Here is a 115,343-nt window from a genome sequence, read left to right on the forward strand (position 1 = left end):
AAGCAGAGTTATGAAAATACGGTCGCTCTTGCTTGTGCTTATATCTGGCTCAAATTATGAATGTTCAACACGCCCTAGATAGTAGTTCACTTTTATTTATTGGTTTTCAATCCATATCCTTGATAGGCATTAAGCAAAGAGAAAAAAATAAGCCACTCGAAGTGGCTTATTTATACATAGTTACTTAGTGAGCTCTCGCAGCTATCTTTTCACCCAACCACTGAGCAACCTCACTCTCTACCCATGCTACACGTCCTTTGATAGCTTAACCTGAATAGGGGAAGAGAAGTCATAGCGTGTTGATGCTTGATGCAAAGAACCACAGAATTTTTTCTAATTTACTTAAAGAGCATCACCGCTATTCAACTACTTAAGATTTACTATATTCATTCAATAGATCTGCTACTTTGATCATTAACCCGTATTGCGCAGACCCGCTGCCAAAGCATTGATACTACGGATTAATGGATCTTCAACAGCAAGATCATCGTCATTATCTGTAGCGTCTTTTTGTCTGGCACGTTTCAACAACTCGATTTGGATGTAATTAATCGGATCTAAATAAGCATTTCGCCATTGTAGTGACGCGGCTAGGCTTTGCTGGTGCGCCAATAACGATGTCTGATTGAGCAAAGAGTTCAAACCTGAGAAGGTTAGATGATGCTCATCGATTACCGCTTGCATAATCTTTTCACGTAATCCCTCATCTTCACATAGCTGGCTATAAGCCTGAGCAATGCTCATCTCAGATTTGGTAAAAGCCATTTCAATATTACTAATAAATACGTTAAAAAATGGCCAGCAACTGTTCATCTCCCTCATTAAAGCTTCGTCTTCTTTAACGCTATGAAGAGCATTACCTACGCCATACCAAGCTGGTAGGGTAAAGCGCGCTAAAGACCAACCAAATACCCAGGGAATCGCCCGCAAGGTTGTCTTACTTGGCAGGCCTTTATTACGGTGCGCTGGGCGCGAGCCAATATTTAATAAAGAGATTTCCTGCACTGGCGTCACTTGTGAATAGAATTGATAAAACCCTTCGGTATGGTCCGTAAGCGTACGATAACTTTGTTCACCCGCATCTGCTAGACGCGCAAAGAGTGCTTCATAATTTGGTAGTTCAGGCGGTTGCACCACAAATCTTGTTGAGCACGCTTTGAGGGTACCAGTGATGCCCATGGTGAGCTCAAATACAGCGGTATCGGTGTTGGCATATTTGGCATAAAGCACTTCGCCCTGCTCAGTGACTTTAATTTCTCCATGCAGTGTCCCTGCGGGCTGAGCGGCAATTGCATTATGTGTTGAGCCACCGCCACGACTGACAGAGCCACCGCGCCCATGAAACAGGCGTGTTTTGATACCATATTCAGCAGCGATACGGTTAATGGTTTGCTGCGCGCTATAAAGCTGCCATGCAGACGTAATAATGCCGCCATCTTTCGATGAATCTGAATAGCCTAACATGATTTCTTGGGTATTATCTGAGTGTTGTAGCAACCCTCGATACAGTGGGTTGTCCAACACGGCAGGTAAGATCTTATCGATATTTTTAAGATCTTCGATGGTTTCAAACAAGGGTGCGACGGGTAAGTCAGCAGACAGCTGACCTGTACCATCAACCCTGCACAAGCCTGCAAAACGCATCAGTAGTAAGACTTCTAATAATTGACTGGCATTGTTGGTCATCGAAATCACATAACTACCAAAAGTATCTTGCCCGACCAGTTTACGTAATGTTGCCACAGAGTTCATTAAAGCCAATTGTCCACGTGTTTTATCAGTCAAGTTATCGGTATAAATGAGCGGTGTACCAGGCTTTTCAAGTAAACGCGTCAACCACTCTTGGCGCTCGGTTTCACCCAGCGTTTGATAGTCTGGTAAGTTCGAGGCATTGGCGAAAATATCGGCGATCACTTCACTATGATAAGACGACTCTTGGCGGATATCGAGCGCTGCTAGATAAAAGCCGCAGGTTTTGACCAGACGAATCGTATCGAGTAATAGCCCTTCGCCATGAGCCTTGTCATGAGTATTGACACTTTTTCGAATGATGCGTAAATCTTCTAACAACTCTTGCGGGTTGGCGTAAGCATCGTGTGCGGCGTCGAGGTCTGTACCTTTGCTTTGAATGTGGCGATTGGTCGCTTTTATTTTGGCAAGAATAATCGATAACAATCTGCGGTACGGCTCATTGTTGTAATCGTCAGGATTATAATAAAATACTTTTTGATCGAGAGTGGCGTACGCTTTTATACGAGCATAAACGTCTGGCGCAATATTGATAATCGTATCGCTGTGAATGAGTTCACGACGCAGTTTTTTTAGCAGTACTTGATAATGACGCAGCACGGTATCGGCATGCATCAATACCGCCATTTCTGTGGTGTCATGAGTGACAAAGGGATTGCCATCTCTATCACCACCGATCCATGAGCCGAAGCTCATGAAAGCAGGTAATGGGTAGTCTGTTAGCTCTGGATAGATATCAACAATGGCGTCTTTAATATTGCGATAAACCTTTGGAATGGCATTAAATAAACTGGCATTAAAATAATGCAGACCATTATTTATCTCGTCATAGACTAATGGCTTACGCGTACGCACTTCATCTGATGACCATAATAAATCAATCGTTTGCGCCGTTTTTTCTTTTGCTTGTTCGTAGGCAAAGCTGTCTTCTGCAAGATTGTTTAAGGCGTCGCTATGAGTAAATAGACTCTGCAATAGATTCATGGTCGTACGGCGGCGCGCTTCAGTAGGATGGGCGGTAAAGACAGGTATGAATTTTAGCTGTTCAATCAGCTCTTGCATTTGTGCAGGTTCAACATTGCGCTCACGACACTCTAGTAAAGTACGACGAAACGAGCCTTCCCAGCTTTGATCGGATTGCATACGCAAGGCATGACGCTGCTCGCGTAAGTAATTTTCCTCACTTAGATTTGCTAAAAAGAAATAGATAGAAAAGCTGCGGATGACATTTTTTAAGGTTCGATTATCTAACGAGGCGATGAAGTCGATAAGTTGTTGCTTGTTCGCTTTGTTAGGATCACGGCGTTGTTGAATAAAACCTTTACGCAGGGTTTCAATCGTATTAAGCGTTTCTTCGCCCGTCTGGCGAGAAATCGCATCTCCTAGGAATGAGCCTAATAAGCTGATGCGTTCACGTAATACGTCATTATTTATAGTCATCCTTAACCTTCTTATCATATTTTTGAGTAAAACAGCTGTGCCGTCTTAAGCGTAATGTTTATAAAGTAAGCTTTAGTTTTATTAGCTTGTCGAAACATCATCTGAGCTACTTTCTGCCCATAACAATGTATAAAGTTGAACCATTTCTTCCAAACTGGGTATTCGGGGGTTGTTGTTAGGCGAACCTGAGGAAAATGCTTGTTCACACATGGTATTTATTAGCGCATCAAAATCAGTTTTTTGAACTCCAAATTGTTGCAATGTAGGAACTTTGAGTTCGATATTGAGGTTTTTTAGATACGTAATCAAATTCATATTCGCTTGATCATCATTATCATTAAAGCTCGCCACTCCTAATGCACGTGCACAATCTGCATATCGCTCTGGAGTACCTGATATCCCAAATTCAGTAATCGTCGACAATAGCATCGCATTTGATAAACCATGCGGTACGTGAAAAAAAGCGCCAATCGGTCTGCTCATTCCATGCACCAAAGCCACTGATGAATTACAGAATGCAATACCAGCTAACGTAGAACCTAACATCATGGCTTCACGAGCATCCTCATCTTCGCCATTATGATAAGCCTTTTGTAGATTGGGCCCAATCAAACGTAATGCAGCTAAAGCTTGTTGATCACTATAAGCGTTACGTTTTTGACTGACATAAGCCTCTATAGCATGAGTCATTGCATCAATGCCAGTATCAGCAGTGGTTCGAGGAGGGACACTCATAGTAAGGCTATAATCAATAATGGCCGCTACAGGCATAAACCCCATACCAACGCACAACAGCTTCTCGTTGTTTGTTTCATCAGTAATAATAGTAAACCTGGTCACCTCTGACCCTGTTCCTGCCGTAGTAGGTATCGCAATAATAGGTAAACCTGCTTCATTTACTTGATGAGGAAATTTATAGTCATTAATGACGCCACCAAACTTCCCTAAAATTGAAATTGCTTTTGCACTATCTATAGGACTCCCTCCACCTAAGGCAATCAAACCATCATATTCTTGGTGCCGTACCTGCTGCACTCCTGATTCAATAGAGCTTGCAGTAGGTTCAGGCATAGTATCTGAGAACACATCAGCCGTAATCTGAACTTCTTTCAAAATAGTTTGTAATGTATCTACATAACCCAATTTAACCATCATCTCATCCGTAATGATGAGAGGGTTTTTAATACCTAAGCTATCTAATATGGTTGGTAGCTTTTGACATGCATCGCGACCTACCTCCATGATTCTTGGTAGAAGAATACTATGTGACATATTTAACCATCCTTGTGTTAATCACTATGTGTCTAATACTGTTCTAAAACGAGCCTATTAATCATAAAATAAAAATAGCGCAGAACTTCACGATCGATAGAATAGCTTGTTTCTTACTAAGTCTTGTGAATATTGAGTCTGCAATTCTAAGTACAGATCTTGAGTCATCTATTGTTTTTGCAAATATAGTCGTTGGTAAAAAAGTGAAGGAAAGCTAACGATATATTTATATGGACCTTTTCATGAATGCTTTCATATGACTGTCCAGCTCTATACACACTGCACTCGTTAAAAGCGTAACAAACACGACTAATAGTAATAAGAAGAAAATGACACGCTGAGCTACGTACATCAACAATCATAAAGGTAGTAGAGTTGTTGATATATTTATCATGTGGAATCTGCATATAAAGACATCGTTATAACGATATATATTATATCGTTATAAGAAATTAACAGGATATTTTTATAATAACAAGTATTAAAGGAACAAATATTATCGTTATAGCAAGTAGAAAGGTCTGATGTCGTGTTTTTAGTAGGCTGACATATCGTAGCATGGAGAAATAGGCTCAATTATTAAGCTATTTTTGTAGATAGTAAATTCTTTTGCGATATCAATCAGACTGATATTTATGATCAAGATAATGAAGACATTAACTGTATTTCTCTCCTAATTAGTACACTGAATATAACGGAATTTTGGTTGTTTACAGTGAATTAATCCATATTTATGAATGTACTTTTGCCCAGTCTATACAGCCAAATTAACAGAATTAAGTATTTATTGATTGACGTTCGTTTGCAGCTCTGTTAAATTTTAAACCGATACATTTTGTATCGGTTATTTTGTTTTCATAGTAATATTTTTTAAATACTACTTCAAAGTATGTTTTTACAACTTAAATTATCATAGTTCTGTTAACCATATTAGTTCGTGCTAAGGATAGCCATCATGAATACTCAACCCTCATGCTTATTTTCTCGAGTGATAAAACCTAACGAAGCATCTTATCCATCTAGCATGTACCAATCATTCTTTTTATTTAACAAACAATTGTCATTCAATTCGTTGGCAAATTAATGATGATAATCAGAATCGTTAGTCATTCTACAGAATATTATTAAGTTATAAATTATCTTGCATTTTATTAAGAGAGTCATTGAGGGTACATCAAGATATAAAAGGCATATTAATAAAAATATAGGAAAAATCTTTCAACTATGAAAGGTTTTATAGTCTGACCAATTGATACTATTTTTTTAGATGTTATTGCAATAATACTTTTTAGCCCCTCTGAATCACTTATTTCACAGCACATCTTTTTCTATGGAAGGAAATCGAAACCATGAGTATTTTTGCTATTTTATTATCCTTGGCATTGCTAATGTTTTTTGCCTATCGAGGTGTCAGTGTATTGGTTTTGGCCCCTGTGCTCGCTATTTTAGCTGTTGTTTTGAGTGGTGAAAGCAGCCAAACCATGGGTATTTATACTGAAGTGTTTATGCAGGGTCTAGGAGGTTTTGCTGTCAAATATTTCCCACTATTTATATTGGGTGCTATTTTTGGCAAGCTGATGGAAGATTCTGGTTATGCTTATAGCATCGCCCGTAATATAGTTAATAAACTGGGGGATAAACATGCTTTGTTAGCAGTAGTGCTTGCATGTTCCATCCTGACTTATGGAGGTGTATCAGCATTCGTCGTTACTTTTGCAATATACCCTATTGCTGCCTCTTTATTTAAACAAGCAAACATACCTAAAAGACTTATACCTGGTGCAATTTGTATTGGCGCTCTAACACTAACGATGACGGCATTACCAGGTTCTCCTGCAATTCATAATGTCATTCCTATGCCGTATTTTGAGACTGATGCTTTTGCAGCTCCTGGATTAGGTATTATTGCAGCGATAGTTATGCTAGGTGGGGGGATGCTATGGATGCATCGCCAATTACACATTGCAGGTATCAACAATGAAGGTTATGGAAATCATACGTTGAATGAGAAAGAGCCTCATTCTGGTATGAATATCCCTAACTTTTGGGTGGCTCTGCTACCAATTGTCATTGTTATCGTAGGAAACTATGTTTTTTCAAAGGTGGTAATACCTTTATGGAATAATAGTTATTTAGCCGATGAGAAGTTTGGAGGAATAACACTAAGCTCAGTTATTGGAATTTGGGCTATTATTTTGTCGTTATTTTTAGCCTGCCTTTTTGTTATTGTCTTAAATTTTAAAAGAATAGACAGTGTGGCAGATAGTTTAAATAAAGGTGCGACGGGTTCTTTACTACCAATCTTCAATACCGCTTCAGAGGTAGGTTATGGCTCTGTGATTGCTACTCTTGCAGGCTTCGCTGTCATCAAGCAATACCTTATGGGGATTGCACCTGGAAACCCTCTTATATCAGAAGCAATTATGGTTAACGTTTTAGCGGGTATTACAGGTTCTGCTTCTGGCGGTTTGGGCATCGCTCTAGAAATTATGGGCGCAAACTATATGCAGTTGGCACAACAATACAATATCGACCCTGAACTAATGCATCGTATAGCTTCTCTGGCTTCAGGTGGTTTGGATTCACTACCACATAACGGTGCAATAATAACAATGCTAACTATTTGTGGCTTAACCCATAGAGAATCATATAAAGATATATTTGCTGTAGCCGTTGTTATCCCTTTAGTTGCTCTAACTTTAGTCATCTTCCTAGGTACTATGTTCGGATCTTTCTAGAGAAAAAATTATTATATACATAATTAAAGAAACAATTGCCACTTAGTGAATTTCTTGTATAATGATATTTATCGTATCATTATTATAGATATTTCTATAAGATCTAATTTATATAGGCTCACTTTTTTAACCTGAAACAAAATCTGAAAAGATAAGGATATCTTATGCAACATGTTAAACAACTTATCAATGGTCAATTCGTTGACTCTAATACCAGCGAATGGATTGATATCACCGATCCTGCCACGCAAGAAGTCATCGCTAAAGTCCCACAAACCACTGACGATGAGATCAATCAGGCCGTCGCTGCCGCCCAGAAAGCTTTCCAAACGTGGCGCAAAACGCCAATCACTACTCGTGCTCGTATCTTTTTAAGATATCAAGCACTCATTCGTGAGCATATGGATGAGCTGGCAGAAATTCTGACAGCAGAGCAGGGCAAGACTATCGCTGACGCTCGCGGGGATGTGTTCCGTGGTTTAGAAGTGGTTGAGCATGCAGCGGGTATTGCTAACTTACAGATTGGTGACTATGTTGAAAACGTTGCCTCAGGCGTTGATACTTATAGTGTTTGGCAGCCACTTGGCGTCTGTGCTGGTATCACCCCGTTTAACTTCCCAGCGATGATTCCACTATGGATGTTCCCAATGGCGATTGCTACGGGTAACACCTTTGTCCTTAAACCTTCTGAGCAAGACCCAATGGTCACCATGCGTTTGATTGAGCTGGCAGTAGAAGCGGGCGTCCCTGAAGGTGTGCTAAACGTGGTGCATGGTGGCAAGGCGACAGTTGATGCTATTTGTGATCACCCAGACATCAAAGCGGTTTCATTTGTTGGATCTACCCACGTTGGAAAGCATGTTTATGAGCGTGCTAGTCAATCTGGCAAACGTGCACAGTGCATGATGGGCGCCAAAAACCATGGCGTTATCCTACCTGATGCCAATAAAGAACAAACACTCAATCAGCTCGCGGGTGCTGCCTTTGGTGCTGCTGGCCAACGTTGTATGGCATTGTCAGTTGTGGTTCTAGTCGGCGCAGCAGGGGAATGGGTTGATGATATCAAAGCCAAAGCAGAAGGCTTAGTGGTTTCAGCAGGTAAAGACGACAAAGATTTAGGCCCACTGATTTCTCCTGCCGCAAAAGCCCGTGTTGAGCATCTGATTGGTACTGGGGTTGAAGAGGGCGCCAGTCTACTTCTTGATGGTCGCGGTATCAAGGTTGATGGCTATGAGAAAGGCAACTTCGTAGGGCCGACCATCTTTGATAATGTCACAAGTGATATGCAAATCTACAAAGAAGAAATCTTTGGCCCAGTGCTTTGTATTATGCGTGCAGCTGACCTGGATGAGGCGATTGAGCTACTTAATGCCAATCCAAACGGTAATGGTACCGCTATCTTTACTCAGTCAGGAGCGGCTGCTCATAAGTTCCAACAGGATATTATGGTTGGTCAAATCGGTATTAACTTGCCAATTCCTGTGCCACTACCGATGTTCTCATTCTCAGGTTCGCGTGCCAGTAAACTTGGTGATCTCGGTCCTTATGGTAAGCAAGCAGTACAGTTCTATACTCACACTAAGACGGTTACTGCACGTTGGTTCGATGATGAAGCAAGCCGTGGTAAAGTCAATACCACTATTTCAATGTAATCATTAATCCAATATATTTTGGCGGCACATTTTTATTTTTCTAGATTCTTTAGGTTTAAACTTATAAAGATTTTTTTGAAATCATTTTCTTGTGCCGTCTCTATATTGGAGTTGCTAAATTAAAAATTAAGTAATCTACTTATGTATCTCTTTCTTATGCTTTATAGTTTTTATAATAGAAAGTATTTAGCTAATCTAGAATAAAAAATAAATTTAATTTTAGATAGTTAACTAACATGTAAATATTTTAGGATTTTTTATTTTTATCGAATAATATTCTTATTTTGATATAAGAAAATAAAATTTTTGAAAAGTGTTTAAGTTCATAAGCGATATATATTTAAAGTGAATTTAAAATATTATTAATGATAAAGATAAATTAATAATATGACTGTCAAGGATTGATGATATGAATGCATTGGAAACAATAAAAGAAAAATATAATAATAGTACATCAGCTAATGATGTTTCAAAGCCAGATATTGCGTTTATCGGCCTTGGTAACATGGGTGCGCCAATGGCAGAGAACCTATTAAAGGCAGGTTATAAGCTGTCGGTATTTGATCTCTCTGAAGCTGCAACCCAGCGTTTACATCAAGCAGGTGCTAGAGTTGCTGATAGTCCAAAAGATGCGACGAATAATGCACAAGTTGTTATTACTATGTTACCTGCTGGAAAGCATGTTCACTCTGTTTATCTGAATGACGAGGGATTACTGTCGGGATTACCAAAAGGTACATTAGTTATCGATAGTAGTACTATAGCAGCTGCAGATGCACGCATGGTAGCGGACGCTGCTAACAGATATGGCATTGAATTTTTAGACGCGCCAGTCTCAGGTGGTACAGGCGCTGCAATTGCAGGAAACCTGACGTTTATCGTAGGTGGTAGTACTGAGGCATATGCTAGAGCCGAGCCTATACTGGAATCAATGGGTAAGAATATCTTTCACGCTGGCAATAATGGGGCGGGGCAAGTAGCAAAGATATGCAATAATATGTTGCTAGGTATTTTGATGGCAGGAACAGCAGAGGCTATTAACCTAGGTGTCAAAAATGGTCTAGATCCAAAAGTGTTGTCAGATATTATGTTGCAAAGTTCAGGGCGTAATTGGACACTAGAGGTTTATAACCCTTATCCAAAAGTGATGAACAATGTACCTTCAAGTAATAGTTATAAAGGCGGTTTTATGACTAAACTGATGAATAAAGACTTAAATCTCGCTATGCAAACCGCTTCAGAAACCAAGGTGGATATCCCGATGGGCTCGAAAGCAGCTGAGCTCTATGATGTTCATTCTGTCCAGCATGGTGATAAAGACTTTTCAAGCATCATTGCACGTCATGATGCTTCGATACTGTAGTGGTAGTATGATAGGTAAAAAAATAAGTGCTGAAATACACACGTATTAAATTTAGAAAGAATTTATCTAGATTGTCCATCTGTACTAATAACCTGGTTATTAGTACAGATGGATTTTTTATATCAATCAATCAGTTTTTTGGCTAGTACATTAATGCTTGAATGTCATGCGCGGCTTTACGAAGAAGTGGAACATGTATCAACAGGTCGTCTAACGAAGCTCGTACTGTAGGAGCATGCAAATATAATGATGCTATATAGCGTGATTTTTTATCTACTATCGGTACCGCTATTCCTACCATCTCGGAGATGAATTCTTCATTATCAATACTGATGCCTGTCTCAGCGATACTGTCGATTTCAGCATTCAACATATTGAAATCGATGATTGTATTTCTAGTAAACTTATTAAGTGATAAGCTTTTTAATATTCTGTGACGGCTAGTCTTACTCAATTGGCTCAAATATAGTTTACCAGTCGCTGTACACCACATAGGTGATTTTAACCCAACAGGTAGGTATATTTGTAGAGGTAGTACTGTGTTTATACGATCGGTATAGATCATATTTGTATAGTAAGGGACACTAATCCCACAAGTTTCCTTAATTTCGTCAACTAATTTTTTTAAAATAATTTGGCGCTTATTAAAGAACTGTCCCTGTTGCCAAAGTTCAATGCTCAGATTACGCACACGTTTACCAGGAATTATACCACCACCAATATCAGCTGCTACGAAATCCTCATTAATTAAATTCTGAATCAATCGATGAGTAGTGGGTTTAGGGATATCTAGTATTTGCGATATCTCAAATGGAGAGAGTGGTTTTGGAGCATAAGATATAGTTTCAATGATCTCTAGCACTCGGTTAATAGATGATACTTTAGACATAAAAAATGCTCAGCTAGGATAATAAAAAATATATATAATAATTTTTTGAAAAAAATAATATTAATCTTAACATATTTTTTGATTTGTTTTTTTAATAAATAGTTTAAAGATTTAGAGGTTTTTATAGCATGTTAAAAAATATCTTTACAATAAATTAATATTTTTGGCTTAATTCGATATCTATATATAGTTAAGTCTTTATAAAATCGATACAGCCCATATCATGAAACAGTTTAAATAGATTATTCTCCATCCATCCTTGGCGTAGAAACTTAGCCTGTGCCCATTTTTTCTCGATAGGGTTTAGATCAGGGCTGTAAGGCGGCAGCCATAAAATACGATGACCATATCTATTAAGTAGCTTTTGAATACGCTTACTCTTATGAAATCGAGCATTATCCATGACAATCACGCATTTAGTTTTAAGACTTGGGATTAGCGTGTATTTGCACCAGTGGTAGAATATGCTGCTGTTAATATTGTGTTCAAAGTAATCAAGCGCAAATAGCATTTTTTCATAGAGAGCTCCGATGACATTAGTACGTCTCGAAGCTTGCCAGTTGTAGCTATCGATACAGGGTTTACCAATCGGTGCATAGCCATGAGAACGAATGGTTTCAGCCTCAAAGCCGCTTTCATCCATATAGACAATGGGATAGCCTTGCTGAGTAAAGCGATCAAGCCTATTCTGGAATATCGCTCTTTTTATCGGACACGCTTTTGGATGTTCCAAGGTCTTTTTTTTGACTGATACCAAGACGCTTTAAAGCATTAAAGATGCCCGTTTTACTACAGTTCAAGCGACGAGCTCTTTCATAATTATAATCATCTGGGTATCTTTTTACGTCTTCAATCAATGCGTCATCAGGTATTTTAGTCGGTGCTTTATTTCTGGTTGTTTTAGGCGCTAATTTCTTCTGCCAGCTGTGAATGGTGCTGGTGCTAAGTCCATAAAATAGCGCAGCTTCTCGTATGGTCATACCATCAGTGATGCTAGAAAGTACCTGTTTGCGATAGTCTATTGAATAAGTCATCGTTTATTTCATTAAATGCAATTGTTAATAGGGTTGTATCGGTTTTATTTGGATTAGACTATAGATAGATAGTATTAATATCTTAGCTATTATAAATTGAGTATTGTGAATATAAAGTGTGAAAATATCTTACGGCATAGTAAGTAAGGATTATCTATAATTTTTTGATCAATTTTGGCAATATCACCTAGTCTTCAAGGGTTTTATACAGCATCTGGTAACCATATATCTGTTAAGAACTCTCTTATTGAGAGTCGTAAACGATTATAAGTTCAAATTAGTTTAGAGCGGTGAAAGAGTAAGCCACTCGAAGTGGCTTATTTATACATAGTTACTTAGTGAGCTCTCGCAGCTATCTTTTCACCCAACCACTGAGCAACCTCACTCTCTACCCATGCTACACGTCCTTTTGATAGCTTAACCTGAATTGGAAAAGTAGGGTCATAGCGATTAGACTTTTTGTCTAACATATCGTAAATAGTTGTACTACTTAGTCCAGTAAAGTAGATAACTTCTTTAAGTGGTAACATCCGTGGCATGCGTACTGCACTCAAACTCTCGGCTTCAATTTGATTGTTAGTTTTCAAGCTTTCCATGATTTGCTCCTTATAAGTGAATGAGAGCATCTCCTCTCATATACTTACCGAGTCCTATAATTTTTTACTGCATCCCATGCCATCCTACGATTAGCTTTTGATACAGTTAATAAAAAAGGAGCTGAATGACTCAGCTCCTTTTTTATGCCTGGCTCCGATTCACTAGCTCACCGCCGTCACGCTTTGCCGTAATCCCTGCTCAATGCTAGTCATGTCATGATCGGCTAAACCATGGTTCAAGTGCCCATGCTCATCTTGATATTGACCAGAATCGCCTGTCTCGACTGGATAGAACTCTTGCACCACTGCCAACGCCTCATCATTATCACTCTCAAAGCATGAGTTCACATAACCAAGCTTTGCCGCTGCCTCTAATGCTGCTTGATCAAAGCCGTGTTCACTAAGCTCACGATCAATTGACTGTGCATTAGACACCGCATCTTTAAGTGTCACCCCATCACGCAAAGTTAAATCCACAAAGTAAATCGGCGTACGATAGCTTTGCGTTGTGCTTTTACCTCTTAGGGTTAATTGTAGTGGTAAACACGACAGCTTATTGCCGGATACTGCAGCAAAGTAGCTTAAGCGTGCCGAAAGCGTCCTAATGCTATTAAAGCCCGTCGTGCGAAAGATAAACGTACCCAGCTCATCGTCTTCAGACAGATTGACGTACAGACGACCATAAGGTTTACAAGCACCGCCTTGCGCCAGTGGGCAACGATCGGGTGATGGGCATGGCAGTGTTTCTATGCCTTTGCTTGTGCGGCGCTGACATTGCTCACCATCACCCACGCATAGTGGGCGTCCAGTTTGCCTATCGAACAGCGTGTATTCAGCACGTAGATTTAGCGTCGGATCATTAAACAGCATACGAACCGGTATTTGCCGAAGCTTACCGTCACTCTTTGCACGTAGCTTTTCATCAAGGGGATGGTTGATCCAGCCCTCCTTATTCTGTATTTGACTGGTAATGGTGAACTGATCGTCTTTGGCAGGGAGACGTTTGCCATCTTTGACAATGACACGTCCAATGCTGATACGACCAAGTACAGGCGGGGTTATGGTTAGACCTTTAATCATGGTGATATTCCTTGTGTGTTTTGTTTAGCCATAAAAAAACCCACCTATGATAGGTGGGCGGTTATGCGCTAGATCTGGTTTGTTGGTTTGTTGAGAATAGATAGCGGCTTAATCGTTTAAGACAACAAAGCGTCTACTGCCTTGACGGGGTTTACTGAATTTAGCTAACAGTTCAGGATGGGCTTTAATGACAGCCTTACTATCAAGACCGACACTGTCTTTCGAGCGCTTCCACGAAATAGCCCCTTTTTCAAACACTGCCACCTCATTATCTTGAATTAAGCTTTGCAGCTGATGCTTCACCTGATCATGGCGCTGCTCTAGCTCTTGCATATAGTCACGGTAGCTCAGCAACTGCTCAAACAACTTATTGGCACCATCGTCATCTCGCAGATCAAGCTTGCTTGAAGGCTTAGCGGTTGGATAAAGCTGCTTTAATGCTCGAGCAACGGATTCAGAATGATCAGGCGTTGGCGGTGTGTCGGTTTCTACGTACTGCCAGAACAGACGCTCATGCTCCATGATGGACTCAATCAAGCGCTCGTCACGCTCAACCTTGTATATCTTGGCTTCATGACCACAAAGCAGCACGCAGATATGGGCAGCAGTTTTACCAGTCACCGCCAGTTGATGCTGTACTTGGCAAGTGACATATAACGGCACGCCATGCTTCCATAATTTTGCCCCATGCTCCCCAGCAGTTTTACACTCTAGTATTTGTACCTCGTCACTACCAGTAATTGCATAGTCTAAATTGGCAAGCATAAAGGCTTTGTCAGGATCAGGGTGCTGCAAGATAGCATTCACGCGGCGCACCTTATTGCCGGTATGTTCTTGATAGTACTTAGCCACCATCGGCTCCAAGGTATTACCCCAATACAGTGGCGAATACCCCTCGATGCTCTCATCGATGTCTGAGCTCATGCGTCCGGTCTTAATCATCCACAGCTCAAGCATGGATAGGTATGGGTGGATACCACAAGCGGCAGCGGCATCAGAGCTGCCAATGCCTTGTCTGCGTACTTGTAGCCAGTCCTCACGGCTTAAGTCTTTGGTATTCACCAAGCGCTTAGCAGTCGTTGATGTGTTCAGTTGAGTAGGTTTATCAGTGCTATCCATTTGCTTGGTTTTCACCACTGCTGGTTTACGCTTCACAGTAGTGCGTTTAGCCTGTCTTGGCTGAGTATGGGTGTTTAATGCGATCATGTTCATGGTAAATTCCTTCGTTAAATTGGTTATTAGTTGATTACTGATTACTGACAAACAAACGGCATAAAAAAACCACGCTTGAAAGCGTGGTTTAATGTATTGAACGTACTAAGCGTCTTTAGGCAATCAGTGCAAAGGCTTCCTCTAAGCTTTTGTCTTTGAGCTTAGCGCCTGCACCGAACCAAGCAGAATCGAGCCTATGATCTGTCGACATTGCTCTGCGCTCATGGTCCACGTACTCTGTCATTGCTGATAGCAGCCCATAAGCTGTGTCACGTGCTGAATCCAAATCTGCACCGCGACCTTGACCGTTAAACATGTTCATTACCTGATTCATGGCACGGGCATTGGGCACCGCATCTTTTTCTTTCTTAGCACTGTTAAACAGAATGATGTCATTGTCCTGATCGTTAAACACACGGTTCAGGTAATTTGCTGCTTCTGCTTGGGTTACACGGCGCTGGGTTAACTGCTTCATTTCATACATGTGTTCATTCCACTGCTTAACAGAGACGCCTAATTGCTGCTTGACCTTGTCCGCATCAAAGGAGGTGCTGTGCGGTACTTTCACCACGCCGCCGCTGCCGTCAGCGAGGCTAATCGCTAAGGTGTTATTACACACCACACGAATATTAGTGAACTGTGCAGTGGTCGCAAGCGTGCCATCGCAAGCGGTTGCTAGTAGCAGATAGCCGTTACTGACATCACCGCCTTTGAGAGTCATAGACTGACCTGTACGAGCGAGTGCCCACATCTTACGACCACCCTTTAATACCCCTGCCGTCTCAAGCTCAAAGTGTGATTGTTCAGTAAGATCACGATAGAACTCTAGAATTTCACGTGGCTGTACTTCTTGGTAGCGTTGACTGACCACTGATAATGGTTCTAGGTTATCGCTGCGGTACAGGACCTTATTGCTGTCGAAGGGCATGATAAGGCTTTGGCCTTTTTCATTGCTTGCCATGTAGCTGACGTCTGAGGATTCGATACGCCAATCCATACCAGCCTCACGAGCCCAGACTTCAATAGGCTGATTCTTTGGTAGCTGACTGCCGAGACCGTGCCACGGGGTATCGCCGACATAAGCCATATTTTCGATTAAATGTGCCATGATTCATTTCCTTTTTATTGATAAGTTAAATGCATTGAGTAATGCGTTTATTCATTAGTTGAGGGTTGAAAAAACGTGCGTACAGTCATCACAGCGATGCTGCTTATTGATGAGCATCGGTAAAGTGCTATGAGGCTCTGCAAGCTCGATGACGGCTGCAATCGCAGTACCTGCAACCACACCGATCATAGGATGGACTTTGAATGATTTGCATAGACTGACACCAAGACCGATCAGTGCAGCGGGTGATAACAGCTCGTTACTATCAGTCATCACATAAACAGTGGACGACTGACAGCGTGGACATACTGGTTTCATAAGGGCTCCTTATTGCGCGCATAAAAAAGACCTGCACGAGGCAGGCCTTTGATGTTGAGTAAGGATGAGCATTAAGACGCTAATGCTCGATCTCATGAATGTAGTATGTATTTGAAATTAGTTTGTTATGGGCGGTAAACCTCGACGCTTCTTTGTACGGTAGGTGCCATGACCGAAGGTACGCATATTAGGGAGCCATACTTTTAATTGCTGATCTTTCTTGTCAAGCTTGGTTAAATACAACGCTGAGTAAACCGCATTTTCAATCTGACGTAGGTTATTACGATGGATCATACCGACGCCTAATCGATCATTACCGAACTCATCTTTCACTTGGTGCTTTTTCTTATGTTTATTACTATTACAGTTGTAATAAGCACCAAGCCCTTCTGTTATAGCCTTCCACTTCTTACTAATCTCTATAGCTAAAGCGCAGTCGCCCTCACGTCTTGCCCCGTCATATATGAGCAGTAAGTGACAATGAAACCCACCATACTTACCACCTTGTTCTAAAGCCCAGGCATATCCTTGTAAATATTTGAAGCACGATTTCTTGTTACTGATAAGCTCTCTCAGCTTTTTCATGTGATTATTGAACATATGGATAGTGACTAGATCACGGTGTTCCTGCGTGTACATTAAATCGACACGGATAACCAATGATTTTGAATAGTGATTCAGCACATTTCTAGCATAGGTCTCAAGCTTAATTCTATTCTTTCTTTCTTGGATCTGCCAAACATTGTCTGCGCCAATCACATCTTGCCTACAACATAAAATGGATTCGATCAATCGTTGAATATTATCTCGGTTCCAAATCATATTGCACGGGTAAGAATTGCCGACAATAGCATCAGTACCAGAAACAAATGCCTGGATAGGTTCTGAGTAACATAGATCGGTATCGTAGTTCTCCATGAGGGGTAAATATAGCTCATTCAGTTGATTTCTGATGTCATTGCAGGTTACAGAGGAAGACAAGATATCTCTGACTAGTTTGTCAATGTGATTGGTAAGGTAAGATTGATTAATAGGTGAGTAAGACATGATTATGCTCCATTGGGTTTGGTGTACATAACCATCTGTGATGAGTGTAATTTCTAACTGATTAGTATCTAGTATTAACTCATAATATATATACCCCACTAAGCAGGTCACGTGAAAGCGCTGTCTGCTTTTTTAGTTTGTAGCGTTTGGATGCGAGTGAGGCGTGGATTTTGAGAAATGCATAAAGGATGGAGTTAGGTTTTTTAATTATTAATATAATGCTATTATCTAAAGTTGTAGGGCCGATTATCGCGTAAGCCTTTAAAGACTAAGACCCTATAACACTATTTATCTACGATGATACTACGGTAATACTACGGAAACTAGTTTGTATTACTGCTTAATTAATACTGTTATTTTCTTGAAAAAACTGGTTTTTAATGAGAGTGCAATACATGACAGTCTATAAAACGGATAGAAATGGTAATCGAATAGGAATATATAAGAACAGCAATATTTCTTCGCTTGAGGTATTAAGAGAGCTTAATGAACGACAAAAAGGTTTAGCTTCATACATACTGTTTAGAGAATTTAATGAAATAATTCCTAGGGGCGTAACAGAATTAAGTGAGATATTTTCTAGTCTAGAATCTTCTGACAAAGAAAATATAACGGAAGAGTTAGTGAGGGTTGTTAAGGAGGGCACAATTGATGACAAGCACTGGGAGTGGATTAAAAATAGTGAAAGAACAAAATTATGGTTTTGGAATTACTTTAAATACAATCGCATAATTGCGGGCACTAAAAACATCCCATCTCACCAGCAAGCGAGCAATGATTACTTCGAAAATACTATTTTAGATATCTACAGTTATTTCGAATCTGACATTCATATTCCTAACCCTTATGATATGCATAGGTATAAGAAAATTGGTGAAAGAAGTATAGAACTATATAAGAATGACAAGCTTACATATATGATCAAGATAAGAGAGTTTTATGCAGCGTATAGAACGAATGATAGATATTTTGAATGGTTGAATATCAAGGATAATAGTCAGCTAGTTTGGGCTCAAAACTACTTAGAAAAATGTGGGATTTTACTAAAACCTGAGGGGTTTATATCCAATAGCCCAACCATGAAAACCGCACAGATTGAAGCATCTATTGATAGCATAGGAAACTTTGAACCGTTAGATTCTTCGTCTAATACTCCTCCAACAAGATTGTTATTTATAAATAAAATGCGTAGAGCATGGAGTCAGAAAAACTTCCGAGAAGCTGGAAAAGTAAAGTCTAAATATCATTTGCCACTTACTAAACAAACTCGGAAAAGGCTTGAAAAGATAGCTAAGGTTTATGGTGAGAGTGATACGGCAACATTAGAGCTCCTCATCAATTCAGCCTATGAGACAGACTTTATTGATGAACAAGGAAAAGATCTATATTAGTTTTTATCTAGTAGATTTTTTATATCCCTATTACTTAAGCCTTTGTCTAGCAAAGCCTTTACTAAAGCACTGCTATTTATATCAGATAGTGAAGTTTGAATCTGTTTAGTCAGTGATCCTTCAATCTGCTGCCGCGCTGTCTGAAAGTCCACGACCTCGCCTGTGTCTCTAAGTAAGTCTAAAAAATCGGCCCAAACTTGCATAATTTTCCTGCGCTCATCTAAATGCTGCGCGTGGTTATAAACCGCGCGAATGCTGCTTTTTTTATCGTGCGCCATTTGCTTTTCGATCGCATCGCCCATATAGCCAAGCTCGTTTAGATTAGTTGAGGCAATGTGACGAAAGCCGTGTCCTGTTTGTTTGCCAGCATAACCTAAGATATCAAGCGCGTTATTGATGAATTCCTCACTATAGGGCTGATGCATGCCTGTATGATAAAACACGTACTCATATTGCCCCGTGATGGCTTTCATTTCCTCTAGCAATGCGAGCATTTGATCTGATAGTGGTACGACATGCTTACGCGCAATTTTAAGGTTATCAATATCAACACGCCATAAGCGATTGGCAAAATCAATATGCGCCCATTTCATCATGCGTAGCTCAATGGTGCGGCAAAATGAATAAGCTAAAAACTTCATACCCAAGCGAGTCTGATCGTGGCCATGATAGTTCTCGATAGCTTATAGGAGGGCAGGGAGCTCATTAATATCTACATGCTTCATGTGCTGACTTTTCGCTTTGGGGTAGAGTTCCTTTAAATCATCAATTGGATTTTGCTCAATGATGCGTTCGCGTTTAGCACGTCTTAAAACATTAGCCACCAGATCAATTGTGCGTCTAGTGACCTCACGTGGCGGCTCACCTTTTGTGTTCACACGCGTTTCGATCTCATCTGCCATCGATCGACAATCCTCAAAGCTTACATCTTTTAGTGCAATGCCTTCGAAATGAGGCAACACGTCTTTATGCATCCGGTTATAGTCTTGCTGATAGGTACGCGGCTTAACGTTGCGCTTGCGCTCAGCGAGCCAGTCTAAGGCGTAGTCATTGAACTTTTGCGCGTGGATGTTAGCAAGCTTGTCTTGACGCTTTTTATTTTTTGGGTCGATACCATCAGCGAGCAGCGCTTTAATCTCAGTATTGGCTTGTCTAGCTTCAGCAAGCGACATGATGGGGTAAGTACCGAGTGTGAGGCGTGTCTGCTTACTATCAAAGCGATAGGCGCTTATCCATGTCTTTGTGCCAGTATTGCGTACTAATAGCTGTAAGCCTTGCTGATCACTGTATTTGTCAGGACGTGAAGGTGTGCATTTCTCACTAGGTTTAAGCTTGCGGATCTTACTATCGCTTAGCATGTTGGTCTATTCCCTATGGCTTAAAGCTATATGAATCAAGAAATACAACAAGTACGTTGGTCTAATGCTGAATCATAAAGCCTAAATGTTGGTCTTTTTGAGGTCTAATGAAATAATAGACCAACGAATAGACCAACACAAGCCGCGGGATAGGTGGGTTATGTTCGGATAGATTGGGAAAGCAGTAGGCATAAAAAAACGCTAGAAGCGTTATTTATAAAGGGCTGCAAAGATATATGGGAGTGTTTGGGACAAGGTGGGAAAAGTAGGATATTATAAGATTGGCGGTGAAGGAGGGATTCGAACCCTCGATACGCTATGAACGTATACACACTTTCCAGGCGTGCGGTTTCAGCCACTCACCCACTTCACCGTTTTTTGAACGCCTAAGTATAGCGGATACCATTTAAAATGTCACGACTTGCGCGCTATCTTTCTTTATTGGCAAGCGCCTGCTAGGATAGCAAGTATGTAACGGCAAGTATAAATGGTTGAAAGTTGAATGATAAGTTTTAGCAGGATCAAGTACGGATTTACGAACAGGGCGCTGATGGCAGTATTGCTTGTTGCGACGGGTATTACCCAAACACATGCTGATGATTTGACCCAATGTAGCCAGTCTTTTTATGGTGGTGTTTATCCTGAATTTACCAACACCAAGTTAAAAAAAGACACACAAGCATTATGTATGGATGGCTTTGCGGTTATGTACTCGGGGGTATCGCGTACACCGCTCTGGTCAGCAGAGTATCTCGATCGCACGCGTCTACAACAAGCTAAACAGATCGATCGTGAAGACAGCTTTCACGAAGAGAGTAAACTGCCAAAGTCAGCACGAGCCTCATTATCTGATTATTCAGGTTCTGGCTACGATCGAGGACATTTGGCACCCAATGCCAATATGGCCAATCGCAGCCAGCAGTATGATAGTTTTAGTTTAGCCAATATTGCCCCGCAGTCACCACGTAACAATCGCTACATTTGGCGTAATATTGAGTCTGCCACTCGGTATTTAACGCAGCAATACGGTGAGGTGTATACCATCACAGGTGTGGCATTTATTGATAAAAAAACCAAGCAGCTCGCTAACCGTGTCCTTGTGCCTAGCCATTTCTTCAAAGCTGTATATATCCCAGCAACCAATCAAGCAGGCGTGTATTACGCATCAAATGATGAGTCAGAACGCATCGATGTGATCAGTATCGATGAGCTGACCACTGAGATTGGCATCGATGTATTACCTATGCTAGATAGTCAGTCCAAATCTCAAGCGTTTGATTTACCATTGAAGGCGGGTGAGAGCTCAGATACCCCTGAGGCGCCTGTGGAGGAGCCTGAGTGGATGCTGTTTGTCTGGGCTATTTTAGAGTGGTTAATTTCACAATTACAGGCTTAAGCTGAAAGTAAAACCCTAAAATATCCACATTTCGGAAAATATAAATGTTACTGATAATAAGGATAATCAAATGATTGAGCCATTCGCCAACGACCATCAAAGCATGCAGATTGGTGATCTTGTCATTGAAAATCAAAAAGACAAGATTATTATATATGGTGATATTGATCTCACTTTTGACGAATTAGGATACGACCAAGCCCAACAGCTACATGAGCTGTCGGGGAAAATCGTACAAGCATTTGCAGATAAAAATCTATATAGTAAGAATGATGCTAAGTCAAAGGAAAATGATGACCAATTAGATAAAGATATCGACAATCCTTTCCTATAAGTCTTTGATATGGTTTTATTTTTACAGAAATAAGAAACTGTAAAAAAATTACTAGGCAAAACCTAAAAATTGCTTATAATGAGTTAAGACATCGCTTGTATCGCTCGAATCTTTAACCAAAAGCTTATAAGTTGTAATGGTAACTATCATTTAAAAAGGTCGAAACCGTAAAGCTCGTAATGAAAGGTTCTAGCAAAGGATAAGCATAGGACAACAGAAACATAACGTTTCGCGTAATCATTGTATGAAGGGAGTCAATCTATGAAATTATTTACAAAGACCACTTTAGCAGTTGCTGGTATTGGTATTGCTAGCATGGCATTCGCCGCTGACCCATTAGCCAACACTACTTGGCAGACATATGATGAAGGCAAGCCAAAAGGTACGGTAAAGATCACTGAGTCAAATGGTGTGTTGACCGGTACTCTTATTGCTACTAACTCAGCTAAAGGCAAAAAGCACGTTGGTACGACCATTATTAAAGGTCTAAAAGCTGACGGTGGTGGTAAATATAGTGGTGGTACGATTACTGACCCTGAAAAAGGCAAAGACTATCGTATGACTGCAAGCTTAAGCGGCAACACATTGAAGCTAAAAGGCTATATCGGACCATTCTCTCGTAGCCAAGAGTGGAAAAAGAAATAAACTAAAAAACTAGTTTCAGCGTAATATATAAAAACCCGCGTTACCGAAAGGTCTCGCGGGATTTTTTACGTTTTAGATTTAAGCTTATGGCTTCAACAGGGGAGAACTTTAAACACTAAAATTATAAACGCCGATACTACAGTGGGTAGTATCAGCGCATTCAACAGCAATCTTTAGCTTACTTGAAAGGAGCTTATCTTATAAATTCTGGGTAAGCTTCCATACCACATTCTGCAATATCAGCACCTTCGTATTCGTCTTCTTCAGAGATACGTAGACCGATAACTAGCTTGATGATAGACCAAACCACTAGGCTGGCAATGAATACCCAAGCAAAGATGGTTGCAGCACCCACAATCTGACCGATAAAGGTAGATGCTGGGTTAGTAATAGGTACGATTAGTAGACCGAATAGACCGACCACACCGTGAACTGAGATTGCACCAACTGGATCATCAATTTTAATTTTGTCTAAGGCTAAGATTGATAACACTACAATGATACCGGCGATAACACCAAAGATAGTGGCTTGTAATGCAGAAGGAGTTGAAGGCTCAGCAGTAATGGCAACTAGACCTGCTAGTACACCGTTTAGAAGCATGGTTAGATCCGCTTTACCAAAGATGATGCGGGCTAAGATTAAGGCACCGACAGCACCGCCAGCAGCAGCAGCATTAGTGTTCAAGAATACCATTGCAACAGCATTAGCACTAGCGATGTCGCCTAATTTGAGCACTGAACCACCGTTGAAACCGAACCAACCCATCCACAAGATTAGTGTACCGAGTGCCGCTAATGGTAGGTTGGCACCAGGAATAGCACGTATCTCGCCATTAGGGCCATATTTACCTTTACGTGAGCCTAAGAGCAATACACCTGCTAGAGCTGCTGCAGCACCGGCCATATGTACAATACCAGAGCCTGCAAAGTCAGAGAAGCCCATGTCGCCTAGGTTAAATAGACCAAAGACATCGTTGCCGCCCCATGTCCAGCTACCTTCTAGTGGGTAGATAACACCAGTCATGACTACAGCAAACAATAAGAATGACCACAGTTTCATACGCTCAGCAACGGCACCTGATACGATTGACATACAGGTCGCTACAAAGACGACTTGGAAGAAAAAGTCTGATGCGGCAGAGTAGACAGAGTCGCCACCGAAGCCATTTTCAGCAGAGGCTGCTAGAGCGTCTTCTACTAACGTATCACCGCCTGCAATTCCGCTTAAGAATAGGTCGCCACCATACATAATCGCATAGCCGCATACCATATACATGATACTAGCCGTTGCAAATAGTGCGACGTTTTTAGTTAAGATTTCGACTGTATTTTTTGATCGGACCAGTCCGGCCTCTAACATAGTGAAGCCTGCTGCCATCCACATGACCAACGCACCACATATCAAAAAGTAAAACGTATCGAGCGCATATTGGAGCTCAAAGATTTGACTTTCCATTTAAATTCCCCCTTGAATTTATAATATAGATATCGGCATTACCGATAGATAAAAATGCTGTAAGAGTCTGTACCTATAAGTTTATGCCCGTAGGTAGGTCTTCAAATTTAGATAGCGTCAGGTCCCGTTTCACCCGTACGGATGCGGATAACTTGCTCAAGTGCAGTGACAAAAATCTTACCATCACCAATCTTACCAGTGCTAGCGATACGAGTGATTGCCTCGATAGCAGGCTCAACCATCTCGTCGATCACAGCGACTTCGACTTTTACTTTAGGTAAAAAGTCCACCACGTATTCTGCGCCGCGATAGAGCTCTGTATGACCTTTTTGACGACCGAAACCTTTGACTTCAGTGACAGTGACACCTTTAACACCGATGTCGGAAAGCGCTTCACGCACGTCGTCGAGCTTAAACGGTTTTAAGATCGCAGTGATTAGCTTCATAAAAAATTCCTTATTTGTGTGATGCCGCAGATTGATAGAAGTACTATGGTGCATCATCATATCTCTGCCTTGCTTACTGTAAGTTATTCAAGAACTGTGCCAACCTACTCAAGGGGGGAGGTAGAATTGGCGTTGTTCATTAAAAAGTAATGACAGTAGTAACATAGAGTATGGGCTACGATGCAACGATTAGAGCCATCGCTACAAGCATAATAAAGGTGAATCAATCTTTAGCATTTGGTTAACGAAAACTTTATTATAACCAACTTTTTGAGTGCTTGGGGAGGCTATCCCTTTATTTCATGTGACGATTTGCTAACTTGAGTTTGGTCGTTCGCTTGGCCTTTTCATGCAAGCGTATCAAAGATGAATGGCGGGAAGGTAGAGAGAGAATCGAGGTAAGCGGCAGAGCCTAACATAGTAGTCAGACCCTTGGGCTTAGATAAATAAAGGGTTTGGGCGTGTTTATATATACGTCGTTAGGCTTTAGGAAATAGTAGATAAGGGGTTTTTGTACTGACCAATAGCTTTTTAGTGTCGCTACCTTGTAGTAATTCGCGTAGACGAGATTGGCCAAAAGCCCCAGTCATAAGTAAACCGATATCATGCTGATTTTGATAGTAGTTCAAAGCCGCAGCTACATCACGGCAGTCAAGCAATGTCTTTTTAGATTTGATACCCGCCTGTTTGAGCTTGGCATAGGCTTCACGCAACGCATCACAGTTATCAGAAGTTTCCTTGCCAACCATCACAATATGAACCGTTAGTGCACGCACCAGTGGCGTTTTACACAGCCAATTTAGTAGTTTATGGCACGTTGGACTGTTATCAAACGCAAATAAAGCAGTAGTAGGGGGCAAAAATGGTGCATGTGTCACCAAAATAGGGCAGTGGCTGACTCGAATAAGTTGGCTCAGTGTAGATTTGCAAGTGACATGATGCCCTATAACGATCAATTGTGCTTGGTCATCGACGTAATCAATGCTCTGATTGAGGTTCTCATGACGATGCAATGTATATGTCTTTAGCTTATGGCGCTGCTGCTCACAATACGAGGTAGCTTGAGATAATAGCAGTCGGCCCTGCGCTTTTAGCTCACAATTGCTCAAATGCTCTTTGGATGTGAACTGTTCGAGCAAAGCGTTTTCATCATCAATATTGAGGCAACCAGAATAATTAATGGCGGCTTTTTGCTGCAAGCTTGGCATCGAGTGCAATAAGCCAACAGGCGCGCGCAGGCGAATAGAAGCCCACATACTGGCCTCTAGTACCGCTTGAACATGATCAGGACAGTCCAAGCAAGCAATCACACTATCTGGTTTTAAATTACTCATAAAACGACCACATCATTTTAATAATAAATATCGGCTATCTCAGTTTAGGGTTGGCGTATGCAAAATACATCCAACCCTTTTACCAATATAGCTGTCTATTAATATCCGATACATCAGCCATGGACTAACAGTATAGCCACTTGGCAACCGCGTAGATGCGCTTAGTCCAATAAGCCAATATCACGGCGGTCGTGAACAGAGAAGCGGTCAATCAGTGTTCGGCTCGCATTGTTGAGTCCTACCACTTTGACATCAATGCCTTCACGTTGCAAGCGCATCACTAGCTTGTCTAAGGTGTCAACAGCGCTGACATCCCAGAAATGTGCTTGGCTTACATCAATCTGAATGCTGTCTACGGCTTCTTTAGTATCGAAACTATGTAGGAACTGGGTAGTAGAGGCAAAGAATACCTGCCCTTGAACATAATAGTAACGGGTATTACTACTGTCATCATATTCACTAAAAATGGTTAAGAATTGACCAATTTTATTGGCAAATGCTAAAGCAGATAGTAGGACACCTACGCCAACACCATAAGCCAAGTTATGAGTAAAGACGGTAGTCAATACAGTCGCCAGCATAACGATATTAAACGACATTGGATGTGTCTTAAACTCGCGAATCGATTGCCAGTTAAACGTACCAATTGATACCATAATCATGACTGCAACTAAAGCTGCCATTGGAATTTGACTAACCCATTCGCTTAAGAACACGACCATAATAAGAAGGACAACACCGGCTATCAAGGTAGATAGACGAGTACGGCCACCCGATTTGACATTGATCATTGATTGACCAATCATTGCACAGCCTGCCATACCACCGAAAAAACCTGATACGACATTGGCCATACCTTGTCCACGACACTCTTTGTTTTTATCACTTGGTGTATCGGTTAATTCATCGACGATAGTCGCTGTCATCATCGACTCTAAAAGACCGACAATAGCAAGCGCGATAGAATAGGGTGCAATAATCAGCAAAGTATTTAGGTTTAACGGAATATCAGGTAACAAGAATACTGGCAATGAATCCGGCAAATCACCCATGCTGCCAACGTTGCGAATATCGAGATTCATATACATGGCAACGGCGGTCAAACCTACAATACAAATAAGCGGTGAAGGAATGATGCGACCGATTTTAGGGATAAGTGGAAACAGATAGATAATTGCCAAACCAGCTGCCGTCATGATGTAAACGGTCATACCGACACGCTCAGTCATCGGGTTCAGCTCTGGTAATTGTGCAGCAAAAATCAAAATTGCTAGCGCGTTGACGAAACCAATAACTACGGAGCGGGAGACAAAGCGCATTAGGTTACCAAGCTTTAGGATACCCATAACGACCTGAATGGCACCGCAAAGTAAGGTCGCGGCAAGCAAATATTGCAAACCATGGTCAGCGACCAAATCGACCATTACGAGTGCCATAGCGCCAGTTGCTGCCGAAATCATACCTGGACGGCCACCAACAAAACTGATTACGACTGCGATACAAAATGAGGCGTATAAGCCAACCTTTGGATCAACACCAGCGATAATAGAAAAGGCAATGGCTTCTGGAATAAGGGCTAGTGCTACAACCAAACCCGATAAAACGTCACCGCGAACATTGGAAAACCACTCGTCACGCAAGTTATCAATAAAAGATGTCATAAGTAAACTACATAGGGTTAGAGGCAAAAAAAGTAATCATTACTCATTCATAAAATGATCGCGTCGCTAATAATAGCTATTCATTTTTCTTTTACTTCAACATGCACTAGGTCATGTTGCTGTGTTGAATTGTGAGAAACTAATAACCGAGGTATCTAACTACTAACTAAGGTATCTAACTACTAACTAAGGTATCTAACTACTAACTAAGGTATATATTGATTTTTTTGGTATCAAAAATACGCTCATCAATAATCAATACGATGATAAGGGTAGTAAATTACCTAAAAATATTTTTTAAAAGATTGCTTAAAATAGGCGACTAGATAGATGTACCTACAATAATATATAGAGTCAGCAATCACTTGCTGTAGTAGAAGGTGATATATCACTCGTCAAATTATCAAAATTGTCTGATACACCCTTATTACAACGAGAATCGTTGATGAAGAGACGTGACAATCGCGCGATAAATGTGACAACATGCTAAACTAAAATGCTTGAGCAATGTGCTCAGCAAAATACTGATAAATATTAATCAAGCTGACTATTATAGCATTAGCCACTTAATATAAAAACAGGCGAATAATAGCATAAACTCATAAAAAATCAGTACCGAAATCTGAACGATGGCGTTAAGATGCTGCACATCTTAGCGGTGTCGATTAGAGTCGCTATAAAGCAGATTTATTTGATGCAATTTTTCTCGTTTAATAGAAGGAATAGATATGACCACTAATACAGCAACAGAAGCCTTACTTCATAAGGGTAGTGGTCTACAAGTCGTGGTCGGTTTGGGGCAGTCTGGATTGTCAGTCGCGCATTATCTGGCCAAGCAAGGCTATCAAGTCGCAGTCACTGATGCTCAAGTTACCCCTAAATTGGCCGATAAGTTGCCAGCCGAGATTGAGATTCGTCAATTCGGTGAGATAGATGCCGATTTATTGCAGCAAGCGGCACGTATTATTATTAGCCCAGGTATTTCTCTTGAGACTGCCGCTGTGGCTGCTGCTCGCCAAGCCAATATTCCTGTAGTTAGTGATATTCAACTATTCTGTGAAGCGTGTACCGCACCCATCGTAGCGATTACAGGTTCTAACGCCAAAAGTACGGTCACTACGTTAGTTGGTCAAATGGCAGCTGATGCTGGCGTTAACGTGGGTGTTGGTGGCAATATCGGTGTACCCGCTTTAACATTGCTAGATAATTCTGATATGGAGCTTGCGGTACTTGAGTTGTCTAGCTTCCAGTTAGAAACCGTCACCAACTTGGGCGCAAAAGTAGCAACTGTGCTCAATATGTCGCCTGATCACTTAGATCGTCATGGAGATATGCTTGGCTACCATCAAGCCAAACACCGTATATTCCAAGGTGCTAAATCAGTGATGATTAACCGCGAAGATGCACTGACTCGTCCATTGGTCGCAGACAACCTACCGAGAATCAGTACCGGTATTCATGCCCCTGATAAAGGTCAGTATGGTCTTATTACCGACACAGAAGGCCAAACTTATCTTGCTCGTGGTACAGAACGATTACTGTCGGCAGACAAACTGTTGATTAAAGGTCGTCATAATCTACTGAATGCGCAAGCGGCTCTGGCACTTGGCGAGCTTGCAGGATTACCGCTAGAGAGCATGCTAACCACTTTACAGCGGTTCACAGGTCTTGAGCACCGCTGCCAATATGTGGCAAATGCTGCTGGCATTGATTATTTCAATGATTCTAAAGGCACCAATATTGGTTCGACCATGGCCGCTATCGAAGGCTTGGGCGCAGTCTATGCGCCAAAAGACGGTAAGCTACTATTGATCCTAGGCGGGCAAGGCAAAGGGCAACAGTTTGGTGAATTAACGCCTTTTATCAATCAATATGTGAGCCAAGTCTTGTTCATTGGTGAGGATGGTCAGCAGATTGAACAACATCTCAGAGCTGCGAAATTGAGTGATGATGTCGCACTACATCAGTGTCAGACACTAGAGAACGCATTTGCGACTATTCAACAAGTCACTACCAGTAGTTTATCGCAAGTACAAGCTGTATTGCTGTCACCCGCTTGTGCTAGCTTTGACCAATATAGTGGTTATGCGGCTCGCGGTGAACACTTTAGCCAACTGGTCAATCAATTAGACACCGCACAATCAGAAGCTTGATAGGTAGTCGAATATATTAAGCAGCTATATAGGTTGGCATAGCAGATGTCTATTCTCTAGCAACAGCCAGTATTTTCTGGATAAATGATTGTTTTGCTTATAGATTGCTGCTACTGTCAAGCATATAATCCTGATTACTAAAATAGGTGCTAGCTAAGGCGTTTGTCGATGGTTAAAGGTTTTTTATTACCATCTATTTAGTACGATTTATTTTATAATTTTTTAAACGGTGGCGTTTCATAGACGCCGTGTTTTTTCGTTTGTTAGTGTATATAAAATTATGGCGCTCTCTTCTTTTTTTCGTTCCTCGCCCCAAACCAAGCAAACCTCTGGCTCAGACGGTGTTCTGTCTATGCCGTCAGCGCGCGCAATTTTATTATCTAGCGTCGGCTGTATGATGGTGCTTAGTCTTCTGATGGTGGCTTCTGCTTCTATCCCTTTTGCGCTTAGCCGTGGTATGACCGAGCTGTATTTTTTCAAAAACCAGCTGTTGTATATGACGATTGGTTTAATCGTTGCGGTCATTCCTTATTATGGCGTGTCTTTACGCACCCTATATAAGACCGAGACCCAGTTTGCTTTGCTGGGCATCACGGGGCTATTGCTTGTTGCCACATTGTTTAGCACACCAATTAATGGCTCTAAACGCTGGCTTACGGTAGGTGGTTTTAACTTTCAGGTAGCCGAGTTAGCCAAACTGGTCATGATTGTGTTTGTATCTGACTTTGTGGTGCGCCGATCTTTTGAAGTTCGTAATGGCCTAGATGGTTTCTTACGAATTATGTTGGTAGTGGCGCTGATCACGATACTGCTATTGTCGCAGCCAGACTTTGGTTCTTTTGTCGTCATCATTGGTACGCTGTTCGCGATTTTTTATATCGCTGGGGCGCCTTATAAGCATTTCTTAGCATTGGGTGCTGCTGCTATCGGTGGGGCGGTATTGATGGTGACTACGGCAGAGTACCGACTGGTGCGTGTAATGTCGTTTATGGATCCATTTGATGATGTGCAAGATACTGATTATCAGTTGGCACGTAGTTTGATCGCCTTTGGCCGTGGCCAGTTCACGGGTGTCGGCTATGGCGAAAGTGTACAGAAACTGTCGCATTTGCCTGAGGCGCATACGGATTTCCTATTAGCCATTACGGGTGAAGAGTTAGGGTTCGTCGGTGTCAGTATGGTACTGATACTTGAAGCGCTGATCATCGGTAGTGCGATGCGGATCAGTTACAACGCGCTGAAACGTCGTCAAATGCGCATGAGCTATACTGCTTTCGGTATTGGTGTGGTATTTATTGCCCAGACGATTATTAACGCTGCGATGAATATGGGTGCTATTCCAACCAAAGGTCTCACTATGCCGTTCTTTAGTTATGGTGGTTCGTCTATGTTGATTAGTTTGGTTATGGTCGCGCTATTATTGAAGATATATAAAGAAAGCCCTGAAATCGAGAAAAGCCAATGCCGTTATTACTAATAGGCTTTGCCTATAATTGGCTGAGTGTCATGTAGCTTTAAGATTTCGGTAAATCATGCCCAGTACGATTGGCATCAAAGCGTCACTCATAGTGGCGCTTTTTATTGTCTATTTATAGCTTTTGAACTCTTATTAATAGGACAAGTTTAACTGTTGCTTGCCTTGTAGTGGGGTATTGTCCCATTGCGTAATGGCTTGTTTAAGCATGTTTTCTGGGGTATCGATATCGACCTTTGCTTGCTGTAGTAGTGATAGGGCTTCAGCAATAAGTTGACTCGGGTCTGATGTGTCAATTGGTTGAGCAAGGTTTTGCTTAGAGAGTTTTTGGCCGTCAGCATTATTAATCAATGGCAGATGAGACCATTGGTCAATAGTAGGTAGGCGCGCGGCTTGCATAATGCCGATTTGCGCGGTCGTCATAGGTAGAATATCAAGGCCACGCATGATATGAGTAACCTGCTGTAGACCATCATCGAGACTGGCTGCCAGTATGTAATTAATCATACCATCTTGGCGGCGAGCCACCATATCGCCTAACGTCTGCTGCGGATTATCCCACTGCAATCCCTGAATACCGTCATTGAAGCCAATCCGATAGTCTGGTAGCTGAATACGTAGCTTATGTTGCTGTCTATCAAGGTCAGATGCCACACAGCGACGTGGATAGCGCTGCCGATTTGGCTGTACTTGGTCAATTGATGAAACTTGTTCGTCTAACGATGTCTGGTCGGTCAGCGCAGCTAAGCTAGCACGACTATGGTTTCTACTTATCTCTTCTTGCGCCCAGTACTGTTCTAAGTCTTTACGAGAACATTTGCAGCCATAGGTCAATGGTCGCAGGTATGATGATAGATAATCGTTGTAGATATCAATGCGCTCAGACTGATAAACAACATCACCATCCCAATGTAATCCAAGTGCCTCCAGATCCATCAAAATTTGCTCAGTGAACTGTCTATCACAGCGTTCAGTATCGGTATCTTCCATACGCAACAGCCACTTACCACCGATTGATTTGATATGGCAAAAGCTGGCAAGCGCGGTGGTTAGAGAGCCAAGATGCAATTCACCCGTTGGTGAAGGCGCAAAGCGACCAATGGGCTGTGATGGTGGCGTTTGAGTCGGTATGGCTGTAGGCATTGTTTTCAAAATAAATGGCTGTCTATAAGAGGTAATAAAGATAGAATAATAAATATAAGTATCAAAAGATATTCATTAAATGAGATTGTTTTGTTAGTCATGTCATTATTCAAGCGATTGTGTTTTTCAGAGCAAAATTAGTAATGCAGCAAAATAGTGACAGTCTAAAATACAAAAAGCGACCTATTATAAGGTCGCTTCTGCTTACATTTATATCTGTAATATCTGATCTAAGCGCCTTGGTTTTGACGTTCTTTGATTTCAGATAAGGTTTTGCAGTCGATACATTGAGTTGCGGTTGGACGTGCTTCAAGGCGACGTAATCCAATCTCTACACCACAAGTCTCACAAAATCCATAGTCATCATTTTCGATTTCTAACATAGATTTGTCGATTTTGCGGATAAGTTTGCGCTCACGGTCGCGAGTACGTAATGCCAATGCAAACTCTTCCTCTTGAGTGGCACGGTCATTGATGTCTGGCATGGCGCTTGACTCATCTTGGATGTAGTTTTTGGTACGATCCGCTTCGCCAACCAGTTGGTTTTTCCAATCCAATAAAATAGCCTTAAAGTGCTCCAACTGCGCATCAGACATATACTCTTCGTCTTTGGCCGGCACATAAGGAGTAAATTTAACTTCACTCGGATTCGTGGTCAGGGTGCTCATATGGGTATCCTACTTTTTCAAATTAATTCAATAAAACGACGTATCAAAAGACAAGACGTTATTAATGCTACAAACGCTACAATTTGTCCTTTTATCAAACGTTTCACCACTTGGTAATACAAGTAACACAGCTGATCAAATAATATCGTAAACTTTATATCCTGACAGTTATATACCGATTGTTAGATAGGTTGTTATACAAACTTCGGTTTGAATAATACTGTCTAAAGCATGCCGTAGGTCATTGATTGTGAAAACTGAGCTTGTGGTTAATGGGCCATCCTAGCTATCTTGCAGTGGCTTCATATCAGATATTGGGCCACCCTTGCTTTATTTCATAAGTTGTATCATTGTTTGTAATAATAATGAAGTGATTTTTTATATTGAATTCATATTTTATTTGTTCATCACTGCATTTTTGATTAGGAATTATTGACGAAAGCTATAAGTACAAAGGGCTATAGCTTTTACTAGTACCAATAATTCTGGGCATCAAGTATCCAGTCTTTCAACCCAGCTTGCAACTGTTCCATTGTTGGCTAATTGCAACCAGCGATATCCTGGTAATGCATGCTCATCATAAGAGAAATCATCTTCATAGGGTTTGAACTGATAGCAGGTAGATGGCGTGCTATACACCGTGACGCCTTGGCGCAGTCGAACTTGCTCTTGGTGAGTATGCCCACTGATCACCACTTGTAGCTGTTCAAATGGTGCCATATGCTCCCAAAAGCTCTCAGTGTTTTCTGCCATATGGGTATCAATCCAGTCAGAGTCAACTGGAACAATATGATGGTGTAGGGCGATTAATGCAGGCTTATTACAGGTACTGAGTCTCTCACATAACCAATTAATATCAGTAGGCGTAATCTCGCCTGCGACCTTACCAGAAATGGATGAGTCTAATAACAACAGCTGCCAGAAGTCAGTCTCAATGACATGACGACTTAACAAACGTGAGTCAGCAGGCTGAGCGACAAGCTCTCGCTGAAAAAATGGCAAGTCTTTACCATTCTCGTCCGTCACATCATGATTACCAGCAATACAAGCAAAAGGAATCTGAGTCGCTTGTAATACAGTAAAGATATGATCGTAAATTGAAGACTTTACTCGATTGACCAAGTCACCGGTCACAATAATCAAATCACAGCGAATATCTTCACTAAGCGCCTGCTGAAGCACGGCTTCAAAACTACGCTGACAAGTTACGTCATCACTATAGGTGTTACTTTCATCAACAAAGACAGGCGTCGATAAATGCAAATCAGTAATCTGTAAAATATTTATCGTTTGGTCAGAGGTGCTTAACTTATTGGCAGGATAGTTTGGCATTGGTTCAGTCCCTTATCGAATCACAACAATAAGTATTGTTAGCGCGAGTATGGATAAATGAGCTACTATTTTTCACTGGGTATTTATAATTATTATCAATCTACTATAAAAGAGCACAGCGTTTGCCTTGAGCTTACTTTGACTCGAATCAATGATATTTATACTATCAACTAGTAATATCGAAGTTAGAGCCAACTTATAGTAATATTGAACTAAAGTATTCATTATATTAATAAAATAAAGTCGAACAAAAAGATAGCGAAAAACAGTCATGTTTTATTTATTATAACGTATTTACAGCGACGCTAACTAAAGTTTTATCTTTATTAACTTTGAAAAAATGAGTGCAGTAAAAAATAAAGCCGCTAATATCAAGACGATAGAAAGACCCGTTTGAATATCTAGCCAAATACTGCCCCACACACCAAGTGTCACACCCAGTTGAGCGATTATCAACGCTATAATCACCATTTGTTTTGGCGATGCCGACCATAGACGTGCGGTCAGTGCAGGTAGCACTAATAATCCGCTGATTAATAGACTGCCAACTGCCTGTAGAGCAATCGCACAAAACCCTGCCAGTACACCCATAAAAAACAGCCGTTGCCGTGTTGGGTTGATACCTTGAATACGTGCCAATGCTTCATGCGTTGCCAGCTTGATTTGCGCGGGCCAAATATAAATAAGCAGTCCCAAGCCAGCTAATACGCTACCAGCAAGCAAAGGCAAATCTGCCCAATCAAGATCTAGCAAATTGCCGAATAAAAACCCGAGCACATTGGCCTGTTGGTCAGTCAATTGGGTCAAGGCCAGCAAGCCTAGGCACAAGAGGGACACTGACACGACTGCCAATACAGCATCAACTGGCAGACGCTCATCATCAATCAAGACCAGTCCCAGTACGACCATGACACTGACCAATGCAATGCCGATACCCATTGGCAATTGCCACCAGACAGCCAACGCCACACCTAACAACGTGCCATGAGCTAAGGCATCGGCGAAGAATGCCATGCGCCGCCACAACACCAAGCAGCCTAACGGCGCTGATAATAACGCTAATATACTGCCAGCGATCCAAGCAGGCGCAATGATGGCTAACCAAGCAGTCATAATGAATGTCCGTAAAATTTTTTATAAAAGAGTAGAGCCGTATTATTTATATGTTCAATATTTTTGGCTTTAATGAGCTGGATTTTGGCGATTTTGAGCCTTGATTACTAACGCTATAACTCGCTTGGCGCATGGTGTTCACAGGCATGAGGCTGATGCACGTATGGCTGCTCATAATGATGACCAAATAGCTTTTGAAATTCAGTACTAATGGCCAGCTCGCTTGGTTGTCCTTCACAGCAAATATGCTTATTCAAACAAATGACGCGGCGGCTGCCTTTCATGACCCAGTGCAAATCATGAGACACCACTAGCATGGCGCAACGTAAGAAATCAGGCAGCTCATCAATAAACTGATATAGCCAAACTTCAGTATCGGGATCGAGACCTTGCATCGGCTCATCTAAAATAAGCAAGTTAGGTTTGTCTAGTAGCGCTCTAGCTAGCAACACGCGCTGCGTCTCACCACCTGATAAATGCAACATCTGCCGTGACAGTAAATGCGTTAATGATAAGTTATCAAAGATAAACTGTCGCTGCTCAGAGGTTAAACGTTTTTTATCTGCTTGCCCCAACAAGTCGCAGACACGCAGTGGTAATATCGGTGGCACAGCAAATCGCTGCGGTACATAACCAAGCTGTAGCGGCTTATGTGCTGTCATAGAGCCATCAGTTGACTCAATCAAACCTAAGATGAGTTTGACTAGTGTTGATTTACCAGCGCCATTGGGACCGATAAGACTGACCGTCTCATTAACAGCAATGTCAATATCGATGTGAGAGAGCAGACGTTGAGGCCCAATATAGTAACTGATATTGTTTAAGCTCAATAATTTGTCAGCATTACTCACAGTACTGCTATTCGCAACAGTAGTATTTAACTGATTAGAAGGTAGGGTAGAGATATTCATAATATGACAACGCATAGTTAAATAGACAATCGACGAATCATGCTTAAAACGTTTACACGAACCACAGTAGCCTTACTGACAAGCTTGGCAACGACCGCTAAGCTCAATGACACTACGCTCAACCACAAACCCTACATCTTGCTCGGCAAAGCTCATCATTTCCTGAACGGGCAGGCTGCTGCATTCTTGCACCCGTTGACACTGATCGCAGATCAAAAATGCGGCTGTATGCTGGGCGCGAGGATGACAGCAAGGAACATAAGCATTAATAGAGGTTAATTGATGAATCAACCCTTCACTTAGCAAAAATTCTAAACTGCGATAAACCGTTGGCGGCGCGACATTTTTCGGCGTGCGTTTTTTGGTTATCTTAGTTTCTACCGACACTGTTGGTGAACTCGCTACTTTTTGAATATTACTATCATTAGGTATAGACAACCGCATTTGCTGCAACTGAGTGATTAGGTCATAAGCGCCAACGGGCTGATCTGCCTCTAAGACTAATTGGTATATCTGCTGACGCAAAGGCGTAAAGCGCGCGCCATTTAGACGGCAATGCTCTTTAGCTGCTGCTAAGCGTTCATGAACATCATGCGGAGTCAGATCTTGCACATCATGCAAATGTTCGCAGATCGATGAAGTAATAGACATGGTACAAGCTCCTAAAAATAGCATGGTAATCGCATGACGTTTTTTATGATAGCGTTTTTTATTGTTATAGTATAACATACTAAAATAAGAAATGAGTTAATTGTCTTATAGTAGTCTTGTATATCTACCCTTTTAAAGGAGTGGGGCAAGACACTATTACTCATACGTTCGTTATCCAACAATGCTATCTAACAATAAAAGAGCTTACTATGAACGCTGTTTTTACTTACTCCGTACGTTCGCTTATCACATTACAGCGCTTGCTAATGACAGGATTGATAGTCCTAGGGTCTTTCACACTGAATGCACAAGCTGCAACGGTCAGTGTTAGCAATTATCCCCTATTCTTGTTAAGTGAAGCAGTAACAGAAGGCGCGCCATCAGCCAATCGACTATTGCAAGCGGGGGAGGTGGGACATCATGGTAGTATCAGCCCTGGTGATATCAAGGCAATCAAAGACAGTAAGTTCGTGGTATGGTTCGGTGAGCCGCTAGAAAACAATCTGGCAGCGAGCCTGAAAACAGCCCCAAATGCCATTGCTTTATTTGAGTTCGATGCATTCAATCGACATCCATTACGTGATGTAAAGGGCGACGCTATCGCGGGTACACTAGATCCACATATTTGGTTAGATCCTGAAAATGCAAAAGCCATTACCCGTGCATTGGCTGTGATTCATAGTCATGCAAATCCACAATATAAAGACCTATACCAAGCCAACGCGAAAAAATTTGCACAGCAACTAGACAAAGAAGTTACTGCATTGGAGCAACGCTCTATTCAAAGTGCCTCCAAAACACGACCTTATTGGGCTTATCATGATGCGTATCAATATATCGAAGACAGCTTACACTTAACGCTCGTTGGTAGCCTTAGCGTGGATCATCATCTATCACCCAAAGCAAGCCAACTCCGTTGGTTGAATGAGCAACGCCCAGCCAAGCAAATGTGTTTGGTCAGTCCAAGTGAGCCAGCAAAAGGCTTACTTGCGAAGCTACAACCAGTGAAGAGTACGGTACAGCCAGAAGATATGAGTAGTAGCGATGATTTTATTAGCGGTTGGCAGAATATGGCCAAACAGATATATCAATGCATCTCGTAATGTAGCCAAAAACAGCAATTTGCTAGGATTGTTTGAGTTGGTTGTATAGCTTCGCTTCAAGCATTTATTACAGACCAAATAATATAATAATCTTAGCAAAATGCGTTAGGTGACTGATAAAAGTCATATTTTACTTGCTTAATAGTTACGCTCTACCTATAATAAGTAGCGTTTTATTTTGGCCGAAAGGTAATGCCTGTAGAGTAAGTCATTCACGGATAAAATTATCATAAGTATGATATATTGTCCCAATGCTGTAAGGGCTATAGGAATACCGATGACCAAGCCTGCCAAACGCACGCAAAAAGACAAGATTGGCATCTATATTAAACGACAAGCATGGATACTATTTATCCTTATTATCATTGCTTGGTTAGTAGATACTATTTGGTTACATAGTGAGCTTACGATAGCAAAAAGCACTGCAATTGGTGCGCTACTAAGTTTTATCACTCAAGCAGTATTTGCGTTTTTTATTTTTTGGTACACCGGATATCGCGCGCGCCAACACATCGTTAGCCAGCTATATCGGGGTCAAATGTCAAAATGGTTATTGACCGTGTTTGGTTTTGCACTAATTTTTATTACCGTACAACCCCTATCTGCGCCAGCGCTGTTTATCGGTTTTATGGTAATGCAAATTAGTCACAGTTGGATGTTGTGGCATATACGCTAGCGCTAATAAATGATCGCTAAACAGATGGTTTATTAATAGTACTGGCAAGTCACCCTGCCGTCCAGCTTCTCTATGACTAGTTCGAAAAGTCGAAGCACAACGCTGTCTTAGGATAGCACCAGTGATTATAAAGACCGCACTATGAGTCTCAATGTTAGACGTAGTATGCAGTGAGAGGGTAGGGGTTATTCAACTATCTGTATCGCTGATAATTAGATTACTGATATCTAATTATGGTTAGTGGTTATATTAGCAAGTAAAACTGGTGGCTAACTTATTCATACAGTGGATAAAAAAATCACAATTGACTTTACACGAATACAACGCTGCATTAATATAGGCGGCTAAATATTTTGCTTATAAGCGCTACATTAAGCGCCGATCGTAAAAAACGGTCAGTGGGCAAGCACATATATAATAATTTTGCGTATAAAAATGCAAGGGCTATTACTGAGTTATCATAAGCCCTTTTTTGATAGCTAAAATTTATCTCACGCTATCAAATACTGCATATTAGTAATAGAACTATGGGTTGGATGTTGTTGGTTACATGAGTGTTTTAGTAAGGTTTATTTATTTGCTTAATAGCAAGATAGATATCCATACTACACCTCATCAGATGACAACCATATTTTTGGTAGTTGATTAAATCGTTGATTAATAAGAAGCTTACATTATGGCATCCGAGCAAACATCATCAGAATATATCTCTCACCACTTAACGAATTGGACGTATGGCTATCTGCCGGGCGAAGGTTGGAAAGTTGCTCATACTGCTGAAGAAGCAGGGGCAATGGGCTTTAACGCTATCCATCTTGATTCTATGCTATGGTCGATTGGTCTAGGTATCTTATTTTGCGCCGTCTTTTGGATGGTTGCCAAAAAAGTCACTTCAGGCGTGCCAGGAAAAACTCAGGCAGCAGTTGAGATGATCGTTGAGTTTGTTGATAACAACGTTCGTGATTCATACAGTGGTACATCAAAATTGATTGCGCCATTGGCGTTGACCATTTTTGTCTGGATCTTTTTGATGAACTTGATGGATCTAATACCTGTTGATTTCATTCCAGGTATTGCTGGGCAAATCGGTGCCGCTATGGGCCATGATCCACATCATGTTTTCTTTAAGATCGTTCCAACGACTGATCCTAACATCACGCTTGGCATGTCGTTCTCTGTCTTTGCACTGATTATCTTTTATAGCATTAAAGAAAAAGGTTTGGGCGGCTTTATCGGTGAGTTAACACTACATCCGTTTGGCGCCAAAAACCCAATCGTACAAGCGATTTTGATTCCCATCAACTTCATCCTAGAAGCAGTTACTCTAATAGCCAAACCTGTATCACTTGGTTTGCGTCTATTCGGCAACATGTATGCTGGGGAATTGATTTTCATACTGATTGCTCTAATGCCGTTTTGGATTCAATGGGCGTTATCGGTACCGTGGGCTATCTTCCACATCTTAGTTATTACACTTCAAGCGTTCGTATTCATGATGCTGACGATAGTTTACATGTCGCTTGCATCATCAACTGAACATTAATTAGACATTCAATAGGTAAATGAGGATACATCAATGGATCCAGTATTAGGTGGTTACACAGTTATCGCAGTAGCACTACTTATCGGTCTTGGCGCACTTGGCACAGGTATTGGTTTTGCTATTCTAGGTGGAAAATTCTTAGAAGGCGTTGCGCGTCAACCAGAGCTTGGCTCACAATTGCAAACTCGTATGTTCATCGTAGCAGGTCTTCTTGATGCTATTCCGATGATCGGTGTTGGTATTGCTATGCTATTGTTGTTCGCTAACCCTCTAGCAGGTTAATCCGAAAGCTCAGTTGTAAATGTTTGGTATTCGGAGACTTTCTATCAAATATAGTCAAGATTTGACTACCAAACATGATCAATGAAACTGATTTTTCATTAACAAAGAGGTGATCACGTGAATATCAATTTTACCCTCGTCGGTCAAGCCATTGCTTTTGCAATATTTGTGATTTTTTGCATGAAATTCGTGTGGCCACCACTTATCGGTGCCATCAATGAGCGTCAGCGTAAAATTGCTGAAGGTCTGAATGCCGCAGAAAAAGCAAAAGCAGATTTGGCGACCGCGGAGCAAAATGTCCAGCAGGAACTTGATCTTGCAAAGACCAAGGCTGCCGCTCTAATCGAGCAAGCGAACAAGAGTGCCAATCAGCTCGTCGAAGATGCAAAATCGCAAGCCCAAGCGGAAGGCGAGCGCATTCGTCAACAAGCGCAAGCATCTATCGATCAAGAAATCAATCAAGCGCGTGAATCATTGCGTGCCCAAGTTGCTGAACTGGCTGTACTTGGTGCAGAGAAGATTTTGCAAGACAAAGTCGATGTGCAAAAACATGCCAGTATGTTAGACCAACTGGCGGCGAAGCTGTAATTGTGAGGATATAATGGCTGACTTATCAACCTTAGCACGACCGTACGCTAAAGCCGCGTTTGACTATGCCAACGAAAACGGCGCAGTCAACGAGTGGGAAAACTTCTTACTTGTTGCTAGCACTGTTGTCAATGACAAGTCGTTCAGTACTTGGCTAGACAATCCAGCTGTTTCTGCTGAGCATAAGTCAGCTGCTTTGGTCGATCTTTATGATACGCAAGTAGCTAGCGCTAATGATTCTGCTTTTAAGCAGTTATTAAGCGAAGCTCAAGGGACTAGCCTTGACAGTAACGTAAGCTATCCAAAAGTATCAGTAGCACTTAGTAACTTCGTTAAACAGTTATCAGAACAAGAGCGTCTGGCGCTGCTTCCTGAAGTTTATGAGCATTATCGCCGTCACAAGGCAATAAGCTTAAAGCAGCTTGACGCATATGTGACCTCTGCCTACCCATTGACTGATGAACAGCGTCAAACGCTACAAACGCGTCTTGCTGCCTCGCTAAATGCTAGTGTAGTGATTCACGAATCAGTTGATCCAAGTCTATTGGCAGGCGCTACAATCAAAGTCGGTGACAAAGTCATTGATGATTCGATGCGCGGCAAGTTACAACAGTTAAAAACACAGCTAACTGCCTAATGCCAATCATCAATACAGTCAAATATTGACTGTATGATTATAAGAGCAATTAAGTCAGTGGGCGGGTTATCATAAATTAAAGGAAACAAGGCAATGCAACAATTGAATCCAGCGGAAATCAGTAACCTGATTAAGCAGCGTATTCAAGACCTTGATGCGGGTGCAACTGCAAAGAATGAAGGCACGATTGTCAAAGTATCTGACGGTATCGTGCAGATTCATGGTCTTGAAGATGCCATGTACGGCGAAATGATTGAGTTTGAAGGCGAAATCTACGGAATGGCTCTAAACTTAGAGCGTGATTCTGTTGGCGCGGTAGTACTTGGTGATTACCTAAAGCTGCAAGAAGGTCAAAAAGCCTATTGTACTGGTCGTATTCTTGAAGTACCAGTAGGTCCTGAGCTGTTAGGCCGTGTTGTTGATGCTTTGGGTAATCCTATTGATGGCAAAGGTCCTATCGATGCCAAAATGACTGATAAAGTCGAAAAGATCGCTCCAGGCGTTATCGATCGTCAATCAGTAGATCAACCAGTAATGACTGGTTATAAAGCCGTTGATACCATGATTCCAATCGGTCGTGGTCAGCGTGAGCTTATCATTGGTGACCGTCAGACTGGTAAAACAGCGATGGCTATCGATGCGATCATCGCACAGAAAGCGTCAGGCATTAAATGTGTATACGTGGCTATCGGACAGAAACGTTCGACTATCGCTAACGTCGTACGTAAGCTTGAGCAAACTGGTGCACTAGAATATACCACTGTTGTGGTTGCTTCAGCATCAGAGCCTGCAGCACTTCAGTATATCGCACCGTACTCAGGTTGTACGATGGGCGAATACTTCCGTGACCGCGGCGAAGATGCACTGATTGTATTTGATGACTTATCAAAGCAAGCAGTTGCTTATCGTCAGATTTCACTACTATTACGTCGTCCGCCAGGTCGTGAAGCTTATCCTGGTGACGTATTCTATTTACACTCACGCCTACTTGAGCGTGCATCACGTGTAAATGCTGATTATGTAGAAAAATTCACTAACGGTGAAGTGAAAGGTAAAACTGGTTCTTTAACCGCACTACCAATCATTGAAACACAAGCTGGTGATGTATCTGCATTCGTACCAACCAACGTGATTTCGATCACTGATGGTCAGATCTTCCTAGAGTCTAGTTTATTCGCCTCAGGTATCCGTCCAGCAGTAAACGCTGGTATCTCGGTATCTCGTGTTGGTGGTGCCGCTCAGACTAAGATCATCAAAAAGCTATCTGGTGGTATTCGTACCGCTCTAGCTCAATATCGTGAACTAGCAGCATTTGCTCAGTTCGCATCAGATCTTGATGACGCAACTCGCGAACAGCTTGATCATGGTGAGCGTGTGACTGAATTGATGAAGCAGAAGCAGTATCAGCCGATGTCAATCTCTGAGCAAGCAGCCGTTATCTATGCTTCAAACGAAGGCTTCTTAGCTGACGTACCTGTCGAAAAGATTGGTTCTTTCGAAGAAGCGTACCTACGTTATATGCATGATGAGCAAAGTGAATTGATGCGTGAGATTGATGACACTGCGAACTACAATGATGATATCGCAGGTCGTTTAAAGTCATCTCTAGAGACCTTTAAACAAAATCACAGTTATTAATTTAACGGGTTAAGCCGAATTGGTTATAACTGTAGCTTAGAGCTGATAAAGTGGCGCGTTGTCTGACTAGATATTTGCGCCACTGTTTTAACCATTATCGGTATTAGATCGCGTAATGCCACAAGATATAAAATGTTATTCTGTAGGACTGATGTTGTATATCAAACGATTGTCGCATGCGCCAATGCTTTTTAACCCTCTTATATTGGAATCATTATGGCAAGCTTAAAAGAGATACGTGCCAAAGTCACCAGTATTAAAAGCACCCAGAAAATTACTCGTGCTATGCAAATGGTAGCGGCAAGTAAAATGCGCCGTGCGCAAGAGCGCATGGACGTGGGTCGCCCGTATGCTGATAGTATGCGCCGGGTTATTTCACATTTGGTGCATGCCTCATCAGACTATAAACATCCGTATATGGTATCGCGTCCAGTCAATAAGGTTGGCTATATTGTCATTACCTCTGACCGTGGCCTAGCGGGTGGTTTGAATATTAACTTATTCAAAGCCCTAACTAAAAGTATCCAAGATTATCAAGATCAGTCTGTACAGGCTGAGTTTGCAGTCATCGGTGCCAAAGGTGTGAGTTTCTTCAAAAACTTTGGTGGTAAAGTTACGTCGGCTGTGACCGATTATGGCGATAAACCAACGTTTGAACAATTGAATGCACCGGTTCAAGCGATGCTTGAAGACTATAATAACGGCAATATTGACCGTATTTATGTAGTCTATAACCGATTCGTCAATGCAATGACTCAGAAACCAACGGTTAATCAGTTGGTTCCTCTACCAGAGCAGTCATTTGATGATGAAGACAGTGGTCTACAGACAGAACTTAGCTGGGATTATATCTACGAGCCTGACATCAAGACGTTAATTGATGAATTGCTTGGTCGCTATATTGAGTCGATTGTTTATCAAGCGGTAATGGAAAATATTGCCTCTGAGCAGTCTTCACGTATGGTTGCGATGAAAGCGGCAACAGATAATGCTGGTGACCTTATTAACGATTTACAGTTGGTTTATAACAAGCTGCGTCAAGCGGCGATTACCCGAGAAATCTCGGAAATCGTTGGCGGTGCTGCTGCTGTTTCATAATTGACTACACCTATATATAGAAGTTCAAGGAGAACGCAATGAGTAGCGGTCGTATTGTACAGATTATTGGCGCGGTTCTTGACGTTGAGTTCAACCGTAATGAAGTTCCTCAAATTTTTGATGCCTTGCAAGTAGACGGTACCGAAACTACCCTAGAAGTACAGCAACAGCTGGGTGACGGTATTGTACGTACTATTGCAATGGGTTCAACCGAAGGTTTAAAGCGTAACCTACCTGTTACTAATACTGGCGCACCTATCTCTGTGCCTGTAGGTACTGGTACGCTAGGTCGCATCATGGATGTTCTTGGTCGTCCTATCGATGAAGAAGGTCCTGTTGTTGCTGACGAAAAATGGTCTATCCACCGTGAAGCGCCAAGCTACGCGGATCAGTCGAACAGTACTGAGCTACTAGAGACTGGTATTAAAGTTATCGATCTACTTTGCCCGTTTGCTAAAGGTGGTAAAGTTGGTCTGTTTGGCGGTGCTGGTGTTGGTAAAACCGTTAACATGATGGAGCTGATTAACAACATCGCTCTAAAACATGAAGGTTTGTCAGTATTTGCTGGTGTTGGTGAGCGTACTCGTGAAGGTAACGATTTCTATCACGAAATGCAGGAAGCTGGCGTTGTAAACACTGAAGACTTCAGTAAGTCTAAAGTAGCAATGGTGTATGGCCAGATGAATGAGCCACCGGGTAACCGTTTACGTGTTGCACTGTCTGGTTTGACCATGGCTGAGTACTTCCGTGATACCAAAGATCCTGTTACTGGCAAAGGTCGTGACGTCCTATTGTTTGTTGATAACATCTACCGTTATACACTAGCGGGTACAGAAGTATCAGCACTACTTGGTCGTATGCCATCAGCGGTTGGTTATCAGCCAACACTAGCTGAAGAGATGGGTTTACTACAAGAACGTATTACGTCAACCCAGTCAGGCTCTATCACTTCAGTTCAGGCGGTATACGTACCTGCGGATGATTTGACCGATCCATCACCTGCTACAACGTTTGCTCACTTGGATGCAACAGTTGTACTAAGCCGTGATATCGCATCACAAGGTATCTATCCTGCGGTTGATCCATTGGATTCAACATCACGTCAGCTAGATCCACAAGTAATCGGCGAAGATCATTATAATGTTGCTCGTGGTGTTCAGGAAGTTCTACAGCGTTATAAAGAGCTTAAAGACATCATCGCTATCTTGGGTATGGATGAGTTATCAGAAGAAGATAAACTGGTTGTTTATCGTGCTCGTAAGATTCAGCGCTTCTTGTCTCAGCCATTCCACGTAGCCGAAGTCTTCACTGGTGCACCTGGTAAATACGTACCACTACGCGATACCATTGCTAGCTTTAAAGCAATCATCGCTGGTGAATACGATGACCTACCAGAGCAAGCGTTCTACATGGCTGGTAGCATCGATGAAGTAGTCGCTAAAGCTGAAAAAATGAAGTCTAAGTCAGCGTAAGTTGTATGAGCATAAGCTAACGAGTAGATATAATATAAACCTTGTATCTACTCTTCAGTAACGCATCGCAGTTTTACTGTTTTTTGATCGCGCTTTGATGGTAAGGAATTAAGTATGGCAACGTTACAATGTCGCGTCGTAAGTGCTCGTGAAGAGTTGTATTCAGGCGAAATTAGCATGTTAATAGCTACTGGTACCGAAGGCGAGATTGGTGTATTGCCAGGTCACACACCGCTTATTACTTTGCTAAAGCCAGGTGCAATGCGAGTGCAAACACCAAACGGTGAAGAAGAAGTAATTTACGTCTCAGGTGGCGTACTAGAAGTACAGCCTAAGATGGTTACGGTATTGGCTGATACAGCCATGCGTGCACACAATCTTGACGAAAGCAAAATCGTTGAAGCACGCAAAAAAGCTGAGCAAATGCTGGTCAATCAATCTGACACGGTACAGACTAATGCGGCGTTGGCCTCACTTGCAGAATCAGTAGGACAATTACAGACTATTCGTAAGTACAAAAACCGCGCATAGTTTATTACTGATAGCTCTAGCTAATCATTTAGAGTTATCGCTAAAAGTAATAATAAAAAAACAGTCCATTATCTGGGCTGTTTTTTTATGTCTATTCATTATGAAATTAACGGTTCTGGGGTAAATACACACGGTTATTACTTGGATAGTATTTATGGCAGTTCACTCTATTCTCAGGAAAAATCTTTTATTATCAATGAATCATCGCCTATTGGAATTTTCTTAAAAAGACACTGGCGACAACGGTAATATATGGTTATATTAGACATAACGTATTATAAGTAATGAGCAGTAACTGTACGCGATAATGTTGGCTCGATGGTTTGGATAATAAGCAAACGATAGATAATCCAAATTGCAATGTACTAACGAAGTAATTGACGTAATTTTTGGACGCAAACTAAAGTTTTGATAGGGGTAGTTTATAGGTTTTGTTACCGACTATCAGCTATAGTATAGGAAGCTGATAATTTAATAGTATACTGTGCTACCAAGTTTGTAACAGCTATACGAACATCAATTGTGCCACTATATGGTGCTATTAATTTTACCGCTCTTACTTTTACTGCTTTTAAATTAGATGTATTAGAGGATATAACAATGACAACGAATGAAGAAGACAATACCCCCCGAATCTTGATTGTTGAAGATGATGAGCGTCTGGCCATGTTGACTCAAGATTACTTGGTCAAAAATGGTTTAGAAGTGGCAATTGAAACTGATGGTAATCGTGCTATTCGCCGTATCGTCAATGAGCAACCAGATATGGTTGTACTTGATGTCATGCTACCTGGTAGCGATGGTTTGACCGTATGCCGTGAAGTTCGTCCGCACTATCAAAATCCAATTTTGATGTTGACTGCACGTACTGAAGACATGGATCAGGTATTGGGTCTTGAGATGGGTGCTGACGACTATGTTGCCAAGCCTGCTCAGCCACGTGTATTGCTTGCCCGTATTCGTGCGCTACTGCGCCGCTCAGAAAATGCACCATCAGAAGACGTGCCACAACGTCTAGAGTTTGGCGAGTTAGTAATTGATAACGGTGGTCGTTCAGTTAACCTAGGTGATGAGTTGGTTGATTTCACCAGTGCTGAATATGATCTACTATGGTTACTTGCTTCTAATGCAGGTCGTATCCTATCTCGTGAAGATATCTTTGAGCGTCTACGCGGTATTGAGTATGATGGTCAAGATCGTTCAATTGACGTACGTATCTCACGTATTCGTCCAAAAATCGGTGATGATCCAGAAAATCCAAAGCGTATTAAGACCGTACGTAGTAAAGGCTATCTATTCGTAAAAGAAGGCAACTAATATTGTTGCTTCTATAGGTTGATTAATTATTAATCACTATTCGAAAAAACCAGCAACGATGCTGGTTTTTTTGTGGCTAAATTTTAATTTTTAAACTTAAATGCAGTGTTATGTGGTTTAATTAACTCATTATTATAGACGCTGACTAAATATATGTCATACATATAAGTCTTTGGATGATTGCTGCATATGAATTAAAATGTGGTAATTAAAAGTCAAAGTCTATCTCTATTCGATCATGTTCGATATCATCAAACACATAGCACTATCTATATGTTTGATGAGATTGGCAATCTCTATTTATTAAATTGGTCACGGCACGTATGTCATTAGTCTCTTCTTTAAAACACAGTATTTTTGTTCGTATCTATGCTGGGCTACTTATAGTCTGCTTGTGTGTGGCATTGTTTGCGCAGTTATTGATGGATACCATCAATAAGGAGCGTGTCCAGTCCTATCGTGAAAATATGGCAAAGGGCGCGTTTCATTTGGTGAGTGAAGGCATCTCTCACCAAAATAGCGAAGAAGAGCGTGAATATTGGTTATCAGATGCGAGTAGTTTGTTTGGTACTACTTTTAAAGTCTTGCCTATTGATGAAGTAGATTTTAGCGCCAGTGAGCTACGCCGTTTTAAAAATGATAATACCGTTGTACGTTATTTCAACCAGCCTGTATATGCAGATGTTTATTATCGCTTGCCGGATAATAAGAGTGTATTAACAGCGAGAATCTCACAGGTTACCGAGCAGCAAGTACGGGCAATCGCGGTATTTCTGTTAGATGATTTGTCTTATCACATGACACTGTCGGACAAGCGCGCACGTTTGGCTGAATTGGAGAAAAAGTTTTCTTTTCCTTTAGCGTTTAAAGCAGTTAATACGCTTGAGTTAGATTCAGATCAGATGGCTCGTCTGCGTCGTGATGAAGTCGTCATATCACTGCAAGATAATAACAGTAGTACGAGTAACTCTGCTATTAGGGTAATAGTACCCTCTGAAATCAATGATATGGCAATTTTAATTGGGCCTATACCGTTATTTAACTGGTTCCCGCTTAACTTAATTATTAGTATGATTCTTATCAGTATGTTCCTAATTAGCTTAGGTGTATATGCACTCATCTTCCCGCTTGAGCGTAAGCTGCAATTGATTCAGGTAGGTGTGAATGAGGTCAGTCAAGGTAACCTTGATATTCAAGTACAGGTTATTGGTCAAGATGAAATAGCACGTTTGTCAGCAACTTTTAATTCCATGACCTCGCATATTAAGCGTTTGATTGAATCACAGCGAGAGCTTACCCGAGCGGTTTCACATGAGCTTCGTACGCCAGTGGCTCGTATTCGATTTGCCGTAGATATGCTTGCTGATACAGATGACGAAGACTCACGTTTTATGCAGCGTGACTATATTGATGAAGATATTGAATCGCTTAATGGTTTGATTGATGAGATCTTGACCTATGCTAAGCTTGAGGAAGGGTCACCAAAGTTAGATTTAGAACCAGTAAACTTAAGAGAGCTGTTAGAGCAGATCGAGCGCGAAACCAATGCGCTAGGTAAATCTATCAAAATAGTAACCAGTTTACCAAATGCAAAAGTCACAGCAGTTGCGGATAGACGCTACTTACACCGTGTGATTCAGAACCTTGCAGGTAATGCGTTACGCTATGCAGAAACAACCATTATCATTAGTGCAGGTGTCAAAAAAGGCAATGCCTTCGTCAGTGTCGAAGATGATGGACATGGTATTCCTGAAGCAGATCGCGAAAAAGTGTTTATTCCATTCTCACGCTTAGATGACAGCCGTACACGCGCGTCAGGTGGCTATGGCCTAGGCTTGTCTATTGTATCGCGCATTGCATTTTGGTTTAATGGTAGTATGAAGGTAGATGAGAGTCGTGAGTTAGGTGGCGCAAGGTTCGTGATGACGTGGCCTATTAAACCATTGACGCAAATTCTTGCTGCTGATGAATTGACGCAGGAGAAAAGCGAGCGCGACTTCGATACTAAGTTGTCAGATTAGACCAAGTTATAGGGCTAAGCTATAAGAGCAAGCTATCAGACTAAATCATCAGGCTAAATTATCAGGCTAAATTATCAGGCTAAATTATCAGGCTAAATTATCAGGCTAGGCCATAATTATTAGTCATGATACTAAAGACAATCAGCGTCATCTTAACGGTATAACACGATAGCGCTTTATAGCTAGGTGACGCGCTTGTCGCTATTTTTAAGACAGTTGGACAATGTCATAGGAGAGCATAGGATGCCGTATTTATTTGGTGGCTTGGTAGTGTTGAATGCGATTACGCTAGGCTATTATTTATTCTTAAAACAGCCGTCAACGACTCAAACACTACAAATAGCTCAGGCTGAAACTACCCAGCCACTAGTTTTCACTAACAGTGCTGAGTATATTCCACCGGCTATTGGTAGCAAAGACTAGCGTTTACCTCTTTGCTTATTCAAATTAAAGTCTCATCGCTATTTTGAATTTGGCACCGTATTATCTACCTCAGATACATCTTCTACTTCAGCCGCTAGCGTAGTATCTCCAGCGACTTTAGAGAGTAGGGGAATACGTACGCATACTTGTAGCCCACCTTCAGGGTGGTTGATGGCTTCGACGGTACCGTGATGTAATCGTGCAATACGATCAACAATCGCAAGACCTAGTCCGCTACCTTGAGTAGTCCGTGCCGTCTCTCCACGTTCGAACGGTTGCATAATCCGCTCTAATTGATCGTCAGCGACACCATCACCGCAATCTCGTACACAAATCACTAGCTGTTCTTGAGCTTCTTTGTTCACCACATTTTCGCTGACCACATCGGTATCTTCGTCTTCGACAGTTTCTATAAATGTCGGTACAACCGTTGACGATAAATAAATTGGTGGTTTTCCATAACGATTGGCATTATTGACTAAGTTGATAATCAGACGCTTGATGGATAATGGACGTACGGGAACGACCTTGTCGCATTCTGACTCATATACAAACTTCATCGGTGCAAACTGCACCATGACTTCATTAAATATAGTGTCTAGGTTGGTCAAGCTGACTGGCTCATCAGAACCGTCTTTCATAAATGAGATGAACTGCTCCAAAATAGCATCCATATCCTCAATATCGTAAATCAGCCCTTCACGGAAAAAATCATCTGGTAGCATCTCTGCAGTTAAGCGCATACGTGTCAACGGCGTCCGCAAATCATGTGAGATACCGGCAAGCATTATTGTTCGCTCTTTTTGTGCCTGATTCAAGGTCGTGAACAGTCGGTTAAACGCCATATTAACTTGACGTATTTCTGTGGGGCCTTTCTGAGTTGGCAGTGTGGTTGCATGACCGAGACGAATATAGTTAGTAGCTGCCCGTTGTAGGTAGCGTAGCGGGCGATTTAATTGACGGGCTAATAGAATAATTGTGAGTAGCGATAGGATAGGCAGTCCAATCAAAAATAGCACTAATAACGTCGGGCTATACTGCGAATAGTAAACCACAGGTTCACGCACCCAAAAACTGTCATCACGGCTATCTTGTACCCATAGCTGCGGTGTGGGCTTAAATTTAAAATAGACTTCTACAGGGCGACCAAGCTGTGCACCGATTTCACGTTGTAGTACGTCCGTAAAAAAGCTCACGAATGGCTTGTCAGCGACTTCTGGAAAGTCACTCGGATTGTTTACCACGACGACATGAGAGTGCTGGTAAATCCATTGGCGTACTTCGGGACGACCTTGCCAGTCTTTATTAACGCTATTAATCAGCTGCAACTCACTCGTTAAATAGCGTGCATGGTTTTTTAACTCTGGCAGATACAGACTGCGCCAAAAGAACAAAATTGACAAGCTCACACTGATAAGCACGATAAAGGCAACCATCAAGGTCGTTAGCCAAGTGTTGGAATAAGAGCGTGGCAGCCAACCTTTACGACGCGGTTTTGGGTTCGGAGAGATCATATGTGTCCAACAGAGTAAAATAAAAGTTAGTGTGATATAGCCTGTAGTTTTCTAAACATAGTCGTCTTAAGGCGAGTATGTGCGTTAATTTATGGCGGTATATCATAGAATAGCATAACCAATAAATAGTACTGATACAGTATGCAATCGATGAGCGAGCCAGATAGTTATTGGAATAGGTATAAAGTTGAGCTTAAGGATAAATGTATTTAGCAATTGTCTATTTTTCAGAAAGAACGATAGTAATTTATAGAATCTAAAGAAAAACTTTAAAAATAAGCCATTATCATCAGTTATATTTTACTTAGGTCGTCATTTAAGCTATTGTTAATAAATAATTAAATATGCACAGTTTATGTTTTCAACAAATAAAGACTGTGATATAATTATGCCCTTTTTGGTATACCTGCGAAAGAGAGAATTCACATGGTTGTTATTCGTTTAGCACGGGGCGGTGCCAAGAAACGCCCATTTTATCAAGTAGTTGTTGCTGATCAACGCCGCGCGCGTGACGGTCGCTATATTGAAAACATCGGCTTTTTTAACCCACTCGCTAAAGAGTCTGAAGAAGCAGTACGCCTAAACATGGAAGCGTACAATGCGTGGATCGCAAAAGGTGCACAACCTTCAGATCGCGTTGCTTCATTAGCAAAAGCTTACAACAAGTCTGCAGCTCAAACTGAAGCAACTGCTTAAGTTTTGGTTGTTACTGAGACGTTCATAGCAAAACTATGACATGACTCAGTAGACTTTAGAATACATAGCGTAACTGGTCTGACCAGGGTGCGCCATTAACTGTTTATCGCTTTTGACGCAATTGTTTTTGCAATTGCTGTTTTAATCATTGTTAGGTTAGCTGCTATGTCATCTGTTCCAAACGCTAGTGCCCTTATGAAAATTGGTCAGCTTAAGAAGCCTTACGGCATTAAAGGCTGGCTTTGGGTATTCAGTGATACGGATGACCGTACAGCGATATTCGACATGAAGCCGTGGTGGATGAAAACTGCCACTGGCATGAAACCTTTGACTGTGAAGGCTTGGCGTGAGCAAGGAACAGGAATTGTGGCTCAATTTGAGCAGATTCCTGATCGTAATGTTGCTGAGACTATGAACGGTGTTACCGTTTGGGTCGAGCAAAACGTCCTACCTGAAACAGCTGAAGACGAATATTATTGGTCGGATTTGGTCAGTCTGCGCGTGATGAACGAGCAGGATGAGTATCTAGGTAATATCACTGAAATGTTTGAAACCGGTGCCCATGACATCATGCGTGTAACGGCAAATTCAGACAGTTTAGACAATGAAGAACGCCTGATTCCATGGCATAAGCAAACTGTGATAGAAGTCAATATGACTGAAAAAACAGTGCTTGTGGCATGGCCAAGTGATTACTGATAGCGTTTCTGGCTTTTTAGTCAGACATTATTAGTACTTACACCGATTGTTTTAGCCTTAACGCAAGTAGACATCAGATGTATTTTGCCGTAATTAGTATTTTTCCTGAGATGTTTGCCACGATTCGTGAATTTGGAATCACGGGCCGAGCAGTGACTCAAGATCAAGTTACGATTGAATGCATTAATCCACGTGATTATACCACCGATAACTATCGCCGTATTGATGAGCGCCCTTATGGGGGTGGTCCTGGGATGGTGATGATGGCTGAGCCATTATCGAAAGCCATTGAGGATGCACGATTGCGTGCCAGTCAACATGGTTGCCGTGTCGATAGTGAGCACTGTCCGGTGATCTATATGTCACCGCAAGGGCAAACGCTTAGTGAGAGTAGCGTAGTCAATATGACTGATTACGATGGCATGATTTTATTATGCGGTCGTTATGAAGGTATTGACGAGCGTTTACTATCACAATATGTCGATATGGAAGTATCGTTAGGTGATTACGTGTTGACTGGTGGCGAGTTGCCAGCAATGGTGCTGATGGATAGTGTGATACGTCGTCTGCCCGATATCATGGGTGATGACAAGTCAGCGGAGCAAGACTCTTTTGTCGATGGCTTGCTTGACTGTCCACACTATACTAAGCCGCATGAGTTTGCGGGTATGACGGTTCCTGAGGTATTACTTTCAGGTCACCATGCCAATATCGCTAAGTGGCGTTTTAGTCAGCAAGTTAGTCGTACGCAAACGCGTCGTCCAGACTTATGGCAAGCGTTTACCCCAACGGTAGAGCAAGCGAAGTGGTTGAAAGCATTGGCCAAGGCAGATAAAAAGTAGGTTTTTAAACTCTAACTTTATTGTTACTAGTTTTGATAAACAGTTAACAAACAGAATTTTGAGCAATAATAAAACGAGTCATCACATAGTGGCCGTTGGTTATAACCCATTTACGTTGTGTCTCACTATAAAGAGATGCGATTAATTATTACAAACAGGTGATATGCGTTAAGCCTCTATTATCTAATGTGAGGAGATAACTCTCATGAGCAACAAGCATCCATTGGTTCAGGTCATCGAAAACGCTCAATTGCTTGAGCGCCCAAGCTTTGCACCCGGCGATACCGTTGTGGTACAAGTAAAAGTACGTGAAGGTGAGCGTGAGCGTTTACAGGCTTTTGAAGGCGTTGTAATTGCTAAGCGTAACCGCGGTCTAAACTCAGCGTTTACCGTACGTAAAATCTCAAGCGGCGTTGGTGTTGAGCGTGCATTCCAGTTGCATTCACCAATCATCGATAGTATTGAAGTGAAACGCCGCGGTGCTGTTCGCCGTGCGAAACTGTACTACTTACGTGAGCGTTCTGGTAAATCAGCACGTATCCGCGAAAAACTTGCGCCACGTCCAGCTCAGAAAAAAACTGACGCTGGTGTACCTGATGCAGTTGATACTGCACCTGGTATCTAAGCACAAGTTTGCCGTTTTGAATTAGTCCTATAATTTTAGGATTGGCTCAAGACAAGGTAATAGTAGATACAAGCCCTTATTCATAGGTTTATTTATAAATAAGCGGGCCATACCAAAAAAGACGAAACCCCAATCTATGCGCAAGCTAGATTGGGGTTTTTGTATGTATAGCATTAATAATTTGAGTTTTATCAGCTCTGATAGTGCCAGTTATAAGCTAAAGTTTATTGAGCATCAAATGTATCGATGCGGTTGACTTGCTCTTTGGACTTACTGTATTTGCGCAGTCTAATGTATAAAGTCTTGGTAACGGTTGCAATGAGCTTTTGCTGCTCATCAACGATATCGACTTTATATTCACGGAATACCGCTTCGCCTTCTTTTGCTAGATCTTGAATAGTAATAATTTCAGAGCTAGGTATTTTCATGCGTGCAGTGACTTTGCTATTGCCAGGCGCAATGAAATCAATATGTGAGCTTTTGTCCCACACCACGTAATTACTACCCAGTTGATGCATCAGCATAAGCATATAAAAAGGGTCAACCATTGAATATAAGCTACCACCGAACTGAGTACCGACGATATTTTTGTTCAGAGTGTTTAGTCCCATGCTGACTACGCACAAACCCTGATCGAGACTAATATGATCGATTTTGATACCTGCGCCAATGTATGGTGCATAAGTATTAAGGCGTAGCTTTAATAAATGCGGTGTCAGCAATGGCATGATGCTTTGCTTGGCCCGACGTTTCAAAGTCTCAAGGTTGGTAGGTAATACGCTCATAAACTTGTCCTGTTGCCTTTTCTCAATTTTTTGATGGTATCAATAATGCGGTTTTACACAGTATCACTGGTAAATAAATCGATAAAAAGTATTTATCATAATTAAAAAGTACTCAGCCCGCTAGCTCTAAAGCGTAACCGAAATGACATATTTATGCCCACTTACAAGTAACGATCGTTATTTATTATAACTATCTTTGCTATTCATCTATGTGATAAAAATCTACCTAGATGTAAACAATTATCAATAAAATGGTCGTTTATCCTAATTCAAAGTCTATAACAGAGAGATTTTTTACTCATGGTTTTCTATTAAGGTTAATTTTGTCTCAAATAGAAACTTTAGTTTATATGTTATAATGAGATACATAGTATCTTTAAATGGTTTTAGGTTCGCATTTCATCAAGTCTTGGCATACAATAGTTCGCAGTTTGTAATAGGCGCTTTGGTCTATGACATTAGAGCAGAGCGTGTGCAGTCAATCAAAGACGTAATCGACACAAGGAAATGTGATGAGTAACCCTCAGACCCCCTCTTCAGGGTCTAATCCGCCGACCTCGAACGTAAACCACGACAGTCAAGTACAAGGCAGTTATGTAGATTTGCATAAGCCCAGTTCTAGTTTTGACAGTCGTGATGCTTACTTAAACCATGAATTACAAATCATGCAGCCGAAACGCTGGCGTCCTAATTTACCATTCCGTGATTACCGTTTTGAATACGAAGATACTATTCCAGCAATGGCCGCGACCATCGGTAAAGTTGTTATGGTGGGCGCCATTGCAGCAACCTTTGCAGGTCCACTCGGCTTAGGTGATGCGTTTGTTCTAGAAAACGTACGCTACGAGCTATTGATCGTCTCCTTCTTTATTATCTTATTTTCGGGATTTTTATTGCCGACGGCCAACCTCGCTGGTACTCACGGCCCATTAATCCCTCTGATTCCTATTGTGGTAGCAGCTGGTGGACACCCGATGGCCTTTGGTTTGCTTATCGGTGCTTTTGGTCTGCTCCTCGCAATTAGTAAAGGGGGAAGTTTGCTGGCTAACTTGACCAGTAAAGGTGTGTGCGGTGGCCTCTTGATTTACTTGGGCTTTATCGGAACCACCTCGCAGGTCAAAAATCTCTTTGCTTGGGCCGAAGGGATTGGCATGTCGCATATCGCTTTCTTTATTATTCTGGCGACTATCCTGCTGTATGCACTGCTTGAGCATTGGCAAAAACGCTGGCTCGCGGTTCCGCTAAGCTGTGTGTTAGGTGGTGGTCTTGCCTTTGCATTGGGCGCACCTTTTGAGTTCAAAACAGCACCAGGTCTACCAAACATGAATCCAATGTATTGGTGGGGCGAAAACACAGGTTGGATGTTAGGTCTGCCGACGATTGAAAGCTTCATTGTAGTACTGCCGTTTGCTATTTTGGCCGTGGCAATGTGGTCGCCAGATTTCTTGGGCCATCAGGTGTTCCAAAAAATCAGCTATCCTAAGCGTACTGAAAAAGTGCTTATGGATATTGATGACACCATGACCAGTGCTTCATTTCGTCAGGTAGTCGGCTCTGTATTGGGCGGCTCCAACTTTGCGTCATCTTGGGGAACGTATATTGTTCCTGCGGCGATTGCTAAACGTCCAATTCCTGCCGGTGCTTTATTGACGGCTCTATTTTGTATTATCGCAGGGGTTTGGGGCTATCCGATGGATTTGGCCATTTGGCAACCAGTGATGTGTGTGGCCTTGATCGTTGGGGTGTTTATTCCATTACTAGAAGCTGGTATGGAGATGACGCGTGAAGGTAAAACCACGCAGTCTGCTGCGATTGTGGTGTTTGCCTCTGCATTGGTGAATCCTGCCTTTGGTTGGTCACTCACGCTATTGCTTGATAACTTGGGCTTGATTGGCTCTAAAGAACGTAGTGCGAATTTGACTAAGATGAGCCGCTGGATCATACCGGGTATTATGTTCGTGGTACTGACAGGTGTCATGGCTATCGTCGGTATGCTGCCGGGTATCCCAGCACTGATGGCAAACTTCCGTCATTAGTAGTATGTGATTGGATAAACGATAATAGAACAAACTAAGCCGGCGAAAGCTGGCTTTTTTATGGGTAGCGCTGCGATAATAATTGGCTTGTAAAACAATGACTCCCGCCCCATAACTAGCAGTATTACTAAGATTTTTAAGAGCAATAAATTCTATGGTTAATGTCTCAGAATCGAGTCCTGTCGATGATAAAAAAGCCCGTCTTAAGCATCTGATTAAACGCCTGCCTAACTTGCCAGGGGTGTATAAGATGCTGGGCAAGAACGGCGATATATTATACGTTGGTAAAGCTAAGTCGCTAAAAAGCCGAGTAAATAGCTATTTTGCCAAGACGATTGATCATCCAAAGACGCGGGCGCTAGTGGCGCGGATTCATAATATTGAGACTATTATTACGCGTAGTGAGACCGAAGCGCTGTTGCTTGAACAGAATCTAATCAAGGAGCATCGTCCGCCCTATAACGTGCTGCTGCGTGATGATAAATCCTATCTTTATGTGTTTATCTCAGCCGATAAGCCTTATCCACGTTTGGCCTACGGTCGCGGCAAAGGCAATCATCAAAAGGGTCGATTCTTTGGCCCGTTTCCCTCTGCACATGCGGCAAAAGAAACGTTGGTCTTGATGCAAAAGATGTTTCAAATGCGTCAATGTACTAACACCTTTTTTAAGCAGCGTCAACGTCCTTGCCTTGAGTATCAGATCAAACGTTGTCGTGCGCCTTGTGTCGGTTTGGTATCGCCAGAAGAGTACGCAGAAGATGTGAATAATACCATTCGTTTTTTAAAGGGCGACTCTAGTGATATTCATAGTACGCTGATTGAAAAAATGGAAGCGTCAGCTGAAGCATTAGATTTCGAAAAGGCGGTATTTTATCGCGATCAGCTGTCTATGTTACGTGAAGTACAAGCAAGGCAAGCGGTCTATACCGTACAAGGTGAGGCAGATGTGATTGCCATTGCCAGTCAGGCTGGCATGACTTGTGTGAACGTACTGACGGTACGTGGCGGCCGTGTATTGGGTGGAAAAAATTATTTCCCAGATGTGGATAGTAGTGAGTCGCTAGCAGACAATTTATCAGCTTTTATTACGTCATTTTATTTCCAAGTGACCGATGATTTGCCAGCTGAAATCATATTGAGCCATCAGATACCAGATCAGGTAGCAGTGAGTGAAGCATTGGCAATGCACTTTGGCAATAAAGTAGTCATCAAGACCAATGTACGCGAGCATCGATCAGAGTGGCTAGACTTAGCAACATTAAATACCAGTAATGCATTAAAAACCAAGCTTGGCGATTATTTAGAGCTGCACGCACGATTTGGCGCACTAAAAGACGTATTGGCGACTGTCACTGATCGGACGATTGATCGTATTGAATGTTTTGATATTTCACATACGATGGGTGAGGCGACCATTGGTAGCTGCGTGGTGTTTGACCAAGGTGGCTCGCGCCGTCGAGACTACCGTCAGTATGCTATCCATGATATCCAAGGTGGCGATGACTACGCTGCGATGAAGCAAGTGCTGACTCGACGTTATAAAAAGCAGCCATTGCCGGACTTGCTATTGGTTGATGGTGGTAAAGGTCAGCTTGGCATTGCTAAAGAAGTATTGACTGAATTGGGTATTCTTGGTGACACCTTGCTCATTAGTGTGGCAAAAGGGGAAGGGCGCAAGGCTGGGCTTGAGGTATTGCACTTTATCGATCACGAACCGTTAGATCTACCGATGGATAGCAAAGCATTGCACTTGCTGATGCATATTCGTGATGAGGCGCATCGTTTTGCGATTACTGCTCACCGTAAAAAACGCGATAAGCGTCGCTCGTCATCAGTGCTAGAAGTAATACCGGGACTGGGTGAGAAACGTCGTCGTGACTTGCTCAATCACTTTGGTGGTATGCAGCAGCTGCTTGGTGCTTCACAGCAGGAGTTGGCAGGCGTACAAGGTATCGGACCAGTACTCGCAAAAACGGTTTATAAAGTACTGCATGAGTAAAGAGTTAGATATTATCAAGCATCAGTTTTTATCTTATTAATTGACTATAAATAAGACTGTGTGAAGATTAAAAAAAAGGGGCAGTCTTGGATAATTTTACTTATCCAAGACTGCCCTTTTTTTAATAGGCTTTTACTACTTATCAGTTTCTACTTTATAAGTGGTAAATTTAAAGCTTAAATCGCTTTTTTCATCGTGCATTTGCTCAGATTCGTCTGCTACTTTAAAGCGTTCTGGCAACTCAGGGTAAAAGGCATCGCCGTCAGCAATGTCAGTATCTACATGAGTCAGCTCAATACGGTCCGTATACATCAGAGCGTCACTAAATACGCGCTCGCCGCCAATCACCCAAATCGTATCGAGATGTGCGCCATGAGCAAGGCTAGCTGCTTGTGTCAGAGCATCGTCTAAGTTGTGTACCACATAAGCATTGTTGCTATCTGCGAGACCTTTTGTCTCAGCATAATCCATCTGTGTCGTGACAATGAAGCTCACACGCTTAGGTAATGGTTTACTACCCATTGACTCAAATGTCTTACGACCCATGATCACGATACCTTGAATCTTACTATCGTTTTCTTTGGTCGTCATGCTTCTGAAATGTTGCAAATCTGCTGAGATATGCCACGGTAGCTCATTGTTTTTGCCGATACAGCGATTGCTACTAATAGCAGCGATTTGGGCAACTTCGGTATGGGCATAGCTCATAATATATCCTTTTTATTGTATTCTTAAATTTTGCTCTGATTCAGTGTAGTTAACCAGACTAACTTTATACGGCAACTTTGGCTTTGATAGCAGGGTGCGACTCATAGTCATTGACGCTAATGTCTTCGTACTCAAACACAAATATGTCTTTTATTTCAGGGTTCAAAGACAATGTCGGCAGTTTATATAGCGAGCGTGTTAACTGTAGCTCGGCCTGTTCACGGTGGTTTTGGTAAATATGACAATCACCACCCGTCCAAACAAACTCTCCAACTTCTAGACCACATACCTGCGCGATCATATGAGTCAATAGCGCATAGCTCGCAATGTTGAAAGGCACGCCTAAAAATAAGTCAGCCGAACGTTGATATAGCTGGCACGACAGCTTATTGTCTGCGACAAAGAACTGAAATAACGTATGACATGGTGGTAGGGCTACTTGCTCTGCTTCACCCGGATTCCAGCCAGAAACAATCAAACGACGGGAATTTGGATTGGTCTTTATCTGTTCAACGACTTGTGCGATTTGATCGACGCCATCAGCGTTATAACTGGCATCTTCATTTTTGGTCGCGCCATAGTTACGCCATTGATGACCATAGATAGGACCCAAATCGCCAGCAGGTCTGTTAAAGCGCGCGGTCTGTTCTGCTGTCGCCCACTCATTCCAGATACGAACGTTATTCTGTTGTAGATAGTCAACATGAGTGCTGCCACTTAAAAACCATAATAGCTCATAAGCGATAGATTTAAAGTGAACTTTTTTGGTCGTTAGCAGTGGAAAGCCTTCTGCTAAGTCAAAGCGTAGCTGTGCGCCGAAATGGCTAAGCGTACCAGTACCAGTACGATCACCTTTTTCAGTGCCATTGTCGAGAACGTGGCGTAGCAAATCTAAATAGCCTTGCTCGTTATTACTTTGGGTGCCATTGATCATAAAATGCTCTTTAGTTACTGCTGACAGCGCATACAGGCTAGATGGGGAGTCGATATATACACTGTCATTATTGAAAGTATTGCTAGGGTAGGTGTTTTGACAGCTTACCTTATTTTAAGTCATCAACCTTTATCACAAAAAGGTAGGCTTAATAAGCAGCTTGCTTACCCCAGTCGTAGATGCCACGTTTGTAAGCGTAACCGATCAAGAACAGACCGATAATTATCATTGGGGCACTTAGTATCTGACCTTTGGTCATCCAACCTAGCAAGATGAATCCTTGGTCGATGTCTGGCTGGCGGAAGAACTCAATGATGAAACGGCTAAAGCCATAACCAAGCATAAAGACACCAGTCACTGCCATCCGAGGACGGGGCTTCGATGAGTACCACCACAAGAATAGAAACAACAGCAGACCTTCTGCAAGGGCTTCATACAGTTGCGACGGGTGACGAGGCAACAGGTACTGGCCATTGACTTCAGTCATCAGGTCTTGTAGCGCAGGATTGGCTTGTAGCTGCTGCATATCAACGCTAGCGGCCTGCGGGAAGTAGGTCAACCAGTTATAGCCACCGTCAGAGACGCGGCCCCATAGTTCGGCATTGATGTAGTTACCAATACGTCCGAACAATAAACCAGTTGGTACGCAGGGAACGACAAAATCGAGCACTTGGAAAGGTGTCTTTTTATATTTGCGAGCAAAATACAGCATACCCAACATGACACCAATCAGGCCGCCATGGAATGACATACCGCCTTCCCAGACCTTGAACAGATAGGCAGGGTTTTGGAGTAGCTCACCGAACTGATAAAACAACACATAGCCGACACGGCCACCTAATATCACACCAAGTGCGCCAAAGAACACTAGGTCTGAGACCATATCTGTCGTCCAGCCTTCACGCTTGGTACTGCGATACCACGCCAGTCCGTAGGCGGCGGCAAATGCCAACAAATACATCAGCCCATACCAATGGACTTCGACAGGTCCAACTGCTAATGCTACAGGATCGTACTGAGGATGAATCATCATAAAGGCATCATAATATTGATAATAAAATGCTGACTATAATAGCAAATTTCGTTCGCTGGGCATACATAATTGCTCTAGTGCCAATCAGAGTGTATGAGTAATTTGATTCTTTGAGATGATACAGAATGTATAGGCTAAGAGTCAAAAAAGATAAGAAGTGAGGTGAAAAAAATGACTTTAATTAAGGAGTGTTTTCGTGATGATATGTAATCTTGGTAGCTATTAGCTTGAGATGAAAGTGCTATTTTTAGCATTATCTAGCGTTCACTACCAATTTGTATTATTACATCTATTATTAAAAGAGATTAGATGGCGACCAGATCTTGTACTTTGTTTTCGACCATCGTATCGCCTGCGCCTTGTGAGACTACCTCGCCGCGTGATAGTACCGTGTAATTGTCAGCAAGCTCTTCGGCAAACTCATAGAATTGCTCAACCAGTACAATTGCCATGTCACCTTTGTCAGCTAAGTCCCGAAGCACACGGCCGATATCTTTGATAATAGACGGCTGTATACCTTCGGTTGGCTCATCTAAAATGAGCACAGTCGGCTCAGAGGCTAGGGCACGGGCGATCGCAAGCTGCTGCTGCTGACCACCAGACAAATCACCACCGCGCCGATGTTTCATCTCATCGAGTACGGGGAAAATATCGTATAAATGCTTGGGTACATGTTTGGCTTTACTGCGTGAAAACTTTGCCATACCAATTAATATGTTCTCTTCTACGGTCAGTGTCGAAAAAATATCGCGTCCTTGTGGTACATAAGCCAGCCCAGCTCGGACACGTTGCTCGGGAGACATCTTGCTGATATCTTTATCATTGAGCAAGATCTCTCCTGATTTAATCGGCAATATCCCCATCAGGCATTTAAGTAGCGTGGTTTTGCCCACGCCGTTACGTCCAAGTACCACGCTGCATGCGCCTACAGGTGCTGTAAACGAGACATCTCGTAAAATATGACTGCCGCCGTAATATTGATTGATATCGTTCACTTGTAACATGGTTATCTCCTAAACTCTAAAACTTTTCTCATATTTTAAAGGGTATATTCGTTTGGCTCGTCTAGATGATTCGTTCGGCTATCGCCCTAAGTAGGACTCAATCACTGCTTCATTGGCTTGTACTTCAGCTAACGTACCTTCGGCCAAAATCGCCCCTTGTGCCAATACCGTGACTTTTTCACTGATGGCATCGATAAAGGTCATGTCATGTTCGACCACTACTAATGTATGGTTCTTTTTAAGCCGTAGACACAGCTCGGCGGTATGTTCTGTTTCGGCATCGGTCATACCTGCTACGGGCTCATCAAGCAAAATTAGCTTGGGGCTTTGCATCAGTAGCATGCCAATCTCTAACCACTGTTTCTGCCCATGTGAAAGCAATCCAGCGGGCTTGTTGATCTTATCGGTCAAACGAATCTGCTGTAGGGTCGCGTCGAGGGTATCGCGAGTATCGGCATTTAGTTTGTTAAATAAGCTTTTGACCACACGTTTGTCTTTTGGCGCAGCAAGTAACAGATTATCCATTACCGTAAAGTTCTCAAAAACAGTAGGTTTTTGAAACTTACGGCCGATACCCGCTTCAGCGATTTCTTCGGTAGATAAGCTGGCAAGGTTATGAGTCTGACCAAAAAACACGCTGCCTTCCGTAGGGCGGGTTTTACCTGTAATGACATCCATCAATGTGGTTTTACCAGCGCCATTTGGGCCGATAATACAGCGTAGCTCACCTTCTTCGATATATAGCGATAAGTTATTGAGTGCGCGGAAAGAGTCGAACCAAACACTTAAATCTTCTAAATATAATGCAATACCATGGCTAAAATCGACGCCAGATTTTTTGGGATGACTGAGACCGTCACGTCCATCAGTATGATCATATTCAGACAGCGCCTTAGTCGATTGTTCGGTCGATGGTGATTTATCATTTAGCATTATTGTTTCTCCTTTTTGAAGCGATCGAACAAGCCCATAATGCCATTGGGTAAAAATAACGTCACGACGACGAACAGTCCGCCTAATATCAATAGCCAAAACTCAGGGTAGGCGACGGTAAAGTAGGTTTTCACAGCATTTACCACACCAGTTCCTAAAATCGCGCCAATTAAGCTTCCTCGACCACCAGTTGCTACCCAGACGGCTATCTCAATCGAGTTCACTGGGTTCATTTCACTCGGATTGATAATGCCTACTTGCGGCACGTATAGCGCACCTGCAACACCAGCAATGACAGCGGATAACACCCAAGCGGATAGCTTGTACCACAATGTACGGTAGCCCAGATACTGCAAGCGGTTTTCGCTATCACGAATAGCACCGAGCACTCGACCATAAGGCTGATTCATTAAATGACGCAAACCCATATAAGAGACTAACAATGCTAAGGCCGTGACAAAGCACAGCATTGAACGAGTAGAGGCAGCGGTAATGTCGTAGCCGAGTAAGGTGGTAAAACCAGTGAAGCCATTATTGCCACCAAAGCCTGTCTCATTACGGAAGAATAGCAAGGCTGCTGCATAGACCATGGCTTGAGTGATGATAGAAAAGTACACCCCTTTGATTTTGGAGCGAAAGGCAAAGAAACCAAAGATAAAAGCAACTAAGCCAGGCACTAATACGACCAGTGCGACAGCCCACCAAAAATGCTGCGTGCCCGCCCAGTACCATGGCATTTCGGTCCAGCTCAAAAATCGCATAAAATCAGGAAGCGCATCGCCTGCTGTCTCACGTGTTAGGTACATGCCAAATGCATAACCACCCAAGGCAAAATACAAGCCATGTCCCAAGCTTAAGATACCGGCATAGCCCCAGACGAGATCTAGCGCCAAAGCCACCATCGCTAGTGCCATGATTTTGCCAATCAGGGTAATCCAGTAGGCTGAAAGGTGAAAGGCTGAAGTCTCCGGCATAAGGTGTAGCCAAGGTAATATAAGCAGTACGGCAAAACATAATCCAATTAAAAAAGCACTACGCGGTGTATCAGACAGTAATTTGGTCAGTATCATAGGAATCTCCTTATTCGACAAAGCGGCCTTTGAGTGCAAATAAACCTTGTGGCCGTTTCTGAATAAACAGAATCACAAGAACCAACAATACAATCTTAGCCAGTACTGCACCGATACCAATCTCAAGTACCGTACCGCTCACACCAAGTCCTAAGGCGGCCAATACTGCGCCCCATACTTGACCGACACCGCCGACGACGACGACCAAAAACGTATCAATGATATAGGTTTGACCGAGATCAGGACCGACGTTACCGACTTGGGCGAGGGCACAGCCAGCCATACCAGCCAGCCCAGAGCCCAAACCAAATGCCATCATATCGATACGTGCAGAGGGGATACCGACAGCACGTGCCATTTGGCGATTTTGAGTGACGGCTCGTATAAACAAGCCAAAGCGCGTTTTGTTAAGTAAGTACACCAGTAGCGCTACGACGATGACCGTGAATACGATAATGGCAATACGGTTATAAGGTAGTACAAGGCTTGATGACATTTGATACGCGCCGCTGAGCCATTCCACGTTACTGACTTCAACGTTCTGCGCACCAAAAATCATCCGTACTAATTGCATCAATATTAAGCTTACGCCGAATGTCGCCAGCAATGTCTCTAGCTCACGACCATATAATGGGCGAATCACGATACGTTCAATAATCATGCCGATGATGGCACTAACTAAAAATGCAGCTGGAATAGCAACAAGCAGATACCAGCCAGCCATATCTGGCATATAAGCTTGAAAGAAGTTTTGCACCATATAAGTGGTATAAGCCCCGATCATAATCAGCTCACCGTGCGCCATATTAATCACACCAAGTAGGCCAAAGGTAATGGCGAGACCAAGCGCTGCTAGCAGCAAAATACTAGCGGTACTCATACCGGTGAAAATATGACCCGTCCATGTGCTTACTTCAATACGGCGTGACACGCTAGATTCAGCATCGATAAGTGCAGCTTTGAGCGAGGCATCTAAGCCATCAGCCGCCAGGGCAGATTCAATATCGACCAAAACTTGTGGGTTATCACTATCTGCAAGTAGATTGACCGCTGCAATCTGAGTGGGCAGGTCACCGTTTTTGAAATCAATACGAGCTTGTAGTGCCGTTAGTGCCTTTTTGACTTTAGTGCTGTCTTCATTTGCCGCTGCTGTCGTAATAATGGCTGGGTCTACTTGGTCAATATTATCGGCCAAAATATCCACAGCTTGTAGGCGCTGTGCTGGCTTGTCAGATGCTAGTTTTACCTTGGCTTGACCAAAGATGAGCGCTGAGCGTAGGGCATTGGTCAGGGTAATTTGTGATAAATCACTTGGCCAATCGTCAGTCTCTTTTTTATCAGGATAAGTAAACAGCTGATCTTCTTTATTCAATAAATACGTTTGCCCACCGTTGCCTTGATATAGCTCATCATTGGCAATAAATTCAACCAAACTATCTAAACTCTCAACGGATCCTGGCCAATCACTTAGCATAGCTTGGCGCTTACTAAAATCGCCGGCCACAAATTTTTGAATGGCATCGCCTGAACTTGTAGAAGTTGCTGCTGAGGTATCTGAGATAGTTTGAATAGAGATAGATTTGTTCGCAGGCGTGAGCAAAGATTGCTCACTATGAGCGGTATCCGTATCGTGGTCATGTATCTGACCATTATGATCCGCATACGCTGTGGTGGTGAAAGTTGTTATGCATAATGCCATCAATGCAAGTAATCGCAGAGGCGCATGAATTGAAAAACGTGCCACATACTGCATGACTTCACTGACTGATGCTTGTGGGTTGTTACCATTTTCGGACGATGTTTGCCCTACAAACGGGCGTAAAGTATGGTGCTGCATGTGCGGCTCCCTGTTTTTACAGACAACAAACCCTTAGCCACTACTGCTTAGCGTACTAAGCGATAGAAGTATTGATAAGGTTTGGCGTTATTTAAAAGTTAAGAATAAGTGTTGAAAACAACTGTGAAAAATAGGCGTTAGGAATATTGTTGGTGTCGTTTATCCATCCGCCTACTATTCAATTACTATCCACGTGCTTTTCAGTACCGCTTTATTTGTAGAACGAGTTATTTAGGAATGTACTCGCTCCATGGCTGGGCTTGGATAACTTCTGGCGTTTTGAAAATCGTATCAAACTGTCCGTCGGCACGAATTTGACCAATCATGACAGGCTTCCATAGGTGATGGTTTTCTTCATCCATTTTTAGCGTGTAGCCAGAAGGTGCGTCGAACGTTTGTCCCGCCATGCTAATACGTACTTTATCGACATCAGTCGTACCTGCTTTTTCGACAGCTTGCTTCCACATGTTGATACCGACATAAGTCGCTTCCATTGGATCATTGGTCACGACTTTTTCAGCATTCGGTAGTTTTTGGTCCAATGCATACTGCTTATAGCGTTTGGTGAAGGCACTGTTGGTTGGGTTTTTGATCGACATAAAATAGTTCCACGCCGCCAAATGCCCTTGTAGCAGACTGGTATCGATACCGCGCAGCTCTTCTTCACCAACTGAGAATGCCATCACGGGAATATCTGAGGCTTTGATACTTTGGTTGGCAAGCTCACGATAGAACGGCACGTTTGAGTCGCCATTGATGGTCGAGATAACCGCGGTCTTTTTGCCCGTTGAGAACTTTTTAACGTTAGATACGATGGTTTGATAATTGCTGAAACCAAATGGCGTGTACTCTTCCATGATGTCTGCATCAGCCACGCCTTTTGATTTCAAAAATGCCTTTAAAATCTGGTTGGTGGTGCGTGGATAAACGTAATCAGTACCTAACAACACAAAGCGCTCTGCACCGCCGCCTTCTTCATTCATCAAGTACTCTACTGCCGGAATAGCTTGCTGATTTGGTGCCGCACCAGTATAAAAGATGTTTTCTGACTGCTCTTGTCCTTCGTACTGTACTGGATAGAACATCAACCCGTTCAACTCTTCAACTACAGGCAACACGGATTTGCGTGATACCGATGTCCAACCACCAAAGATGACATCTACTTTGTCTTGAGTGAGCAGCTGACGGGCTTTTTCGGCAAACAATGGCCAATCAGAAGCAGGGTCGACGACTACTGGTTCTAGTTGCTTACCGAGTACACCGCCATTGGCATTGATCTCATCAATGGTCATGAGTGCCGTGTCTTTTAGAGAAGTTTCAGAGATGGCCATGGTGCCAGATAGCGAATGTAAGATGCCCACTTTGATCGTGTCGCCATCAGCGGCAGGGGTAGTCGTTGTCTCTGTATTTGTTTCGGCTGTTGTCTCTGTGGCTGTCGCGGTTTCGGCAGGCTTTTGACAAGCAGTAAGACTCAGGCTGCCAATGACGGCAATCGCTAGTAACGAGAAGCGTGATCTGATTTTGCCGTGTAGGTGAGCGTCAACAAACTGAGGATTGGCTAAAGTGGGTAACGAAAACATGGACATCTCCTAAATAGACACAAAAGATAAAGTATGGCTCCTGAACAGTTATTAAGCGTTCAAGTTCCGTGCCAAGTTAAAAAAGCCAATAATCGAGTAATAATTGAGCAATAATTAGGTTCTGATTAATATATTCATTAATTTAGTGCAGGATGGCTAATAAACTGCACCATAAAGGGGAGATGAACAAAAAAATGGTGCAATACAGAAAACCAAATTTTTAAAATTGAAGAGCTACCATATTAAGAGATTTATCGATAAGGCGATTTCTACTAAAAATGCTGTCTGCCAAAAGCATTTATTGCCAAAGACCTGTAAAACGGCTACGGTAATATCTCTAAGATAGTTGCTATTTTGCGCGTTGAGCCAATGCGTGACTGCCATGAGGGATTTTACTGCTAAGGAATGATGTATGAACGCACAATTAACAGAGTCATCTGTCTCAACAGGCCATGGCAGCGTATTGCCGCCGCTTAATCAAATGACTAGATTTGCTATCCTGCCATTTGTACTTGGTAGTAGTGCTATTTTAGGATTGTCTTCGGCACAAGCGGCCACCAGTAGTGTCGAGCAAGTGACTATTTATCAAGGGCTGGCGAGCGTAACTCGCGCATTGCCTATTACAGGTAGCGGTGAGCAAACGGTGGTGTTTTCGTGCTTGTCACCTTATATGGATAAAGAAAGTCTAAGTGTACAAGCGACGAATAATGTTAGCGTTGGGGAAGTCAGTATCGAAGAGCTGACAGGTGAGCAGGCAGCCCAGTGTCAGTATCAAGGTGATGCCAAGGTACAGACGCAGCAAAATACTCTAGCTAGTATTAATGCGGAATTAGAAGCGGCGCGCTTAGCAAAAGCCTATTTGCAAAATTTGACTAAGGCCACGCAAGTCAACACGGCGAGTACGATTGCTAGTAACGCACGCGATATAGAGGCGCAGGCAACCCGTATTAACCAAAGTATTATTGAGATGGAGCGGCGACAAGCAAGCGCCCAAGATACACTAAATCAGATGATGGCAAGCAGTGTCACGTCAACGGCGAGTAATGTGACCCAAGTGAGTGTACGCACTGCCAGTCGCGCGCCAAGTAGCATTAAATTGCATTATCAAGTACAAGGCGCAGGCTGGGAGCCTACGTATCAAGCTCGCCTAAATACAAACAGTGAGCAGTTAAGTATCACAGCTTCTGCGATTATTGCTCAGCAAACTGGTGAGAACTGGACAAACGTACCACTGACACTTAGTACCGTTAATCCTAATCAAAGTACGACGGGGCAATTGCCGTATGTACAGCGTTTATCATTATATGAGGAGCGCGAAGATGTTCAAGTGAGACGTGAGCTACCTATGATGGATACTTCTCCTGTTATGATGGAAGAGCCTGCTTATAACAAAGGAGCAGGGGCAGCTATGGCACCGTTACCTAATTTCACGGTCAGTAGCCAAAATAAAAATGGCATTATCGAGTATCGTTTACCGCAGTTGGTCAGTATTCCAAGTGACGGGAGACGGGTACGCACAGTGATTGGGGAGCAGGCAGGTAATAGTAAGCTCTGGATTCGCAGTACGCCAAGTGTTAAGACTGCTGCCTACTGGTATGCATCAGCGCCGTTTTTGACGCCGGACTGGGTTGATGGTTCGCTACAGTTGTACCGTGATGACAACTATGTAGGTCAGTCACGTTATAATTATCAAATGCTAAAAGAGCAGGGGATTGGATTTGGTCGTGATTCAAATATGTTCGTAAAAGAGCTGACCAATGAAGATAAGCAAGGTGAAAAAGGTGTGCTAAACCGTACGCAAACACTGACGACCACCAAGGCCTATCAATTTACCAATCAGCACAATCGCAACGTACGCTTGCAAGTACTGGGCAGTGAACCTATCAGTCGTGACGATAGTTTAAAAGTTGCGGTGACGCATACGCCGCCCGTAACTGAGCGAGATTGGAATGACAATCAAGGCATGGTGGCGTGGGAATTTGACTTACCAAGTAAGCAATCACAAGTAATACGTTCAACCTCCCAGATTAGTTATCCTGCCAATAAATTACTGACTGGCAATTAATGAGCACTGCCTGTAAGTGCTACCTTATTAATAGGTAAAGTTTGAAATAATATCTTTGCCTCTATTAAGAATTACCCGAATAACGAAAATTATTATAAAAGGAAAGCTATGTGTATTGTCGCTATTGCTTGGCAATTATTTGATGAGCTACCGCTGGTCCTACTGTCTAACCGTGATGAATTTTTGCAGCGCCCAACTGAGCCGCTCCACCAGTGGTCTGATCAACCTATTTATGCTGGTCGTGATAAACAAAGCGGTGGCACGTGGTTAGGCATTCATCAGAACGCGTCACCAGCGCAGAGTGCAGAGTATTATGAACAGAATGGGCGCTGGGCTGCGGTGTTGAACTTTCGTGATGGGGTGCAAGCAAGCAGTGATGAGCGCTCGCGGGGCGCGCTGGTCACCGAATTCTTGATAGGAACTCTAAGTCCAATGGATTTTGCACGGCAGATTGATTTGCAGGATTATGCGGGTTTTAATCTGATCATTGGCGATGCTGCGCAAGCTGTGATCGTCAATAATCGTGGTCATGCACCTACGCCATTATATGCAGGTCTACATGTTATCTCTAATGGTCAACCAGAGGACAGTTGGTTTAAGACAGAGCGGTTGCGCGGGCGACTACGTCAAGAGGTGCTGCCATTGATTGCAGAGGATAGCTCGCCTGCGTATTGGCAAGAGGCGGCTTTTAACGTTTTGTCAGATAATATCAAAGCACCAGAAGACAAACTGCCTATGACTGGCGTGGTATTTGAAGTAGAGCAGATGTTATCGTCTGTTTATATTGAACCCGTCGCTTTTGGCGACACTGAAACTAGTAAACCTACTTATGGTACCCGCACTCAAAGCATCTTAACGTTGCGCAAAGAGAGAGATACGGGAGCAAACTACATAGCTGATATTGTTAGCCGAGAGTTTGACAATCATAATCATAGTCACTGACAATGACTGTTAGTAGATAATAAAAAAACACCCACGGTAATTGCTAACATTCTAGCTACTATCGTGGGTGTTTTGCATCGTACTATTGTACTATTAAGTGATTCATTACATCAGCAGGTGATTATTTTGCTCAGGAATGATCAGCTCTTGCTTTAGCGGGAGTTCGCGTACCAATTCTTGCAAGGCACGACGATAAACGCCTCGTTTAAAGTGAATTACTTGTCCGAGTGGATACCAGTAGCTGACCCATTGCCAATGGTCAAATTCAGGTTTCCCTTCATCAAAGCGGATATGTTGAGTATTTGGCTCATCTAAGCGTAGCAAAAACCATTTTTGTTTTTGCCCAATACATAAGGGATGCTGACCATGACGTACATAACGTTTTGGCAAACGATAGCGCAACCAGTCTTGCGTGACTGCCAATAAGTCTACGTGACGCGGATGTAAGCCGACCTCTTCCCAGAGCTCGCGATACATTGCATCCATCGGCGTCTCCCCGCGGTCGATACCACCCTGCGGAAATTGCCAAGCGTTGTGACCAATACGTTTTGCCCACAGAACCTGCCCTTGTGTATTTGCCAAGATGATGCCGACGTTGGCGCGAAAGCCGTCTGCATCTATCATGACTAAACCTTTTAATTTGTTTAAAAATAGCTTGTTTTGACTTGAAACCGTGACAGCAATCGTAATTATTATAAGGTGATTGTTATCGATATCCGCTCAAAACAAGATTCATTACCGTTATTAAACCAAGAAACAAGCAAAATGTGTAACAGTATTTTGCTATAAAATGTTTCACGAGTTTTACCTTTTAAAATCAACTATTTACAAGCAAACTTTTGTAGGTTTTTATACGGCATTTTTAGGCAAGTGTTGATGAGTAGTAATAGGCGGATGAACATACGATTATTTAGTAAACTATCGAACTCCACTATTTCTATATGTATAAAGTGGTAAAAGCACAGATTTCACTGGTGAGCTAGTAGCAAAACAATGAGCCTATAAAATCTTGCTTTGGCTTATGCTACACTAGCTGGGCAATATATCATTCACACAATAATAATAGGCAATACGCCATTTAAAATAAGGAACATCTACAATGTCAGAATCAAAAGCAAGCGTCATATGGCAAGAGAATAAAGCCTTTATGGGTGTGTCACCATCAGGACATAATGTACAAATCGATGCTGATAAAGAAAAAGGCTCAAGCCCAATGGAGCTGATTTTGCTAGGACTAGGTGGTTGCGCCAGTTATGATGTCGTAGAGATTTTACAAAAATCACGCCAAGCAGTGACGGATGTACGTTGTGAGCTAACCGCCCAGCGCGCTGAAACTATACCAGCGGTCTATACTGATATTCATATGCATTTCGTTGTCACTGGTCAAGATGTCAAAGAAAAACAAGTCGAAAAAGCCATCCAGTTATCAGCAGAAAAATACTGTTCTGCCAGCCGTATGTTAGTAGCAGGTGGGGTCAATATCACCCATGATTTCGAAGTGGTTGCAAGCTAGGAACTTATATAATGATAAGTGCATTTTTTGAGTTGGTAACTGACAAAGTGGCGTCTGCCATTTTAGCCATGGTGGTAGCAAGTCTATTGCCATGGGCGGTGTCAATCGTTGCGAAAGTATCTGGTGGCTTTAGAATCAGAAATAATGCACATCCTCGCGAATTTTTTCAAAATGCGACAGGCCTGGCAGCACGTGCTAATGCAGCACAACAAAACAGCTATGAAACCTTGCCAGTGTTTTTGGCAGCAGTATTGGTAGCTATGCTGTTCTTTGTACCGCAGTCGATTATCAACGTATTGGCTTGGCTGTATGTGATGATACGAATTGGTTTTTGTGTGGCGTATATTACTAATTTGGCAATGTTCCGCTCTATCCTCTGGGTACTATCAATGGCATGTTGTCTAATGCTATTTTATTTAGCGATACGAGTCAGCGTCTAGGGCATGTCCTCAATTCAAACGACAGTTATCTAAACGGATTAAAAATGGCTAAATTTTGCCAAACAGCGTCAAATCGCTTGCTAGTATCTCGATATTATCTACGCTATTTTTCTCGTTTGACGGTAATTTATCTCATTTTTATCTCCATTTTTGAAATGAGGACACACCCTAGTAAAAATATCCGTAACTGCCAAAACGCTCAAATACAAGCAGGTGATTAATCTCGTACGCTTGCTTGTAGGGCGCTAATAATCACCGCTTTATTTTTCTCTCGTTTAATACCTTCCCACACTGTTTGCGCCTCAACATAGCCTTTGGTGAGCATACCTAGCCATTGCTTATAGCGTCCAACCAATACCACGTCGTTCTTTGCCTCACCTTCCAAAAACTTAATCTGATGGGCAATCAAATCTTGCCATGACAACGTAGCCGTATTCTCTACGCTGTCAGTACTTTTTTCAGTATCATTATCAACCTGTGCCACTAAATCAGGACGTGTTACTGCGCCGCGACCTAACATCAAATGCGGTGTACCTGCTTGTGTCATACAATTTTGCGCATGCTCAAAGTTCCAAATTTCTCCATTGGCAATGACTGGAATATCGAGCGCATTAAAGCTCTGGATTTTGTCCCAATAGGCAGGCGGCTTATAGCCTTGGGTTTTAGTACGTGCATGAATGGTCAGCCAGTCGGCGCCGCTAGAAGCAATCGCGCCGCGAATATCATCCATTCGGCTAGTGTCGGTATAGCCCAGACGAATCTTAGCTGATACTGGTATATGGGCGGGAACGGCTTGGCGTACGGCACTGATAATCTGATACATGGTTTCAGGTTCATCCAGCAGTACTGAACCACCGCGATGACTATTGACCGTTTTTGCAGGACATCCAAAGTTGATGTCGATAGCAGGCGCACCGAGCTCACAAGCGTACGCGGCGTTTTCGGCCATAAGCTGTGCTTCGCTACCCAAAATCTGTACATGAATGGGCGTACCAGAGGCCGTTTTGGCATCATGATGTAGCTCAGGCACATATTTATAAAACACATGCGCAGGTAAGACGTGCTGAGTGATGCGAATAAATTCACTGACTGACCAATCATAAGGACACCCCAAGTCAGACGCAATTTGGGTTAAGATTTGGCGCATTAATGGATCGGTTAAGCCCTCCATAGGCGCGAGCAAACGCACGGGAGATGCAAATAACTGATTAATAGTATTTTGACGCGTTTGAAGTTGCTGGCTATTATTCATGCTGGTGATTCACTGCTAAAGGGTCGTTATAAGAGATTGAATAAAACTTGAGGCTGACAAAGGTGTAGGGTAATTAAGTATTACCAAAAATCACTTTTTTGCCCGTCTGTAATCCTGATATCAAGTCTTTAATATTATGAATATCCAAATTGCTTTGCGCACGCGTGCAAGCAACATAAAGCAAACGCAGCTCTTCTGGACTGATCTTGACTGCATTGGTTGTCACATCGTAGTAAAAATCATCATCTAGTTGTACTTTTCCCCATTCAAGCCCTTTGGCTTTATGAGCAGTAGAGATGACATAGTCAGCGTTTTCAATGCTAGTCAGACTATTGACCGCTTGGCTTAGTACATTAGTACCATGGTCATCGACCAGTTTGACCAGTGTTTTGAGGTCGCTACCCTCATTGGTTTCGGCATATTCTTGTACATCACCCCAATTATAAAAATACGCCAGCTCAGGTACACCGTAAGCCGATTTACCGTTTTTTAAGTTTTCGGCTGCTTGACAGAATTTGAGCATACGGTCGGTATCTGCTTGTAATGCCACTCGATGCCCGTGCTTTAAACCTGTCAAAAGTTGTGACATGGCAGCAGCGTTGGTACGGCACAAAATAGCATCTTTCTTACTGTGTACCATGCCCTTATCGGTAGAGGACTGTTTATTCGGATTGCCTTTTAGCGGTACGTCCTCTTGTAGTGCTTTTAATAGGGTATTGGCCACTTCTGCAATCGGCTCACCAAAGCGAAAAGACTGTGTCAATAACGTCTGTGGTAATGGCAGTTTTTTCATCGCATTGACCGCACCGCGCCATTCATAAATCTGCTGATGCGCATCGCCCACATAGATGACTTGTCTCGACTGCTGGGTCAAGATACCCATCATCAATGGGTCGGCATCCTGTGCTTCATCAAATAAGATAAAGTCCGCTGGGATACTAGGCTTAGATAGTGCCCAAAGCTTGAGATAAATATCATGGCCAATACCAGCAGGGTGACGCGCATCAATCGACTGTAACCAGCGCTGCTCAACAGCAGGGTAGAGCATCTCGCGTAGCTGCTCTGCATCTGAGTCATCGAGCCAGCTTGGGAACAGTATGTGCCTTGGCGCAGGGTAGCTGGCATGCGTGCTACAGAAGTTACTGACCGCATCGCTGACGAAACGCGATAGTCGTGCTGGCGTCAGCGTAATATATTTATTAATCCCATCCATTTGTCGACGTACTTGCACAGGCTGTAGTCCCAAATCATCACCGAGGCGCTTGGGTGAAAATCGTGGCAAAGATAGCTTGGCGGTAATATCACGAGCGACATGACGATAAGCTAGTGAATGAAAAGTACGGCATTCTACATGCGGCGGAAACTTTGAACGAGCATCATTGGCAATCGCTTTGTTAAAAGCCAGATATAGGCCGCGTCCGCGTAGGCGCTCACCGATTAGCTTGAGCGTCGTTGTCTTACCGGCACCCGCATAAGCGACTACTTTAAACGACTTGTGATCCATCGCCATATTCAGCGCGCTCAGCTGCTCGTCAGTGGGATCGCTCATATAAGCTGGCATAGATGCGGACATAATAAAGCTACCTAAATACAAAAATTGATTAAAAACAAAAGGGGCAAAAAAAGCCACTGGGTAAACAATGGCTTATAGATGATGGTGATGCTAAAACGTGATAGTAAGCAATCAGCTTACTAATGAGGCAAGAATAAAACGGTGTAATGGTAGTTTAACGCATAGCTATATGTAATCAATAACTTTATTTTAGTCTGGATTAGACTGATAAGTGTTTTATTCTTTGTCTGTCGATATGAGAGTAGGACTGGGCTCTTCTTTGATTAGAATCTTCGCCAAAAACAAACCAAGCTCAAACAACAACCACATCGGAATCGCTAGCATGAGCATCGATACGCCATCGGGCGGCGTGACAACGGCAGCCACAGCAAAACAGCCCACAATGATATAACGACGTTTTTCTTCTAAGCTCTGAATGGAGACAATACCTGCCAATATCAATAGCAAAGTAACGACTGGAATTTCAAACGTTAAGCCGAATACCATAAATAATTTTAAGGCAAAACTGAGATAGCTGTCGATATCTGTCATGGGTAGTACGTTTTGCGGGGCAAACATGATAAAGAACTTTAAGACCCCTTTGAGCACAATAAAGTAAGAAAAAGCCACACCAGCATAAAACAAAAATATAGAGGATAGCAGCACTGGAATAGCAATTTTCTTTTCTTTTTTATACAGACCGGGCGCTACAAATGACCAAATTTGATAAAGGATATAGGGCATCGCCAAAAACGCGGCTACAAATACGGTCAAACGTATCGGTGCCATAAAGTTTGACGTGATATCGGTGGCAATCATGGTCGAGTTGGCGGGTAACTGTGCAACTAATGGGTCAGACAACAAGTTATATAGCTCGCGCGAATAGCCGACCAAGCCTAAAAATATTATCAGTACCGCCACACATATTTTGATCAAATGCCGACGCAGCTCAATCAAATGCTCGGTAATAGGCATATCAGCCAAAGGGCTTAAGACGTCATCTGATGATTCGTTTTGAGTGCTATCAGTTGTTGCTTCATCACCTTGATCAATGCTATCTAAAGCAGGAGTATCTGAAATCGCGAGTTTTTCTTGGCGGCTTTTTTTGCGTTTGAGTAGTTGCATCAGTCAGTCTCCTGCTTATGGTCAGAAGTCTGCATGTTGGCAGGACTGTTGAGTAGGGCATCCGCTTTATAATTTGGCACATATGGTGGCATTGGGAGCCGACGTGCTTTGTCATAAGCGCCCAGCCGAAACCACATGTTTTCCCATGGACGAGTAGTGATGGTCTGAACAACTGGCGCTGCCTTGGCGTGATCGCCCACATTTGCATCATCTACATTTGGATCATCTATATTGTCACCGCTGTGACCGCGCTTCGATAAGTGACCATTTTCTAATGTATTTGTCTGCTCGTCAGTGGCATAAGCATAGTCGAATGCTTTTGGCGTGGCTGGTTGCTGCTTTTGTGTGCGGTTATTTTCATGAGCTTCGTCACCCTTACTATTTTCAGCATTCGTAGATGCTTCAGAAGCTATCGAAGCAGGACTATGTGAGCTTTCAAAAGCTTTCATATTGCCGCGCATTTCAGCCATTTCACGCCTCATTTCAGCTTCGGTCTGGCGAATTTTGGCAAGTTCTTTTTGCATTTGCTGACGCGTCTCAGCCAAGTCAAGCTCAGCCTCTATTTCAGACTGCAATGTTGAGACTGTACGGCGAATTTTGGCGTACCATTGCCCAGCCGTGCGCGCTGCCTGCGGCAGTTTTTCTGGGCCCAGTACGATTAGGGCGATAACGCCGAAGAGAAGTAGTTCAGAAAACCCGATATCAAACATAATGGTCCGATGTCACTGTTTAGATGCTATACGTTATGCTTATCATCAACCTTGGTGGTTGAGCGCTCTTCAGTGTGTGCCGTCGCATCGTGGTCAAGAACCGCGTGTTTTTTGGCATGCTCTGTATTTTCATCTTTAACAGCTTCTTTAAAACCTTTGACAGCACCGCCCAAATCTTTACCAGCATTTCTGAGTTTTGAGGTGCCAAACACGACAACGACAACGACCAATAGTATCAGCCAATGTGTAATAGAAAAACTACCCATAATGGTATCCTTGTGACTTGGTTTTGTGACCTAGTTTTGTGACTTGGTTTTCAGTCTTTATATGCCTGCTGTTAGTTTGCAAAAAGGTCTATCTAGCAAACAAAAAGCATCGACATATAATGCGAGATAAAACAGAGCTATATTATAACCTGCACTTATTACAAATAGGTGAAAGCAACAATAATCAAATAAAATAGACGTTTATTTTTTATTTAGGCTTATCTAGCGGCTTTTTCATCGATACCGGATAACCCAAAACGTCTGCCTAGCTCGTTTAACACGGCATCCGACTCTATATCAAACCATGCTAGCCCAACCAAGGTATGGAACCAGACATCGGCGACTTCATAGATCAGCTCATGACGAGCTTCATCATAGCTTGCTTTGTCTGTACTCTCATCACAGTTAGCAAAATCTTTGGCAGCGATGATACTTTCTGTACTCTCTTCACCGACTTTTTCTAATATCTTATTTAATCCTTTGGCATACAGACTAGCCACATAAGAGCTGTCGGCATCGGCTTTTTTACGCTCTGCTAATACGCTATCAAGCTGCTGCAAGACAGAGGCTTTATCGACTTGCGCTTGAGCTGTATCAGATTGTGATTGAGACATATCAGTAGAGTCAGTATTTGCGCCAGTGTTTTCCGTTTCATAAGTTTCGCTAGTAGAGTCATGAGAATGATAAATATCTGCAGGGTCTTTTAATACTTTATCGACAGTTTGCCATTCAGGCGTTTGACCTGATAAATCCAACCGCTGATAAAAGCAAGATTCACGTCCCGTATGGCAAGCAATGCCGCCAGCCTGAGTGACACTAAGCACAATCACATCTGCATCACAGTCTAGACGAATATCATGCACGGTTTGCGTATGACCTGATGACTCACCTTTATGCCACAGCTTGGCACGCGAGCGCGAAAAATAAACCGCTGTCTGTGTTTGTGCAGTGAGCTGTAATGCTTCTGCATTCATCCACGCCATCATCAAAATACGACCTGTCTGATGATCTTGAGCAATTGCAGGAATCAAACCATCATCATTAAAAGTTACGGCAGTCAGCCAAGCAGGTAAAGTCATAATGTATTTGTCGTCTTATAGGTAGAAAGTGAAAAAGAGTGATAAGCAATTATACTACTTATGATTAAAGCGGGGAGATTATCTGAAATGCTCTGCAATATGCTGACAGCTAGCAATATGATGTCAGCTAAATGCGCTATAGAGTGCAATTATGCTAAATCTAAATGAACAGCATACTATTGATAATAAGCGATTCTACAGTCTAAATAAATGCGGATACAACGCTTCTTTAATCGTATTATCAAGCTTAGTCACTTTATTGAGGTTAAAGTCGTAACCTCTAAAATGCTGGCGCGCTTTTGCTACTATTTCGCCCGTGTGCATCCGCGTGACCTTTAGGATTATATTACCGCCATTATCATATATTGGCTCAACACCAACTTCAAATAACAGCTCTTCTCGTACGCGGATACGGCTTACAATATCTAGCTGCAATTTATCTATTATCAATCCTTGATGGTCTGCGTTAATTTCTTTGATACCTTTAGCATATAAAAACCTTAGCCGTGCTTCGGACAATAGCGCTGTCAGAGATTCGACCGTCATATGCTGTCCTGCGTCGGCTTCCGTATGACGCACACGCATCACTGTCTCAAAAACAAACAAGTCGTCGTCGAATACTAACTCTTGTTTTGACACACTATCTCCTAGAGTGATGGCCAAAGATTGTTCTACTTATCGCGCTATATGTTGGCAGCATTGTTATCGTTATAGCTATATATTACAGCCTAAATTTTTATAGTAAATAAGCGGGTTTTAATAGTGTTTATATAAAGATATAGCTCAGTCTCTACTTAAGCACAGCTTAGGCTGACATTCAATCTATTTGGATAAAAATCAGCCGTTTTATTGGTGCTTTTAGGAGAGCCGCTATCGCTTATTTGATGCTGGTGACTTGTCTTTATTGTCTACTAAAACCTCGCCAAAACTTTACTTGGCAAAACAAGGCACTATCTGCTAAAATAGCGCCTCCCACCTCGAGGCAAATAGAGGTTTAGTGGTTATTTATATAACGATTATTCAGTATGACTATTTGACGACCAGGTTCTAAAACAGAAAAAGAGGCAAATCATCATGAAAGTTAAGATGAAAACCAGAAGCGGCGCAGCTAAACGCTTCAAAAAAACAGCGAATGGCTTCAAGCGTAAGCAAGCATTCAAAAGCCATATTTTGACCAAGAAATCAGCTAAGCGTATTCGCCAATTGCGTGGTCTTAAGTTGGTGCACAAGTCTGACGAAGCAGCAGTTCGTCGTATGTGCCCATACATTTAATAGCCTACCGTCATCTATCTTTGATTGAAAATATTTGACTTTGCAATCTGACAATGATGTTTGTTATTTAACGGCATCATCACTCGCTTAACAGTGATTAAAAAATCTTGGAGTAAATTATGGCCCGTGTAAAACGTGGTGTACAGGCAAATCGCCGTCACAAAAAAATCTTAAAGCGCGCAAAAGGCTACTATGGTGCCCGTTCACGTGTTTACCGCGTAGCGGTACAGGCAGTGACCAAAGCTGGTCAATATGCTTATCGTGACCGTCGCAACAAGAAACGTACTTTCCGTCGTCTTTGGATCGCACGTATCAATGCTGGTGCACGCTTAAACGGCTTAAGCTATAGCCGCTTCATCAATGGCATGAAAAAAGCAAACATCGCAATCGATCGTCGCGTTCTAGCAGACATCGCTATGCATGATGCAGCGACTTTCACAGCATTGGTCGAAAAAGCAAAAGCGGAATTGGCCTAAATATTAACCGTCCTTTAGGTATGATGCTTTTAAATAATTATTTATAAGCAATTGTCTAAATGGATAGGACTAATATTGATTAATAGTATGATATTAATAAAAGCTACCGCTGGTCGGTGGCTTTTTTTATATTAAATTATTTTAAGTGTGCTCTATATTGAACTTTGTTGAGTGAAATACGCTTATCATCGTCTAAATATTCAAGCCATTCTTATAACCAGCCTTTATATTAATCTTTTATATAAACATAACTAGATAAATGGTTTGCAATATTTGGTCAAATCCCTACAATTAATAGTCCGTTCAAATCAGGAATAATGCGTCTTATGACTAACCCTGCTGCCACCAACGACTTGTCGGCGCTACCGACCTTGTCTTCAGAGCTTAATGAGCTTAACGAAGCTCAGCTTACCGAATTTGCAAATGCTGCTGAAGCTCTAATCCTACAAGTAACTGATGCGCGTACACTACAAGATTTGCGTGTGCAATTGACTGGTAAAAAGAGTCCGTTAACGGGCTGGTCAAAGCAGATGGGCAAGCTCGATGCTGACGATAAAAAAACTTATGGCGGCTGGTTGCATCAAGTGCGTAGCCGCATTCAGCAAGCACTGACAGACCAACAGCAGCAACTAGAAGTCGCAGCGCTCAATGCCAAGTTGGAGGCCGAGAGCATTGATATTACTTTGCCTGCTCGCGGTGGTCAAAAAGGTCATCTGCATCCAGTAACCATGATTACTCAGCGTATGCAGCAGTACTTTATTCAAGCGGGCTTCAATGTCGCAACTGGCCCTGAAGTCGAGAGCGACTACTATAATTTTGAAGCGTTGAATATCCCGTCGCATCATCCTGCGCGCGCGATGCATGACACCTTTTATTTCGATGCGCATTATCTACTGCGTACGCACACTAGTCCTGTTCAGATTCGTACCATGGAAAAAAATGAGCCGCCGATTCGCATCATTTGCCCAGGCCGTGTTTATCGTAATGACTCAGACCAAACCCACTCGCCAATGTTCCATCAGCTAGAAGGCCTTATGGTCACCGAGTCGAGCACTTTTGCTGAGCTAAAAGGTTTAATCAGTGAGTTTCTAGAAGCATTTTTTGCCAAAGAGCTGACCGTACGTTTCCGTCCGTCGTTTTTCCCATTCACTGAGCCTTCAGCAGAAGTGGATATCTTAGATGATAATGGCAAATGGCTTGAAGTGATGGGCTGCGGCATGGTACATCCACAAGTATTGACCAATTGCGGTATCGATAGCGACAAATACACAGGCTTTGCTTTTGGTATGGGTATCGAGCGCTTTGCGATGCTGTATTACGGTATTGATGACTTGCGCTTGTTTTTCCAAAACGACGTGCGCTTCTTAAAGCAATTTGGCTAGAGTTTTCCTTATACCTATATAGTCAGTTCAAGATAATTTAGATCCAAGGAAGGCGAGTGAAAGTGCTACAAATCGTAGACTGAGCGAGCCTGACGCTGTATCTGATTTATATAGGATTGACTATAGCAAGTGAATTCGCCAAGCTTTACTCCAACATCTTTATTATAAAATTCTGATCCGAGATATTTATGAAAATTAGCGAACAGTGGCTACGTCAGTGGGTAAACCCTACAAATACTAGCGAACAGTTAGCCGAACAGTTGACTATGGCAGGTCTTGAGATTGATGATCGCTATGCGGTTGCCCGTGCTTTTAGCGGTGTGGTTGTCGGTGAAGTCATCAGCGTTGAGCAGCATCCTGATGCAGATAAATTACATGTCACTCAAGTAAATATCGGTGATGCTGAGCCGCTACAAATTGTCTGCGGCGCGCCTAATGTGACCGTCGGTATGAAAGCACCGGTTGCTACCGTTGGTGCGGTATTGCCAAGCGATGATAAGAAAGGGTTTAAAATCAAAAAGAGTAAGCTACGCGGTGTGGCCTCAAACGGCATGCTATGCGGTGCTTCTGAAATTGATTTAGTCGATGATATAGATGGCTTGCTTGAGCTGCCTGAAGATGCACCAGTTGGTACGGATATCCGTGAATATCTAGGTCTAGATAATCAAATATTGGATATCTCTATCACCCCAAACCGTGGTGATTGCTTTAGCGTACGTGGTATCGCTCGCGAAATATCAGTCATCAACGATTTACCTGTACAAATGCCAGAAATCTCGGCCAATACTGCTGGCACTGCTGCAACGCCAGCCGTGACAGTCGATGCAAAGGAAGCGTGCCCTCGCTATCTGTTGCAATCGATTCGTAATATTGATCGTAGCATTGATACTCCGAAATGGATGCAAGATGCGCTGGTACAATCAGGACTACGTTCACATAACTTCTTGGTCGATGTGACCAACTATGTATTGATGGAATTGGGTCAACCGTTACATGCGTTTGACGCAGACACGATCGAAGGTGATATCGTTGTACGTTTGGCACAGCCTGATGAAACCATTACTTTGCTAAATGAGCAAACTGTTACCTTGACGGGTGACGAGCTTGTGATTGCTGATGACAAAGGTGCCTTGGCACTGGCTGGCATTATGGGTGGTCAGCGTAGCAGTGTCACCGATAGCACTACCAATATCGTTGTAGAAAGTGCTTTCTTTAATCAGTTAGCTATCGCTGCGCGCGCACGTCGTTTTGGGCTACATACGGACGCATCTCAGCGTTTTGAGCGTGGCGTCGACTTTGAATTGCCAGCATTAGCGTTGGCACGAGCTTGTGATTTAATCACCAGTATTACTGGCGGGGAAGCAGGACAAATAGTCACGGCCGAAAATCTTGAGCATTTGCCAGCACGCGCACCGATTACATTGCCAATCGCGAAAGTTAGCGATGTCATTGGGATTGATATTGAGCCATCTGAGATGGTACGTATCTTGACCCAACTGGGTTTTGACGTAGAGCAGCAAAGCGATTCACTGATTTGTAAGCCGCCATCTTACCGTTTTGATATGAGTATCCGCGAGGATTTAATCGAAGAGATTGCTCGTATCTATGGCTATGACAATATTCCAAGCGTCCTGCCACATTTGCAAGTCAGCATGGATTATGATGATACTGCAGATTTAACCCATGAAATGAAGCTATCATTAGTCGACAACGGCTATATGGAAGCGATTAGCTTTAGCTTTAGTGATGCAAAACTAGAAGCATTGCTTGACGACGAAGCACTGGGTGAGGTGTTGGCACTGGCAAACCCTATCTCTAGTGATTTGGCCGTTATGCGTCGTACCTTGCTATCGAGTCTACTGCCTTGCGTACAATATAATTTAAATCGCCAGCAGCCACGCGTACGTTTCTTTGAGACGGGTCTTAGCTTTGTTGGACAAAGTATCAGGGACTTAGTACAAACGCCAAGTATTGCTTTAGTTGCAGTTGGTGATATATGGAGCGAACAAGCTTATCAAAACCGCGCCTTAGATTTTTATGACCTAAAGCATGATATTGAGCAGTTATTACCAGCACAAATCGATAGCGCACGTATCCGCTACGAGCGTAGTACGCTAAGCTTCCTGCATCCAGGACAAAGCGCTGAGTTATATATCGATGATGTATATGTTGGTTGGTTGGGTCAGTTGCATCCAAATACTGCTAAGCAATTAGATCTGCCAACTACCTGGGTCGCTCAATTGTCACTGGCACCGCTATTGACGATTGCACGTGAGCAGCATGCTATCACGACACCAAGCAAGTTCCCGCAAGTACGCCGCGATATTGCTATCTTGGTAGACAGTGACATCAGTTTGCAGACACTAGAGACAACGGTGCGAACTGCGGCAGGTAATTTGTTGACTGATCTTTGGTTATTTGATGTCTATCAAGGTGACAAAGTACCAGAAGGTCAGCGCTCACTAGCGTTTGCACTAATATGGCAAGACAGTACGCAAACGTTGTCTGACGAAGCCGTCAAGACTGCCACAGATAAAGTGGTACAAGCGCTAACTGACCAGCATTCAGTACAGCTGCGCGACAGCTAACATTTAGTAAGTATTATCCCCAATGCTCTGTAGTCTTTTTACCATGAGGCTACGGAGCATTGCTATTCATAGCATAAGTTAAGTGGTTATTAATAAAGGATTTTAATAAAGACTTTGTTAAAAAATGGTCAAAAAACCTTTATAATAGCTAGCCTTAACCCTCATACCGCTAAACCATGATATTCGACATCACGACATAGCATAGGAGTCGTACTGTGAGCACCTTAACCAAATCTGACATGATTGAGCACTTGATGAGTCACCTAAACCTAACACGCCAAGAAGGTCGCTGTCTGGTGGAGAACTTTTTTGATGAGCTGTCAGAGAGTTTGATTGATGGCAAAGAGGTCAAGCTTTCAGGCTTTGGCAACTTTGAGCTTAAAGATAAAAACAGCCGTCCAGGCCGTAACCCGAAAACAGGGGAGCCTGTTGCAGTATCCGCGCGCCGTGTGGTTACTTTTAAAACAGGGCAGAAATTTCGCCAGAAGGTTGACGAGCGTTTGTTTGATAGCTAATACTTAGTTTGGCACCGCTCTGAACGATAGTGTGTCTGTTTTATCGTGAGTTTATAAGAATGCTAGTGCGTATTTGCACTTAGTTATTTTTGCGTACATCTATGTATTTCGATATTGGAGCACGCATCGCATATTAGGGTTATCTATAAAGTAGAAACCTACTAAAATCATAAATGATAGACATAAAAAAAGAGAGCATAGGCTCTCTTTTTTTTACTACAGTTTATCTATTGTATGAACAATAAATTACTGAGCTTCTTCAACTACTACTTCGTCAGAAGCTTCAACAGCAGCAGTATCAGTTTCGCTAGCTACGTCTACGCTAGTGGTATCGCCGTCTACAGGAACTTCAGCGTCCATTTCGTCAGTAGCAGTTGCAGCTTGTGCATCAGCGATGTCAGCTTCAGCGCCAGCAACAGCAGCGTCAGCATCAGCAGTCATTTCGCCTTCAGCAGCAGCTTCGTTTAGCTCTTCAGAAGCGTCTTGCACTTCTTCTTGCGCGTCAGATAAATCTTCAGCAGCGTTTTCTTTGCTGCTATCACAGGCAGTAAGGCCCATAGTTGCAGTCATGATACCAGCTAGAGCAAGTAATTTAAGTTTCATATGGTTTTCTCCGGAAAAATGAAATGAGCAGTAGCAGCAACAAAGGTCGAAATCCGAGATTTCTCAGAATTCAACTAGTCTTAGTCGCAGCTACTCAGCTTCCACGCATTCTATAGGTTTTCTAAGTAAATAGAAATAGCCTGTACAATTAAGTAACAATAAAATTTAAAATAATATTTTACTTTCTCTATCCGATATACTTTTTAATACAAGAGGCTAGATTAATCGACGTATAATCAATGACATCAGAGGGATTAAGACCTCTTTTGGTTCTCATTTTTTGTCTCGAATTTTCGATATTAGCCCCGTTTTTATGGGTAAGAATTGAATTAAATAGTCCGATTATGGTCCTATATTACATAAATCCTAGTTAAGTTAGCAATTTTATAGGTTTCTACTTGCTTTTAGGATAGTAGACTAGGTCATAGCGTAAATTAACTGGCCAAATAATATATAACATAATTAATGATTAATAGAAGTAGTGGCTAATAGAGATAGTGGTTAATAGAAATAATGAATCAATCTATATTTGAGGAATAGAATTATGAAATGGCAAGGTAGACGAGGCAGCTCGAATGTGCGTTCTAGCACAGGTGGCGGTAAGATGATCGGCGGTGGTATTGGCGGTATTATCATCGCAGGTATTTTATGGTTGGTATTTGGGGTAAACCCAATGACCGCATTACAGACAGGACAAGCGGTCACAGGCGGTGGTAGTGAGTCATCTACCGAGCTTGCAACCAGCACAGACCGAGACACGCAGTTTGTGAAAGTTGTACTAGCAGATACAGAAGAAGTCTGGCATCAAATCTTTAACGAAGCTGGTAGCACTTATCAAGAACCGTCATTGATTTTGTTTAATGGTCAGGTTAGCTCTGCATGTGGTAGTGCTAGCTCTGCAACAGGTCCATTTTATTGTCCAGGGGATCAGACTGTTTATTTGGATACGTCATTCTTCGTAGAGATGCGTCAGAATCTTGGTATTTCAGGCGATCAGCAAGGCTCTGGTGGTGAAGAGAACCAAGGTAAGGCTGGCGATTTCGCACAGGCCTATGTGATAGCGCATGAGGTAGGTCATCATGTTCAGACGCTATTGGGCATTAGCCAACAGGTCAATGAAGCTCGTCAGCAAGTGACCCAAGCACAGTCCAATAAGCTATCAGTATTGCAAGAGTTGCAAGCGGATTGTTTTGCTGGTGTATGGGCACAGCGCAATCAAGAGCGTGTACAGTTTTTAGAGGCTGGTGATATTGACGAAGCGGTGAATGCAGCTAGTCAAATCGGTGATGATCGTCTGGCAAAAGCGAGTGGTGGTGCAGTAGTGCCTGATAACTTTACTCATGGTACCAGTCAACAACGTGTCGAATGGTTCACCCGTGGTCTAGAAAGCGGTAATGTACAATCTTGCGATACGTTCAGCGGTGCACTTTAATGGCCATAGATATTAATAATCGTGTATTTGACTAACGATGTTTTTTAATACTGATGTTTTTGATTACGAGTCTAGCGCATGGACTTATAATCAAAATTAAGACATAAAAAATCCTGCAACGAATTGCAGGCTTTTTATCATCTTTTATCTGATATCACTCAATCAATTATTAAATAATATCAGCGTAGAAAGATTTAGTTGTTGTCAAGAACATAACCACCAGCACCGCCAATCGCTGCACCAGCCAATGCGCCACGAGCGATATCTTTGCTGTCGCCTTTGCTTCTAATAAGAGCACCAGCTGCTGCGCCAGCAGTAGCACCTTTAGCTGTGTTGCTCATACCGCTATAAGAGTTACAACCAGTCATGATTAATGCCGAGCTAGTAATTGCAGTCATTGCGATCGTTTTAGCAAATTTCATATTATCACCTATTAAGTCATCAAGTTTAAAATACAATACCTTCAAAATACTGTGTCCATGATATTTTCAAGTATATTCCTACTGTCTGTCATAATAGTCGGTCACTAATAATATAGTCGTAGTAAAAACGCTAAACTTTGCAAACGAGATGTAAGCGATGTTGCCGTACTGTATCATCACCAATAGCTGTAAACGACAGAAGGAATTACGTTTTAATGGGTTTAACTATTAATATTTTGATGCTGTCATAAAAAAGACTACCTATAGGTAGTCTTAATTTCAAATCAAAGCTGAATATGACTAGCAAACTAACTAAAAATTAGTTTTGCGATTTACGCTTCATTTGCTCAAAGAATTCATCATTGGTTTTCGCTTCTTTTAGGCGATCCAACAAAAACTCAGTGGCTTGTACGCCATCCATCGGTTGAAGTAGTTTACGTAAAATCCATACTTTACGTAGTTTGTCTTCGTCCAATAGACGCTCTTCGCGGCGTGTACCAGATTTTTTGATATTAATCGCAGGGAATACACGTTTTTCAGCCAAGTCACGCTCAAGCGTAATCTCTTGGTTACCCGTTCCCTTAAACTCTTCAAAAATAACGCTGTCCATCTTACTACCAGTATCAATCAATGCACTGGCAATAATAGTCAAACTACCACCTTCTTCCACGTTACGCGCAGCACCAAAGAAACGTTTTGGACGTTCTAGAGCATTGGCATCCAGACCACCCGTCAACACTTTACCTGACGATGGAATGACCGTGTTATAAGCACGTGCTAGACGCGTAATTGAATCAAGTAAAATCACCACGTCTTGCTTGTGTTCAACCAAACGTTTGGCCTTTTCGATGACCATTTCAGCAACTTGTACGTGACGCTGTGGCGGCTCATCAAAGGTAGAAGCGACCACTTCACCGCGTACTGTACGTACCATCTCAGTGACTTCTTCTGGACGCTCATCAATCAATAGTACGATTAAATAACATTCAGGGTTATTACGAGTGATTGATTGCGCGATGGTTTGTAGCAACATCGTTTTACCCGCTTTTGGCGGTGCGACGATGATAGAACGCTGACCTTTACCAATCGGAGCGATTAGGTCGATGATACGACCAGTCAAATCTTCAGTGGTTCCGTTACCAAGCTCAAGTTTTAAATGCTCAGTTGGGAATAGGGGCGTCAGGTTCTCAAAGATAAGCTTATGACGTGAGCGATCTGGCGTATCAAAGTTGATTTCGCCAACTTTTAATAATGCAAAATAACGCTCAGAATCTTTTGGTGGACGAATTGTACCAGCGATACTGTCACCAGTTTTTAGACTGAAACGGCGAATTTGGCTAGGGCTGACATAAATATCATCAGGACCAGCTAAATATGAGCCTTCTGATGAGCGCAAAAATCCAAAACCATCAGGAAGAACCTCAAGTACGCCGTCACCATAAATGGCTTCACCGTTACGCGCATGGGTTTTTAGAATAGCAAAGATAATGTCCTGTTTACGGCTACGCGCCATATTATCAAGACCCATTTCTTTGGCGATAGCCAATAGCTCAGCGATTGATTTTTTCTTTAATTCAGTAAGATTCATAGATAGGTCATTAGCAATTGATCAGATGAGAGATGCCATTAGCAGCACAAGTCACGACAGTGATTAAAATAACGGTAATATGATGATATGGGTGTGTGCACAGCGCTGTAGTTTATGTAGTTTTGGTTTTATATGTCTGCTTATGTACGCACTGCCATCATTGGATGCAAGGTAATAAGAAATAGGGATAATAAAGGCTACATAAGAGTCTGCGTCAGAAACTCAATATCAGTAATTGCGTTTAGTCATTTTGTTCAGCAATGGTGTTTATAATGACGATTGTGTTTTTGTTGATAAACACGAGGAGAATAGCGACAAGATACTTAGGAAAACAGTTGGTTTTCTCTTGTCAGCAGACTATACGGTCTTCACAATAGCGTTGTCAATAAATTTTGCCAAAAAAGTCATATTATCGAGTTTTTTGCACAAAAAACAAGCAAAAAAGCCACTATCTTGGTTAGATAATGGCTTTCTCAGTTATTCTATTTTACCCGCTCAAGATAGTCTGAAGCGAGAAAATTTAACTTATAAATGCTTGTCTAGTACTTTAGCCAATTCAGCTTTTGGCTGTAAGCCCATTACTGAATCAACTTTTTCGCCATCTTTGAATACAAATAGCGTTGGGATGTTACGAATACCGAAACGGCTAGCCGCTTGTGGGTTGTTATCCACGTCTACTTTAACAATTTTAACTTTACCTTGGTACTCAGTCGCTAGATCTTCTAAAATAGGGGCGATGGCTTTACAAGGACCACACCATGGTGCCCAGAAGTCTACTAGTACAGGTACGTCTGATTGTAAAACGTCTTGATCAAAGTCTGTGTCGGTAGTATGTACAATAAGGTCTGACATAATTTTATCTCTCTTGTTTTATTACTTCTATCACCACTCATCAACCTATATATTTGTTTAATAATAAATCAGTTGGTGGTCAAAGAATTGTTTAGAAGGGGTGAAAATGTGCCATTATATTAACATGTTTGCCCTAATTTGACAGATACAGGCTGGTTAAATTGTTTAACAACTAGTATTAGCACAATAAATCGAAACGGTGCAGCACAAGCGTGTCTAATCTGTTATTTAATACGATTATCCTTATCAAAGTATGTATCTCAGCACGATAGAAGCTTTATGTTTACCTCGTTTATATAGTAGCTACTATATTAATAACTCTAAAAATCAGTCAAAGTTTTGACCTTTTGTCCAAATAACCATTGTTCCTAAAATGGCTGTCGTGCCAAATATAGTTATTGTTTCCAAAAGATTAGCCACCAAAAATCCATATCTTAAAACCAATTTACATAAGTAGTTAAATTTATGCCTTTTACTGATGAAGAAGTTAATGCCCTCAATGCCCAAGAAAGCACTTATCCGCTTGAGTTTTTTAAAAATTTTGCACAAGAGATTACGGTTTACGAAGACGATGATATTTGGGTGGTTGATAAACCTGCAGGCCTATTAAGCGTCGATGGTAAAACACTCAAAGTCAGTTTGCTTGCTCGTCTTGAGCGTGCCAATCCAGCCGTTAAATTAATTCACCGCTTAGATATGGACACGTCGGGACTGCTTATTTTTGCAAAAAATGCAGCAGCGCAAACCAATATCAGTAAGCAATTCATCGAGCGTTTACCACAAAAGAAGTACCAAGCGCGTGTCTTTGGTGAGTGGGAGCAAGTCGGCGCAACTGGTGAGATATCGGTGCCAGTGCGCTATGAGCCAAGTACCAAGCCGCGCCATATCGTCGATCACGACTGGTCAAAGCATGCACTGACGTTGTATGAAGTTGTGGCTCATGAAACCTGTAATGGCGAGGCAGTCACTCGGGTCATGCTAAAGCCAGTCACGGGTCGTAGCCATCAGCTACGCGTACATATGGTGCATGTCGATCATGTGATGATTGGCGATCCGATTTATGCTGAAGGTACGGCATTAGAGATAGCCCCGAGGCTCAACTTACATGCACAGCAATTGCGTTTAAAGCATCCAGTACTGGGTGCTTGGATGGACTGGGAGAGTCCTTGCCCATTTTAAGAATTAGATTTTACCGCTTGCTGTTAATAGATGCGATAAACGGCTCTAAAGCCAGCTATAAAATACCAGTCATGCAAATACAAGGATGAAAGTATGCTTGACATCACCACGACCAAACAGGCCATTAAAAACCGCCTTAAAGGTAAAAAGTCAAAGACGGACAAAGTAGCCGACTATGAAGTATTGATCATCGGTGCGGGTATCGCAGGTGTTGGTATGGCTTGCCGTTTACAGCAACAGCAACATAAAGGCCTATTCGGTCATACAGCTCCAAAAAAGCAAAAGCAGGCAAAACCGACTAATAAGCAAAAACCTCCACAGCGCTTTGCTATTTTAGAAAAGCGTGCTGATTTGGGTGGTACATGGGATTTATTTACCTATCCTGGGATTCGCTCTGACTCTGACGCCCTGACCTTTGGTTATAACTTTAGGCCGTGGCTTGATTATAGAATGCTTGCAGCAGGCGATGATATCAAGCGCTATATCGCCGATACGGCACGCGAGTTTGGGGTGAGCGAACATATCCACTATCAGCATGAAGTTCAGCAGATATCATGGTCTAGTGAGGATCAACGGTGGTCAGCAACTATTAAAAACCATGCAAGCGGTGAGAGGTTTGTTAAGACTGCTAAGTTTATCGTAGGGGCCACTGGTTATTATGATTATGAGCAAGGCTATCGCCCTCATTTTGAAGGAGAGGAAGATTTTCACGGTCAAATCGTCCATCCACAGCACTGGAATAATCTAGATTATGATGATAAAAAAGTCATCATTATTGGTAGCGGTGCCACAGCGATGACGTTGCTACCTGCGCTAGTAGATAAAGACAGTAATCAGTGTGCGCGTCATGTCACGATGCTGCAGCGTACGCCGACCTATGTGGCAAGCGTGCCGGGTGATGACCATGCTATTGACTGGCTATCAGGCAAGTTTTCACCATTATCAAAGGAGCAAGCCTATACGCTACTACGCGCGCGCAACGTGTTACGGCAACAAGGCCTGTACAAAGTTGCGACTCACGCACCCAAGGTGATGAAGGCAGTCTTAAAAAGCGGGGTGAAAAAAGAGTTAAAGGGTAGCGGCGTTGATAGTAAACACTTCATGCCTGACTACAATCCGTGGGATCAACGAGTATGTGCGGTGCCTGACGGTGATTTATTCAAAGCCCTGCAGGACAAACGCGCAACAGTAGTAACCGATCAAATTAGTCACTTTACTGAGACAGGAGTTATGCTGCAATCTGGCAAGCATCTCGACGCTGATATCATCGTTACTGCGACTGGCTTAAAGCTACAGATGTTGGGCGGGGCTGTGGTATATATCGATGGTCAAGCTGTCGATATTGGCACGCGTATGACCTACAAAGCGGTCATGATAGAAGGCATACCTAATCTGGCAGCACTGTTTGGCTATACCAATGCTTCGTGGACACTAAAAATCGATTTGGCTTGTCAATATGTAGTGAGGCTGTTGGGGTATATGCATAAAAACCATTATCAAGTCGCCATGCCACAAGCACAGACTGACGATATGACAGCCTGTGCTCAAGCAGATACCGTGATGGGTTCGCTATCGTCTGGTTATGTCAGACGCGGCAAAGACGAGCTACCTAAGCAAGGCGATCGCTATCCTTGGTTCGTGACCAACAACTATTTAAGCGATCGAATCATGCTTAAGTATCGTAAGGTAAAAGACGACTGGTTACGGTTCAGTCGTTAGTATCTTGGTAATTATTGATGATGGTTGTCGATGAAATCGGCCACTTGCTTGCTTAACATCTGCCACAAGGTCTCTTGAGCGCTTTTGCTGCCCCATGCATTATGCGGACTAAAGATAACACGCGGATGGTCGCTGATATTGAGCAAAGGGTCATTATCGGCGATCGGTTCTTGTTCAAACACATCGCTAGCATAGCCGATGATTTGCTCATTATTAACCGCGTCAGTTAATGCCTGGCTATCAACGATGCCGCCACGGGCGACGTTGACAATGAGCGGTTGTTTAACCATTTTTGCCAGAGTATCTTTATTAATAAGATGCTCAGTTTGTTCGTTCAATGGGCAGTGCAGACTGATCACATCCGCACGCGCCAGCACTTCATCAAACGCGGTATAGTCGTCGCTGCGTGGTTCACGTCCTTGGTGCTCTGCCCACAGTACGGTCATACCAAAGGCACGAGCAATCTCGGTCACGCGCTTGCCGATAGTGCCAATACCAATAATACCTAACGTCTTATCTTCCAAATCAATCAGCGGAATATCCAGCAGGCAAAAATTGCCATTTTCCAGCCACGTGCCATCAGCGACTTTCTGATGATAATGAATACCAGCACGCATCGCTGTCAGCATGAGCATAAATGTGTGTTCGGGCACGCTTTTGACCGCATAACCAGCGACATTGAACAGCGCAACATCGTGCTTATCGCAAGCGGCTTGATCGACGTTGTTCATGCCAGTGGCAGTCAGTTGGATCAGCTTAAGTTTCGGTAATTGCTTTATCACCTCAGCACCAATTTGTACTTTATTGGTGATAATAATATCGGCGTCTTTGCAGCGCTCAATGATGACAGCCGTGTCTTTTGGCGTGTCGTTATAAGTGATGTAATCGCTCACACCTATTGGCGCTGGCAGGTCAATACCATCAGAAAACGTACCTTTATCTAAAAAAACGGCTTGCATGGCTAGTCCTTACTTATTGTTGTCTTATAGATAGTTAGCGGATAAATGGCTATCGCATGAATCCTTATCAGCTTAATGTAGCACGTTGGTATTTTTAGTCAAAAACGAATCAACTAAATATCGATTAAATAGATATAAGCTGCTGATAAAATAGGATAATCTGTATTATTTAACAATCGTGTATTGGTCTGACATAGTATCGATTAAATAGCTGATAAAATCATAGCTATCGCAAGCTGCCTCTTGAAAAGTCAACTTAACGCACTCATCTACCCGCTAACGTTATATAATGGTGTGACTGAGCTGCTGGCTCTACTAAGATTACGACATTTATTTTGCGTCTATTGACGATTTATGTTCTTTGTAATCTTACCGCTATCACAATCTACCATTGCTATCTAAATTTCATTATCTGAGTACAAAAGACATCGCCTTATGACTATCTCTATTGCTTCATTGCACAGTACTGAATTCGCCGTTGGTCAACGTTATTTATCTGATACGGAGTCTGAGCTTGGCTTAGGTGTGGTCATCGATGTTGACGACCGATGTGTGCATATTTTATTTCCGCAAAGTGAAGAGACACGCGTCTACGCAAAAAACTCTGCGCCATTATCGCGCGTGGTGTTTAAAGTAGGCGATAGCATCTACGACCAAGATGGCAAAAGCTATACGGTCAATGCCGTTGATGAAGTGATGGGCGTACTTAAATATGGCGTCGATGAGCACGAGCGCGGCATCATGGAAACCCGCCTTGCTGCCAATATCACGTTGGCCAAGCCACTTGAGCGTTTGCTTGCTGGGCGTATTGAACGTGGTGACTGGTATGAGCTGCGTCAAGATATCTTGCGCATGCAATCAGCGCTGGCAGGTCATCCACTAAAAGGCCTAATGGGTGCACGTGTCGATATCATCGAGCATCAGCTATATATCGCGCATGAAGTCGGTAAGCGTATCGCGCCGCGTGTACTATTGGCTGATGAAGTTGGCCTTGGTAAGACCATCGAAGCGGGCATGATTATTCATCAGCAGTTGCTAACGGGCAAAGCTGAGCGTGTATTGATTTTAGTGCCCGATAGTTTGCAGTATCAATGGATGATTGAGCTGCGTCGCCGCTTTAACCTAAACTTTGCCTTGTTTGATCTAGTGCGTACTGCGGCTATTAAAGAACACGATCCTGAACAAAACGTTTTTGCCACTGAGCAATGTATTATTGGTGGTATGGATTTGTTACTCGATCACCCAGACTTATATGATCAAGCTATGGATGCAGGGTTTGATTTATTGGTTGTTGATGAGGCGCATCATCTGCATTGGGATGAAGCACAGGGCGGCAATGATAAGTATGACTTGATTGCAGATTTCGCAGAAGAAACGCCAGGCGTGATGCTATTGACAGCAACGCCAGAGCAACTTGGTGCGCAAAGTCACTTTGCCCGTCTGCGTTTGCTTGATCCAGATCGCTTTGATGATCTGGATGAATTTATCGATGGGCAAGAAGCTTTTGCAGAGACAGCAGCAGTTGCTGGCGTCTTGATAGAAGAAAAGCCATTGAATGAAGGTCAAATCGCTGCTTTAAGTAGCTTGCTAGATATTAGTACTGAAGAGTTGTCTTCAATCAACGAAGATGAAAAACTGCGTACACATGCGCTAAACGAACTATTAGATCGTCATGGTACAGGTCGTATTTTGTTCCGCAATACTCGTGAGAGCGTCAAAGGGTTCTATGGCCGTAGTAGCCAACCATATCCACTGCCACTTCCTGAGGCATGGAAAGACAGCTATCAAACCAATGGTAAGTTGCGTGAGCAGCTATGGGGCGAAGAAAACCAACCAGATGGTGGCTGGCTAGAAGATGATCCACGTGTTTCTTGGTTGATTGATATTTTGCGCGGTGAGCTTAAGCATCAAAAAGTGCTATTAATTGCTCGTAGTGGCGCGACGGTAGAGAGTTTAGAGGCGGTATTGCGTCTGCATGCGGGCATTAAGACAGCTATCTTTACTGAGCAAATGACTTTGCTTGAGCGTGACCAAGCGGCCGCATTCTTTGCAGATAGTGAAGGCGCGCAGATACTTTTATGTTCAGAGATTGGTTCAGAAGGTCGTAACTTCCAGTTTGCAAGCCAGTTAATACTATGGGATTTGCCTGCTAATCCAGATACGTTAGAGCAGCGTATTGGCCGTCTAGATCGTATCGGTCAGACGCAGCAAATCATGCTACATGTGCCTTATGTGCAAGGTACAGCGCAAGAGCGTCTGTATCAGTGGTATAACGATGCGCTGAACATGTTCAATCAGATATCGCCAACGGCACAAAGCGTGCAAGAGCAATATATCCAAGAGCTCAAGCCAATGCTTGAGGGTGCTGATACCGCTGAAAACAATGTCATCTTGCAAGACATCATTGACGAGGCGCTACAGACACGTTTGGGACTAGAAGCACAGCTACAAGCTGGTCGTGATCGTCTGTTAGAGTACAACTCATGTCGTCCGCGTGTCGCAGGTCGTATCGCCGATGCTATGCGTGACTTCGATGGTAATAATTTGCTGCCGCACTTTATTGAGCGTTTCTTTGCATCTGCCAATATTGATCACAACATCCAACGTGATGGCTCGTGGGTGATCGCACCGATCGATAGCACCGAGATCAGTGACTATATTGATGGTTTACCACTTGGTGATGAAGACGGTATGACGTTGACCTTCGAGCGTGAGCAAGCGCTTCAGCGTGAAGATATCGAATTCATCACTCATGAGCATCCATTGATGCGTGCAATTTATGAGCTAGCGAGCACCAGCACTTTCGGTAATACGACAGTTGCCATGCTAAAAAGTGCCGCGGTTCCGCAAGGTATGGTACTGCTAGAGGTGAACTTCCGTGTTGAAGCAATCGCGCCAAAAGTGCTCAATCTGCCAGCGACTTTGTCCACGCAAAATATCCGTGTCTTTATCAGTGAGCAGGGCAGTGATTTATCGGCTCGTATCAGTGCTGAGATGATTATGCCGCACGTTGAGCGTTTGGATAAAAACCGTGCTCGCCAAGTGATTAAAGTACGCGGCGATGTGATTGAGCAGCGTTATTACGAAGCCGAAGACATTGCTCGTCAGCAGATTTCTGAGATTGGGGAGCAAGCAAGTAGCCGCTTCAGCCAGCAGTGGTCACGCGAAATCAAACGTCTAAAACATCTACAGACGATCAATCCAAACGTGCGTCCTGAAGAGATTGAGCGTTTAGAGCAGCTTAAAGCTCAAGGTGAGCAAGCACTTGGTAACTTATCGCTAGTGCCGGATTCTATTCGTGTACTCGTAGCAGTTAAGCCATAAACATCGACGTATTTGTCAAAAACGAGGTGTTGTTATACATCTCGTTTTTTTATGGTTGAGATTACTTGTTTTGCTCCTTAGTTGCGATTTGTCTGGCAAAAATAGACAAGCAATACTTATGAGTAAGCCGACAGCAACTAGTCAAAGCCACTAATATTGGGTAAGATGTTTACCTTTTCTATAGAAAATAAATATTCGGTGATAACATCGCTAACGATGTCTGTATGTTTATTTTAAGGTCTCCTTCGACAGATCTTAACAAGTGATCTCGCATTATTTTACATTCAAATATGATGGCTATATGGCATCAATATCATCAGATGCTGAGCGTTTTTGATAAAAATAAGGAAACATATCGTCATGTCCGATAATCTACAACTGATTGATGAGCTGCTGGCTACTATCGCGCTTATTGAAGTTACCCCTGATGTGTTTGAGGGTAAAAGCCATGACTATGTGGGCAGTCGTATATTTGGTGGGCAAGTGCTCGCTCAAGCGATTATGGCAGCGGCGCATACATTAGATAAAGACAAACCTTGTCACTCACTGCATGGATATTTTTTGCGTGGTGGCGATATCAACCAACCAGTGATATACCAAGTCCGTCGATTGCGTGATGGTCGTAGCTTGTCTGCACGTGAAGTCACGGCTATCCAGTACAAAGAAGTACGTGGTAAGCCGCCTATTGAGCAGGTGATATTTTCAATGATTGCCTCGTTTTCGCCGATGGAAGATGGGCTTGAGTATCAAGAAGACATGCCTGTCTATCCACCGCCAGAAGACTTGCTGACAGAGCAAGATCTAAAAGAAGAGAATGTCGGAAAAGTGCCAGAAGCGCTAAAAGCAAGATTTATGCGCCGCCGTCATGTCGAGATTAAGCCAGTGAAGCCGCGTAATCCGATTAGCCCAGAACCAATGAAACCTAAGCAAGCAAACTGGCTACGTATTCGTGAATTGGGCAATCAGCCAGTGGCTATTCAGCAAGCGTTATTGGCATTTTCGTCTGACTTTTATTTGGTTGGCACAGGGCTAATGTCACATGGTGTTAGCTTTATGACCAGTGGTCTACAAGCTGCCAGTATCGATCACTCGATGCATTTCCATCGTGATTTTGATTTGAATAAATGGATGCTTTATGACATGTGGAGTGATACCACGTCTAATGCGAAAGGGTTGAACCATGGCCAGTTTTGGCAAGATGGCAAACTGGTCGCTACCGTGCAACAGGAAGGCCTCATGCGTTTACGTGTGCCAAAGTCTTAGAGTACTGTAGGCTCAGCTGCCTTTAGATTGTCATCATAAAAAAGCGACTCATTATTAATAGTGAGTCGCTTTTTTTTATTCCAATTTTTATTCTAAGATTTTAACCATCGCGCGAGGCAGTCCTAGGCTGTCTTGCGCTTCTTGTTCGGTTAGCCACTTAAAGTCAATTTCAGCCGCTGCTAATTTTTGATTTAGCTCAGTTACCTGCGTCGCGTCAATCGTCAATTTACGCGGGGTCAAATACCAGTGAAAGTGCGTCAGTGAATGCTTGATAGGGGCGTCATCGAGTAAAGTATTGCTGACTGATTTTGCCACCAGTTCATTTTTTATGAGCCACTCATTAATGATTTGCTCAGCAGTGGTAAATTCTGCTTCGTATACTTTTTCATTACTACGTACGTCATTTGGCATATTCGATAGTTTGTCATCGTTAGCTAGCGTCTTTTTAACGGTAGCCTTGTTATTAGTTTTACCGTCAACTTTTTCCACGAACTGTAATGGCAAGCTCCATAATCCGCCCCAGATACCATTGTCAGGGCGCTGTAGCCATAGTATGTCACCGTCTGCACTTTCGATTAGCAGTGCATCACTGAATTTACTAGGTTTGGGCTGCTTTTTTGCTTTGACGGGGTAATCAGTCTCGCGCCCTTGCGCATGCGCTAGGCAGTCTTCTTTTAATGGACATAATAGACACGCAGGCTTGCTACGGGTACATAATGTCGCACCCATATCCATCATGGCTTGCGCAAATAATCCTGAGTTCTCTGTAGGTGTCAGTCGCTCTGCTAATGTCCATAAATCTTTGGTGGTAGCAGATTTGGTGATATCGCCGTCAATTGCAGCCCAACGTGTCAGCACTCGTTTGACATTACCATCGCAGATGACACCATAATGATGTAATCCCATCGCCATAATCGCGCCAGCAGTAGATGGCCCAACGCCCGAAATCGCCTCCCATCCTGCTAGTGTCTGCGGAAAGTCCCCCGTTTCATCGATGACCTCAACCAGTTGCTTAGCACCTTTATGTAAATTACGTGCGCGTGCATAGTAGCCAAGCCCTGCCCAATGCTCTGCTACGGTATCCCACTCCGCTGCGGCTAAATCCTGCACGGTCGGAAATGACTCTATAAAGCGTGCAAAGTAGGGCAGTACTGTGGTCACTTGTGTTTGCTGAAGCATGACTTCTGATAGCCAAACGATATAAGGATTGGGCGTATCGGTTTGGTGCTGTTGCCAAGGTAAGTCATGGCGACCGTTTTCAGCAAACCAATCGAGAAGGCGTGGGGCGAAGGAATTAAGAGCAGTAGGTGATTGAGAGAATTGAGTAGGCAAAAGCATTCCTTGTAAGTTGAACAGGGATATATAGGATTTGGAGTTACGACGGGTAAGTGAGAAGGTAAATAGTTAAAACTATTTACTGATATATGAGGCTTAATTGTTTATAAATAAAGGGGATAAATAGTATCACTATGGAGAAGTAAGAGTTTATCGATAAACACTGTCTAAAGTCTCACCCAACTCATTTTTCCACTCAATCCATCCATTGGTCGAACGTCCTGATACTAAAGAACTGGCTCCACTTGGTGTCTTAAATAAATGGTTTTCAATGAGTTTATAGCTTTTATCGTTTACGGCTACGAGTTTGCCGCTACTGAGCAGACTCTCTTTTAATTTAGTCACGAATGGCGGAGCTGATGATGTTTGTGTTTGCCGTATTAGAGAACCTGCTAATATTACAAAGCCATCGTCGTCATAGTATCCTTTAGCATCACCATCTTTTACCTTATAGTAAAACAGAGCTGGAATAGGTTTCGATGGAGCTTCATCGATTATTTGAGCGACTTTAGCAATAGTGGAATCAGTCGATTTGCTTTTATAAGTCTCGTTGCTATAAAGGCTATCATGAATAGCCAAGGATTCGAAAATAGGCTGTCCCAAGGTGGATAGTAAAACGTCAAGGGTGTGGAATAATTCCTCGCAATCAGCCTTTAATGGGTCAGGTGTATGCGGTTTATTACCATTATTTCCATTTTTTAGTTTGTAACGACCCACCTCAATGGCAGTTGCGATAGCTTTATGTTCCATATATAGCGCATGGGTTTGTGTCATAGAGTTATTGGTTGAGAGCATGACAAAAGCCCGTGTCCAGAAATCTTTGTCATCATGTTGATTAAGACGTCTTTTAAGATCGCCAGTTTGTCCAACATAAAGTAACGGCTTCTCTATACTATCGGTATCACCAATCAAAAAATACAAACCAACTTGATTGGCATCGGGCATCGCAAAAAAGTCGTCAATGTGGATACGTGGGATTTCAATCAATCTTACTGTGCGAGTAGTCATCTCTGCCAAACGCAACCCACGAGGGTTACCTTTTGGCAGATAAATTTGGATGGTTTTAGCCGATGGTATTAATGGATTCATAGTAGCTCATATTATTGGTGAATCTACTTCCGATTCTTCCGCGTTTTTAGACGACGTAAGCGCTTTTCTTCCTCTTTCGCTTTTTTCTTCTCTTCAGCAGCGAGTCGTTGTTCAGCGACGACTATTTCTTCAGCTTCAGTCATGGCAGGCGTCTCAAGCGTGATGCGACCAATCTTCGCGCTACGCAGCTCGTTGATGAGAATCTCAGACATACGGTACGTATCGACTTGATTGCCCGCGCGTACACAGCCGCGATTACGCCCAGCCACTTCAAAAAACTCCCAGTCAGTCTTTGGCAGCTCTTCAATTTTATAGCGAGTTTTTAGCAGCTCAGGATAGGCTTGCATCAGGTACTCAGCGGTATAGCTGGCCACATCAGCGAAATCAAAAGCAGTATCACGGATACCGCCTGTCGCTGCTAAACGATAACCAGAGTTTTCGTTTTCAACTTTTGGCCATAGCATACCAGGTGTGTCATAAAGCATGATGTCATCGTCGAGCTTAATTAGCTGCTGCGATTTGGTCACGGCTGGCTCATCGCCTGTCTTCGCCACAGCGCGTCCTGCTAGCGTATTGATCAGCGTTGATTTACCAACGTTTGGAATACCCATAATCATCGCTTTGATTTGGCGACCAGTTCCGACTTTATTGGGTACGAGATGCTTACAGATAGCGATAATACGTTTTACATCATTGGCTTTTTCAGTATCGCACGCAATGGCTTTGACCCCATCTTGCTGCTCGAGATAATCCATCCATGCTTGAGTCAACTCAGGATCGGCAAGGTCAGCTTTGTTCAGGATTTTGATAACAGGTTTTTCACCGCGTAGTGCTGCGACCATTGGGTTTTCACTACTATAAGGAATACGCGCATCGATGACCTCGATGACCAAATCCATCTGCGGCATGACTTCTTTGATTTCGTTACGGGCTTTGTTCATATGCCCAGGGAACCACTGAATACTTGCTCTCTTATCCATCTGCTTTCATAACCTTTTATAAAAAATGCTAAAAGTAAAACAATCAACGTTTACTTTCTAATGGTGTCCAGTTTACTACAGAACCACCTTGCTCACGGCACAATTTCACCCAACCAGCTTTGTCATTACGCCTGATTTTGGTTTTCTGTTTCCTCGTGTGCTGGTGGTAATGGGGCGAGATAGCCAATTAATAGTATTAAGCTGCCTGCACCAAGGAAGGATATCACTCGCCAAATTGCCTCAGTCTGTGACAAATCTACCAAGACCAGCTTGAAAACGACAATACCTAATAATCCAATACCCATAAACCAAAGCGCGCGCTGCCAATAGCGGCTGGCAAGGATAGTGGCGACCAAGGCTAAGAGCGTCCATAAAATTGTCAGTCCAGTTTGTACTTGCTCGCTTTGCCATGCGCCGCCTTGATAGTCATTCCAAAGTGGCGTACCAATAAAGGCGTGTAGCGTTCTGACCAACATGCTGGAGATTAACCAAAAACTGATCAGTCCCAATATAATTAGCAAATTCTCAGTGGTGAATACGCGCTTAGATTTGGCAGCTGCACTCGAATCGATAACGGTATCATTGCGACGGCGTTTACTGATGTAATACAGACTAAAACCAACCGATAATGTCAACCATGATGTGATGTCATATAGGTTGAACAATGGAAAATAAGACATTCCCCAAATCACACCGTCATAAGACCAATTGGTAAGAACTACCCACAGTAGAGCAACGGGAGCAAAAATGGCAGCGCATCCTAATAGTGCCTGTTGCCAATCAAACCAATACAGTAGACCTTGTTCCGAAACTCTATTAGTTGAGGTGTTTTCTTCATTTTGTCTGAGATAACGATGATTGAACCATAACCCAGACAATATGAGTACCGCTGAAAACAAGAAAGCCATTACGCCATCAGAGTCTGGTAGGCCATAATGCGCCGCGGCAGCAATGAGTAAGATACCCGTACCTAGCCAGCTTGCATCAGTATAGCGTGAGGTATTCTTATTATCAGACCATGTATCAGACCATGTTTTTAGCCATAGCTGCCCCATGACTAACCAGCCGATTATTAAGCCTATGAATACCAACCATTCCGCTGTTGCCCATGTTAAATTTCGCTCAAATTTTTGCGGCAGTTGCAGTACTAGCATGAAGTAGAACAAAGCTAGCAATCCATGACTAAGCTGTCTAATTTCTGCCCATGGACGATAGCGATTGATAACCAAATAAGCGATCAAGCTCATAAGTACTGCTAGTGCAATTACCGTCGTGCTTGATTGCCAGATATCAAACCAATGATGCAAATCAAGCATCAGTACTTGTAGCATCCAAGCCATCGCGGTCAATGTTAAAAATTTGATGAATCTAGGGCTATGCCAAACGAATTTGAATACGCGGCTCTGACTATTGATTGAGGTCAGCCATTGCTGCGCCGCTTGCGTACTGACACCTAGCGCACGCGCATAGCTGGTCAATACATCTGATGTGCCGTCCAATGTTTGTGTTTTTATTATTGAGGATTGTGATTGTATTACTGAGGATGTTGTAGTGCCTTTATTGTTAAGGCTATTAAATTTGTTACTACTATCTAAGCTATTAAGCAGCGCGGCAGGGGAGTTGCTAGCGCGTAATATAAAGACGGTCGCTAGATAACTGAGCGCTGAAATACTAAAGGCTAAAACGGGATAGTCTTTGCTAGAGAATATCGCTGTCGTCACTAGTATAACAATACTGACGAGCTGTAATAGTAAGCCAAATAACACCGACCACGATCGCAACGAACGCCTGCCAAACCATACTAGCGCCAACCCTTGTACTGACCAGCCAAAAGCAATCCATTCAGCATCTAGCGCCAACGGCATGACTAGTGCAAAAAATCCTAATCCCAACGCCAGCATCCCTTCGGTGATTAGAGCATAGCGTCTACTGCGCTGGATAAACAACCAGCCCATCCCAAGATAAACCGTAGCCAAAATGGCACTGGTAATCGTGAGGGCGTTAGAGATGTCGTTTAGTAAGGCAGAAAATAAACCAAAGGCCAGTAGCGGTACTGAAAACAGTAAACCCGTATCAATGGGGAATACATAGGAGCTGCCTACATGGGCTTTGTCCAAGTGTTTTGTATTATCTGTATTGTCAGCATGACTGAGGTCTTTTTTGTTTAGCGCATTATAGGTGATGATTTGCTGCGCATAACGAATGACGACAAACAAGTAAAGCAGCCAGTGTAAGGTTACTAATGCTACCAATGACCAGCGCTGCGTTTCAATGACGGCGCTCAGGTTTTCGCTGATACCACAATAGTATGCCAAGCCAAATGTCACAGTCACACCGAATAGATTTAATATTTTCCACGGTCGATAATGAGCAATGACGGCAATGGTGACGTTTAGCAGTAGATCATAGCTAAATAAGGTGACCAAGCTGCCAGTATCGTCACTGGTCAAAATCGGTGCAAAAAATCCACCTGATAATGCCAGTAATGCTAACGGGAAAGCGTTTTGACGTACGGCGAGAGCAATGGTAATGGCAGACAATGACCCAAGCCCGATAAAGCTTGGGATACTAGGAATGATTTCATAAACGCTGTATGCAAAAAAGGTGCTTAGATAAGCAATCGCTAAGCCTGCGCCCTGTAGCGTAATCCCATATGAGAAGCGTTTTGCCGTCAGCTTTAACCCAAGCGCTGCCAATGCTAACCCTGTAACGCCGACTGCTATCAACTTCGTGGCAATTGAAATCTCGATATATTCGCTTAATAAGCGAAGCAGGAGCACCACACCTACCAACAGCACCAGTACGCCGACTCGCACGACTAAATTGCCACCGAAAAACCAGTTTTTGATTGAATGAATGAGCGACGTCACAATAGGTAGTGAGCGTTCATCAGGTTCAATCGGTGCCGTAGGCGCTGTGTTTTCAGCATTGATAAGGGCATTATTGTCTATAGATTTATCGTCATAGATGTTTGATGCTACATGTATGGTTGAGTTTGAAGCAACGGTAGGAAGCGGTGGTGGTGATACAGGCAGCCGATTATCTGGAGAAGAGTGTTGTGATTCAAAAGCTATTTCGTTAGCGTCACTGTCTTTAGGAACATTGTCTTTAGGAACATTGTCTTTAAGATCGTGATCGTTAGTAGTAGTGTTGCGTGCGTAATTGCTTTTATCGATCAAAGGTGCAGATGGAGGCGACATAATACGATGTCTTTGCTGCTCAAGCTCAGCTTGCAGCGTCGTTACATCACGGCGTAGATGCTCGATTTTTCGAGCTATCCTAGTATATAACGCGACCACTACGATCAATAAAATCGTAAAAGCCAGCCAGCCCAACTGGGTCACCATTAGATACAACATCTTCGTCGCTCAATCCAATTGATAGTAATGTGATAATGACGTGATTTGCTAAGAAGCACAAGACCGCTCTGATTACTTACCCAAAAGGTCGTTGATAAAACAAGACTGAAAATAAAAGGGTAGCTTAATGATTAAGCTACCCTTTTTAATAGTCTTTATACCAAATCATTTCTTATGCTAAATTGGCTTTCATAAACTCAATCATGTTTTCCCAGCTTTGTTTAGCAGCAGCTTCGTTGTAGCCAAGATCTACTTCATTTTTAGCTGCACGCTCATCGGCATGCGGGTTGGTAAAGCCATGTTTGGCATTGTCATAGACGTCGATAGTGTAGTCAACATCGGCTGCATCTAGCTCTGATTTTAGACCTTCGATAGCATCCATTGATACCATTGAGTCATCACGGCCATGAGCGACCAACACTTTTGCTGCAAAGTTTTTGTCTGCTGGCTGCTTTGGCGTTGGGTTACCATGGAACGTAGCAACCGCTTTTAGCGGCATGCCTTCGCGAGCCATATCTAGTACAACTTTACCACCGAAGCAGTAACCGATTGCGCCTAGGTTATCACCATCGACTGATAACTGATCGCTGAAATCATTCAAAATTAAGCGGCAGCGTGCCATTAGCATGTCTTGATCGGCCAGTACTTGCTCCATCCACATGTTTGCCTGCGCTGCATCGGTAGTTAATTTGCCTTCACCGTAAACGTCCATAGCGACTGCTGCATAGCCCGCTTCTGCCAAACGCTCAACCACTGATTTTGGATGATCGACCACGCCCCACCATTCTGGTGCCACCAAGATACCTGCTGCTGGATTTTCATCTGAAGCGTTTTCTGGTAGTGCTACATAACTGATAAGTTCTACACCATTCTCGGTAGTACTGATTAATTCAAACGTCTTAATTGACATATTATTGTCCTTTTTTATGTTGTGAGTTTTAATTATTCGTCATTGTGATGGTTCGTTTTTCTAACTCGTACTACCTTAACGCCCATGTCTAGCAAAAACAGCTATAATACTGTAACGCTCTTTATCAAAATGCTACTGCGACTTTATGACTATAAATTTGTTAAACAAAAATAATGACCAATCTGACTTGAACCCAGGTCTCGATGCAGCGGCCACGCCTGCGCAATCGGTGAGTTTGTTCCCTGATAGTACCGATGTCGATTCTGCTGATTCTGACTCTAAGTATGAGTCTGAGCCACTACGTCCGCAGTTTTGGTCGCGATTTTCATTAACAGAACTAAATCATAGCGAATGGGAAGCGCTGTGCGATGGTTGCGGCAGTTGCTGCTTGATTAAGTATATCGATGAAGATGAAAGTGGCAATGTAGATGAGGAGCTGGTCGAATATACCGATGTCACCTGCCAGTTGATGGACTGCGCGACGGGATATTGCAGTCACTATGCAACGCGTCAAGAGCACGTGCCAGACTGTATTCAGCTGACTATGGACAACTTGCCCAAGATGATGTGGCTACCATCGCACTGCGCCTATAAGTGTCTGTATAAAGGGCAGGGCTTACCAAGTTGGCATTTATTATTGACTGGGGATGCTGTGGTCACACAACAACAGATGCGAGCGGCCAACGTAGGCGTCGCTGGTCGCTGTGTCACGGAAATCGGTATGTCTGATGAAGAAATGGAGACACGGGTGGTTAACTGGGTCAATCCTTAGTCTACAGTTAGTTAGATGCCTGAGCAGTAGATCTAGCCTTCGCTTCAGCACTGGCTTGCGAGTTAGCCAATGCTGGTATCGGAATATCGTGACGAATCTGCTGTGAGAATTTACGGCTGTTTTTATCTCTATCGATATCAGACTGTGAGTTGACTTGATTATCGAAACCCTTTGCTTTTGGGTTGATATGAGTGCGCTCATACCATGTGTTCATTGACCAAGGTTGGTTGCCCTTTTCTGGCGTCGCATCCAACATGCCTACATCATATAGATAGTTCGGTAACCAACCAGAGACCCAAATTCGATAATCCCATGGCAAACGATCGCCACTGACGATACGCGCCATATAAAAGATAATATTGGTACAGTTGCTGAGCAATGTATTGTACCAAGCAGGTTTAGCATTTAGATCATCAGCCGCAGTCAGATAAGACTCAAATAGTGATTTGACTTCATGCTGTTGCAAATTGCTAATAGGAAACAGATAAACCTGCTCGCCACGCGCGTTGCTACGAGTATAGATAATGTCGCGCTCTTCTGCGGCAATCAGGCTCAGCTCATAACGTCGAAAAAACCCAGCCAGCGCTGAAAAAGACTCGCCGTCTTCTTTACGTATCTCAAATGAGAAGGCAAGTGGTCTATCATCTTCGAATCGAAAGCTAACCAAGGTATGAGCAATCAGCGGACCCATCCAATAAGAGTTAGTCACATCAACGCCAGAGAGTTTAGACAAATCAATCGTACGGTTATCCCAATGCTCGGTAGCATCTTCTTCAGTTTGCCAATCAAAGTTACGAACATTGGTTAAAGTAATCAAATCAGGGTTGTTCGCAACGCGCTCATAGGAGACTCGCTGGTCGACTTCAGCCATCCATTCTCGATCTTGTTGCGGTTCGATAGAAAAAAACCAACCTAAACCTATGAGCCAAATAGCGCTATATACGCCGATAATTAGCTTGGTTGCTGTGCCTTTACCAATTGATTTTTTATTAGATAATGAGTCACTGTGCAATACTCTTGTGACGGCATCCCAATAACGTGTACTTAGCAGCGCAGCTAATATACCTACAATCGCTATTGTCGCAAGCCAAGTCAGTACTGAGCTGACACCGTATTGATACCAAATCGCGAGTAATAACCATAGCGCTGATAACAACAACGTAACGGCAATTAAAAAAGTCATAAGACGATGGCGCCATGTAGGCTTTGGCTGTTTACGTTCTAATGTTTTGCGTTTTAAGTCCAGACTCTCTAAACCACGGTTCTCTAAGCCACGACTGTCTGACAGTCGACTGCGCGTATGCGACGAGAGTAAGCGAGAAAAGACGGAACGTAGCGACATAGGGTTTGCTTTGATAAATAAAGGCTTTGACCATAGCAAAGTTTATAACACGCTGACAATACAATTTGAGTGAATTTGTCGTTGAATGTCGGTGAGCCTTGCGATAAAGTGAAGCTAATTTGTACTAGCTAGTTTGTTATTCATGCAGTAATTAATAACAAACTAGCTGTTTTATTTGCTACTTTTATCCCCATCTAGGCTCTACTTGTTTTTTTATTGAGTATTGTTCATTTTTATATTGAATACTATTCTGATTTTTATTAACTAAAGAGGTTAAATCACACCACCATGTCTGACGACACTCCCAGCCCGAGTAGTTGGTCGATGCGCGGCTTAAAACGCTGGCTATCGACCGCCCCCGAAACCCGTGATGAATTGATTCGTCTGGTACAAGACTCGCGCCAGTTTTTAGAGCCTGATACTGTCGATATGCTAGAAGGCGTGCTAGATTTGCCTGCGACACAAGTCCGCGAAATCATGACGCCGCGTCCGCAAGTAATTGGTCTGCACGAGAGCACCAGTCTTGCTGAAGTGATGGATATCATTCTTGAGACCACCCATTCGCGCTATCCTGTTTTTGACAGTCAAGACGATGATGCTGTCATCGGTATCTTATTGGCAAAAGACTTGATTCCAATTTTGGTACATATGGTTCGCAACCAAGAAGACAAAATTGACAGTAAGCGTCTCAGAGACTTGGTGCGCCAGCCGTTATATATCAGTGAGACGGCTCGTTCTGATACCTTGCTACGCTCATTGCAGCGCACCCAAGTACATATGGCGATTGTCGTGGATGAGTTTGGTAACTTTGGTGGTGTGGTCACCATGGAAGATTTGCTGGAAGAGATCGTTGGGGATATCGTTGATGAGCATGATGACTTTGATGAAGACAGCGATATCAATAACATCGTCCCTGATCCAGAAAAACCAAATACGTGGCGTGTCCAAGCGTCTACGGTAATTGAAGACTGTAATGATGAGCTGGGTAGCCGTTTTGACGATACCGATGTCGATACGATGGGCGGTCTGGTCATGCAGGCACTTGGCTTCGTTGGTGATTTAGAAGGCGAGAGCGTCGTAATAGATGATTGGAAAATTACTATTACCGATGTAGAAGGGCGATTTATTCAAAATCTAGAGCTGACCAAAACCAATGCCGAGCAACAGATATTGATAGGCAGCCATTAGCTTTTCTATACGGTTATACCAAATGCCTAATTAGTACAATTTCAGGCAAGCTTATTTCTAGCAAAACTAATAAAAACACGATGAAAAATCGTGTTTTTTGCTTTCTGCCCTTTGGTCTTTAGAATGAGGTTTTAGCTACGCAAATTTACCCACTTGTAGGTTTTGACTGGTATCATGGGTGGGTTTTATTTGTGGCCCTGCATAAAGCATTATGCAGTCAGGTTTTGCATGAGTGTTATCTCATCGCTTAGCTGAGAAATTTTAGAAAATATGGTTTTGGATAACTGCTATGCGTCTGTCTACTGTTGATTTGCAAAAACGTCTGAACCCCGATAAACCAAAAGGTTTACATATGGGGTTGACGGTACTAATAGCTTGGCTGGCAGGGGCAGCTTTTATACTCGCGCTCGCGCCTTATGGTGTTTGGCCAGTTGCCTTAGTATCACCTGCCGTCTTATATGCGTTATTGGTACCAGCGATGACAGGTCGCCGCGCCTTTCTAATTGGTCAAGCGTACGGTACAGGGCTGTGGTGTGTTGGCGCGTTTTGGCTATATACCTCGATACACGTTTATGGCGATACACCCGCATGGCTGGCACTGATTATGATTGCGCTCATGGGTCTAGGCATGGGCTTGTTCCATGGCTTTTTGGCGCTCATCTTTAATCGTGTGGTCGGCAAGCAGCCGTTATCTTTTGCTGCCTTATGGATACTCCAAGAGTGGATGAAAACTTGGTTGTTTACTGGTTTTCCTTGGCTATTCGTCGGTTACGCGTTTACTGAACAGTATTGGCTGTCTTCGCTAGCACCTGTGGCTGGCGTCTTTGCGATTTCTTTCGTAGCGGTATTATTGGCTGCCAGTATTGTTGAACTATTGCGTCGTCGCGGTGGCTATATGATTCCATCCATAGCATTGCTAGTCATTAGTAGCGCGCTATGGTTGATCAATCCGCAATGGACCAAACCAAAAGGAACCCCTGATCTATCGGTATCTTTGATTCAGGGTAATATCCCGCAAGACCTAAAATGGCTCACTGAGTATCAGATTGAGACGCTAAAAATCTATGCAACGTTGACTCGTGATGAGTGGGGACGTGACATCGTGCTGTGGCCTGAATCGTCGATTCCTATGTTTCAGACAGAAGCTGTTGGTTTTATCAGTGAAATGGTCGCGATGGCCAAAGAGACTGACACGACATGGGTGACAGGTATTCCTTATAAGGATGAAGCGGCGTTTGATGCCAGTACAGATAAATATCCGCCATTCTACAATAGCGTGGTAGCGCTAGGGGCACAAGCAGAAGGGCTGTATAAAAAGCAACGTCTGGTGCCATTTGGAGAATATATTCCATTCCAAGGCGTACTCGATATTCTACCTAATCTAGCAGGTAGCCAAGACATTATGAGTTATAGTCGCGGCAGTGATCAGCAGTCGCCGCTGCGTGTTCGAGGGCATAATTTAGGTGCAGCCATCTGCTATGAAGTGGCTTATCCAGATACCACACGCAAAAATGCCATTGGCACGGACTTTTTATTAACCATCTCAAACGATGCTTGGTTTGGTACGTCAGCAGGCCCACTACAGCATCTACAGATGGTACAAATGCGCGCGTTAGAGAACGGTCGCTGGTTTATGCGTGCGACCAATACAGGTGTGACAGCTATCATTGATCACAAAGGTCGTATCGTAGAGCGTGCACCGCAGTTTGAACGTACTGTATTGCGCGGTGACATTCAGGCGCGAGTTGGCAATACGCCATTCATGCGCTTTGGTCAATATCCTATTTTGTTTATCATGGCACTGTTGCTGATACTTAGCTATTTGGGTAAACGTACTAAGTCTCCAGTACGTTTGGTTAAGTAGTATTATTAAGTAAGATGTGTCGATAGCGAATAATAGATAACTGATTAAGTGGTTAGCTGTCACAAGTGCCAAAAACAGATGTTAAAATTGTGGATAATAAACCCTTTAAATACTTAAGGGTTTTCACAAATCAGTATAAATTGCGATATAATAGGTCAATATTTCAAATATTTTGTGCAAGGTGGATAAGGTATGTCAGAAGGTATCGTCAATAACAATCCAAAAAAAGAGCTGTTATTCGCTTTAGGTGGCATTGCCATGTTCCTAGGTATTGTCTTACTTATTGGTGTTTCTGCATTTTTGCGTCCAGCAGGCGAGCATATCACTGCTGAGACGACTGAAGCATCAGCTGCGGCAGATGAAGCAGAAGCCACTGCTACTGAAGAAGAAGCGGCTCCAACCGATGCAGAAGCTGCAACAACAGCAGAAGCGTCAGATGCTACAGCGCCTGATACTGCAGCAGATGCAACCGTAACACCAGCGGCAGATGCAGATAGTGCAGTCGTTACTGCGGAAGCAGGTACAGCGACTGCCTCTGGCACTGTAAACCAAGCCGCTGTTGCTGATGCTGATTTGACAGCTGAGCAAGCGGATGGTGACTTAGAGGCTGGTGAAGCTACTGAAGAGACCGCAGCACAGTAAGCTGTAGTATGACTATGTAACTGATCTAAAATAGTGCTGCTTGATTGTTAAATGAGCTGCATTATGAAGTCTCTATCAACAGTGCTATAAGCATAATGATACAGTTCTAAATAGTCATAAAAAGAGCCCGTTCTCAACCATTGAGAGCGGGCTTTTTTTTATGAGTATTTGTGTAATTTTTGACCAACTTTTTCTTTACTTGATTATAACCAAGTGAAACAATGTTCCGCCTATATGACCGTCTATCTGGATAATCAGGGGTTTGGTCATTACAAATATGATCTTTAAAGGAATAAAGTTATGGGCACAGAAACAAAATCGGGGGCTAGTGCAGCAGAGCTAGAAGCACTAGACAATGGCTTTATGGGACATCCTGCGCCCTTACGCTCATTGTTTTTTACCGAAATGTGGGAGCGATTCTCCTATTATAGTATTCGTCCACTATTAGTTTTATTTATGGTGGCAACAGTGAGCGGTGGCGGTTTTGGCTTCGATGAAGTCACTGCCTCTGCTATTTATGGTATTTTTGCGGGTTCGTTATACTTAGCAGCAGTACCAGGTGGTTGGCTGGCAGATAACTGGCTAGGTCAAGAGCGGGCGTTATGGTGGGGTAGTATTATTATTGCCCTTGGTCACTTGTGTATCGCGCTTTCAGCGATGTTTGGCATGACGCTGTTCTTTGTTGGTTTAATCTGTATTGTCTTGGGCTCAGGGTTATTTAAGACCTGTATCTCAGTGATGGTTGGCGCCTTATACCCCAAAGGCGACTCTCGCCGTGATGGCGGTTTTACCTTGTTTTATATGGGCATTAACATCGGTGCGTTATTAGCAGCACTTATCGTTGGCGTATTCAAAGAAAAAGGCATGTGGCATGTCGGCTTTGGCGTTGGTGGTTTGGGTATGCTGGTCTCATTACTGATTTATCGTTTTGTCGCGCAAAAGAACTTAACGCGTTATGCACGCGCCAAAGGTATTTCTGCTGAGTGGGAAAAATCTAACGACCATTACAAAAACATCGGTCGCTGGGTTGGTGGTTTCGTTGCGTTGCTAGTAGCCGCAGTGCTACTAGTGTCTACTGGCATGATATCGTTTAATCCTGAGATGGTTGCAGAGTATATGACGTACATCATTGCTGCGGTGGTTATCTTATATTTCGCTATTATGTTTATCTCACCGCGATTGGATAAGACGGACAAACTACGCTTATTAATTTGTTTTGTCTTAATCATTGGTTCGACGCTGTTTTGGTCAAGCTTTGAGCAGCAGCCAACGTCTTTTAACTTATTTGCTGATCGTTATACCGATCTGAATGTTTTAGGATTTGAAATACCAAGTATCTGGTTCCAGTCATTGAACCCGCTATTTATTTTAATATTGGCACCTATCGTTAGTATTATCTGGGTCAAGCTTGGTAACCGAGGTCTTGAGCCTAGCAGTATGGCTAAGTTTGCACTCGGTATGCTACTGGCAGCCGCAGGTTTCGCCTTGATGATTTTTGCTTCAAAAAGCATTTTAGCGCCTGGTGCTGGCTTGGCATCGCCGCTATGGTTGGTAGGTAGTTTATTATTATTGACGCTAGGTGAGTTAGCATTAAGCCCAGTTGGGTTATCTGCCATGACTAAGCTGGCGCCAGAGGGTATGCAAGGCCAAATGATGGGGCTGTTTTTTGCTTCTATCGCTATGGGTAACTTGGTTGCTGCTTTCTTTGGTGGGCATGTATCTGCTGATAAAATCGAAGGCTTACCAGGTCTATTTACTACCATGACCATCTTCTTGGTAGTTACCGCTGTACTACTATTGATACTAGCAAAACCTATTAATAAGATGCTTAAAGAAAGCGAGCATGAGAAACAATTGGCCAAGCAATAAGATAATCTGATGTACATTTGTGATTAACAACAGCACAAGTGACACATGATGAGACGTGTTACCATTACTGGTAGCACGTTTTATTGTTTTAGTTGGTGGGATATTTAGCACAAGCTATTGAAAGCTTATTATCCGCCCAAACATCTAATGATAGGGCACTGTGAACCCCAGTGACGCAATATTAATTTCAATTTTCTACTCTCAATAAGCGGATGCAGTTATCAACGAAAACACAGTTAGATAGCTAAATAAGTAGACTGTTTGCTTGAATAATTGCTATCGATAATAAATGTCTTATTAAAACTAAAGCGGTATCAAGAACTCAAACAAGATGACTATTAGAACAAGACGATTGTAAATAATCGCTCCATCATCATATTTTTATAATTTCTATAAGGACACATTCAATGAATAAACAAGCCATTCACGAACGTATTGCTAATTTACGCAGCACCTTAGCCGCGCAAGATCTCACCGCAATTATCGTACCCTCTGCTGATCCCCATTTATCTGAATACCTACCAGAGTACTGGCAAGCACGCTTATGGTTGTCAGGGTTTACCGGTTCTGTCGGCACGCTGGTTGTGACTGCTGACTTTGCAGGTCTATGGACGGATAGCCGTTATTGGGTACATGCTGCTGACCAGCTAGAAGGCACAGGTATTACTTTAGAAAAGCTTGAGCCGGGTCAGCCAAATCATATCGATTGGCTAGCCGAGCATTTGCAAGAAGGGGATAGCGTAGCAGTGGACGGTAATGTGTTATCTATCGCTGAGCAAGATCGCCTGTTAAATGCTTTTGATGCCAATGATATTACTTTGATCACTGAGCGTGATGTGCTGACAGAGATTTGGACAGATCGTCCAGCACTACCAGCGGCCAAATTA

Annotated in this window: 100 protein-coding genes and 1 tRNA gene (1 of these 101 running past the window's edge); 48 read left to right on the forward strand and 53 right to left on the reverse strand. The window is 42.8% G+C overall.

The genetic code is table 11. The features are described 5' to 3' along the window. Nucleotides 1-414 precede the first annotated feature (414 nt). Nucleotides 415-3,189 (reverse strand): phosphoenolpyruvate carboxylase, encoded by a 2,775-nt coding sequence (ppc, locus tag HCZ91_RS08845; protein ID WP_179799089.1) that lies wholly within the window; start codon nucleotides 3,187-3,189, stop codon nucleotides 415-417. Between the two features lie 81 nt (nucleotides 3,190-3,270). After that, nucleotides 3,271-4,461, reverse strand: a complete 1,191-nt coding sequence (locus HCZ91_RS08850; RefSeq protein ID WP_179799090.1) for an iron-containing alcohol dehydrogenase — start codon at nucleotides 4,459-4,461, stop codon at nucleotides 3,271-3,273. A gap of 1,349 nt (nucleotides 4,462-5,810) precedes the next feature. Between HCZ91_RS08850 and HCZ91_RS08855 the strand changes: the two genes are divergently transcribed. From HCZ91_RS08855 to mmsB, 3 genes are all read left to right on the forward strand, one after another. Beyond that, complete coding sequence (locus HCZ91_RS08855; RefSeq protein WP_179799091.1) at nucleotides 5,811-7,199, forward strand: GntP family permease; 1,389 nt, start codon at nucleotides 5,811-5,813, stop codon at nucleotides 7,197-7,199. A 164-nt stretch (nucleotides 7,200-7,363) separates the two neighbouring features. Then, nucleotides 7,364-8,851, forward strand: coding sequence for a CoA-acylating methylmalonate-semialdehyde dehydrogenase (locus tag HCZ91_RS08860; protein ID WP_179799092.1), 1,488 nt, complete (start codon nucleotides 7,364-7,366; stop codon nucleotides 8,849-8,851). Between the two features lie 409 nt (nucleotides 8,852-9,260). Then, nucleotides 9,261-10,214: a 3-hydroxyisobutyrate dehydrogenase gene (gene mmsB, locus HCZ91_RS08865; protein ID WP_179799093.1), complete on the forward strand. Its 954-nt coding sequence runs from the start codon at nucleotides 9,261-9,263 to the stop codon at nucleotides 10,212-10,214. 142 nt (nucleotides 10,215-10,356) lie between these two features. On the opposite strand, the gene HCZ91_RS08870 is transcribed toward mmsB, so the two are convergent. The 9 genes from HCZ91_RS08870 to HCZ91_RS08905 all read right to left on the reverse strand — a co-directional run bounded on the left by HCZ91_RS08870 (nucleotide 10,357) and on the right by HCZ91_RS08905 (nucleotide 17,498). Beyond that, nucleotides 10,357-11,103: an IclR family transcriptional regulator gene (locus HCZ91_RS08870; RefSeq protein WP_179799094.1), complete on the reverse strand. Its 747-nt coding sequence runs from the start codon at nucleotides 11,101-11,103 to the stop codon at nucleotides 10,357-10,359. A 190-nt stretch (nucleotides 11,104-11,293) separates the two neighbouring features. Beyond that, nucleotides 11,294-11,836: an IS630 family transposase gene (locus HCZ91_RS13960; protein ID WP_257020026.1), complete on the reverse strand. Its 543-nt coding sequence runs from the start codon at nucleotides 11,834-11,836 to the stop codon at nucleotides 11,294-11,296. Continuing rightward, nucleotides 11,787-12,137 carry an IS630 transposase-related protein gene (locus HCZ91_RS13965; protein WP_101204408.1) on the reverse strand — a complete coding sequence of 117 codons (351 nt, stop codon included), beginning with the start codon at nucleotides 12,135-12,137 and terminating at the stop codon, nucleotides 11,787-11,789. The genes HCZ91_RS13960 and HCZ91_RS13965 overlap by 50 nt, the downstream gene beginning before the upstream one ends. 335 nt (nucleotides 12,138-12,472) lie before the next feature. Beyond that, complete coding sequence (locus HCZ91_RS08880) at nucleotides 12,473-12,733, reverse strand: AlpA family phage regulatory protein (protein WP_257020027.1); 261 nt, start codon at nucleotides 12,731-12,733, stop codon at nucleotides 12,473-12,475. 162 nt (nucleotides 12,734-12,895) lie between these two features. Then, nucleotides 12,896-13,813, reverse strand: a complete 918-nt coding sequence (locus HCZ91_RS08885; protein WP_179799096.1) for a hydrolase or metal-binding protein — start codon at nucleotides 13,811-13,813, stop codon at nucleotides 12,896-12,898. A 108-nt stretch (nucleotides 13,814-13,921) separates the two neighbouring features. Then, nucleotides 13,922-14,932: a lambda-exonuclease family protein gene (locus HCZ91_RS08890; RefSeq protein WP_257020029.1), complete on the reverse strand. Its 1,011-nt coding sequence runs from the start codon at nucleotides 14,930-14,932 to the stop codon at nucleotides 13,922-13,924. A gap of 208 nt (nucleotides 14,933-15,140) precedes the next feature. Beyond that, nucleotides 15,141-16,133: a DUF932 domain-containing protein gene (locus HCZ91_RS08895; RefSeq protein WP_179799098.1), complete on the reverse strand. Its 993-nt coding sequence runs from the start codon at nucleotides 16,131-16,133 to the stop codon at nucleotides 15,141-15,143. A 54-nt stretch (nucleotides 16,134-16,187) separates the two neighbouring features. Continuing rightward, the gene (locus HCZ91_RS08900; RefSeq protein WP_179799099.1) at nucleotides 16,188-16,451 is read right to left on the reverse strand and encodes a hypothetical protein; all 264 of its coding nucleotides are present in this window, start codon (nucleotides 16,449-16,451) and stop codon (nucleotides 16,188-16,190) included. Between the two features lie 117 nt (nucleotides 16,452-16,568). After that, nucleotides 16,569-17,498, reverse strand: coding sequence for an inovirus-type Gp2 protein (locus HCZ91_RS08905; RefSeq protein ID WP_179799100.1), 930 nt, complete (start codon nucleotides 17,496-17,498; stop codon nucleotides 16,569-16,571). A gap of 395 nt (nucleotides 17,499-17,893) precedes the next feature. Between HCZ91_RS08905 and HCZ91_RS08910 the strand changes: the two genes are divergently transcribed. After that, on the forward strand, nucleotides 17,894-18,889 hold the full coding sequence (locus tag HCZ91_RS08910) for a hypothetical protein (protein WP_179799101.1): 996 nt from the start codon (nucleotides 17,894-17,896) through the stop codon (nucleotides 18,887-18,889). On the opposite strand, the gene HCZ91_RS08915 is transcribed toward HCZ91_RS08910, so the two are convergent. The 3 genes from HCZ91_RS08915 to HCZ91_RS08925 form a co-directional block, all read right to left on the reverse strand. After that, on the reverse strand, nucleotides 18,886-19,530 hold the full coding sequence (locus HCZ91_RS08915) for a site-specific integrase (RefSeq protein ID WP_179799102.1): 645 nt from the start codon (nucleotides 19,528-19,530) through the stop codon (nucleotides 18,886-18,888). The two genes, HCZ91_RS08910 and HCZ91_RS08915, sit on opposite strands and share 4 nt — an antisense overlap. Nucleotides 19,531-19,572: 42 nt before the next feature. Further along, on the reverse strand, nucleotides 19,573-20,247 hold the full coding sequence (locus tag HCZ91_RS08920) for an integrase arm-type DNA-binding domain-containing protein (RefSeq protein WP_179799103.1): 675 nt from the start codon (nucleotides 20,245-20,247) through the stop codon (nucleotides 19,573-19,575). A 282-nt stretch (nucleotides 20,248-20,529) separates the two neighbouring features. Next, nucleotides 20,530-20,620, reverse strand: a tRNA-Ser gene (locus HCZ91_RS08925). Nucleotides 20,621-20,797: 177 nt separating this feature from the next. Here HCZ91_RS08925 and HCZ91_RS08930 point away from each other — a divergent pair. The 3 genes from HCZ91_RS08930 (at nucleotide 20,798) to HCZ91_RS08940 (ending at nucleotide 22,622) form a co-directional block, all read left to right on the forward strand. Next, on the forward strand, nucleotides 20,798-21,643 hold the full coding sequence (locus HCZ91_RS08930) for a DNA/RNA non-specific endonuclease (protein ID WP_218870115.1): 846 nt from the start codon (nucleotides 20,798-20,800) through the stop codon (nucleotides 21,641-21,643). 70 nt (nucleotides 21,644-21,713) lie between these two features. After that, complete coding sequence (locus tag HCZ91_RS08935; RefSeq protein WP_102092103.1) at nucleotides 21,714-21,977, forward strand: hypothetical protein; 264 nt, start codon at nucleotides 21,714-21,716, stop codon at nucleotides 21,975-21,977. A 261-nt stretch (nucleotides 21,978-22,238) separates the two neighbouring features. After that, nucleotides 22,239-22,622: a DUF2147 domain-containing protein gene (locus HCZ91_RS08940; protein WP_101205965.1), complete on the forward strand. Its 384-nt coding sequence runs from the start codon at nucleotides 22,239-22,241 to the stop codon at nucleotides 22,620-22,622. 193 nt (nucleotides 22,623-22,815) lie between these two features. Here HCZ91_RS08940 and HCZ91_RS08945 read toward each other — a convergent pair whose 3' ends face one another. The 4 genes from HCZ91_RS08945 to HCZ91_RS08960 form a co-directional block, all read right to left on the reverse strand. After that, nucleotides 22,816-24,078: an ammonium transporter gene (locus HCZ91_RS08945; protein ID WP_101205964.1), complete on the reverse strand. Its 1,263-nt coding sequence runs from the start codon at nucleotides 24,076-24,078 to the stop codon at nucleotides 22,816-22,818. Nucleotides 24,079-24,185: 107 nt separating this feature from the next. Beyond that, the gene (locus HCZ91_RS08950) at nucleotides 24,186-24,524 is read right to left on the reverse strand and encodes a P-II family nitrogen regulator (protein WP_010197981.1); all 339 of its coding nucleotides are present in this window, start codon (nucleotides 24,522-24,524) and stop codon (nucleotides 24,186-24,188) included. 479 nt (nucleotides 24,525-25,003) lie between these two features. Then, the gene (locus tag HCZ91_RS08955) at nucleotides 25,004-25,858 is read right to left on the reverse strand and encodes a universal stress protein (RefSeq protein WP_102092102.1); all 855 of its coding nucleotides are present in this window, start codon (nucleotides 25,856-25,858) and stop codon (nucleotides 25,004-25,006) included. 161 nt (nucleotides 25,859-26,019) lie between these two features. Then, nucleotides 26,020-27,519, reverse strand: coding sequence for a SulP family inorganic anion transporter (locus HCZ91_RS08960; RefSeq protein WP_179799104.1), 1,500 nt, complete (start codon nucleotides 27,517-27,519; stop codon nucleotides 26,020-26,022). A 728-nt stretch (nucleotides 27,520-28,247) separates the two neighbouring features. Between HCZ91_RS08960 and murD the strand changes: the two genes are divergently transcribed. Both murD and HCZ91_RS08970 read left to right on the forward strand, forming a co-directional pair. Then, nucleotides 28,248-29,672, forward strand: coding sequence for a UDP-N-acetylmuramoyl-L-alanine--D-glutamate ligase (gene murD / locus HCZ91_RS08965; RefSeq protein WP_179799105.1), 1,425 nt, complete (start codon nucleotides 28,248-28,250; stop codon nucleotides 29,670-29,672). Nucleotides 29,673-29,952: 280 nt separating this feature from the next. After that, entirely contained in the window at nucleotides 29,953-31,149 is a 1,197-nt protein-coding gene (locus tag HCZ91_RS08970; RefSeq protein ID WP_179799106.1) for a putative peptidoglycan glycosyltransferase FtsW, read from the forward strand. Between the two features lie 132 nt (nucleotides 31,150-31,281). Here the strand turns inward: HCZ91_RS08970 and gluQRS are convergent, their stop codons facing one another. The 6 genes from gluQRS to HCZ91_RS09000 form a co-directional block, all read right to left on the reverse strand. Then, nucleotides 31,282-32,289, reverse strand: coding sequence for a tRNA glutamyl-Q(34) synthetase GluQRS (gene gluQRS / locus HCZ91_RS08975; RefSeq protein WP_179799150.1), 1,008 nt, complete (start codon nucleotides 32,287-32,289; stop codon nucleotides 31,282-31,284). Between the two features lie 230 nt (nucleotides 32,290-32,519). Beyond that, complete coding sequence (gene dksA / locus HCZ91_RS08980; protein ID WP_179799107.1) at nucleotides 32,520-32,957, reverse strand: RNA polymerase-binding protein DksA; 438 nt, start codon at nucleotides 32,955-32,957, stop codon at nucleotides 32,520-32,522. Between the two features lie 492 nt (nucleotides 32,958-33,449). After that, the gene (locus tag HCZ91_RS08985) at nucleotides 33,450-34,289 is read right to left on the reverse strand and encodes a metallophosphoesterase (protein ID WP_160022077.1); all 840 of its coding nucleotides are present in this window, start codon (nucleotides 34,287-34,289) and stop codon (nucleotides 33,450-33,452) included. A gap of 309 nt (nucleotides 34,290-34,598) precedes the next feature. Then, nucleotides 34,599-35,402 carry a metal ABC transporter permease gene (locus tag HCZ91_RS08990; RefSeq protein ID WP_101205961.1) on the reverse strand — a complete coding sequence of 268 codons (804 nt, stop codon included), beginning with the start codon at nucleotides 35,400-35,402 and terminating at the stop codon, nucleotides 34,599-34,601. A gap of 113 nt (nucleotides 35,403-35,515) precedes the next feature. After that, nucleotides 35,516-36,313 (reverse strand): metal ABC transporter ATP-binding protein, encoded by a 798-nt coding sequence (locus HCZ91_RS08995; RefSeq protein WP_179799108.1) that lies wholly within the window; start codon nucleotides 36,311-36,313, stop codon nucleotides 35,516-35,518. A gap of 72 nt (nucleotides 36,314-36,385) precedes the next feature. Continuing rightward, the gene (locus HCZ91_RS09000) at nucleotides 36,386-36,964 is read right to left on the reverse strand and encodes a transcriptional repressor (protein ID WP_165598211.1); all 579 of its coding nucleotides are present in this window, start codon (nucleotides 36,962-36,964) and stop codon (nucleotides 36,386-36,388) included. A gap of 209 nt (nucleotides 36,965-37,173) precedes the next feature. Here HCZ91_RS09000 and HCZ91_RS09005 point away from each other — a divergent pair, with 209 nt between their 5' ends. The 13 genes from HCZ91_RS09005 (at nucleotide 37,174) to HCZ91_RS09065 (ending at nucleotide 50,293) form a co-directional block, all read left to right on the forward strand. Continuing rightward, nucleotides 37,174-38,067 (forward strand): zinc ABC transporter substrate-binding protein, encoded by an 894-nt coding sequence (locus HCZ91_RS09005; RefSeq protein ID WP_179799109.1) that lies wholly within the window; start codon nucleotides 37,174-37,176, stop codon nucleotides 38,065-38,067. Nucleotides 38,068-38,344: 277 nt separating this feature from the next. Next, the gene (locus HCZ91_RS09010; RefSeq protein ID WP_102092097.1) at nucleotides 38,345-38,743 is read left to right on the forward strand and encodes an ATP synthase subunit I; all 399 of its coding nucleotides are present in this window, start codon (nucleotides 38,345-38,347) and stop codon (nucleotides 38,741-38,743) included. A 676-nt stretch (nucleotides 38,744-39,419) separates the two neighbouring features. After that, nucleotides 39,420-40,286 carry a F0F1 ATP synthase subunit A gene (gene atpB / locus HCZ91_RS09015; protein ID WP_101205957.1) on the forward strand — a complete coding sequence of 289 codons (867 nt, stop codon included), beginning with the start codon at nucleotides 39,420-39,422 and terminating at the stop codon, nucleotides 40,284-40,286. Nucleotides 40,287-40,319: 33 nt separating this feature from the next. After that, entirely contained in the window at nucleotides 40,320-40,568 is a 249-nt protein-coding gene (gene atpE, locus HCZ91_RS09020) for a F0F1 ATP synthase subunit C (protein WP_010197960.1), read from the forward strand. A gap of 117 nt (nucleotides 40,569-40,685) precedes the next feature. Next, nucleotides 40,686-41,156 (forward strand): F0F1 ATP synthase subunit B, encoded by a 471-nt coding sequence (locus HCZ91_RS09025; protein ID WP_101205956.1) that lies wholly within the window; start codon nucleotides 40,686-40,688, stop codon nucleotides 41,154-41,156. A gap of 13 nt (nucleotides 41,157-41,169) precedes the next feature. Further along, nucleotides 41,170-41,793, forward strand: a complete 624-nt coding sequence (locus HCZ91_RS09030; RefSeq protein WP_057762004.1) for a F0F1 ATP synthase subunit delta — start codon at nucleotides 41,170-41,172, stop codon at nucleotides 41,791-41,793. 93 nt (nucleotides 41,794-41,886) lie between these two features. Then, nucleotides 41,887-43,431, forward strand: coding sequence for a F0F1 ATP synthase subunit alpha (gene atpA / locus HCZ91_RS09035; protein ID WP_057762002.1), 1,545 nt, complete (start codon nucleotides 41,887-41,889; stop codon nucleotides 43,429-43,431). Between the two features lie 216 nt (nucleotides 43,432-43,647). Further along, nucleotides 43,648-44,529 carry a F0F1 ATP synthase subunit gamma gene (gene atpG, locus HCZ91_RS09040; RefSeq protein WP_101205955.1) on the forward strand — a complete coding sequence of 294 codons (882 nt, stop codon included), beginning with the start codon at nucleotides 43,648-43,650 and terminating at the stop codon, nucleotides 44,527-44,529. Between the two features lie 38 nt (nucleotides 44,530-44,567). Further along, entirely contained in the window at nucleotides 44,568-46,001 is a 1,434-nt protein-coding gene (gene atpD / locus HCZ91_RS09045) for a F0F1 ATP synthase subunit beta (RefSeq protein ID WP_057761998.1), read from the forward strand. A gap of 114 nt (nucleotides 46,002-46,115) precedes the next feature. Next, complete coding sequence (locus HCZ91_RS09050; RefSeq protein WP_179799110.1) at nucleotides 46,116-46,532, forward strand: F0F1 ATP synthase subunit epsilon; 417 nt, start codon at nucleotides 46,116-46,118, stop codon at nucleotides 46,530-46,532. A gap of 600 nt (nucleotides 46,533-47,132) precedes the next feature. After that, nucleotides 47,133-47,849, forward strand: coding sequence for a response regulator (locus tag HCZ91_RS09055; RefSeq protein ID WP_057761994.1), 717 nt, complete (start codon nucleotides 47,133-47,135; stop codon nucleotides 47,847-47,849). Nucleotides 47,850-48,172: 323 nt separating this feature from the next. Then, a complete protein-coding gene (locus HCZ91_RS09060; RefSeq protein ID WP_179799111.1) occupies nucleotides 48,173-49,870 on the forward strand; it encodes an ATP-binding protein in 1,698 nt (565 codons plus the stop codon). A gap of 243 nt (nucleotides 49,871-50,113) precedes the next feature. Beyond that, nucleotides 50,114-50,293, forward strand: coding sequence for a hypothetical protein (locus HCZ91_RS09065; RefSeq protein WP_179799112.1), 180 nt, complete (start codon nucleotides 50,114-50,116; stop codon nucleotides 50,291-50,293). A 38-nt stretch (nucleotides 50,294-50,331) separates the two neighbouring features. Here HCZ91_RS09065 and HCZ91_RS09070 read toward each other — a convergent pair whose 3' ends face one another. Beyond that, entirely contained in the window at nucleotides 50,332-51,807 is a 1,476-nt protein-coding gene (locus tag HCZ91_RS09070; RefSeq protein ID WP_179799113.1) for an ATP-binding protein, read from the reverse strand. Nucleotides 51,808-52,233: 426 nt separating this feature from the next. Between HCZ91_RS09070 and rpsP the strand changes: the two genes are divergently transcribed. The 4 genes from rpsP to rplS all read left to right on the forward strand — a co-directional run bounded on the left by rpsP (nucleotide 52,234) and on the right by rplS (nucleotide 54,669). Beyond that, nucleotides 52,234-52,503, forward strand: coding sequence for a 30S ribosomal protein S16 (rpsP, locus tag HCZ91_RS09075; RefSeq protein WP_021812802.1), 270 nt, complete (start codon nucleotides 52,234-52,236; stop codon nucleotides 52,501-52,503). 165 nt (nucleotides 52,504-52,668) lie between these two features. Then, nucleotides 52,669-53,202 carry a ribosome maturation factor RimM gene (gene rimM, locus HCZ91_RS09080; protein ID WP_101205950.1) on the forward strand — a complete coding sequence of 178 codons (534 nt, stop codon included), beginning with the start codon at nucleotides 52,669-52,671 and terminating at the stop codon, nucleotides 53,200-53,202. A 77-nt stretch (nucleotides 53,203-53,279) separates the two neighbouring features. Next, complete coding sequence (gene trmD / locus HCZ91_RS09085; RefSeq protein WP_179799114.1) at nucleotides 53,280-54,044, forward strand: tRNA (guanosine(37)-N1)-methyltransferase TrmD; 765 nt, start codon at nucleotides 53,280-53,282, stop codon at nucleotides 54,042-54,044. A gap of 205 nt (nucleotides 54,045-54,249) precedes the next feature. Continuing rightward, nucleotides 54,250-54,669, forward strand: a complete 420-nt coding sequence (rplS, locus tag HCZ91_RS09090; RefSeq protein ID WP_165598205.1) for a 50S ribosomal protein L19 — start codon at nucleotides 54,250-54,252, stop codon at nucleotides 54,667-54,669. Between the two features lie 224 nt (nucleotides 54,670-54,893). Here rplS and HCZ91_RS09095 read toward each other — a convergent pair whose 3' ends face one another. Next, nucleotides 54,894-55,454, reverse strand: a complete 561-nt coding sequence (locus HCZ91_RS09095) for a DUF4442 domain-containing protein (RefSeq protein WP_102092092.1) — start codon at nucleotides 55,452-55,454, stop codon at nucleotides 54,894-54,896. Between the two features lie 512 nt (nucleotides 55,455-55,966). Between HCZ91_RS09095 and HCZ91_RS09100 the strand changes: the two genes are divergently transcribed. Next, on the forward strand, nucleotides 55,967-57,490 hold the full coding sequence (locus HCZ91_RS09100; protein WP_179799115.1) for a DUF3360 family protein: 1,524 nt from the start codon (nucleotides 55,967-55,969) through the stop codon (nucleotides 57,488-57,490). Between the two features lie 154 nt (nucleotides 57,491-57,644). After that, on the forward strand, nucleotides 57,645-59,489 hold the full coding sequence (gene uvrC, locus HCZ91_RS09105; protein ID WP_102092090.1) for an excinuclease ABC subunit UvrC: 1,845 nt from the start codon (nucleotides 57,645-57,647) through the stop codon (nucleotides 59,487-59,489). 135 nt (nucleotides 59,490-59,624) lie between these two features. On the opposite strand, the gene HCZ91_RS09110 is transcribed toward uvrC, so the two are convergent. From HCZ91_RS09110 to urtA, 8 genes are all read right to left on the reverse strand, one after another. Beyond that, nucleotides 59,625-60,197 carry a dihydrofolate reductase gene (locus HCZ91_RS09110; RefSeq protein ID WP_179799116.1) on the reverse strand — a complete coding sequence of 191 codons (573 nt, stop codon included), beginning with the start codon at nucleotides 60,195-60,197 and terminating at the stop codon, nucleotides 59,625-59,627. A gap of 64 nt (nucleotides 60,198-60,261) precedes the next feature. Next, nucleotides 60,262-61,131 carry a thymidylate synthase gene (locus HCZ91_RS09115; RefSeq protein WP_179799117.1) on the reverse strand — a complete coding sequence of 290 codons (870 nt, stop codon included), beginning with the start codon at nucleotides 61,129-61,131 and terminating at the stop codon, nucleotides 60,262-60,264. A gap of 148 nt (nucleotides 61,132-61,279) precedes the next feature. Further along, a complete protein-coding gene (gene lgt / locus HCZ91_RS09120; RefSeq protein WP_057761969.1) occupies nucleotides 61,280-62,164 on the reverse strand; it encodes a prolipoprotein diacylglyceryl transferase in 885 nt (294 codons plus the stop codon). Between the two features lie 305 nt (nucleotides 62,165-62,469). Beyond that, a complete protein-coding gene (urtE, locus tag HCZ91_RS09125) occupies nucleotides 62,470-63,168 on the reverse strand; it encodes an urea ABC transporter ATP-binding subunit UrtE (RefSeq protein WP_179799118.1) in 699 nt (232 codons plus the stop codon). Nucleotides 63,169-63,246: 78 nt separating this feature from the next. Continuing rightward, nucleotides 63,247-64,056, reverse strand: a complete 810-nt coding sequence (urtD, locus tag HCZ91_RS09130; protein ID WP_313777867.1) for an urea ABC transporter ATP-binding protein UrtD — start codon at nucleotides 64,054-64,056, stop codon at nucleotides 63,247-63,249. A 44-nt stretch (nucleotides 64,057-64,100) separates the two neighbouring features. Beyond that, nucleotides 64,101-65,171: an urea ABC transporter permease subunit UrtC gene (gene urtC / locus HCZ91_RS09135; protein ID WP_179799119.1), complete on the reverse strand. Its 1,071-nt coding sequence runs from the start codon at nucleotides 65,169-65,171 to the stop codon at nucleotides 64,101-64,103. 10 nt (nucleotides 65,172-65,181) lie between these two features. Next, complete coding sequence (urtB, locus tag HCZ91_RS09140; RefSeq protein ID WP_257020028.1) at nucleotides 65,182-67,008, reverse strand: urea ABC transporter permease subunit UrtB; 1,827 nt, start codon at nucleotides 67,006-67,008, stop codon at nucleotides 65,182-65,184. A 227-nt stretch (nucleotides 67,009-67,235) separates the two neighbouring features. Continuing rightward, nucleotides 67,236-68,588: an urea ABC transporter substrate-binding protein gene (gene urtA, locus HCZ91_RS09145; RefSeq protein ID WP_179799120.1), complete on the reverse strand. Its 1,353-nt coding sequence runs from the start codon at nucleotides 68,586-68,588 to the stop codon at nucleotides 67,236-67,238. Nucleotides 68,589-69,000: 412 nt separating this feature from the next. Here urtA and HCZ91_RS09150 point away from each other — a divergent pair, with 412 nt between their 5' ends. Together HCZ91_RS09150 and HCZ91_RS09155 are read left to right on the forward strand one after the other, a co-directional pair. Then, nucleotides 69,001-70,653 carry a DUF4139 domain-containing protein gene (locus tag HCZ91_RS09150; protein WP_179799121.1) on the forward strand — a complete coding sequence of 551 codons (1,653 nt, stop codon included), beginning with the start codon at nucleotides 69,001-69,003 and terminating at the stop codon, nucleotides 70,651-70,653. A 108-nt stretch (nucleotides 70,654-70,761) separates the two neighbouring features. Next, nucleotides 70,762-71,595: an NRDE family protein gene (locus HCZ91_RS09155; RefSeq protein WP_179799122.1), complete on the forward strand. Its 834-nt coding sequence runs from the start codon at nucleotides 70,762-70,764 to the stop codon at nucleotides 71,593-71,595. A 105-nt stretch (nucleotides 71,596-71,700) separates the two neighbouring features. Here HCZ91_RS09155 and HCZ91_RS09160 read toward each other — a convergent pair whose 3' ends face one another. Then, nucleotides 71,701-72,219 (reverse strand): RNA pyrophosphohydrolase, encoded by a 519-nt coding sequence (locus HCZ91_RS09160; protein ID WP_057761956.1) that lies wholly within the window; start codon nucleotides 72,217-72,219, stop codon nucleotides 71,701-71,703. 475 nt (nucleotides 72,220-72,694) lie between these two features. Between HCZ91_RS09160 and HCZ91_RS09165 the strand changes: the two genes are divergently transcribed. Further along, nucleotides 72,695-73,108 (forward strand): OsmC family protein, encoded by a 414-nt coding sequence (locus tag HCZ91_RS09165; RefSeq protein ID WP_101204893.1) that lies wholly within the window; start codon nucleotides 72,695-72,697, stop codon nucleotides 73,106-73,108. 14 nt (nucleotides 73,109-73,122) lie between these two features. Then, nucleotides 73,123-73,548 carry an MAPEG family protein gene (locus tag HCZ91_RS09170; RefSeq protein WP_101204928.1) on the forward strand — a complete coding sequence of 142 codons (426 nt, stop codon included), beginning with the start codon at nucleotides 73,123-73,125 and terminating at the stop codon, nucleotides 73,546-73,548. 217 nt (nucleotides 73,549-73,765) lie between these two features. On the opposite strand, the gene HCZ91_RS09175 is transcribed toward HCZ91_RS09170, so the two are convergent. The 7 genes from HCZ91_RS09175 to HCZ91_RS09205 form a co-directional block, all read right to left on the reverse strand. Then, a complete protein-coding gene (locus HCZ91_RS09175; protein WP_179799123.1) occupies nucleotides 73,766-74,800 on the reverse strand; it encodes a tRNA-dihydrouridine synthase in 1,035 nt (344 codons plus the stop codon). Nucleotides 74,801-74,873: 73 nt separating this feature from the next. Further along, entirely contained in the window at nucleotides 74,874-76,373 is a 1,500-nt protein-coding gene (locus HCZ91_RS09180) for a UvrD-helicase domain-containing protein (protein WP_179799124.1), read from the reverse strand. A gap of 216 nt (nucleotides 76,374-76,589) precedes the next feature. Then, a complete protein-coding gene (gene tatC / locus HCZ91_RS09185) occupies nucleotides 76,590-77,477 on the reverse strand; it encodes a twin-arginine translocase subunit TatC (protein ID WP_179799125.1) in 888 nt (295 codons plus the stop codon). Next, nucleotides 77,477-78,187, reverse strand: coding sequence for a Sec-independent protein translocase protein TatB (gene tatB / locus HCZ91_RS09190; protein WP_179799126.1), 711 nt, complete (start codon nucleotides 78,185-78,187; stop codon nucleotides 77,477-77,479). The genes tatC and tatB overlap by 1 nt, the downstream gene beginning before the upstream one ends. Nucleotides 78,188-78,213: 26 nt before the next feature. Continuing rightward, on the reverse strand, nucleotides 78,214-78,453 hold the full coding sequence (gene tatA / locus HCZ91_RS09195; RefSeq protein ID WP_057761945.1) for a Sec-independent protein translocase subunit TatA: 240 nt from the start codon (nucleotides 78,451-78,453) through the stop codon (nucleotides 78,214-78,216). A gap of 218 nt (nucleotides 78,454-78,671) precedes the next feature. Further along, the gene (gene hisIE, locus HCZ91_RS09200) at nucleotides 78,672-79,532 is read right to left on the reverse strand and encodes a bifunctional phosphoribosyl-AMP cyclohydrolase/phosphoribosyl-ATP diphosphatase HisIE (protein WP_179799127.1); all 861 of its coding nucleotides are present in this window, start codon (nucleotides 79,530-79,532) and stop codon (nucleotides 78,672-78,674) included. 195 nt (nucleotides 79,533-79,727) lie between these two features. After that, the gene (locus HCZ91_RS09205) at nucleotides 79,728-80,171 is read right to left on the reverse strand and encodes a thioesterase family protein (protein ID WP_101204900.1); all 444 of its coding nucleotides are present in this window, start codon (nucleotides 80,169-80,171) and stop codon (nucleotides 79,728-79,730) included. A gap of 435 nt (nucleotides 80,172-80,606) precedes the next feature. On the opposite strand from HCZ91_RS09205, the gene rpmI reads away from it, so the two are divergent. The 5 genes from rpmI to HCZ91_RS09230 all read left to right on the forward strand — a co-directional run bounded on the left by rpmI (nucleotide 80,607) and on the right by HCZ91_RS09230 (nucleotide 85,765). Beyond that, nucleotides 80,607-80,804 (forward strand): 50S ribosomal protein L35, encoded by a 198-nt coding sequence (gene rpmI, locus HCZ91_RS09210; RefSeq protein ID WP_057761939.1) that lies wholly within the window; start codon nucleotides 80,607-80,609, stop codon nucleotides 80,802-80,804. Nucleotides 80,805-80,923: 119 nt separating this feature from the next. Continuing rightward, a complete protein-coding gene (rplT, locus tag HCZ91_RS09215) occupies nucleotides 80,924-81,280 on the forward strand; it encodes a 50S ribosomal protein L20 (protein WP_011281252.1) in 357 nt (118 codons plus the stop codon). A gap of 326 nt (nucleotides 81,281-81,606) precedes the next feature. Beyond that, complete coding sequence (gene pheS, locus HCZ91_RS09220; protein ID WP_179799128.1) at nucleotides 81,607-82,662, forward strand: phenylalanine--tRNA ligase subunit alpha; 1,056 nt, start codon at nucleotides 81,607-81,609, stop codon at nucleotides 82,660-82,662. Between the two features lie 188 nt (nucleotides 82,663-82,850). Beyond that, nucleotides 82,851-85,250 (forward strand): phenylalanine--tRNA ligase subunit beta, encoded by a 2,400-nt coding sequence (pheT, locus tag HCZ91_RS09225; protein ID WP_179799129.1) that lies wholly within the window; start codon nucleotides 82,851-82,853, stop codon nucleotides 85,248-85,250. 215 nt (nucleotides 85,251-85,465) lie between these two features. Continuing rightward, nucleotides 85,466-85,765: an integration host factor subunit alpha gene (locus tag HCZ91_RS09230; protein WP_057761935.1), complete on the forward strand. Its 300-nt coding sequence runs from the start codon at nucleotides 85,466-85,468 to the stop codon at nucleotides 85,763-85,765. A gap of 246 nt (nucleotides 85,766-86,011) precedes the next feature. On the opposite strand, the gene HCZ91_RS09235 is transcribed toward HCZ91_RS09230, so the two are convergent. Next, a complete protein-coding gene (locus HCZ91_RS09235) occupies nucleotides 86,012-86,368 on the reverse strand; it encodes a hypothetical protein (RefSeq protein WP_057761933.1) in 357 nt (118 codons plus the stop codon). Nucleotides 86,369-86,912: 544 nt separating this feature from the next. On the opposite strand from HCZ91_RS09235, the gene HCZ91_RS09240 reads away from it, so the two are divergent. Beyond that, nucleotides 86,913-87,800, forward strand: a complete 888-nt coding sequence (locus HCZ91_RS09240; RefSeq protein WP_179799130.1) for a neutral zinc metallopeptidase — start codon at nucleotides 86,913-86,915, stop codon at nucleotides 87,798-87,800. Nucleotides 87,801-87,994: 194 nt separating this feature from the next. Here the strand turns inward: HCZ91_RS09240 and HCZ91_RS09245 are convergent, their stop codons facing one another. The 3 genes from HCZ91_RS09245 to trxA all read right to left on the reverse strand — a co-directional run bounded on the left by HCZ91_RS09245 (nucleotide 87,995) and on the right by trxA (nucleotide 90,662). Further along, nucleotides 87,995-88,222, reverse strand: coding sequence for a hypothetical protein (locus HCZ91_RS09245; RefSeq protein ID WP_101204904.1), 228 nt, complete (start codon nucleotides 88,220-88,222; stop codon nucleotides 87,995-87,997). A 319-nt stretch (nucleotides 88,223-88,541) separates the two neighbouring features. Then, entirely contained in the window at nucleotides 88,542-89,810 is a 1,269-nt protein-coding gene (rho, locus tag HCZ91_RS09250; protein ID WP_055125334.1) for a transcription termination factor Rho, read from the reverse strand. Between the two features lie 525 nt (nucleotides 89,811-90,335). After that, nucleotides 90,336-90,662 carry a thioredoxin gene (gene trxA, locus HCZ91_RS09255; protein WP_057761928.1) on the reverse strand — a complete coding sequence of 109 codons (327 nt, stop codon included), beginning with the start codon at nucleotides 90,660-90,662 and terminating at the stop codon, nucleotides 90,336-90,338. 465 nt (nucleotides 90,663-91,127) lie between these two features. Here trxA and HCZ91_RS09260 point away from each other — a divergent pair, with 465 nt between their 5' ends. Together HCZ91_RS09260 and HCZ91_RS09265 are read left to right on the forward strand one after the other, a co-directional pair. After that, on the forward strand, nucleotides 91,128-91,841 hold the full coding sequence (locus HCZ91_RS09260; protein ID WP_179799131.1) for an RluA family pseudouridine synthase: 714 nt from the start codon (nucleotides 91,128-91,130) through the stop codon (nucleotides 91,839-91,841). Nucleotides 91,842-91,934: 93 nt separating this feature from the next. Then, on the forward strand, nucleotides 91,935-93,560 hold the full coding sequence (locus HCZ91_RS09265; protein WP_179799132.1) for an NAD(P)/FAD-dependent oxidoreductase: 1,626 nt from the start codon (nucleotides 91,935-91,937) through the stop codon (nucleotides 93,558-93,560). An 11-nt stretch (nucleotides 93,561-93,571) separates the two neighbouring features. Here HCZ91_RS09265 and HCZ91_RS09270 read toward each other — a convergent pair whose 3' ends face one another. Beyond that, nucleotides 93,572-94,519: an NAD(P)-dependent oxidoreductase gene (locus tag HCZ91_RS09270; RefSeq protein WP_179799133.1), complete on the reverse strand. Its 948-nt coding sequence runs from the start codon at nucleotides 94,517-94,519 to the stop codon at nucleotides 93,572-93,574. 435 nt (nucleotides 94,520-94,954) lie between these two features. Between HCZ91_RS09270 and rapA the strand changes: the two genes are divergently transcribed. Both rapA and HCZ91_RS09280 read left to right on the forward strand, forming a co-directional pair. Continuing rightward, on the forward strand, nucleotides 94,955-97,843 hold the full coding sequence (rapA, locus tag HCZ91_RS09275; protein ID WP_179799134.1) for an RNA polymerase-associated protein RapA: 2,889 nt from the start codon (nucleotides 94,955-94,957) through the stop codon (nucleotides 97,841-97,843). 360 nt (nucleotides 97,844-98,203) lie between these two features. Further along, nucleotides 98,204-99,106 (forward strand): acyl-CoA thioesterase II, encoded by a 903-nt coding sequence (locus tag HCZ91_RS09280; protein WP_165598180.1) that lies wholly within the window; start codon nucleotides 98,204-98,206, stop codon nucleotides 99,104-99,106. Between the two features lie 87 nt (nucleotides 99,107-99,193). Here the strand turns inward: HCZ91_RS09280 and mutY are convergent, their stop codons facing one another. The 5 genes from mutY to HCZ91_RS09305 all read right to left on the reverse strand — a co-directional run bounded on the left by mutY (nucleotide 99,194) and on the right by HCZ91_RS09305 (nucleotide 106,779). Further along, entirely contained in the window at nucleotides 99,194-100,444 is a 1,251-nt protein-coding gene (mutY, locus tag HCZ91_RS09285) for an A/G-specific adenine glycosylase (protein ID WP_179799135.1), read from the reverse strand. A 147-nt stretch (nucleotides 100,445-100,591) separates the two neighbouring features. Continuing rightward, a complete protein-coding gene (locus HCZ91_RS09290; RefSeq protein WP_179799136.1) occupies nucleotides 100,592-101,530 on the reverse strand; it encodes a GIY-YIG nuclease family protein in 939 nt (312 codons plus the stop codon). 23 nt (nucleotides 101,531-101,553) lie between these two features. Next, entirely contained in the window at nucleotides 101,554-102,510 is a 957-nt protein-coding gene (gene ylqF, locus HCZ91_RS09295; protein WP_057761911.1) for a ribosome biogenesis GTPase YlqF, read from the reverse strand. A gap of 125 nt (nucleotides 102,511-102,635) precedes the next feature. Further along, nucleotides 102,636-105,869, reverse strand: a complete 3,234-nt coding sequence (locus HCZ91_RS09300; RefSeq protein ID WP_179799137.1) for a DUF2339 domain-containing protein — start codon at nucleotides 105,867-105,869, stop codon at nucleotides 102,636-102,638. A 172-nt stretch (nucleotides 105,870-106,041) separates the two neighbouring features. Beyond that, on the reverse strand, nucleotides 106,042-106,779 hold the full coding sequence (locus HCZ91_RS09305; protein WP_101204912.1) for a dienelactone hydrolase family protein: 738 nt from the start codon (nucleotides 106,777-106,779) through the stop codon (nucleotides 106,042-106,044). A 235-nt stretch (nucleotides 106,780-107,014) separates the two neighbouring features. Between HCZ91_RS09305 and HCZ91_RS09310 the strand changes: the two genes are divergently transcribed. Beyond that, the gene (locus tag HCZ91_RS09310) at nucleotides 107,015-107,551 is read left to right on the forward strand and encodes a YcgN family cysteine cluster protein (RefSeq protein WP_257020030.1); all 537 of its coding nucleotides are present in this window, start codon (nucleotides 107,015-107,017) and stop codon (nucleotides 107,549-107,551) included. 7 nt (nucleotides 107,552-107,558) lie between these two features. Here HCZ91_RS09310 and HCZ91_RS09315 read toward each other — a convergent pair whose 3' ends face one another. Further along, nucleotides 107,559-108,893 carry a DUF4105 domain-containing protein gene (locus tag HCZ91_RS09315; RefSeq protein WP_179799139.1) on the reverse strand — a complete coding sequence of 445 codons (1,335 nt, stop codon included), beginning with the start codon at nucleotides 108,891-108,893 and terminating at the stop codon, nucleotides 107,559-107,561. Nucleotides 108,894-109,181: 288 nt separating this feature from the next. Between HCZ91_RS09315 and HCZ91_RS09320 the strand changes: the two genes are divergently transcribed. The 5 genes from HCZ91_RS09320 to HCZ91_RS09340 all read left to right on the forward strand — a co-directional run. Next, entirely contained in the window at nucleotides 109,182-110,081 is a 900-nt protein-coding gene (locus tag HCZ91_RS09320; RefSeq protein WP_057761902.1) for a CBS domain-containing protein, read from the forward strand. A 289-nt stretch (nucleotides 110,082-110,370) separates the two neighbouring features. Next, entirely contained in the window at nucleotides 110,371-111,945 is a 1,575-nt protein-coding gene (gene lnt, locus HCZ91_RS09325) for an apolipoprotein N-acyltransferase (protein WP_179799140.1), read from the forward strand. 192 nt (nucleotides 111,946-112,137) lie between these two features. After that, complete coding sequence (locus HCZ91_RS09330; protein ID WP_179799141.1) at nucleotides 112,138-112,587, forward strand: hypothetical protein; 450 nt, start codon at nucleotides 112,138-112,140, stop codon at nucleotides 112,585-112,587. Nucleotides 112,588-112,887: 300 nt separating this feature from the next. Continuing rightward, nucleotides 112,888-114,456, forward strand: coding sequence for a peptide MFS transporter (locus HCZ91_RS09335; RefSeq protein WP_179799142.1), 1,569 nt, complete (start codon nucleotides 112,888-112,890; stop codon nucleotides 114,454-114,456). Nucleotides 114,457-114,863: 407 nt separating this feature from the next. After that, nucleotides 114,864-115,343: the 5' end (the start) of an aminopeptidase P family protein gene (locus HCZ91_RS09340; protein ID WP_179799143.1), read on the forward strand. The gene runs 1,338 nt beyond the window's last position; 480 of the gene's 1,818 nt are visible here — the first part of the coding sequence; it begins with the start codon at nucleotides 114,864-114,866; the stop codon falls past the right edge of the window.

The organism is Psychrobacter sp. BI730, from assembly GCF_013414195.1.
Taxonomy (GTDB): domain Bacteria; phylum Pseudomonadota; class Gammaproteobacteria; order Pseudomonadales; family Moraxellaceae; genus Psychrobacter.

What these genes read in the sequence shown, in the direction of transcription:
- HCZ91_RS09060 (WP_179799111.1), top strand. Translation starts at nt 48,173, where the DNA reads ATGTCATTAGTCTCTTCTTTAAAACACAGTATTTTTGTTCGTATCTAT.
- HCZ91_RS13965 (WP_101204408.1), bottom strand. Translation starts at nt 12,137, where the DNA reads ATGACTTATTCAATAGACTATCGCAAACAGGTACTTTCTAGCATCACT.
- rpmI (WP_057761939.1), top strand. Translation starts at nt 80,607, where the DNA reads ATGAAAGTTAAGATGAAAACCAGAAGCGGCGCAGCTAAACGCTTCAAA.
- HCZ91_RS08970 (WP_179799106.1), top strand. Translation starts at nt 29,953, where the DNA reads ATGGCGCTCTCTTCTTTTTTTCGTTCCTCGCCCCAAACCAAGCAAACC.
- HCZ91_RS09030 (WP_057762004.1), top strand. Translation starts at nt 41,170, where the DNA reads ATGGCTGACTTATCAACCTTAGCACGACCGTACGCTAAAGCCGCGTTT.
- HCZ91_RS09335 (WP_179799142.1), top strand. Translation starts at nt 112,888, where the DNA reads ATGGGCACAGAAACAAAATCGGGGGCTAGTGCAGCAGAGCTAGAAGCA.
- HCZ91_RS08955 (WP_102092102.1), bottom strand. Translation starts at nt 25,858, where the DNA reads ATGAGTAATTTAAAACCAGATAGTGTGATTGCTTGCTTGGACTGTCCT.
- pheT (WP_179799129.1), top strand. Translation starts at nt 82,851, where the DNA reads ATGAAAATTAGCGAACAGTGGCTACGTCAGTGGGTAAACCCTACAAAT.
- HCZ91_RS08990 (WP_101205961.1), bottom strand. Translation starts at nt 35,402, where the DNA reads ATGACTGCTTGGTTAGCCATCATTGCGCCTGCTTGGATCGCTGGCAGT.
- atpA (WP_057762002.1), top strand. Translation starts at nt 41,887, where the DNA reads ATGCAACAATTGAATCCAGCGGAAATCAGTAACCTGATTAAGCAGCGT.
- HCZ91_RS09305 (WP_101204912.1), bottom strand. Translation starts at nt 106,779, where the DNA reads ATGTCAATTAAGACGTTTGAATTAATCAGTACTACCGAGAATGGTGTA.
- HCZ91_RS09050 (WP_179799110.1), top strand. Translation starts at nt 46,116, where the DNA reads ATGGCAACGTTACAATGTCGCGTCGTAAGTGCTCGTGAAGAGTTGTAT.
- HCZ91_RS09070 (WP_179799113.1), bottom strand. Translation starts at nt 51,807, where the DNA reads ATGATCTCTCCGAACCCAAAACCGCGTCGTAAAGGTTGGCTGCCACGC.
- HCZ91_RS09270 (WP_179799133.1), bottom strand. Translation starts at nt 94,519, where the DNA reads ATGCAAGCCGTTTTTTTAGATAAAGGTACGTTTTCTGATGGTATTGAC.
- HCZ91_RS09000 (WP_165598211.1), bottom strand. Translation starts at nt 36,964, where the DNA reads ATGTCTATTACTTCATCGATCTGCGAACATTTGCATGATGTGCAAGAT.
- HCZ91_RS09265 (WP_179799132.1), top strand. Translation starts at nt 91,935, where the DNA reads ATGCTTGACATCACCACGACCAAACAGGCCATTAAAAACCGCCTTAAA.
- atpG (WP_101205955.1), top strand. Translation starts at nt 43,648, where the DNA reads ATGGCAAGCTTAAAAGAGATACGTGCCAAAGTCACCAGTATTAAAAGC.
- lnt (WP_179799140.1), top strand. Translation starts at nt 110,371, where the DNA reads ATGCGTCTGTCTACTGTTGATTTGCAAAAACGTCTGAACCCCGATAAA.
- HCZ91_RS08890 (WP_257020029.1), bottom strand. Translation starts at nt 14,932, where the DNA reads ATGGATAGCACTGATAAACCTACTCAACTGAACACATCAACGACTGCT.
- HCZ91_RS08880 (WP_257020027.1), bottom strand. Translation starts at nt 12,733, where the DNA reads ATGGAAAGCTTGAAAACTAACAATCAAATTGAAGCCGAGAGTTTGAGT.
- dksA (WP_179799107.1), bottom strand. Translation starts at nt 32,957, where the DNA reads ATGAGCACCCTGACCACGAATCCGAGTGAAGTTAAATTTACTCCTTAT.
- HCZ91_RS09175 (WP_179799123.1), bottom strand. Translation starts at nt 74,800, where the DNA reads ATGAATAATAGCCAGCAACTTCAAACGCGTCAAAATACTATTAATCAG.
- HCZ91_RS08935 (WP_102092103.1), top strand. Translation starts at nt 21,714, where the DNA reads ATGATTGAGCCATTCGCCAACGACCATCAAAGCATGCAGATTGGTGAT.
- HCZ91_RS08885 (WP_179799096.1), bottom strand. Translation starts at nt 13,813, where the DNA reads ATGATTAAAGGTCTAACCATAACCCCGCCTGTACTTGGTCGTATCAGC.
- HCZ91_RS08920 (WP_179799103.1), bottom strand. Translation starts at nt 20,247, where the DNA reads ATGCTAAGCGATAGTAAGATCCGCAAGCTTAAACCTAGTGAGAAATGC.
- HCZ91_RS09280 (WP_165598180.1), top strand. Translation starts at nt 98,204, where the DNA reads ATGTCCGATAATCTACAACTGATTGATGAGCTGCTGGCTACTATCGCG.
- urtB (WP_257020028.1), bottom strand. Translation starts at nt 67,008, where the DNA reads ATGCAGCACCATACTTTACGCCCGTTTGTAGGGCAAACATCGTCCGAA.
- HCZ91_RS09330 (WP_179799141.1), top strand. Translation starts at nt 112,138, where the DNA reads ATGTCAGAAGGTATCGTCAATAACAATCCAAAAAAAGAGCTGTTATTC.
- HCZ91_RS08945 (WP_101205964.1), bottom strand. Translation starts at nt 24,078, where the DNA reads ATGGAAAGTCAAATCTTTGAGCTCCAATATGCGCTCGATACGTTTTAC.
- HCZ91_RS08870 (WP_179799094.1), bottom strand. Translation starts at nt 11,103, where the DNA reads ATGTCTAAAGTATCATCTATTAACCGAGTGCTAGAGATCATTGAAACT.
- murD (WP_179799105.1), top strand. Translation starts at nt 28,248, where the DNA reads ATGACCACTAATACAGCAACAGAAGCCTTACTTCATAAGGGTAGTGGT.
- HCZ91_RS08950 (WP_010197981.1), bottom strand. Translation starts at nt 24,524, where the DNA reads ATGAAGCTAATCACTGCGATCTTAAAACCGTTTAAGCTCGACGACGTG.
- HCZ91_RS08995 (WP_179799108.1), bottom strand. Translation starts at nt 36,313, where the DNA reads ATGAATATCTCTACCCTACCTTCTAATCAGTTAAATACTACTGTTGCG.
- HCZ91_RS09005 (WP_179799109.1), top strand. Translation starts at nt 37,174, where the DNA reads ATGAACGCTGTTTTTACTTACTCCGTACGTTCGCTTATCACATTACAG.
- HCZ91_RS09240 (WP_179799130.1), top strand. Translation starts at nt 86,913, where the DNA reads ATGAAATGGCAAGGTAGACGAGGCAGCTCGAATGTGCGTTCTAGCACA.
- HCZ91_RS08985 (WP_160022077.1), bottom strand. Translation starts at nt 34,289, where the DNA reads ATGCCAAACTATCCTGCCAATAAGTTAAGCACCTCTGACCAAACGATA.
- HCZ91_RS09065 (WP_179799112.1), top strand. Translation starts at nt 50,114, where the DNA reads ATGCCGTATTTATTTGGTGGCTTGGTAGTGTTGAATGCGATTACGCTA.
- HCZ91_RS09110 (WP_179799116.1), bottom strand. Translation starts at nt 60,197, where the DNA reads ATGAGCTATGCCCATACCGAAGTTGCCCAAATCGCTGCTATTAGTAGC.
- HCZ91_RS09300 (WP_179799137.1), bottom strand. Translation starts at nt 105,869, where the DNA reads ATGTTGTATCTAATGGTGACCCAGTTGGGCTGGCTGGCTTTTACGATT.
- HCZ91_RS08940 (WP_101205965.1), top strand. Translation starts at nt 22,239, where the DNA reads ATGAAATTATTTACAAAGACCACTTTAGCAGTTGCTGGTATTGGTATT.
- atpE (WP_010197960.1), top strand. Translation starts at nt 40,320, where the DNA reads ATGGATCCAGTATTAGGTGGTTACACAGTTATCGCAGTAGCACTACTT.
- tatA (WP_057761945.1), bottom strand. Translation starts at nt 78,453, where the DNA reads ATGGGTAGTTTTTCTATTACACATTGGCTGATACTATTGGTCGTTGTC.
- HCZ91_RS08910 (WP_179799101.1), top strand. Translation starts at nt 17,894, where the DNA reads ATGACAGTCTATAAAACGGATAGAAATGGTAATCGAATAGGAATATAT.
- mmsB (WP_179799093.1), top strand. Translation starts at nt 9,261, where the DNA reads ATGAATGCATTGGAAACAATAAAAGAAAAATATAATAATAGTACATCA.
- ppc (WP_179799089.1), bottom strand. Translation starts at nt 3,189, where the DNA reads ATGACTATAAATAATGACGTATTACGTGAACGCATCAGCTTATTAGGC.
- HCZ91_RS09245 (WP_101204904.1), bottom strand. Translation starts at nt 88,222, where the DNA reads ATGAAATTTGCTAAAACGATCGCAATGACTGCAATTACTAGCTCGGCA.
- HCZ91_RS08915 (WP_179799102.1), bottom strand. Translation starts at nt 19,530, where the DNA reads ATGAAGTTTTTAGCTTATTCATTTTGCCGCACCATTGAGCTACGCATG.
- HCZ91_RS09180 (WP_179799124.1), bottom strand. Translation starts at nt 76,373, where the DNA reads ATGTCCGCATCTATGCCAGCTTATATGAGCGATCCCACTGACGAGCAG.
- HCZ91_RS09235 (WP_057761933.1), bottom strand. Translation starts at nt 86,368, where the DNA reads ATGAAACTTAAATTACTTGCTCTAGCTGGTATCATGACTGCAACTATG.
- urtC (WP_179799119.1), bottom strand. Translation starts at nt 65,171, where the DNA reads ATGATACTGACCAAATTACTGTCTGATACACCGCGTAGTGCTTTTTTA.
- HCZ91_RS09055 (WP_057761994.1), top strand. Translation starts at nt 47,133, where the DNA reads ATGACAACGAATGAAGAAGACAATACCCCCCGAATCTTGATTGTTGAA.
- rho (WP_055125334.1), bottom strand. Translation starts at nt 89,810, where the DNA reads ATGAATCTTACTGAATTAAAGAAAAAATCAATCGCTGAGCTATTGGCT.
- gluQRS (WP_179799150.1), bottom strand. Translation starts at nt 32,289, where the DNA reads ATGCCTACAGCCATACCGACTCAAACGCCACCATCACAGCCCATTGGT.
- urtE (WP_179799118.1), bottom strand. Translation starts at nt 63,168, where the DNA reads ATGTTACAAGTGAACGATATCAATCAATATTACGGCGGCAGTCATATT.
- HCZ91_RS09290 (WP_179799136.1), bottom strand. Translation starts at nt 101,530, where the DNA reads ATGAATCCATTAATACCATCGGCTAAAACCATCCAAATTTATCTGCCA.
- HCZ91_RS09260 (WP_179799131.1), top strand. Translation starts at nt 91,128, where the DNA reads ATGCCTTTTACTGATGAAGAAGTTAATGCCCTCAATGCCCAAGAAAGC.
- HCZ91_RS08930 (WP_218870115.1), top strand. Translation starts at nt 20,798, where the DNA reads ATGGCAGTATTGCTTGTTGCGACGGGTATTACCCAAACACATGCTGAT.
- rplT (WP_011281252.1), top strand. Translation starts at nt 80,924, where the DNA reads ATGGCCCGTGTAAAACGTGGTGTACAGGCAAATCGCCGTCACAAAAAA.
- urtA (WP_179799120.1), bottom strand. Translation starts at nt 68,588, where the DNA reads ATGTTTTCGTTACCCACTTTAGCCAATCCTCAGTTTGTTGACGCTCAC.
- rplS (WP_165598205.1), top strand. Translation starts at nt 54,250, where the DNA reads ATGAGCAACAAGCATCCATTGGTTCAGGTCATCGAAAACGCTCAATTG.
- rapA (WP_179799134.1), top strand. Translation starts at nt 94,955, where the DNA reads ATGACTATCTCTATTGCTTCATTGCACAGTACTGAATTCGCCGTTGGT.
- atpB (WP_101205957.1), top strand. Translation starts at nt 39,420, where the DNA reads ATGGCATCCGAGCAAACATCATCAGAATATATCTCTCACCACTTAACG.
- HCZ91_RS09160 (WP_057761956.1), bottom strand. Translation starts at nt 72,219, where the DNA reads ATGATAGATGCAGACGGCTTTCGCGCCAACGTCGGCATCATCTTGGCA.
- HCZ91_RS08895 (WP_179799098.1), bottom strand. Translation starts at nt 16,133, where the DNA reads ATGGCACATTTAATCGAAAATATGGCTTATGTCGGCGATACCCCGTGG.
- rimM (WP_101205950.1), top strand. Translation starts at nt 52,669, where the DNA reads ATGTCATCTGTTCCAAACGCTAGTGCCCTTATGAAAATTGGTCAGCTT.
- tatC (WP_179799125.1), bottom strand. Translation starts at nt 77,477, where the DNA reads ATGCAACTACTCAAACGCAAAAAAAGCCGCCAAGAAAAACTCGCGATT.
- uvrC (WP_102092090.1), top strand. Translation starts at nt 57,645, where the DNA reads ATGGTTAATGTCTCAGAATCGAGTCCTGTCGATGATAAAAAAGCCCGT.
- HCZ91_RS09100 (WP_179799115.1), top strand. Translation starts at nt 55,967, where the DNA reads ATGAGTAACCCTCAGACCCCCTCTTCAGGGTCTAATCCGCCGACCTCG.
- HCZ91_RS09165 (WP_101204893.1), top strand. Translation starts at nt 72,695, where the DNA reads ATGTCAGAATCAAAAGCAAGCGTCATATGGCAAGAGAATAAAGCCTTT.
- HCZ91_RS09155 (WP_179799122.1), top strand. Translation starts at nt 70,762, where the DNA reads ATGTGTATTGTCGCTATTGCTTGGCAATTATTTGATGAGCTACCGCTG.
- HCZ91_RS09095 (WP_102092092.1), bottom strand. Translation starts at nt 55,454, where the DNA reads ATGAGCGTATTACCTACCAACCTTGAGACTTTGAAACGTCGGGCCAAG.
- HCZ91_RS08850 (WP_179799090.1), bottom strand. Translation starts at nt 4,461, where the DNA reads ATGTCACATAGTATTCTTCTACCAAGAATCATGGAGGTAGGTCGCGAT.
- hisIE (WP_179799127.1), bottom strand. Translation starts at nt 79,532, where the DNA reads ATGACTTTACCTGCTTGGCTGACTGCCGTAACTTTTAATGATGATGGT.
- trxA (WP_057761928.1), bottom strand. Translation starts at nt 90,662, where the DNA reads ATGTCAGACCTTATTGTACATACTACCGACACAGACTTTGATCAAGAC.
- mutY (WP_179799135.1), bottom strand. Translation starts at nt 100,444, where the DNA reads ATGCTTTTGCCTACTCAATTCTCTCAATCACCTACTGCTCTTAATTCC.
- rpsP (WP_021812802.1), top strand. Translation starts at nt 52,234, where the DNA reads ATGGTTGTTATTCGTTTAGCACGGGGCGGTGCCAAGAAACGCCCATTT.
- atpD (WP_057761998.1), top strand. Translation starts at nt 44,568, where the DNA reads ATGAGTAGCGGTCGTATTGTACAGATTATTGGCGCGGTTCTTGACGTT.
- pheS (WP_179799128.1), top strand. Translation starts at nt 81,607, where the DNA reads ATGACTAACCCTGCTGCCACCAACGACTTGTCGGCGCTACCGACCTTG.
- ylqF (WP_057761911.1), bottom strand. Translation starts at nt 102,510, where the DNA reads ATGGATAAGAGAGCAAGTATTCAGTGGTTCCCTGGGCATATGAACAAA.
- HCZ91_RS08860 (WP_179799092.1), top strand. Translation starts at nt 7,364, where the DNA reads ATGCAACATGTTAAACAACTTATCAATGGTCAATTCGTTGACTCTAAT.
- HCZ91_RS09315 (WP_179799139.1), bottom strand. Translation starts at nt 108,893, where the DNA reads ATGTCGCTACGTTCCGTCTTTTCTCGCTTACTCTCGTCGCATACGCGC.
- tatB (WP_179799126.1), bottom strand. Translation starts at nt 78,187, where the DNA reads ATGTTTGATATCGGGTTTTCTGAACTACTTCTCTTCGGCGTTATCGCC.
- lgt (WP_057761969.1), bottom strand. Translation starts at nt 62,164, where the DNA reads ATGATGATTCATCCTCAGTACGATCCTGTAGCATTAGCAGTTGGACCT.
- HCZ91_RS08855 (WP_179799091.1), top strand. Translation starts at nt 5,811, where the DNA reads ATGAGTATTTTTGCTATTTTATTATCCTTGGCATTGCTAATGTTTTTT.
- HCZ91_RS09115 (WP_179799117.1), bottom strand. Translation starts at nt 61,131, where the DNA reads ATGATCAATGGCACCCAAAGTAATAACGAGCAAGGCTATTTAGATTTG.
- HCZ91_RS09320 (WP_057761902.1), top strand. Translation starts at nt 109,182, where the DNA reads ATGTCTGACGACACTCCCAGCCCGAGTAGTTGGTCGATGCGCGGCTTA.
- trmD (WP_179799114.1), top strand. Translation starts at nt 53,280, where the DNA reads ATGTATTTTGCCGTAATTAGTATTTTTCCTGAGATGTTTGCCACGATT.
- HCZ91_RS09150 (WP_179799121.1), top strand. Translation starts at nt 69,001, where the DNA reads ATGAACGCACAATTAACAGAGTCATCTGTCTCAACAGGCCATGGCAGC.
- HCZ91_RS08900 (WP_179799099.1), bottom strand. Translation starts at nt 16,451, where the DNA reads ATGAAACCAGTATGTCCACGCTGTCAGTCGTCCACTGTTTATGTGATG.
- HCZ91_RS08960 (WP_179799104.1), bottom strand. Translation starts at nt 27,519, where the DNA reads ATGACATCTTTTATTGATAACTTGCGTGACGAGTGGTTTTCCAATGTT.
- HCZ91_RS09010 (WP_102092097.1), top strand. Translation starts at nt 38,345, where the DNA reads ATGACCAAGCCTGCCAAACGCACGCAAAAAGACAAGATTGGCATCTAT.
- HCZ91_RS08905 (WP_179799100.1), bottom strand. Translation starts at nt 17,498, where the DNA reads ATGTCTTACTCACCTATTAATCAATCTTACCTTACCAATCACATTGAC.